Below are 112285 nucleotides of genomic sequence, written 5' to 3'. Positions count from 1 at the left end.
CGCAACCGGAGCACCCGTATCAGCCCACTTCTCTGTATCTCTTGCTGTGTTTCTTGCCGCATCACTTGCTGGCTCCGTGCCGGGGGCGGTGTCGCCGCGGTGTGCCGGCGGGCCGGGGTGCACCGCCCGGGACATGTACACGGCCGTCGGTCCGTAGCCGGCCGGCGGCGGGCCCCCGGTGCGGGCGGTGAAGCCCCGGCCCGCCCAGAAGGTCTCGCTGCCGCCGACCGCGACCAGGGAGATCTGCTCGTACCCGTGCGAACGGGCCGTCGCGGTGAGGCGGTTCAGGAGGTGGCGGCCCAGCCCTCTGTGCCGCAGTTGTTCTGCGACGACGATGTCGTGGAGGTGGAGGTTGCGCGAAGGGGCGGCCGCGGCCTGCTCGGTCCCGTTCAGTTCCGGGTACGCGGACTCCGGGTAGGGCAGAGCGAGCAGGTAGCCCGCCAGCCGGCCTTCCAGGTCCAGCGCGAAGCAGGTCCCGGGTGAGGCGTGCACCCGGGACTCCAGCGCGGCGCGCCCCTCCGACAGGCCGAGCGGCGTGTAGGCGCGGGACTCCAGCGCCACGATGCCGTCCCAGTCCCCGTCGGCGATGCGGCGTACGCGTATCTCCTCGGTCATGCGCCCTCGCCGTCGATCAAGGTGTACGGCAGCGGGCTGAAGCCGTTGAAGCCCTGCGTCATGTAGCTGGTCGCGTAGGCGCCGCTGGAGAGCACCCAGACGGGGTCGCCCGAGGCGAGCTCCTTGGGTACCCGCACCAGGCCGTCCTCGTGGGAGTAGGCGTCGTCGCTGTCGCAGGTGGGGCCCGCCACCACGGCCGGCACGGACTCGGCGCCGGGGTGCGAGGGGAAGACCAGGCGGTACTGCAACTGGTCCATCTCGTAGAGCCCGTTGAACTTGCCGCAGCTCAGGTAGAGCCAGTACTGGCGCTCGCCGTCCGGCGTGCGGCGCGCGGAGAGCCGGGAGACGTGCGCGCGGATGGCGCCGTGGTCGGCGGTGAGGAAGCGGCCCGGTTCGATGACGTAGCCGAGCCGGTGGCCGGGGATACCGTCCAGGCGTGCCATGCCCTCGCGGATGACGGTGAAGATCTTGTCCATCGGCGGGTCGAGCCGCCTGCCGTGCTTGTCGCGGTAACCGCGCGCGGGCAGGCCGCCGCCGAGGTTGACGTGGTCCAGGGCGATCCCGCGCCCGGCGAGCGCGGTCAGCACGTCGGCGATGCGGTCGAAGGCGCCGTGCCAGGCGTCGGCCGTCATCTGCTGGGAGCCCACGTGCACGGAGAGTCCCGCGGGCACCAGGCCCAGCTCGCGCGCCGTCTCCAGGATCGCCACGGCGTCCTCGGGCGAGCAGCCGTACTTGTTGCTGAGCCCCCAGAGCGCACCGTCGCCGGTGGTCGCGAGCCGGCAGAACACGCGGCTGCCCGGGGCGTGCGCCGCGACCGCCCTGACGTCCTCCAGGGAGTCGGTCGCGAAGTCCCGGATGCCCAGCCGGAACGCGTCGGCGATGTTCCGGTCGGACTTGACGGTGTTGCCGTAGTGCATCCGCTCCAGCGGCACTCCGGCCGCGAGGGCCTGCTCCACCTCTTTGGGGCTGGCCGCGTCGACTCCGCTGCCGATGCTCGCCAGGCGGGCGAGGACCTCGTCCACCGGACAGGCCTTCATGGCGAAGCGGACGGCGACCGAGGGCAGTTCGCGGCGCAGGTCCGCGTAGCACTCCTCGATGCCGGGCAGGTCGAAGACGATGCGGTCCTCGGGGGCGGCGGCCAGGGCGGCCAGGAGCGGGGCGCTGTCGATGCCCGCCTCCGGCCGCGCCGCGTCCGCGACGTGCGGCTCGTGCGTCATGGTCGCGTTCACGCGGGGTGTCCCGCCGTCAGGAGCGGTCCCGCGTTCCTGCTCGCGCGCACCAGGGGCTGCCATGCCTCGATCAGCAGGGCGAAGTCCTCGATGTCGCTGCGCGCCTCGTCCAGGAGGCGCTCTCGGAGCGTGGCCAGGTGGTCGGCGCAGTCGGCGTACCGGCCGCCGAGGGTGCGGTAGGCGGCGTCGACGCGGTCGAGGCGCCACACGTTCTCGGCCGGGTCGAGGCGGGTGCTCTCGCGGGCGAACTGGGCGATGACGGATCCGCGGACATGACCCTGCTCGTCCAGGAGTGCTTCGCCTGCCGCCCCCATCCGGTCGTAGATGTGGTTGAAGTAGAGCATCGAAAGGAAGAACTTGACGAAGCGCGTCTGGTACGCGAGGAAGCCGGCGTCCGTCCTGCGTTCCGCGGTGTAGAAGTTGACGATGTTGCGGTTGTGCAGGACGCCGGGCAGTGCGGCGTCGTGCACCAGATGGATGAGGAAGTAGTCGCTGCCGATGGTGTCGGTCGCGGGCGGCAGCGGCACGCGTTCGTGCACGTCGTGGAAGCTGATGTTGCACATGTCGACGCGCATCGGGTCGACCAGGCCCAGCGTCGCCCTGTCGTGCGTGAACGTGTCGGAGCCGGCTCCCCGGAAGGAGTCGTCGACCAGGGCGCGCTTCTCGTCGTCGGACCAGTGGGTGGGCGCCCAGAGGCTCACGACGTCGTGGTAGACGTCCTCGTCCAGGCGGCGGATCTCGCCGATGTCGACGGAGAGTTCACCGACGAAGGAGCTGCCGACCATCGCCACGGGCTTGTGGGCGTGGTCCGGGTCGAGGGTGGTGTCGGTGACGCCCTGCGCGGCCTCGGACGCGGGCCTGCCGAGCGACATCAGCTCGTGGTGGACGGGGAAGACGGGCTCGCCGTCGGCGCTCTGGTAGCGGCTGTCGGAGTCCCTGCGGTGCACGGACTCGCAGCCCAGCGCGGCGCCGATGAGGAAGGCGCGGTTGGTGCAGGCGCCGTAGGACACGCCGTCCGGGAGCATCAGGTCCAGCATCAGCTCGGGCTTGGCGACGTCGGCCCCGCCGATCACCCGGCGCAGGAAGTCGCGCTGGGCGGCCTCGTCCAGGTGGTGCACGACGACGTGCGGCACGTCCGGCAGCGCCCGTACGGCGTGGGCGTGTTCGGCGTACGTGGCGGGGTCGGAGGAGTCGAGGATCAGCAGGTGCGCCTCGACGTCGAAGTGCGCGGCCGCGTAGGCCGCTTCCTCGCCGATCGCCGCGATGGTCTGCGGGCAGGCCCGGTTGGTGGGCAGTGTCAGGCAGATTCTGCGCATGCGGCGTCCCCGATCGGCTCGTCGGCGGACAGGTCCTGGCCGTTCCAGGACTTGAGGCCGAGCAGCTTGGCGCCCAGGTCGTTCAGTGCGGCCGTGCCGTACCGCAGGGACTCGTGCTTGTGGGCGTCGCCGACGAGCGTGCCGTTCCACGTGGGCGTGCTCAGGTCCTGCCAGGAGTCGACGCGGGAGCGGCGCAGCTCCTCGTGGGTCTCCAGGGCGGGCATCATCGAGAGGTACTGGACCGCCCGGACGCCGTTCTCGGAGGTGTTGGGGGCCACACCGTGCGCGAGCAGGCCGTTCCATATCAGCAGGTCGCCGGCTTCCAGCTCCGGGCGGACCACGGGCAGTTCGGCCTGGTCGATCGCGGGGCGGATCGGGTCTCGGTCGTCGGGCTGAAGGGCCTTCCAGCGGTCGAACTGGCGGAACAGTTCGGGGCAGCACTGGAAGCCGCCGTGGTCCTGCCGCGTGTCGTCCAGGGCGATGATGCCCTGCACGCGCTGGGGCAGCACGCCGAGCGTGGTGTCGACGTCCCAGTGCAGGTTGATGTCGAACCCGCGGTCCGTGGGCGCGATCAGCGAGCGGGAGCGGTTCTTGATGTTGGGCGGGTTGAGGTTGAGGCGGTCCAGCGTCACCCAGAGCTCTTCGCAGTCCCACACGTCGACGAACGCGTCGTAGACCCGCTGCGCCTGGCGGCTGTCCCAGATCAGCTGGTGGTGGTAGGCCTCGACGAAGCCGTAGACGTGCAGCTCACGGTCCAGGTCGGAGCGGAACTCGCGCTCCTCGTACCAGGTCTCGGGACGGCCGCGGTCCAGGCCCTGGAAGTCCCAGGCGAAGTCGAGCAGGTCCTTGGCGGCCTCGGTGGGGATCGCCTGCTTCACGACGACGTAGCCGTACGTCTGCCAGAAGGCGAAGTCCTCTTCGGAGAGGACACGCAGGGGGCGGGTCTTCTTGAGGTCGCGCAGCTGTGTCTGCGCCAGGTAGGTCTCGCCGTCCGAGCCGAAGTACGGCACGTCGGAGGGGGCGCGGTGGAGGTAGTCACTCGCTGACATGTGGTGCTCCAAGGTTCGGTTCTTTCACCCGGCGGCAGGCCTCCACGCCGGGTCGGACGAGCCGTTGGCCCGTCGGGGCAGCGCATTCACACCCGCCCCCTGTCGAACTTGCGTCCTACCAAAATGGACTAGACCAACTACCCCTGTCAACAATTGAATTGGGTGCCTTGGCAGCCAAAAATGCGACATTTACCCCTGGTTCATCCGCCCGTCACACGATGATTCGGCAAAGATTGGGCGGCGCAACTCCGGCCTACTGGACGGTAGTTGGTCCGGACCAGGTGCGTGAACGTGCGAAACGCTCACCTGCGCGCAGCGACACGCCCCGACACCCGGTTCCGGGTGTCGGGGCGGCTGCACGGTGACCGCGCCGGACTGCTGCACAGCGCGGCGGAAGTGGTGGCACGTGGCGCTGGTGCATCCGGCTCCAGCACGCCGGACGGCATGGAGCGGACCGGCCCCGGGGCGCCCTTCGGGGTCGGTGCGGTTCAGCCGGCTTCCGTCCGGCGAGGTCCTGTCCGGCGCGATCCCGTCCGGCGAGGTCCTAGGACTTCGCGCGCGGCGCGATGCCGAAGTCGAACGCGACCGTTCCCGGGTCGATGGCCGTCACGCCGCCGTCGACGGTCAGCGTCGCGCCGTTGACGAACGACGCGGCGGGCGACAGCAGCCAGGTGATCGCCTCGGCGACCTCCTCCGGCTGTCCGGGGCGGCCCGTCGGGACGAGCCGGGTCGCCTCGTCGTAGGCCGCGTCGGCACCGCCGTCACCGAGTCCCGCCTCCTGCGCGAACCGGTTCATCCGCCGGTCGGCCATCTCCGTCCGCACCCAGCTGGGGCAGACGGTGTTGGCGCGCAGCCCGGCCCGGCCGTAGTCGACGGCGACGGAGCGGCACAGCTGGAGCAGCGCCGCCTTGGACGTCGCGTAGGCGGCGTTGGCCACGCCGTTGCGGAGCGCGGCGACCGAGGCGACGGCGACGACCGAGCCGCGGGTCTTCAGAAGGTGCGGCAGCGCGGCGCGCAGCAGCAGGAAGGGGCCAGTGAGGTTGGTGCGCAGCACCAGGTCCCAGTCCTCGTCGGAGACGTCGCCGACCGCCCCGCCGCGCCCCACCCCGGCGTTGAGGACGAGACCGTCCACGCGCCCGTACTCCTCGACGGCCGCGGCGACGAGGCCGGCGACCGCGTCGGGGTCCCCCGCGTCGGCGGGGTGGGCCAGCGCCCCGGTCTCCCGCGCGACCTCGCCCAGGGGTTCGGGGCGCCGCCCCGAGATCACCACGTGGTGCCCGGCGGCGCGCAGCTGCCGTGCGGTGGCGGCCCCGATACCGGTACCGCCGCCCGTGACGATGACGACTCGGCTCTCTGTCATGCCTGTTCAGCCTCCGTACGCAGTCGTAAGCACATGCGGCGATGATACGGAGCCGCCCGCTCACGACCGCGTACGGATGTCCCGCCTACTCGTCGATCGCCGCACCGAACGCCGAGGCCGCGGCCGGCGCCCCCAGCGATCCCGCGCCGTACGTCCAGGACCCGGCGCCGGTGACGCCGCCCGATCCGGCGGAGAGCACCCACACCACGCCGTCCCCGGCGTTCTCACCGGGTGCCGCCGCGAGGAGCCCGAAGCGGCCGTCGCGGTTCGGGTCGGTGAGCCGCACCTGCGCGCCCCACTTGTCGCCCTTCTCGGCCTCGCCGGGGATGTCGGCGGAGTTCTGGTCGAAGGACTTCGCGCCGCTCGCCGTCAGCCCGTGCTCCCCGCCGCGCAGCACCCAGACGGCGCCCGCGTCGGCGACCGTCCCGATGTCCTCGCCCGGCGCGCCGATCGCGACGTCCGCGTACCCGTCGCCGTTGGTGTCCGCTACGGACAGGTCCGCGCCCCAGCCGTCGCCGCGCTCGGCGATGCCGGGCACGCCCTCGACGTCCTGGGTCCACCACTTGGCCTCGTCCACGAGGCCGTCCGCGGTGCCGTAGCGCACGCCGACCAGACCGCCGGTCATCGTCTCGCCCCCGTCGTCCGGGGAGGCGGGCTCGCCGGTCACCAGGTCGTCGTAGCCGTCGTGGTTGATGTCGCCGGAGGCCGCGGCCGGGCCGCCGCGCAGGTCGTTCTTGTACGTGAGGCCGTCGGCACCGCCCGCGAACTGCACGGACCAGCCGTGACCGGGCTCGTCCCCCTCCGTCACGCCTGAGGCGACGAGGTCGGCGAAGCCGTCGTTGTCGTAGTCTCCGGTGGTCAGCGACTTGGACACGATCTGGCTCGCGTCGGCCGACCTGCCGAGCCGCTCGGTGGCCAGGCGGCGCGGCGACGCCTCGGCGCGGGCCTGCGGCGCGGGGTCGTACACGAAGAGCTCGACGTTGTCCCGGTCGAGCACGGCGAGGAGGTCGCCGGGCGTGTCCGCGGTGAAGTGCGCCGCGGCGAGGCTGAGGCCGAACTGCTGGCCCGCGGCGGCCTGCTGGCTCTGCAGCCAGCTGCTGGCGGCGCCGGTGAGTCCCGCCTTCGACCCCCACAGCACGGCGACGCCACCGGCATCGGCCCCCGCGTCCAGGTCCTCGCCGGGAATGCCGACGACCGCGTCGTCGTAGCCGTCGCCGTCCAGGTCGCCGGTGGCGACGGCCTTGCCGAACGCGTCGCCCGCCTCGGCGGCGCCGGAGACGCCGGCCGTCGACTGGCTGAACCGGGCGACGTTGCTGGTGGTGATGCCTCTGGTCGAGCCGTACTGGACGGTGACGAGTCCCGCGCCCTTCTGGCCGCTGACCGTCGCCCCCGGGGCGCCGACCAGCACGTCCTCGTATCCGTCGCCGTTGAAGTCGCTGTTGCGGTCGTCGGCGTGGGTACCCCCAGGGGTGCCGGCGACGGCGGAGGGAGCGGCGGCGATGCCGGCCCCGGTCAGCAGGAGGAACGAGGCCGCGGCGAGGGCGGCCGAACGGTTCTTGCGCACGAGCGGCTCCTGTGAAGGAAGGTGGCCGGGCAGGAGCGGGGGGTGTCCGGAAAGGGCCCGTTCCTTGTCCGGCGCCCTGTTCGACACGGGATGGGGCACAAGGGTTGTACGGGGTCCTCGACCTGCCGTCCGGGTGTGAACTCCCAGGTCCTGGCCGTCACTTCCAGCCGTACGCGTACGCCGCCACCCAGGTGATCTCCAGCCGCGCGCTGCTGCCCGGCGCCGCTCCCGGCCCCTCCAAGGCGCTCTCGTTCTGCAGGATCCAGGACAGCGGCCGGTCCGGCACGCCCCTGGTGTCGTGTCCGGTCTCGCGCCCGTCGACGAAGAACCGCACATGGCCGGGGGTCCACTCGGTGGTCACGGTGTGCCACGCGGTCCAGGTGTCGGCGCCCGGGTACGCACCCTGTTCGCCGCCGCCGCAGGGGTGGTGGAAGGCGCTCATCGAGCCGGTCCACTCGCCTTCGGGGTGGTCCATCTCGCAGCCGCCGCCGTGGTGCAGCCAGGCGGACTTGTAGCCCGGGGCCTGTTCGGTCACCTTGATGCGGGCGCTGTACTTGCCGTACTTCATCTGCATGACGGCACGTGGTACGACCGCCGAGGCGTGCACGGGCCCTCCGTCGGCGGGCCGCCACATGCGGATGCGCATGCGGCCGTCGCCGTCCGCGGCGGGGCCCACGCTCACGGTGTCCTCGGGGTGGTAGACGCCGACGACGCCACGGTTCCTTTCGTTCGCCGTGTCGCGCCAGCCGGTGGGGTAGGCCCACCAGTTGTCGCGGTAGGCCCCGTCGAGTCCGGCGCAGTACGCGGCGGAGGTGTCGGCGTGGTGGTCGCAGTCGCTGAACGCGCCGAGCGGCACCCGGTCCCCGTTGAAGTCCTCGGCGAGGACCTGCCAGAACGGCCCGCAGTCACCGCGCGGCAGCGTGCTGCCCGCGGTGCGGCAGGCGTCCGCCGGCACCGGCGCTCCCCCGGCGCTCGGGATGCAGAGCAGAGCGGCGAGCAGCGTCGCGCCGAGCGCGCCGACCACGGCCGGCCGCCCGCGCCGCCGTCCCGCCGCCGCGTGTGTTCCCATCGCGCTGCCTCCGCTCCAGGGGCGCCCCGCAGGAAGGGCATCCTCGTGGAGCGCGCACCGCCCCGCCAGAGCCGGGGCGCACCTACCGCCCGCGTGCGAGCTACAGCCGCGCCGCCAACAGTTCCTTGGTGTACGGCTCTCGCGGGCTCTCGAAGATGTCCTCCCGCGTCCCGGTCTCGACGATCTCGCCCCCGTGCATCACCGCGATGCGGTCGCACAGGTGGCGTACGACGGCCAGGTCGTGCGAGACGAACAGGAGCGAGAGGCCGAGCTCGTCGCGCAGGTCCATCAGGAGGTTGAGGACCTGGGCCTGCACCGAGACGTCCAGTGCGGAGACCGGTTCGTCGGCGATGATCAGGCGGGGCCGGGGCGCGAGGGCCCGGGCGATGCCGATGCGCTGGCGCTGGCCGCCGGAGAACTCGTGCGGGTGGCGTGGCAGGTCGTCGGCGGACAGGCCGACCTGTTCCAGGAGTTCGACGGCCCGCGCCCGGCGCTCGGCGCGGCCCATGCCGGTGTGCACCCGCAGGGGTGTGGTGACGATCTCCTCGACGGTGCGCCGCGGGTTGAGGCAGGCGTACGGGTCCTGGAAGACCAGCTGGACGTCGCGGCTGAGCGTGCGGCGCAGGGCGGTGTCCTCGGCTGCGCGTGCGATGTCCCGGCCTTCGAAGCGAACCGATCCGCCGGTCGGCTTCTGCAGTCCGGCCAGGACGCGGGCGGTGGTGGACTTGCCCGAGCCCGACTCGCCGACCAGGCCGAGGGTCTCGCCCTCGGCGATCCGCAGACTCACCCCGCGCACGGCGTGCATCCCGGGCCTGCGCCGCCCGAGCACGGTCCGCCCGCCACCGAACTCGACGCGGAGGTCGACGACTTCGGCGAGTGCGGCGCCCGGTTCGGCGGCGCGGCCGGCGCCCGCGGATGCGGCCGGGCTTCGGGGTGCGGGGTGCGGGGTGTCGACCGTGGGCAGGCGGGTGCCCGGAACCGTGTCCAGGGAGGGTGCCGCGCCGACGAGCGCCCGCGTGTAGGGGTGCGTGGCGGCGCACAGGAGCCGGTCCGTGGGGCCGGACTCCACCACGCGGCCCTCGCGCATGACGAGCATGCGGTCGGTGGCGGCGGCGACCATGCCGACGTCATGGGTCACCAGGACCACGGCCGTGCCGTACTCGCGCTGCAACTCGCTCATCAGGTCGAGGACTTGACGCTGCACCCGGGCGTCGAGCGCCGTGGTCGGCTCGTCGGCGATCAGTACGTCGGGGTGGTTGACGAGCGCCATGGCGATCATCACGCGCTGGCGCATCCCGCCGGAGAACTGGTGCGGGTGGTCGCGGGCCCGGGCGGCCGGGATGCCGACCCGCTCCAGCATCTCCACGGCCTTGCCGCGCGCCCGCTCCCGGCCGGCGCCCCGGTGGTGCAGCCGGTAGGCCTCGGCGAGCTGGGCGCCCACGCCGTGGAAGGGCGAGAGCGAGGCCAGGGCGTCCTGGAACACCATGGCGATGCGCCCGCCGCGCAGCGCCTTCAGCCGGGCCTCGCTCGCGCCGACGATGTCGGTGCCGCCGACCTCGACGGTGCCCCGGACCTTCGTCCGGGCGGGATCGTGCAGGCCCATCGCGGCCAGCCCCACGCTGGACTTGCCCGACCCCGACTCCCCCACGAGGCCGAGGACCTCGCCGCGCGCCAGGTCGAAGGAGACGTCCTGGGCGGCGGTGACGGTGCCGCGCGGTCCGGTGAAGGACACCGTCAGGTCGCGCACGCTCAGCACCACGTCGTGCTCGGTCATGCGAGCCTCACCCTCGGGTCGAGCCAGGCCACCACCAGGTCGGCGACGGCCACGAACACCACCACGAAGAACGCGGCGATCAGTACGGTGCCGACGACGGTCGGCAGGTCGTTCTGGGTGACGGCGTCGACGGCGAGCTTGCCGACGCCGCTCAGTCCGAAGACCGTCTCGGTGATGAAGGCGCCGCCGAGCAGCGCCCCCACCTCCAGGCCCAGCAGTTGCACGATCGGTGCCGCGGCCCCGCGCGCGGTGTACTTCAGATGGGTGCGCAGCGTGCCGAGGCCCTTGCCGCGCGCGGTGCGTACGTAGCCCTCGTGCATGACTTCGAGGAGCTGGGCTCGGGAGAGCCGGGCGAAGACCGCCGCGTTGACGAAGCCGAGCACCAGGCAGGGCAGGAGCAGTCCGGCCGCCCAGGCGGCCGGGTCCTCCCCCGGCGGGGTGTAGCCGGGCAGCGGCAGCCAGCCCGTGGAGTACACGAGGAGGTACTGCAGCGCGTAGCCGAGGAAGTAGATCTGCACGCTCGCGCCGATCAGCGTGAAGCCGGACAGCAGCCGGTCGCCGACGGAGCCGCGGCGCAGCGCGGAGAAGAAGCCCACGCCGATGCCCGCCAGGAGGATCACGACGAGCGCGCCGCCGGCCAGCGAGAGGGTGACGGGGAAGCGGCCGGTGATCGCGGAGAGCACCGGTTCGTGCAGGGTGTAGGAGTAGCCGAGGCAGGGCGCGGGGCAGGCGATGGCGCTGCCGTCGACGTCGCTGATGGTGCGCCCCGCGAAGAGCCCGCGCAGGTAGTCGGCGTACTGGGTCAGGATCGGCTGGTCCAGGCCCATGCTGTGGCGTACGGCCGTGACCTGCCCGGCGTCGCACTTGGGGCCGCACGCGATGGCGGCCGGGTCGGACGGTGCCGCGTAGAAGAGGGCGAAGGCGGTGGCGGAGATGGCGAGGAGCACCACCGCGGCCTGCGCGCCCCGCCGTGTCAGATAGGTGAGCATGGGTCAGGACTTCTTCAGGTACAGCCAGGCGGGGCCGATGGTGCCGTAGATGGGGTGGATGAAGGCGCCGCCGACGTTCTCGCCGCGGGCCTGCTGGACGCGCTGGTGGAGGAACGGCACGAGCGGCACGTCCTTCATGATCGTGTTCTTCTCGAGCGCGACGAGGGCCTTCGCCTTCTCGGTCGCGTCGCCGAGCTTCGCGATGCGGTCGAGTTCCTCGTCGACGGCCGGGTTCTTGTAGCGCGGGTCGTTGTCGAGGCTGTCGCGGCGGCTGTCGAAGCGATAGGGCACGCCGGTGGCGGGGGTCGGCCAGTCCACGGAGGAGCCGGACATCCACAGGTCGTACTGCGGGTCGGTGCCGCGCAGCACCTCGTTGGTGTAGGCGGCCAGCGGCATCGGCTTGGTGACCAGGGTGATGCCCGCCTTGCCGAAGGCCTCGACGAGGACCTGGGCGACGCGGTCGTTGGCGGCGTTGGACTCGTAGGCGTAACTCAGGCTCTTGACGGGCTGCTTGGCCTTGGCGAGGTGCTCCTTGGCCTTCTTGATGTCGCCGGCCGGGGCGACCGGGTACGCGTCGTACTTCTGGTAGCCGACGATCGCGGGCGAGGAGTACGTGGTGGCGATGTCTCCGACGCGCGGGCCGCCGAGGGCCTGTCGTGCCTGCCGGCGCGGGAAGAGGTAGTGGACGGCCTTGCGGACCTCGGGATCGGATACGCGGTCGTTCCTGACCACCAGGTGGTAGGTGAACGCGCCGCGCCGGCCGTCGACGACGAGCCGCTTCTTCTTCGGGTCGCGGGCCGCCTCGCCGTAGAGCTCGGGCGGCAGTTCGTTCTTGGTGGTGACGGTGTCCGCGCCGTCTCCACGCCCGTTGAGGATCTCCTGGGCGGTGTTGAGCTCCTTCTTCTCGAAGGTGAACTCGAAGCGGTCGGCGTACTGGTGGCGAATCGGGTCGGTCGCCGCCTTCCAGTGCGGGTTCCGCTCCAGGGTCATGCTCCGGTTCTGTTTGTGCTCGACGATGCGGTACGGGCCGGTGGCGAACGGCTTGAGGTCGTAATTCGTCCCCGTGTCCTTGTCCGGGCGCACGGGCGAGGAGGAGGACTGGGCGGCCATGAACGGCACGTCGGACTGCGGCTTCGCGAAGTGGAAGACGATGGTCTTGGCGTCCGGCGTCTCGATGCCCTTGAAGTCGCCGTCCTTCTCGGGACCGCCGTAGACCTTGCGGGCCCTGGCGAGGTCCTGCTGACCGGTGAGCCACTGCGGCCAGTAGGGCGGGCCGAGTTCGAAGCCCGGGGCGAAGGTGCGCTCGATGCCGTACTTGATGTGCCGCGAGGTGACGGGCTTGCCGTCCTCCCAGGCGATGCCGTCCTTCAGCCGGTACGTCCAGGTCCGGCTGCCGTCGGAGGGCTTGCCCGTGTCGGTGGCGAGGTCCCCGACCAGCTTGGCCTTGCCGTCGACCACCTGGTACTGGGTCAGCTGACGGCCCCAGAGCAGCGAGGTGTTGTACGTCTCGCCCGCGTAGATCTTCTGCGGGTCGAGGTGCGAGGAGTCCCGGAGGTTGGCGACGCGCAGGGTGCCGCCGCGCCGGGCACCCGCGACGGCGGGGGCCGGTCCCGCGCTGTCCTTGGCGGTGCCGATGCCCGCGGTGAGGTTCGGCTCGCCGCCGGCGGACGCCGCGCCGCCGTCCGAGGTTCCTGCGCCCGAGGAGCACGAGCAGAGCACGAGCAGGGCGCACACGGCGGCGAGGACCGGCCGGGCCGTGCTGCGCGGGCTGATTCTGGGCATGACGAACTCCCTGGTGGGGCTGAAGGATTGGTCTGACGGCAGAGGAAGCAGAGCGCTCAGCGGCGCGTACGGGGGTCGAGCGCGTCCCGCACCGAGTCGCCGAGCAGGTTGAAGGCGACGACGAAGACGAGGATCGTCACGCCGGGGAAGAACATGTACGTCGGGTCGTCGTAGAAGACCTCGGCGCCGCGGGCGATCATCCGGCCCCAGTCGGGGATGGGTTCGCTGATGCCCACGCCGAGGAAGGAGAGCGCGGCCTCGGCGGTCACGATGCCCGGCAGGGCGATGGTGATGTGCACCAGGACGGGCGCCCACACGTTCGGCAGCAGCTCGCGGAAGACGATGTGGCGGCGGCTCGCGCCCACGGCCCGTGCCGCGTCGATGAACTCGCGCTCGCGCAGGGAGCGCACGGTGGTCCGCAGCATCATCGCGAGGGGCACCCAGCCGAAGGCGGCGAAGACCAGGACCAGCACGGTGAACTGCATCCACGCGGGCTCGTTCTCGCCGGGTGCGACGAAGCGGGTCTGGACGATCGGGCTCAGGGCGAGGAGGAGCAGCAGCGTGGGGAAGGCGAGGAGCACGTTGCAGACGAAGGTGAAGACCCGGTCGGCGAGCCCGCTCAGATAGCCGACTCCCACCCCGAGGACGACGCCGACGACGGCGATGAGCACGATGGACGCGGCGGCGACGAGGAGCGAGGTGCGGATCCCGTACAGCAGCTGGGTGAGGACGTCCCTGCCGAGGCCGGGTTCGACGCCGAACCAGAAGGTGCCGGACATCCCGCCGTTGGGCAGCACCGGCAGGCCCTCCTCACTGAGGAGCCCCGGTTCGTTCTGACCGTAGTGCTCGGTCGGGTTCTTGCCGTAGAGGGCGGCGAGCAGGGGCGCGGCGAGCGCGAGGACGGCGAAGAGCAGGACGACGGCGAGCGAGGCGAGGCCGAGCCGGTCCCTGCGGAACGCCCCGAGCGCCACGGCGAACGGGCCACGGGCTCTGTGCTGCTGTACGTCGGCCATGCGCTGCCGTGCTCCTGGTGCTCATGCCCGCACCGGTTCGCGGAGGCGGGACTTGGACATCGCTCCCGCTCGACGGAAAGGGTGGTCCGTGCCGGGATGCGGAGAATTACAACACCGCGGGAAGCGGACTTTCCACACGCGGGCACGGCGTTCACCGCGTTCATGATCGGTACGTTTCAGCAGCCTTTCCGCAGGCCGTGAATTGTTCATGGAGCGGCAACAGGGGAGGGAATTCTTCACCTCAAAACGGGGCATTCGACCTCATGCGCCCGCACCTCCGCGTTACCTTGTGAACTCCCCCACAACCCTTCACATCTGAGCCAGTATGGGCATTACGCAGACGAATCGAAGACAGTGGGCACCTCTCACCTCCCCCGGCTCGTATGGCCCAACACTCATCCTTTGCAGTGCTCTTCGTATGAAGCGCGGATCGGTTGAATGGTCGCGGGCGACAATCGTGCGAGCCTCCTCCACGTCTCTTTGACCTTGTGAGGAGCTGATGTGCACGTGACTTTTCCTTCCCTCGTCCAGTCCGGAATGAGGTACCTCTGTCTCCTCGGCATCGTCGCGGGAAGCGGTCTCTCAGCCGTGCCCGCCGGCGCGCACTCCGATGCGGGGCCGGCCCCATCGCCGGCCGGGCCCCGCGCGGCCGCCGCCGCGAAGCCCCTGCCCGGCGGCCTCGGCCCGTGCGTGCCGGGCAACTGCCCCGACGACGACTACCCGCCGATCAACAACGGCGGGATCACGTACCGCGACAACGCCGTCAACATCTATGTGGGCAAGGACTTCCTGGTCCGCGAGAAGGCCGCGGAGGCCGAGGGCCGCGTCGTGGTCCTCGGCGACTTCGACCAGGACAAGGCGGCCGGGGTCAGCGGCATCTACAACGTCGGCGAGGCCGGCGTCGGCTCCCGTGTCACACCGCCCGTGGGATCGGACTGGCTCACCACCGGCGGCGACGTCAAGGTGGCCGCCGGGGAGCGGCTGCTCGCCGAGGAGGGCGTGGTGCGGCACGCCGGGAACGCGACCGGCACGATCGAGAGCACCCTGCGCAAGGACCCCGACGCCGCCAAGCCCTACATCCCGCTGCGGGACCAGCTGACCGAGGCCAGCCAGTGCTACGCCCACCCCGAGGGCGGCACCCGCACCCCCACGGGCACGGCCACGCACGCGGGCGGCGAGACCCTCTTCTCCGGCGACAACACCTCCATGCTGCAGGTCTTCAACGTCGACTTCGACCTGATGGGCGCCAGCGGCGGCCAGGAGGGCATCCGCTTCGAGGGCATCCCGGACGGCGCCACGGTCCTGGTGAACATCCTCGGCACCAATCGCTCCATCAACACCTACAGCGGCACCATCGACGACAGCAGTCAGCTCAACAAGCTGCGCAGCCGCCTGCTGTGGAACTTCCCCGACGCCACCTCGGTGGAGGTCAAGGGCACCGGACAGTTCCAGGGCAGCGTCCTGGTCGGCAACCAGAGCTCGATGACCACGGTCAGCGTGCCGGGCATGAACGGCCGCTTCTTCACCACGGGCTCGCTCACCCACACCAGCGCGGCCTCGGGCGGCGGCGGCCAGGAGTTCCACAACTACCCCTTCAACGGCGACCTTCCCGACTGCGCCAACGCGCCGACCTCCGGCCAGGTGAAGGTGGTCAAGACCGACGAGGAGAGCGGGAAGCCGCTCGCGGGCGCCGAGTTCGAGCTGTGGCAGGAGACCAACGGCGTCGACGGCCTGCAGACCGGCGGCGGCGACCCCGACACGAAGGTCGGCGGCCCCTGCCTGACCGAGGCGCCGGGCGAGTGCGTGCGGACCGTGCCGCTCGGCACGTACTACTGGCGCGAGACCAAGGCCCCGGACGGCTACCGGCTGCCCTCCCCGGCCGTCTTCGGACCTGTGGAACTGACCGAGGCGAACGCCGACGCGGGCGTCGAGGTCCCGGCCACGAACGAGAAGAAGCTGCACGTCAACAAGGGTGACGTCACGGTCGTCAAGAAGAACAAGGACACCGGCGCCCCGCTGGCGGGAGCGCGCTTCCAGCTCTGGCGCGAGACCAACGGCACCCCGGGCCTGCAGCAGAAGGGCCCGGACCCGGACACCGCGACGGGCAAGCCCTGCACGACGGACACCGCGGGGACGTGCCGCAGGAACGTGAGCGTCGGCACGTACTACTGGGTCGAGACGAAGGCCCCGGACGGCTTCGACCTGCCGGACCCGGCCGTCTTCGGGCCGCTGGACCTGACCGACGCCAACGCGGCGGACGGGGTCTCCGTCGAGGCGCTGAACAGCAAGCACGACCAGCCGGGTACCGTCGGCGAGATCACGGTCGTCAAGCGGGACAAGAAGACGGGCAAGCCGCTCAGCGGCGCCGTCTTCCAGCTGTGGCACGAGACCAACGGCAAGCCGGGCCTCCAGGCGTCCGGCGCCGGCCGGGACACCCTCGTCGACGAGGGCTGCGCCACGGACGGCCGGGGCCGGTGCGCGTTCAAGGGCCTCGACCTCGGCTCGTACTACCTCAAGGAGACGGCCGTGCCCGACGGCTACGTCCTGCCGAAGAACACGGTCAGCGGCCCGCACAAGGTCACCGCGGGCAACGCCGCCAAGGGCGTCACGGTGACGCTCAGCAACCAGCGCGGCGGCGGCAAGAAGGGGAAGTGACCCTCCCCGCCCCTGCGGGCACGGGTGGCGTCAGCTGCCCGTGCCCGGCTTCGTTCCCCAGATGTAGAGGCGGTCGCCCTTCTGCAGCAGGTCGTACAGCCGGGCGGCGTCGCCCAGGGACAGGTTCACGCAGCCGCCCGACCCGGCGGAGAACAGATCCTGGCGGGTGCCGTGCAGGGCTTGTCCTCCGTTGAAGAACTGCGCGTACGGCATGGGCACGTGATAGATCGTCGAGTAGTGGTTGCGGTTCTTCCAGTAGATCCGCTGCCAGCCGCGGCGGGTCTCCAGGCCGTCCCTGCCGCTGCGGATCGGCACCGGGTCGAAGACCAGCCTGCCGCCGCTCTGCGCCCACAGGATCTGCCGGGTGAGGTCCACGCAGGTGACCCGGTACGGCTTCACCGGGCAGGCGCGCCGGGCCGCCGGATCCCGCCGGATCTTGTCCGCGACGAGCAGGCGGTACGTCCGCAGCGTGGCCCTGCCGTCCGCCGGGCGGATACCGAGCCGCTGCTGGAGCCCGCGGATGGCCGCGCAGTCGGCGGCGGACTGGCGCCCGTCGACCGGCAGCCGCAGCTCGCGCTCCATTTCCCGCTGGTAGGGGGCGGCGGCGCCCGCGCGGCAGGCCGGCCCGGTGGCGCCGGGGGCGGCGACCGCGTGCGAGGCGGGAACGGCCGTCACGGGAACGGCCAGGGACAGGACGGCGATCGACGAGAGGAACCAGCGCATCGCACCAGCTTCACCGGTGTGCGTCCGCACCCTCGGCGACACGACCTGACCATCACATAATTGCTCCGACCGGGGGGCGTGCGGGTCACCCTCGCAACCCTGTTGCAACGTGCGGGCGGGCAGGCTCCTCGCATGGACCGTCATGAGACGCAGGACACCGGGGGCGGCACGCCCCGGGTGGAGCTCACCCCTGCCGCCGCCGGGCTCGTACGGCGACTGCGCGAGAACCACGGGCCGCTGATGTTCCACCAGTCCGGCGGCTGCTGCGACGGCAGCGCGCCCATGTGCTTCCCGGACGGCGAGTTCCGCACCGGCGAATCCGACGTGTGCCTCGCGTCGCTGACCGTCGAAGGGGTCGCGGAGCCCGTAGCGTTCTGGATGTCCAGGAGCCAGTACGAGGTGTGGAGTCATACTCGGCTGATCGTGGACGTCGTACCGGGACGGGGCAGCGGCTTCTCGCTGGAGGCCCCGGAAGGAGTACGTTTCCTCATCCGTTCCCGGCTGGTCGGAACGTAGTCACCGGCGTCTGGTGAACTCCCCTGGCTGCTGGGACAGTTGTTTCGCTGCACGGCCGACACCAGGGGGGACCTGTGACACGTCAGACGCAACGCGGTGGACGGTTCAGACTGGCCTGCGCCTTCCTCACCACGCTCGGCACCCTGGCCGGTACGGCTCTCCTGGGGGCGGCACCGGCCAGTGGCGCCGTCGGGGACGGGGAGCGCGCGGTCAGTCGCATCGCGCCGGGGGTCGAGTACCGGTACTTCGACATCCCCACCTCGCACGGCACCGCCCGCGCCCACGTGCTCGACGTGAACCTGCGTGATCCGCGCACGAGCGTCGGCCTGCTGTACCCGGGCAAGGTGGCCGCCCGTGCGCCCGTCTCCGCCCTCGCGGACGGCGTCGGCGCCGTCGGCGGCATCAACGGAGACTTCTTCAACATCACCGAGACCCAGCACCCCGGCGTCGAGGCGACCGGCGCCCCCGTCGGCCCCGCGATCGCGAACGGCCGCGCGCTCAAGGCCGCCGTGCCGGACGGGCAGCGCTTCGGCCCCGCGATGCCGCCGGGCGTGACCACCGAGGCCGTCCTCGGCGTCGGGTACGACCACAAGGCCCGCCTGGACAACCTCGCCCTGGACGGACAGATCCGGGCCGGCGGCGACCGGCTGCCGCTCGGCGGCCTCAACCAGTACGCCCTGCCGGTCGGCTCCGTCGGCGCCTTCACCAGCGACTGGGGAGACGTCTCGCGGGTGCGCGCGACGTGCGGCACCGACACGAGCCGCGGTGCGCCCTGCAGTACGGACACCCATGAGGTGACGCTCCGCGGCGGGCGCGTCGTGGCCTCGGCCGACACGCCGGGCACCGGCCCGATCGCCGCGGGCGACACGGTCCTGGTCGGGCGTGAGGCGGGCGCGCAGGAGCTGCGGAAACTGTCGACGGGCGACCGGGTGCGGGTCAGCCACCGGCTGGTGGCGGCCGAGTCGCATGTCCCGCTGCGCTTCGCGCTCGGCGGCTATCCCGTGCTGCGGGACGGCGTGCCGCTGCCGGGCCTCGACCCCACCACCTCCGCCGTGCGGACGGCGGCGGGGATCTCGCCCGACGGCCGCCGCCTGCTGCTGCTCTCGCTCGACGGCGCACCGGAGTTCCGCGGCGGCCTGACGATCGCAGAAGTGGCCGACACGCTGCGGGGGCTGGGTGCGCGGGACGGGTTCAGCCTGGACGGCGGCGGCTCCTCCACCCTGGTGTCCGCCACGTCCACCCTGGTCGCGCGGGCCCCGGGCGCCGATGCCGTGACCGTGCGCAACAACCCCAGCGGCGGGGCGGAGCGCCCGGTGCCCAACGGCATCGGCGTGTTCTCCCGGGGCTGATCCCTCACTGCGTGTCGCGGACCGCCACGAGCCCGTTGAAGGCGCCGACGTAGGCCGTCCCGTCGGGTCCCAGCGTCACCGGCGCCCAGTTGTTGTCGTACGCGACGCCCGTTCCTGCGAGCTGCTTCCACTTGGTCTCGCCGGAGCGGAAGTCGACGGCGGTGAGGTACCAGGCGTCGATGCCGAGCTTGTTGGGCTCCTTCGCGTAGAAGTACAGCAGGCCGTTGGCGGTGGAGAGCTTCGGCACGGTGGACGGGGAGCGCACCCCGCTCTCCCAGACCGTGTCGCAGCCGCTGCCGTCCTCGCGCACGTCGATCCTGCTGGCGCCGCCGACGACGCTGCGGCCGAAGGTGAGCGAGGTGATGTTCTCGTAGCCGTAGTTGTTCTCCACGACGAGGCTGTTGCCCCAGGTGATCAGGGAGTTGTCGGTGGTGGACGCGCCGGGGCCGAAGACGGGGACCTTGCAGACGAGCCGTTTTCCGTCCGGCACGTCGGCGTCGCGCCGGTAGACGAGGACGTTCATCCGGTCGTCGGCGTTGTCCGTGATCGCCACGTAGTCGTCGTGCTCGCCGAAGAGGTCGGGAGTGGTGCCCGAACCCTGGTTCACCGAGCCGGGCTTGGTGCCGGTGCCTCGGTCGTACGTCTGGCGCCACACGGCCTTCGGCGTGCCGTCCTCGGTGGCCCGGAAGCTGTAGAGGGCGTGGTCGGAGACGATCGAGACGCCGTCCTTCGCGACGGAGAAGGAGTTCTGGATCTCCTCGGCGTCCAGCCGCACGGCGCGGATGTCACCGGACTTCGGGTCGACGGTGCCGACGCGGCCCTGCCGGGTCACCCACCAGATGCGGCCCTCCCAGTCCGGCATGACCGAGGTGACCGGGTCGCACTCGCCGCTCGGGAAGAGGTTCGTCCAGCTCACGCAGTCGTGCGGGACGTGCGCGGTCAGGTCCCAGTCCTGGTCGACGACGAAGCGCCAGCCGCCGTCCGCCGTCCGCTCGTGGGCGAGCCGCACGATGTGCTGGCGGGAGTCGGCGAGGACGAGCCGGTCCTCGTTGTCGAGGTAGGAGTAGGCGCCGCCCGAGGTGTCCTTGAAGATCCTGGAGAAGTCGAGCCGTGTGATCGCCTCGACGGTCGACGGCCGCTGCGGCAGCTTGTACTCGGCGAGGGTGTCGAGGGTCTTCGGGTCGAGCAGCTTGACCAGGAAGCCGGTGAAGGTGCCGCACACGGTGACGATGCGTCCGTCCCGGTCGAAGGTGACGGTCGCGCACTCACCGCCGAGCGCCGCCATCTTCTCGCTGTCGACGGCGGGCCGTTTCCCGAGCGGACCGTTCCAGGGATACGTTCCGCTGCCCGCGGCGTCCGCGTGCATGCCGCTGCGGCCGTTGGCGGCGAGGTAGGGGTGCTGGGGCGGTGGGGTGCCGGGCAGCGGGCGGGCGTCGGCGGGCGCGCCCTCGTACTGCTCGACGAGCCGGTGCCCGGGGGCCTTGGGGATCTCGTCGGCGTACGCGGGGACCGCGAGGGAAGCGGTCAGGGCCACGACACTGACGGGAACGAGGCGGCGCAGTCTGCTGGACATGCGCCGAAGCTAGAGGGGACCTCTTGAAGTGTCCATGAAACAGCGTCAGTTGTTCACGAACCCGCAAAGAACGATCACGGCTGGATTCCGCTGACGATGTCGGCCGTGGCCGTCAGGCCGTCCCTGATGGTCGGCGCCATGCTCGAACTCGCCAGATAGAAGCCCAGCAGACCGCAGACGACGGCGTGCGAGAGCTTCAGGGCCCCGTTGCGCAGGAAGACCACCGCGAGGATCACGAGCAGCAGCACGACAGAGATCGAAACGGCCATGGGATGTACCTCCTCCGCCACGCGACACCGCGGCATGTGGCCGTCAGTTTGGCGTAGCGGAGGGCGCGTTCGGGCGTCTGACCTGTGCTCCGAACGAGTGTTACTCGCGCGGAACCCGTTCCGCGGGGGTCACCGGCCCTGCGCGTCGAGGAAGGCCTTGAGGCCCGCGAGGTCGTCGGTGTTGAGGTGGTCGACGCCGGCGGCGAGCAGCTCGCCCCAGACCGCGTCCCGCTGCGGGCCCGGCAGGTCGGGCGTGGCCCAGAACCGGACGCGCTGCCCGCGCGCGTGGGCCTGGGAGACGAGGCCGCGCAGCCTGTCGCGTTCGGCAGCGGGTATCGGCCCTGTGCCCTGCCAGGTGAAGTTGAGGGACCAGTTGTCGCTGATCAGCGGGATGAGCGAGGCGGGGGCCGCGGTGCCGAGGTCGGTGAGACGGCCGTCGTAGAAGGCGTGCCGCATGCGCTGCGCCTCCATCGGGGCGCGCGCCGCGCGATCGCCCGAGACGACGGCGGTGATCGCTCCGCGGCGCACCTTCCCGTAGGCGTACGAGGTGAGGAGGCGCCGGTAGGGCCGCAGCCGCCGGTGGAGCTCGGCGTACGTCGAAGCACCTTCGGTCTTGATGTCGATCAGCAGCTGGAAGGGGGTCCGGTAGTAACCCCGGTACACGGAACCGTGGTTGGCGCGCACGCGCGCGGCCAGCGGCTCCAGATAGAGGGACTCGAGCGTACGGGTGGGGTCGAGGTCCACCGGGTCGTGGGCGACGAGGAGCTGCCCGTCGACGAGGTAGATGTCGGCCTCGACGCTGCCGAAGCGGTGGTCGAGCGCGTCGAAGAGGGGCCGGGGGTGCTCGTAGTCGTTGTGGGCGTGGGCACGGACCAGCGGCCGGGGCCGCGCCGTCTGCCCGCGTTCGCCCGCCTGCGCGTAGGCGGGCAGCGCGACGCCGCCCGCGACGGCGGCGCCGAGGGTGGTGAGGGCTCTGCGACGGGTGGTGAGGGCCATGTCTGCCTCCCGGAGGGCTGGTCGGGGCGACGCCGGAGTACGACGAGGAACGGAACCTCAGTGAGTATGCGGCTCCGCACCCCTCCAGGGGAGTGGCCGCGTCCTGAACACCTGGGGAAACTCCCACGGTGGCCGGTTCCGCGCGCCGGCGCCTGCACAGGCACGGTCCCTAGTGCCGCTGGCGTCGAGGCGCAATGGACACCCGACGCCAGCGGCGGCGCTGGGGCGTGTCGGTCGGGGGTCCGTCACACCCTGCGTCAGGTTCTTCGTGGGGGGAGGCGGTTTTGGATGCACGCTTCGGCGCTTCCGCAGATCCGACCGGGTGACAGCGTGGGCAGTTCGGTGGGAGGTGCCGAGGCTCGGGAGATCGGAGCGTCAGACTCCTCGGGCCCCCGTCACCGTCGATCGCGGAGTTCCCTCATGGCACAGCCCTCCACCGGACCGGACGAGGACAAGGTCTTTCCGGCCCTGTGCGGTCACACCCATCTCTTTCCGGGGGCCCGCTGCCGGATCCAAGGGCTGCCCGACCCCCGGGGCTTCGCGGCGGCCCCCTCGGCCGTCGGACTTGAGCTGCGGCTTTCCGACGATGTGGTCACGGAGGCCGAGGTGCGCACGGCGGAACCGGCGGGTCCCGTGCTCTCCGTCCCCGCCTACACCACCGGTGCCGGTACGGCCATCGGCGGCCGTACCTGGCTCATTCGGGAGTTCGTCCGGGCCGGCGACGACGTCGAGCTGACCCTCGGGGGGCATGCCTGACGGAGGTCAGGAGCGCCCGGCGAAGACCTCCGGGTTGGCGCAGTGCGCGAGCGGCTCGCCGCGCAGGAAGCGGGAGACCTCGCCGGCGACGATGCGCGCCGCCTTGTGCGCGACCTCCTGGCTGCCGCCCGCGATGTGCGGCGTCATGACGATGCCCGGGGTCTTCAGGAGGCGTGAGCCGGCCGGTACGGGCTCCTGCGGGTAGACGTCGAAGGCGGCGCCGGAGAGCCGGCCCGCGTCCAGGGCGTCGCAGACCGCGTCGTAGTCCAGGAGGGCGCCGCGCGCGCAGTTGACGAGCACCGAGCCGCGCGGCATCCGCGCGATCTGCCCGGCGCCGATCATGCCCGTGGTCTCCTCGGTCACGCGCGCGTGCAGGGAGACGATGCGGGAGCGGGTGAGCAGGTCGTCGAGGGAGACCTGCTCGGCGACGCCCGCGAGCAGTTCCGGTCGTACGTAGGGGTCGTGGACCAGGACCGTCGCGCCCATCGCGACCAGCACCTTGGCGACGCGGCTGCCGATCGCGCCGTAGCCGACGAGGCCGACGGTGGCTCCCTCGATCTCGATGCCGCAGTTGTCGTAGTCGTAGTAGTCGCCGCGCCAGACGCCCCGGCGCAGGTCGGAGTGGGTGTCGCCGACGCCGCGGGCGGCGGCCAGGAGCAGGGTGAGGGTGTGCTCGGCGGTGGCGACGGCGTTGCGGCCCGGGGCGTAGGAGACGGCGACGCCGTGCCGGGTTGCCGCCTCCAGGTTGGCGTTGACGGGCCCGCCTCGGCTGACGCACATGAGCTTCAGGTCGGGGCAGTGGGCGAGGACGCGTTCGGTGAGGGGCGCCATCTGCGTGACGCAGACCTCCACGCCCTGGAGGGCCTCGATGAGCTCGGCCTCGGTGCCGGACGCCTCCACGACCTCGCCGACGGGTCCGAAGGGGGTGTGCGGCCAGGGCAGCGTGATCTCCCGTACGTCCACGGCCCCGGCGCCCTCGGTGGCCGAGCGGACCTCTTCGGTGAGCAGGCGCGGGAGGACGAAGTGGTCGCCTGCGGCAAGGACGGTGGTGCTCATGAGGGGCTTCTTCCTGGTGAGGTGGGGGGTCAGGTGGCGGGTACGGGGGCGACGGCGGCCGGCGCGTTGAGGCGCAGCAGCGCCATCCGGCCCTCGCGCAGGCGCAGTTCGGTCAGGGCGCCGTTGTGAAGGGCGGGGAAGACCTGCCGGTAGTCGGCGAGCGGAATGCCCAGCTCGCGGCAGAGGACGAGGCGGACGAGGGTGGAGTGGGCGACGACGAGGACGCGTCCCTCGGGGAACGCGGCGGCGAGGTCGGCGAGCGCCGCGCTCGCCCGCTCGGCCGCCGCGCGCGGATCCTCGCCGCCGGGCAGGTGGTGGGCGACGGGGTCGCGCAGGAACGCGGCGAGCTCTTCGGGGAACCGCTCGCGCATCTCGTCGCGGGTCAGCCCCTCGCCGCGCCCGAAGTCGACTTCGAGGAGCCGTTCGTCGACGCGCGGCACGAGGCCGAGCGCCTCGGCGGCGGGCGCGGCGGTGAGCCGGGCGCGGCCGAGCGGGGAGCTGACGACGGCGTCGATCCGCTCCCCCGCGGCCCACGCGCCGAGCGCGGCGGCCTGGAGGAGCCCGCGCGAGGTGAGGTCGACGTCGGTGCGCCCCGCGTAGCGGTTGCCGTCGTGCCAGACGGTCTCCCCATGGCGTACGAGGATGAAGTCGGTCACTGGTGTGCCCTTTCAGGATGCGGAGTGCCGGGGGTACGGCCCGCGCGGGTGTGCGCGTGGTCGGCGACGGCGCCGTCCAGCCAGCCGCGGGCGGCGAGTTCGTCGACGAAGGCGAGGTAGACGGGTGTCCAGCGGGCGGTGCGTGCCGGATCGGGGAGGATCTCCTCGCCGATGCGGACCATGGCGGCCGCGGCGTCCCTGACCCCTGCGCCGCCCGAGGTCGCGGCGAGCACCGCCATGCCGATGGCGCCCTCGGCCTGCTCGGGGATCCGGACGGGACGGCCGAGGACGTCGGCGCGGAGCCCGCTCCAGTACCGGTTGCGCGCCCCGCCGCCGGTGAGGGTGAGCGGGCCGTCGACGGGGGCGCCGATCAGGTCGAGGTAGTCGAAGCAGAGCCGTTCGACGCAGGCGACGCCCAGGAGGTGGGCGTGGAAGCGTTCGGCTTCGTCCGCCGGCCTGCCGAGGACGAAGGGGCGGGCGTCCGGGGCGCGGAAGGGGAAGCGTTCGCCGCCGGTGGAGACCAGCGGGTAGGCCACGGCGTCGGTCGCGGCCGCACTCGCCCGGACGGTCAGCTCTTCCAGGTCGGCGCCGGGGAACTCGCGGGCGAGGGCGCCCGCGCCGCTGCTGGACGCGCCGCCCGGCAGCCAGGTGTCGCCGGGGCCGCGGTGGCAGTAGACGACGCCGCCCGGGTCGCGGACCAGGTGGGGGCTGGTGCCCTTGAAGACGAGGGTGGTGCCAAGGACGGAGTTCCAGGCGCCCGGCGTGAGGGCCCCCGCGCCGATCTGGGCCGCGCAGCCGTCGGTCATGCCCGCGACGATCGCGGTGCCTTCGGGGATGCCGGTCGCGGCGGCGGCCGTCGCGCAGACCGTGCCGAGGACGCTTCCGGGGCGTACGACATCGGGCAACAGAGCCTGAGGCGCGGCGAGTTCGGCGAGTTCACGCTCCGGCCAGCGCTCCTCGGTGAGGTGGTAGCCGGTCTTCAGGGCGTGGCTGGCGTCGCTCGCCACCTGGTGGCCCGCGAGCCGCCAGGTGACCAGGTCGGGCTGGTGCAGCAGCCGGACCCCCGTACCGGCCGCCGCGGGTTCGTGGTCGAGGAGCCAGAGCAGCTTGGGCAGCGCCCAGGACGGCTGCATGGAGCGGTAGCCGAGCTCCTGCCAGACGGCGGCGCCCGCCTCGTTGGCGCGGGCGGCCTGCTGGGCGGCGCGTCCGTCGTCGTACATGAGCCCCGGGGTGAGCGGGACGCCTGCCGCGTCGGCGAGGAGGATCGTGCCGGAGGTGCCGTCGACGGCGAGCCCGCCGACCCGGTCGGGGTCGATGCCGGACAGGGCCTCGCGGCAGGCCCCGGCGAGCGCGCTCCACCACTGCTCGGGGTCCTGTTCGTGACGGACGCCCTCACGGCGCCCGGCGAGTGGCCGGGACGCGGCGGCGAGCACCTGCCCGGTGGAGTCGACGGCGACGCACCGGGCGCTCTGGGTGCCGAGGTCGAGGCCGAGCCAGACGGCGTCCGGGGGCAGCGCGGTGCCCTGGGGTGAGTGGTCAGGCACGGGGTGCTCCTTGCTGGGGTGCCGTACGGGGGCCGGGGAGGGGAGGTCCTGCGAGGGGGTGCGGGGGCAGGGGGGCGGGGGCCGCGCTCCAGCCGGCGTCGCGCGTCAGGGTGCGCCAGGTCAGGAACGACTCGTACAGGGCCGCGTAGGAGGCGGCGCGCTCCGGGTCGGGCTCCCAGCTGCTGCGCATCCGTACGTACTTGGCGGCGGCGGTGTGCATGCTGGACTCGGCTCCGCTGAGCACGAGGCCGGTGAGGAAGGCACCCTTGGCGCCGAGTTCGGTGTCGCCCGAGCGGGCCGTCGGAACGCCGGTCGCGTCGGCGATGAGCGCGCACCACTCGGCGCTGTTGGCGCCGCCGCCGCACAGCCGGAGTTCGGTGACCGCGGTGCGCGAGGCGACGAGGGAGTCGCGCAGGACCAGGGAGAGTCCGTCGAAGACGGCGCGGGCCAGGTCGGCGCGGGTGTGTTCCAGGGAGAGCCCCCAGAACGAGCCGCGGGCGCGCGGGTCGAGGAAGGGGGCCCGTTCGCCCGCCGGGGAGAGGTAGGGCAGGAACATCAGGCCGCGGGCGCCGGGTTCGGACGCGGTGAACGCCAACGAGGCGAGCTCCGGCGGGCCTTCGAGGCGCAGGGTGCGGGCGGCCCAGTTCAGGACCTCGGCGCCGTTGAGGGTGGGGAAGGCGCGCAGGACGCGTTCGCGGCCCCGGTAGGCGATGTTGATGCCGGACGGCTCGCCGCTCGTGTCGACGTCCTTGCGGACGATCTCGGTGCAGAGCGTGGTGCCGAGGATGCTGCACGCCTGGCCCGGGTTGACGACGCCGGCGCCGCGGGCGGTGGAGGCGATGTCGTACGGCGCCATGACGACGGGGAGCCCGGCGGGCAGGCCGAGTTGGGCCGCCGCCTCGGAGGTGATCTCGCTGATGCGCTCCTGCTCGCCGAGGACCTCGGGGAGCAGGCGGGCGTAGGAGGTGAGGCCGAACAGGGCGACGATCTCGGGGTCGTAGTCGCCGGTGGCGTGGTCGAGGAAGGGCGCGGAGGCGTCGGACTCGTCCATGGCGGTGACGCCGGTCAGGCGCAGGAACAGCCAGCCCGCGGCGGTCAGCGAGGCGGCGGAGTGCGTCAGGCGCTGCGGGTCGTGGGAGCCCAGCCAGCTGAAGATCGCGTTGGGCATGCCGCTGCAGGTGAGGGAGCCGTTGCGGCGGAAGGCCTCTTCGAGGACGCCCTCCCGCTCCCAGCGGGTGAGGATGTCGCCGGCGCGGCCGTCGGACCACAGGATGGCGGGCCCGGTGGGGCGTCCGGCGGCGTCGACGAGCCAGGCGCCGTCGCCCTGCGCGGTGAACGTCACGAGCCAGACGGGGTCGGTGACGTCACGGAGGGCGTTGCGGACGGTGTAGACGACGGCGTTCCACACGGTGTCCATGTCCTGCTCGGCCCAGCCGGGGTGGCGGCGATGCACCTCGGTGGCGAGCCGGGAGACGGCGAGCTCGTTGCCCTGGTCGTCGAAGACGACCGACTTGATCATCGTGGTGCCGACGTCGATGGCGAGTACGGACATGGGTCACAGTCCCTTCGTGGCGGATGCGCCGACGTGCTGCCCCGTGGCGTCGGCGGGCAGCGGCTGTGGCAGGCGTACCGCGGAGTCGGGCGCGGGGGTAGGGGCCGGGGCCGTGCGGCCGGCCGGCGCCTGGTCGGGGGCCGTGGTCCGCAGGGCCGGCGCGAGCAGCGCGCTGACCGCGTGGAACCCGGCGAAGATCCACACGACGCCGCCGACCCCGAGCGGCCCGAGGAAGAGGCTGACGACGAGGGGGCCCACGAAGGCGGAGGCGCCGGCGCCGAGGTTCAGGGCGGCCATGGCCCGGCCCTTGTGGGTGGGGGCGATGGCCGTCATCAGCGCGGAGAGCGGGACGTACCCGGAGAGCGTGGCGCCGTACAGGACGGCGACCAGGACGCACAGACCGTACTGCGGGCCGACCGCGGCGGGGACGTAGTACAGGACCAGGGTGGACAGGGTGCAGCCGACGCCGCCGAACCAGGCGACGGTGGTGCGCCAGCCCACCGTGTCGCCGACCATCCCGAAGAGGAGGTTGGTGACGATGTTGGTGGCGAACATGAGGGCGAGCAGCCGCAGCCACTGCGCGTTCGAGAGCCCGATGTCCTTGACGAACCAGGTGGGGAGCATGACCAGGAAGCCGAACTGCGATGCGGTGTTCAGCATCCGCACCGTCGCGACCGCGCCCACCCGGGGGTTGCGGCAGAGGATGGTCAGGCTGCCGACGAGGCCGGTCAGGGGGCTCTCTCCCGTGGGCGCGAGGCGCGCGGCGCCGGTGGGTTCGCGGATCAGGAGCAGGGGGGCGAGTCCGCCGACGACGACCACGCCGAGCGCCGCCCACAGGGTGCCGAGCTCGCCGATGTGCGGGATCAGGAGGCTGGCGGTGAGCGAGCCGAGCGTGGGCAGTCCGGCGGAGAACGCCGACCAGAACCACCCCATGGCGCTGCCCATCTGCCGCTGCGGCGCGACGGCCGCGATCCAGACGAGGAAGGCGTAGGCGAAGAGCGGGAAGGCGAGGCCGCGCAGTCCGTAGCCCAGGAGCAGCAGCGGGTAGGCCCTGCTGGGGATCGCCACCGTCAGGAAGAAGGTGTGGGTGACGACGAAGGTGACCAGGCCGAGCCACATGACGCGGCGCGGGCCCCACAGGTCGGAGAGTGCTCCGGCGAACCAGGCGGCGACGGCGCCCGTGACGCCGTACACGGTGAAGACCATCGCGACGCCGGACGCCGGGATACCGAGGCCCTCCAGGTAGGGCGAGAGGTAGCCGGCCTCGATGCCGACACCGGTCATGAAGATCAGGAGTCCCAGGTATCCCCAGGAGAGGGCGGGCGGTATGCCGATGCGTGTGAAGACGGAACTCGGGGTGTTCGTCATTGAAGCTCCCCTGCTGGCGGTGACGGCGGCGAACGCTGGCAGGAGCGAGCTAACAGTTGGCCGAAATCCGGCGTCAATCACCTGCCGGCTTCTCCCGTGACAAGGGTCTTTCGCCGTGTGAGAAGGACTTGGGTCCCCCACGGTCCGCCCGCTCCAAAGCTGTGCGGTGGCCCGTGGACCGCCCGCACGGGATGTGAAATCGATGAGATCATCACTCGGTCATTTCACATGGCTGTGAGCGCGTACGAGAGATGAGAGCGGGTGGGCGGTGTGGCGGGCGCGGACCGGGAGGACGTGCGCGAGGTGCGGCGCGGCCGCATCCGCGAGTCGGTGGTCACGAACGGCTTCGTGCGCGCCGCCGGCCTCGCCGACGAGTTCGGCGTCAGCCTGATGACGATCCACCGGGATCTGGACTTCCTGCAGTCGCAGGGCTGGCTGCGCAAGGTGCGCGGCGGGGCGACGGGACTGCCCTCCGCGCAGTTCCACGGCAGTGTCGCCGAGCGGATGTCGACGATGGCGCAGACGAAGCAGCAGCTGGCGCGCGCCGCCGCCCGGGAGCTGGTGCCGGGCCAGACGGTGCTGCTCGACGACAGCACGACGTGTCTGCACCTGACGCGGCTGCTCACCGAGCGCACCCCGCTGACGGTCATCACCAACTCGCTGCCCGCGGTCACGGCGCTCGCCAAGGAGCCGGGCGTCTCGCTGATCGCGCTCGGGGGCAGCTACTTCCCGGCGTACGACGCCTTCATGGGCCTGCACACGGCGGACAGTGTGGAGGCGTTTCGCGCGGACGTCCTGTTCATGTCGACGACGGCCGTGACGCGCGGCCGCTGCTATCACACGTCGCCGGAGACCGTGCAGGTCAAGCGCGCGATGATGGCGGCGGCCACGCGCCGGGTACTGCTCGCCGACCACACCAAGTTCACCCGCGACGGCCTGTACGCGCTGGCACCGCTGTCGGACTTCGACCTGCTGGTGGTGGACGACGGACTCGGGCAGGACGAGGTGCGCGAGATCCGCCGGGACGGCACGGACGTACGGGTCGTGCCGCGGGGCTGAGGGCCCAGCGCGGGGTCTGCTGCCGGCCGAGGAACGCTACGGAGCCGTGGGCTGCCCCGGCACGCGCCCGGTCGCCGACCCCGCCAGCTCGCCCCAGTGCAGGGTGCGGTCGCACCACCGTTCCAGAAGGACCCGGTCGTGGCCCACGGCGAGCAGTCCGGCGCCACGCTCGGCCCGGTACTCCTCCACGACGTGGACCAGGGCCGCCGTCGTCGAGGCGTCCAGCATCGCCGTCATCTCGTCGCAGATCAGCCAGCGCGGGCGCAGGACCAACGCGCGGGCCAGGCAGGCCCGTTGCAGCTGGCCGTCGCTGACCTCGTGCGGGCGACGGCCGAGGAGTTCCCTGCCGAGGCCGACGCGGGCCGCCAGGCCGGGCACCAGCTCGGCCGCCTCGGGGCCGCGGCCCACCGCCCGCAGCGGTTCCGCGATGAGGTCGGTGAGGGGCAGGCGCGGGTCGGCGGAGAGCCTCGGCTGCTGGAAGACGACGCCGAAGGCGGTGCGCTGCTCGCGCGGGGCGCGGTGGCGCCAGCCGAGGGCCCGCTCGCCGTCGATGATCACCTGCCCGGCGTCGGGCCGGTGCAGCAGCGCGGCGACCCGCGCCAGGGTGGACTTGCCGCAGCCGCTGGGGCCGAGCAGCCCCACGGACTCGCCGGCGCCGAGGGTGAGGCCGACGTCCCGGACGACGGGGGCGCGACGGTCGTATCCGGCCGTGATGGCACGCAGTTCAAGCACGGGGCGCCTCCAGCACGTCCGCGTGGGGATGGTGGCAGGCCGCACCGCCGGTGAGCGCGGGCAGCGCGCCGCACGCCTCGTCGGCCCGTTCGCAGCGCGCCGCGAACGCGCACCCCTCGGGGAGTGCCGACAGCTCGGGCGGCATGCCGGGGACGGGCGTGAACGCGCGCTCCGGCAGGGCGTTCAGGAGCCCTCGGGCGTAGGGGTGCCGGGGCCCCGGGGCGCCGAAGAAGTCGGCGGCGTCGGCGAGTTCGACGACGCGGCTCGCGTACATCACGGCGACGCGGTCGGCGATCCGCTCGGCGGCGGCCAGGTCGTGGGTGATCAGGAGCAGGGCGCGGTGGTCGCCGACGTGCCGGCGCAGTTCGTCGACCGTGCGGTCCACGAGGTCGCGGTCGAGGCCGGTCGTCGGTTCGTCGGCGAGCAGCAGCGGCGCGTCGCCGATGAGGGCGAGCGCGGTGGCGGCGCGCTGGGCGAGGCCGCCGGACAGCTCGTGGGGGTAGCGGTCCAGGTGCCCGGCGGGGAACGCGGCGCGCTCGGCGGCGGCTTCGGCCGCGGCCCGCAGCTGCCGCCCCCGCACCCCCGCGAGCTCGCGCAGGGTCTCCTCCAGCTGGGAGCGCACGGTGCGGACCGGCGTCAGATGGGCGGCGGGACTCTGCGGTACGAGGCCGACGCGGCGTCCGCGCACGGTGCGGGCCAGGGTGCGCTCGTCGGCGGTCAGCAGGTCGACCCGGTCCGCGCCGCCGGGGTCGCCGATCAGCGCGGCGCCCGCCGTCTCGGCGTTCTCCGGGAGCAGCCCGAGCAGCGCGGAGGCGAGCACGGACTTGCCGCAGCCGCTCTCGCCGACCAGGGCGAGGCACTCCCCCGCCGCGAGGTCGAAGGTGGCGTCGGTGACGGCGGCGACGTGGCTGCCGCCGCGCATCCGGAACCGTACGGAGAGGCCCCGTACGGAGAGGACCGGGGTCGGGGCGAGGTCCGTCACAGCATGAGCTCCGATCGGCGCCGGGGGTTGATCCGCTCCCGCCAGGCGCCCGCGAGGCCCGCGATCGCCAGGGTGGGCACGATGATGAACAGGCCGGGGAAGAGCGTCGGCCACCAGTCGCCCGCCAGGAGCGAACCGCGTGCGCTCTGCACGAGCGTGCCGAGGCTCGCCTGGTGGGTGGGGAGTCCGAGGCCGAGGAAGGACAGCGCGGACTCGTGCCAGATGGCGTGCGGCACCATCAGGACGGCGGCGAGCCCGGCCTGCGGCAGGACACCGGGCAGCAGGTGGCGCACCGCGACCCGCAGCCGGGACGCGCCGCCGGATATCGCCGCGTCGACGTAGGGCCGCGAGCGCAGCGACAGGACCTCGGCGCGCACGATGCGGGCGGTGGAGAGCCAGTGCGTGAGCGCCACGGAGACGACGACGGGCCAGACGCCGGGCCGGAACATCGCGACGATGAAGATCCCGAGCAGCAGGTGCGGCACGGAGGAGAAGACGTCCACGAGCCGCATCACGACGCGGTCGACCCAGCCCCCGGAGGCGGCCGCGAGGGCGCCGACCGCCGTGCCGATGACGGTGGCGACGACGGCCGCGACGACGCCCACCAGGAGCGAGACGCGCAGCCCGTAGACACAGCGCAGCAGCAGGTCGCGGCCGACGTCGTCGGTCCCGAAGGGGTGCGTGAGCGAGGGCGGCCGGAGCTTGGCGGCCAGGTCGACGGCCTGCTCGTCGAGGTGGACCAGGGGTGGTACGACGAGCACGGCGAGGACGACCGCGGCGACAAGCACCGCGGAGGTACGCACCCGCCACGCGCGCGTGGAGCGCCGCACACCACCCCGGGCACGCCAGACGATGTCGGCCTTCTCCGTCGTCCCGGCCGGCTCAGCCATCGAATCCCACCCTCGGATCGGCGAGGCCGTACAGGAGGTCGGCCACGAGGTTGCCCAGCAGGACCGCGACGGTGGCGAGCGCGGTCAGCGCGGCGAGCAGCGGGAAGTCCACCGAGGTCGCGGCCTGCACGGTCGCCGCGGCGATGCCGGGCCAGCTGAAGACGGTCTCCACCAGGAGCGCCCCGGTGATCAGTTCGGGCACCCGGGAGCCGATGAGCGTGAGCACCGGCAGCATCCCGGAGCGCAGGGCGTGCCCGAGGAGGACGGTCCGTTCGGCGAGGCCACGCGCGCGTGCCCCGCGCACGGGGTCGTCGCCCAGCGCGTCGCCCACCCCTTGGCGCACGTACAGCACGAACCAGGGCAGCTGCGAGATCGCGAGGACGCCCGCGGGCAGCACCAGATGGCTCGCGACCTGTCCGGCCGTCACGGTCGAGCTGGCGGTGTCGGTCAGGCCGCCGGAGGGCAGCACACCCAGCTTCAGCGCGAACAGCCAGACGGCGAGCAGGCCGAGCCAGAACGGCGGCGCGGCCTCCAGGGTGTACGCGAGCGAGGTCACCGCGCGGTCGAGCCAGCCTCCGGGCCTGCGGGCGGCGAGCACGCCGAGTGCGGTGCCGAGCAGGATCGCGACGAGGAACGCGGTCGCGGCGAGCAGCACGGACCAGCCGACGCGCTCGCCGATGGCGTCCGCGACGGGCTGGCGCAGGGTGCTGGAGTCGCCGAGGTCACCGGTGAGTGCCGAGGTCAGCCACTCCCACCAGCGGGCGGCCAGCGGGCGGTCGACGCCGAGGTTGGCGCGGAGCTGGTCGAGGTTCTCCTGCGAGGCGGTGAGACCCGCGGTGCCCGCGTACGCCTTGACCGGGTCGAAGGGCGACGCGGCGGCGACGGCGAAGACGCCGAAGGTGACGACGAGCAGCACGGGCACGGCGAACAGCGCCCGGCGTCCCGCGAGCCGGGCCATCGGCCCCCAGGGAAGGCGACGGCGTGCCGTCTTCCCCGGGGCCTCGGTCATCGCCGTGGTCACTTCTTCGGCTGCCAGTCCTCGACGTTCCACCAGGGGCCGGAGGCCAGGCCGTGGTCGTGCGGCTCGACCTGGGTGCTCAGGTCGCCGAACTTCTTGTCGACGACGTAGAGGTGGTCGATGTGCGTGAGGAACGTGTAGCCGGGGTTCTTCACCAGTTCGCGCTGGATCGTGTCGTAGGCGGCCTGGCGCTCGGCGTGGTCGCCGCTCTTGCGGGCGTCCTCCAGGGCCTTGTCGACCTTGGGGTTGTCGTAGTGCGCCATGTTGTTGAAGCCGTCACCCGCGAGGGAGGACTTCAGGAGCGTGTACTGGTCGAAGTCCGGGTCGGCCGGGGAGCCGCCACCGGCGAGGACCGCGTCCTTGGGCATGCGGGGCTGGATGACCTCCCACGTGCCGGACTGCACCTTGACCTTGATGCCGATCTTCTTGGCGTCGGAGGCGTAGGCGAGGGCGTGGTCCTGGCGGAGCTTGTCGCCGGAGAGGTACCAGAGCGGGAACGTCGCCTCGACGCCGTCCTTCTCGCGGATGCCGTCCTTGCCCGGCTTCCACCCGGCGTCGTCGAGGATCTTCTTCGCCTTGGCGACGTCGAACGTGCGCTCGGTGCCCTTGGTGAACCACGGGCTGTCGGTGGGGACGGGCCCGTAGGCCTCCTTGCCCTCGCCGTACAGGATCGAGTCGACCATGGCCTTGCGGTCGACGCCGACGTCCAGGGCGCGGCGCACGTCGGTGTCGCCGGCGACCTTGTTGCCGGTGGGCAGCGTCACCACGCGGTAGTCGAAGGTCTTGGCGGCGTAGCTGTTCTTGCCGCTGTCGTTCTTGTACTTCTTGGCGAGGTTGGGCGGCAGGATCGCGCCGTCGAGCTCACCGGCGTCGAGCCGGGTGGCGCGGATGTCGTCGTCCTTGATGATCGCCATGGTGAAGTTCTTGACCTTCGGCGCGCCGCCCCAGTAGCCGGGGTTGGCCTTGAAGGTCAGCTTCTCGCCCTTGGACCACTTGACCAGCTCGTAGGGTCCCGTACCGATCGGCTTGGTGGTGAAGGCGCCGGTGTTCACGTCCTGCTTCGCCGCGATGTGCTCGGGCGCGATGGGCAGGACGGTGCGCTCGGCGAACGGCGCGTAGGGGTACTTGAGGTGGAAGACGACGGTGTCCGAGCCGGGACCGCCCTTCGCCTCGACGCTCTTGACCGCGTCCAGTTCGGTCTTGGAGGCGTTGTTGGTCTTCTTGTCGAGGATCGTCTCGTAGGTGAAGACGACGTCCTTGGCGGAGAAGGGCTTCCCGTCGCTGAACTTGACGCCCTTGCGCAGCTTGTACGTGTAGGTCTTGCCGCCGTCGGTGACCTTGGGCAGCTCGGCCGCGAGGGCGGGCTTGAGCTTCATGCCGGCGTCGTGGGTGAGGAGGCCGTCGAAGATCTTCGAGTTGCCGTCCTTGCCGTAGCCGAGGAGCGGGCTGAGGGTCTCGGGCTCGTAGGCGATGCCGACGACCGCCGAGTCCTTCGCGCCGTCGCCGCCGTCGCCCGGCGCCGAGCAGGCGGAGGCGGCGACCGCTATCGCGGCCGCCGTCGCCACCGCGCCTGCGCCCCGTGTCGATCGGGCCCTCATGCTCCACACCCCTACTGAAGATCAGATGTTATTGCGAACAGCTCGCAATTATGCACTACGTAATGGGGGCGTAAAACGCGCAGCCCGCACCTGGTAGGTGCGGGCTGCATCAAATCTGGTGGGCTGTTGGGGAGGGGGTGGTGTGCGGGGTTCAGGGTGCCTGGAGGTCCACCAGCCCGGCCAGCGCCGCCCGGTGCCCGCCCGCCGTGCCGTAGGCGATCGAGTCGGCCTTGGCACGCTTGAGGTAGAGGTGGACGGGGTGCTCCCAGGTCATGCCGATGCCGCCGTGCAGTTGCAGGGCCTCTTCGGCGGCGTGCACCGCCACGGGAGCGGCGCAGGCCTGGGCGAGCGCGGCCGCCACGTCGGCGTCGGCGCTGTCCGTGGCGAGCGCGTCGGCGGCGTTGCGGGCGGCGGCGCGGGTGTTGACGATCTCGAGCCACAGCTGGGCGAGCCGGTGCTTGAGCGCCTGGAAGGAACCGACGGGCCGGTTGAACTGGTGCCGTTCCTTGGTGTGGCGGACCGTCTCCGTCAGGCACCACTCGGCCAGGCCGAGCTGCTCCGACGCGAGCAGCGCGGCACCCGCCCGCAGGGCCCGGCGCACCGCCGGTTGCGCGTCGGGCGTCAGTTCACGCGCGCGTGCCGCCGTGAAGGTCACCGTGGCGAGCGGCCGGGTGAGGTCGAGGGAGGTGTGCGGGGTGACGGTGACGCCGTGCTGCGCCGTGTCGACCGCGAAGAGCGCGCCGCCGGCCGGGACGAGCAGCACGTCGGCGCCGACCGCGTCCGCGATGCCGGTCAACTCCCCGTGCAGGGCGCCTTCTTCTCGACGTACGCCCTGGAAGGGGGCGCCGGGAGCGGCCGCGAGGCCCACCGCGAGCGCACCCACCGTGCGCCCGGCGGCGAGCGCCCCGAGCAGCTCGGCGGCCTCGCCCCCGGGGCAGGCCAGCAGCGCCTCCGTGGCGACCACGGCACTGGTGAGGTAGGGCACGGGCGCCACCGCGCGGCCCAACTCCTCCAGGACGACGGCCGCTTCGCGGTGGGTCGCGCCCTGGCCGCCGAGCGCCTCGGGCACGAGGAGCCCCGCGAGGCCCATGCCGTCGCTGAGCGCCTTCCACAGTTCACGGTCGTGCGGGGTGTCGGTCTCGACGCGGGCGAGCACGGTCGCGGCGTCGCACCGGTCGGCGAGCAGGCCGCGCACGGCCGAGCGCAGCGCCTCTTCCTCTTCGGAGTAGAGCAGGTCGGGCTGACTCCGAGTCGTGCTCTGCGCGCTCATCGGGCGAGATCCTTCCACGCGACGTCCTTGTCGGTGCGCGGCTCGGCGGGCAGGCCGAGGACGCGCTCGGCGACGATGTTCAGCAGGACCTCGCTGGTCCCGCCCTCGATGCTGTTGCCCTTGGAGCGCAGATAGCGGTACCCCGCGTCGCGGCCCACGAAGTCGACCAGCTCAGGCCTGCGCATCGTCCAGTCGTCGTACACCAGCCCTTCCTCGCCGAGGAGTTCCACCTCCAGGCCGCTGATCTCCTGGTTGAGGCGGGCGAAGCCGAGCTTCATGCCGGAGCCCTCGGGCCCCGGCTGGCCCGCGACGAGCTGCTGACGCAGCCGCTCCCCGGCGAGGCGGGCGACCTCCGCGTCGACCCAGAGCTTCAGGAGCCGCTGGTGGAGGTCGTGGGTGCGCAGCTCGGGGCGGTCGCGCCAGGCCTTGGCGACCGGCCCGATCATGCCGCCCTCGCGGGGGATGCGCATGCCGCCGATGGAGACGCGCTCGTTCATGAGCGTGGTCTGGGCGACCTTCCAGCCGTCGCCGACCTCGCCGAGGCGGTGCGCGTCCGGGATACGCACGTCGGTGAGGAACACCTCGTTGAACTCGGCCTCGCCGGTGATCTGGCGCAGCGGCCGCACCTCGACGCCCGGGTCGCTCATGTCGCACACGAAGTACGTGATGCCCCGGTGCTTGGGCGCGTCCGGATCGGTGCGGGCGATGAGGATGGCCCAGCGCGCGGTGTGGGCGCTGGACGTCCACACCTTCTGGCCGTTGACCACCCAGTCGCCGGTGGCCTCGTCGCGGACGGCGCGGGTGCCGAGCGCCGCGAGGTCGGAGCCGGCGCCGGGCTCGCTGAAGAGCTGGCACCACACCTCCTCGCCGGTCCACAGCGGGCGCAGGAAGCGGCGCTTCTGCTCCTCGGTGCCGAAGCCCAGCACGGTCGGGGCGGCCATGCCGAGGCCGATGCCGATGCGGCGCGGATCGTTGTCGGGCGCGCCCGCGGCCTCCAGTTCGGCGTCCACGACGGCCTGCAGGGAGCGCGGCGCGCCGAGCCCGCCGAGCTCCTCGGGGTAGTGCACCCAGGCGAGGCCTGCGTCGAAGCGGGCCGTGAGGAAGTCGGCGCGGTCCGTCGTGGCGGGCGGGTGCGCGGCGAGCAGCTCCTGGGTGCGCGTACGCAGTTCGGCGGCGTCGGTCATGCGGCACCCCCGTGCGGGAGGACGACGACCCGGCCGGTGGTGATGCCGTCGGCGACGCGCTGCACGGCGGCCGCCGCGTCGGACATCGGCACGCGCTCGCTCACCAGCGGCTTGATGGCGCCCTTCGCGGCGAGCTCGGACAGCTCCTCGTGGCAGCGCAGGATCAGGCCCGGGTCCTTGGACTTGTACAGGCCCCAGTGCAGGCCCACGATCGAGTAGTTCTTCACGAGGGCGTGGTTGAGCGCGGGCGTGGGAATGGCGCCGCTGGCGAAGCCGATGACGACGATCCGCCCCTCGAAGGCCACGCACTTCGCGGACTTGGCGTACGCGTCACCGCCCACGGGGTCGTAGATCACGTCGGCGCCGCGGCCGCCGGTCGCCTCCTTGACGGCGCCGATCACGTCGTCCGTACGCCGGTCGAGGACGAGGTCGCAGCCGAGCTCGCGCGCGACCCTCGCCTTGTCCTCGCCGCCGACGACTCCGATGACCTTGGCGCCTGCCGCCTTGCCGAGCTGGACGGCGGCACTGCCGACACCGCCCGCGGCCGCGTGCACCAGGAGTGTCTCGCCCTCCCGGAGGTGCGCGCGGCGGTGCAGTGCGAACCAGCCCGTCTGGTAGCCGATGTGCAGTGCGGAGGTCTCGGCGTCGTCCAGCGCGTCCGGGGCGGGCAGCAGTCCGGCGGTGTCCGCGACGGTGTACTCGGCGAAACCGCCGTACGGCAGCACGGAGTTGGCGATCACCCGCCGCCCGTCCTCGGTCTCGCCGCAGATCTCCACGCCCGGCGTGAACGGCATCGGGGGCCTGACCTGGTACTGCCCGCGGCAGAGCAGCGCGTCCGGGAAGTTGATGTTCGCGGCGCGCACCTTCAGCAGCACCTGGCCCTCACCGGGCGTGGGGCGGTTCACCTCGGCAAGGCGCATCACCTCGCCCGGCTCACCGTTCTCGTGCACTTGCCATGCCTGCATGCGGGGCCTCCACGGGGCTGTCGTAGACCGGGCTCCTCCGCATACTAAGCGGTCGCTTGCCCCGAAGGGAACAGTCCAGGAGACCCGTCAGTCAGCATCTCCCTTACGGGTGGGCCGCGCCCGTACGTGCATGCGCTCGCCCTGCGGCCCGAAGAGGCTGATGAACTCCGCGCCCGCCTCTCTCGTGGCCCCGAACCAGTGCGGGACCCGGGTGTCGAACTCGGCGGCCTCACCCGGGCCGAGCATCACGTCGTGGTCGCCGAGGATCAGGCGCAGCTTGCCCGAGAGGACGTACAGCCACTCGTACCCCTCGTGGGTCTGCGGATCCGGGGGCGTGGTGGTGCGGGCGGGCTCGACCACCTTGTACGCCTGGAGGCCGCCGGGCTGCCGGGTCAGCGGCAGCATGGTCCGCCCGTGCCGGACGATCGGCTTGGCCCGCACGCGCGGGTCGCCCACCGGAGGCGCCCCGACCAGCTCGTCCAGGGGCACCTGGTGGGCACGGGCGATCGGCAGGAGCAGTTCGAGGCTGGGCTTGCGGTGGCCGGACTCCAGGCGGGACAGGGTGCTGACCGAGATGCCGGTGGCGGCGGAGAGCCCCGCGAGCGTGGCGCCGCGCTCCTTGCGGATGCGGCGCAGCCGCGGGCCGACCTCGGTGAGGACCTGATCCATCGCTTCCGGACCTGTCGTCTCTTCGCTCATGCCTCCATCATGACCCATATTGCGGAACCAGCAAAGAGGCTTGTCGATACCGCATGACCCGGGCGAACCTGCGAGTGGAGGTGGTCACCGTGACCCGAAACGAGAACGAGAACGAAAACGCGAGCGAGAGCGCGAGCGTCAGCCGCGACTCGCGCGAGATCCGCCCCGAGGCCCCCGCCACCACGGGCGGCGTGGCGAGCCGGGCGTACGACGTCGTGGTGGTCGGCGGCGGCGCGGCGGGACTGAGCGCGGCGCTCGTGCTCGGCCGGTCCCGTCGCCGGGTCCTCGTGGCCGACGCGGGCGAGCCGCGCAACGCGCCCGCCGCACACATGCAGGGCTACCTGTCGCGGGACGGCATGCCGCCGGCCGAGTTCCTCGCCGAGGGCCGGCGGGAGCTGGCGCGGTACGACGGGGTGGAGGTCGTGCGGGACCGGGTGACGGCCGTGACGCCGGACGGCGCAGGGGAGTTCGGGGTCGCACTCGCGCAGGGCGGGACGGTGCACGCGCGCCGCGTCGTCGTGGCGACGGGTCTCGTGGACCGGCTGCCGGACGTACCCGGCCTCGCCGAGCGCTGGGGCCGCGACGTGCTGCACTGCCCGTACTGCCACGGCTGGGAGGTGCGGGACCAGGCGTTCGGCGTGCTCGCCGCGGAGCCCTTCAACAGCCACCAGGCGCTGCTCGTCACGCAGTGGTCCGACGACGTGGTGCTGTTCCTGCACACCGTGCGGGACCTGCCGGACGCGGAGTGGGAGCGCCTCGCGGCCGCCGGGGTGCAGGTCGTGGAGGGCGAGGTCGCGGGTCTGACGGTCGAGGACGACCGACTGACGGGCGTACGTCTCGCCGACGGCCGCGTCCTGCCCCGCTCGGCCCTGTTCGTCGCCGCGCGGCCGGTACCCCGTGACGACCTCCTGACCGCGCTCGGCGCCGACCGCCGCGACACTCCGGTCGGCCCCTGCCCGGCGGTGGACGAGACGGGCCGCACCAGCGTCCCGGGCATCTGGGCGGCCGGCAACGCGGCGGGCCCCATGGAACAGGTCATCAACGCGGCAGCCGCGGGCCATCGCGCCGCCACGACGATCAACGCGGAGCTCGTGCTGACGGACATCGAGGCGAAGGCGGCCCAGCGAAGGGCGGGTGTCTTCACGCCGGAGATGGAGGCCGCGGTGACGCGGGTCGTGGCGGGCGAGGGAGCGCACGGGCTTATGCCTGGAGGTTTCGTCCCCCACGAGGTATCGATGCGCCCATGACCGACCACGACGCGCGGCACGCCCCCGCGAGCACAGGCGGAACGGGCACGGGTGGAACAGGCACGGGTGGAACAGGCACAGGGGGACCAGGTGCCGACGGAGCGGGCACAGGCGGACCCGGCCGGCCGGAGGACACGCTGCCCGGTCTGCCCCCTCCTCCCCCGCCGGGGGCCAGCGCCCTGCCGCCCGGTACGTACGACGGCACGGTCGTCCTGGTCACCGGGGGCGGGACGGGGCTGGGCAAGGCCGTATCCGCGGAGTTCGCGCGGCTCGGCGCCGATCTGGTGATCGCCGGCCGCAACGAGGAGCGGCTCAAGGCCGCCAGGGACGAACTGGCCGTGCTGGGCGGGCGCGTGACCGCCGTTGGCTGTGACATCCGGGACGCGGAGCGCGTCGTGGAGGCCTTCGACGTGGCGCAGGAGGCGTACGGCCTGCCCGACGTGCTGGTGAACAACGCCGCCGCCAACTTCCCCGTACCCGCCGAGGAGATGTCGCCGAACGCCTGGCGCTCGGTCGTGGACATCACCCTCACCGGCACGTTCCTGATGACACGCGAGTTCGGCCGGCGTCATCTGGCGGCGGGCACCCCGGGCTCGGTCATCGACGTCGGGGCGTCGTACGCCTGGACGGGCGGCCCCGGCTTCGCGCACAGCGCGGCGGCCAAGGCCGGGGTGAAGAGCCTGGTGGAGACCCTGGCGGTGGAGTGGGGGCCGTACGGGATCCAGGTCAACGGCCTGGTGCCGGGTCTGATGCCGCACGACGACATGACCGCGGACATCCGCGGCAACCTCGACCGGGCCAGGGACAAGGCCGTCCGCCAGCCCGCCCTCCGCGTCGGGCTGCCCCGCGAACTGGGCTGGGCGGCCACCTTCCTGGCCTCTCCGTACGCCCGCTTCATCACCGGCCACACACTGGTGGTCGACGGCGCGAACTGGCAGCGCCGGGGGCTCGTCAGCCCGCCGGTGGTGACGGTGCGGGAGCAGATGGGGAAGGGAGCGTTCGAAGGGTGAGGCATGCCCCCGTAACACCGGACCGCCGAGCCCTTACTTGCCCTCGAACGAAGCGTCCCGGCCCGCTGCCTTGGCCCCGTAGCCCTCCCGGGAGTCCTCCGACGTGAGGGTGATCGCCGCGTTCATCGCGACGCGGTCGAGCGCCCCCGTCATGCCCGTGTCGGCGTACGCGTCGATGCCTCGTTTGATGCCCTGCACCGCGAGCGGCGCGTTCGCCGCGATCTCGGCGGCGAGGTCCCGGGACGTCTTCGCAAGGTCCCCGCCGGGGACGACCTGTTGCAGGAGACGGAGCCGCTCGGCCGTCGCCGCGTCGATGCGGCGGCCGGTGAGTGCGAGCAGTTTGGCCCAGCCCGCACCGGCGTCGCGCGCGATGCGCAGGTCGCCGCCCGCGTCCACGGCGACACCGAGCCGCGCCTCGGGCAGCGCGAAGACCGCGTCGTCCGCCGCGATCCGCACGTCCGCCATGAGCGCGAGCTCGAAACCGAAGCCCAGGCAGTAGCCCTGCACGGCGGCGACGACCGGCTGCGGAAGCTCCGCGAAGGCGCGGAAGCGCTCATGGACCCAGCGCATGCCCTCGTAGTAGTTGCGGGCGCGTTCGGCGCCGGAGCGGCCCGTGATCGCGCCGCCCGGCGCCGTGATGTCGATGCCCGCGCAGAACGCCCGCCCCTCCGCGCGCAGCAGCACCGCCCGGATGGAGTCGTCGAAGCGGATCCGGTCGGCCATCAGGCCGAGTTGCCGGGTGGACTCCCAGCTCCACGCGTTGAGCTTGCGCGGACGGCAGAGCGTGAGGATGCCGAGGCCGTCCTCGACGTCGAGGCGCAGCCGCTCCTCGCCCGACGGGATGTCCGTGCCGATGGTGTCGATCATCCGCGCTCCCCTGACCCGACGTGCCCACGTACCAACGTTCCTGATGGTTCGTCAGGTTAGGCGCGCCGGCTCACCGACTGAAGACCTCGAACGCGACCGCCGGCTTCCCGCCGAACCTCGGCGCCAGGGACTGCGCGTTCCCCGTCAGGAACGTACGGCAGTACTTCTCGGGGTCCTCGTCGGTCAGCGCCTCGATGTACGTGCGGTGTTCGAGCAACGAGGCCACCGAGCGCTCCAGGCCCGCCGACGCGTCCGCCGCGTGCGTGGGCGTCGCGGAACCGGCGACGGCGACCCACCGCACGCCGTTCCAGGGCTCCAGGCCCTCCTCCTCGATCAGCTCCGGGAAGATCCAGCGGTTGCCCGCGTCCGCCGCCGCGTCCAGCGTGGCGCGGCCGACGGCCACGTGGTCGGGCGTGTTCCAGGCGACGCCGCCCCACGTGTCGCGGTGGTTGAGCGTGATGAGGAGCTCGGGGCGGTGCCTGCGGATGGCCGCGGCGATGTCGCGGCGCAGCGCCGTGCCGTACTCGACGACGCCGTCCCCGTGGTCGAGGAACTCCACCGCTTGCACGCCGACGACGGCCGCGCTCGCCCGCTGCTCCCGCTCGCGCAGCGGCCCGCACGTGGCGGGGTCGATCGTGTCGATGCCGGCCTCGCCGCGGGTCGCGAGGACATACGTGACCTCGCGGCCGCCGTCCGTCCAGCCGGCGATCGCCGCCGCGCAGCCGTACTCCAGGTCGTCCGGGTGGGCGACGACGGCGAGAGCCCGCCGCCAGTCCTCGGGCATGGGCGTGAGCTGGTCGGCGGCGGCTGAATTCTGCGGCTCGGTCATGCTTCGCAGCTTATCCCCGGGGTCTGACATCGACGTGGGCCGATGACCGCCGGCGTCCACCCCGCGGAGGTACACCCCTCGCGCCCCCCGCACGCCGTCGGAGCCGCTCGGAGCCGCCGTCCCCGGCACCGCTCAGACTTCACCCCTCGACAACGCCAGCAGGCGGTCCAGTACGCGCGGGCCGCCCACCCGCAGCCCGTCGTGCTCGAACTCGTCGGTGACCCAGGTGCGCAGGCCCCGGACGGCCCGCGCGGTGCGCAGCGAGTGCTGCGTGTCGACGTACATGTCGTCGTGGTACACCGCCGCGGCGGCCGGGACCTCGTTCGCGGCGAGGCGGCCCGTGTCGTACAGGCTCGGCCAGTCGGTGCGCTCGGCGAGCAGGTCGGCGGTCTCGCGCAGCGGGCGCAGCGCCGGGTCGCTGTCGAACATCCAGCGCTGCACCGCCTCGCCGGTGAAGAGCAGCGGCGCGTCGCCGGACAGCGTCTTCTCCCCGTCGAACTGAGGGAATTCGGCGCGCACCCGCTCGGCGGACCAGGCGGTGGGCCGCTCGTCCTGGCCGTAGATCGCCTCGTGCAGGACGGCGAAGAGGGGGTTGCCCGCGTACGAGAGAGCGGTGCGGACGTTCTCCCGGAAGGCGTCGGAGAGCGCGATCCCGGAAGGGGTGCGGACGAAGGCGTCCTCGATGAGGTAGTGCAGGCGGTGGCTGCCGTCGCCCATGCCGAGCAGGATGCCGAGGGACTGGAAGGCCGGGACGGTCAGTGTGTAGCCGCCGTCCAGGACCGGCTCGTGCTCGGCGAGGTACGCGGCGATGCGGCGGGCCCGCTCGACGTCCTGCGGGTAACGGGCGTAGTGCGCGGCGACCTTGCGCTCCATGCGCGGGTAGGCCGCGCGGTACACGTCGTCGGCGTGGCCGTCCAGGGTGGGCAGGCCGCCGGTGATGAGAGCGCCGGCCAGGCCCTCGGGCGCGGCGGACAGGTAGTGGGTGGCGCAGAAGCCGCCGAAGCTCTGGCCGAGGACGGTCCAGGGGGCGCCGCCGGTCACCTCGGGACGGATGGCCTCGCAGTCGCGGACGATGGAGTCGGCGCGGAAGTGGCCCAGGTAGTCGGCCTGCGCGCGGGGGCCGCCGCGCAGCGGGAGCGTCTGGCGGTTGGCGGGCGTGGAGCTGCCGGTGCCGCGCTGGTCGACGAGGAGGACACGGAAGTCCGCCAGGGCGCGGTCCAGCCAGGACTCGCTGCCGTTGAAGCGGGTCGCGCCGAAGCCGGGGCCGCCCTGGAGGTAGACCAGCCAGGGCCGGTCCGCGCCGCCTCGGGACGCGGAGACCGCCTCGCGGGCGAAGAGCTCGATCCGCTCCCCCGCCGGATCGTCGTGGTCGAGCGGCACGCTGAAGCGGCGGTCGGTGAGGACGACTCCCGGCTGGCGGTACGTGACGGTCAAGGCTGCTCCTGGACGCTGTGTCGGGCGTGTGTACGGATCTTCCCGCCCCAGTCCAGCACACTCGGCCCGCCGCCCGCCGCCGGGGCCGCCGACTCCCGGTCGACAGCCCCCATCGGCCAAGCCCGGCTCAGCGCGGCGCCAGGCTGGAACGCCGCACCACCAGTTCGGGCACGAGCACCACGCGCCGGTGCTCGTGGGCTTCGCCCTCGTGCGCCTCCGTCTCCTCGAGGAGGAGCTCTGCGGCCATCGCGCCCATGGTGATGGCGGGCTGGCGCACCGAGGTGAGCGGCACGGCGGCGGCCGCCGCGAACTCGATGTCGTCGTAGCCGACGATCGCCACCTCCTCGGGGACGCGCACCCCGGCCGCGTACATCGCCTGGAGCACCCCGAGCGCGAGCAGGTCGTTGGCGCAGAAGACGGCGGTGGGGCGCTCCGCGAGCCCCAGGACGCGGGCGCCCGCGTCGCGTCCCGCGGCGACGTCCAGGCGTTCGGTGGGCAGCTCGCGCAGCGCGGACGCCCCGAGGCCCGCCTCGGCGAGCGCATGGAGCGCGCCCTGGCGCCGGTCCGCGACCTGGTTGAGGCCGGGCGGTCCGCTGACGTAGGCGATGCTGCGGTGGCCCGCGTCGAGGAGGTGGCGGACGGCGAGCGCCCCGCCCATCACGTCGTCCACGGAGACAGAGCACTCCGTGGCGCCCTCGGCGACCCGGTCCACGAGGACGAACGGAATGCCGTGCCTGCGGAACGCCTCGATGTTCTCGCCGGTCGCGTCGGCGGGCGTCAGCAGGACGCCGTGCACCCGCTGCTCGGCGAAGAGCGAGAGGTAGTCGGCTTCTTCGGCGGGGCTCTGTCCGCTGTTGCACACCATGACGCGGAGCCCGGCCTGGGGGGGGGGGGGGGGGGGGGGGGGGGGGGGGGGGGGGGAGGAAGGGGGGGGGGGGGTTGGTTTTTTGTGGGTGTTTTTTTCTTTTGTTGACCCCCCGTGCTCGCACTCTGTTCTTTTTTGCTCTTCTCTGACCCCCCCCCCGCGACGTCCACGAAGAAGGGGTTGCCCATGTCCAGGACGAGCAGCGCCATGATGCGGCTGCGCCCCGCGCGCAGCTGGCGCGCCGACTCGCTGCGCACGTAGCCGAGCCGGTCTATGACCGAGCGCACCCGGTGACGGGTCTCTTCGGAGACCGTGTCCGGGCGGTTGATCACGTTCGACACGGTGCCCACCGAGACCCCGGCGTGCTTCGCCACGTCCTTGATGCCGACCACGTTCCAGGTGCTCCATCCTGCTGTGCGGCCGTCCCCGGCCGTGCGGACCAGCGTACTGAGCCTCTGGGGGCACAGGACTCAGAACCGGTACTGGTCGATGTTCTTCTTGTCGAACACCGTGGGCTCTCCCAGGTCGACCACCCCGTCGTCGCCGATGGTGAAGGTGCCGAGGTCGCCCGCCTCGAACGTCTCGCCCTTCTTGCCGGTGATCCGGCCGGAGGACAGCGCGACGGCGGTGTGCGCGGCGAGTGCGCCGAGCTTGGCGGGGTCCCAGAGCTCGAAGCCCTCGACCGTGCCGTTCTTCACGTACTTGCGCATGTCGTTGGGGGTGCCGAGGCCGGTCAGGAGGACCTTGCCCTTGTACTTGGAGCCCGACAGGTACTGGGCGGCCGCCTTGATCCCCACCGTGGTCGGCGAGATGATCCCGGCCAGCTTGGGGTGCTCCTGGAGGAGGCCCTGGGTCTGCTGGAAGGACTGTTGCGCGTCGTCGTTCCCGTAGGCGGTCTTCACGAGCTTCATGTTCTTGTACTTGGGCTTCTTCAGTTCGTCCTTCATGAAGCCGATCCAGGTGTTCTGGTTCGTCGCGGTCTGCGCGGCGGAGAGGATCGCGATCTCGCCCTGGTAGTCGAGCTGTTCGCCCATGAGCTGGACCTGGCTGCGGCCAAGGGCCTCGGCGCTCGCCTGGGAGACGAAGACGTGCCGGCAGGCGGCCTTGGTGTCCGAGTCGTAGGTGACGACCTTGACGCCGTTCTTCATGGCCTGCTTGAGCGCGGTGCACAGGGCACCCGGGTCCTGCGCGGACACGGCCATGGCGTCGACCTGCTGCTGGGTCAGCGTGTTGACGTAGCTCACCTGCCCGCTGGTGTCGGTGGCGCTGTTGGGGCCCGTCTCCTTGTACGTCGAGCCGAGCTCGCGCACGGCCTTCTCGCCGCCTTTGTCGGCGACGGTGAAGTAGGGGTTGTTGACCTGCTTGGGGAGGAAGGCGACGGTGAGGTCCTTCTTGATGGCGGCTTTCGGGTCGGCCTTCTCGTTCGTGGACTGGGCGCTGTCGTCGTCCTGTGCGGAGTTCTTGGTGGTGCCCCCGCAGGCGGCGGCGGTCAGGGCGAGGGAGGCGGCGGCGAGGACGGCGCAGAGACGGCGTGCGACAGGTGTGCGGAGCGCGGGCGTGGACATGGTGGTCCCTTTCGGATGCGGGGCGGTGGTGCGCGGGGTCAGGGGCTGGGCGTCGCGGAGCGGCGTCCCGCGCGCGCGGTGGTCATCTGGCGGGCCACGCGCGGTCCGAGCACGGACACCACGAGAAGCACGCCGGTGACGACGATCTGCGACTGCGCGGAGACGTTGAGCAGGCTCATCGCGTTCTGCAGCGCGCCGAGCAGGAACACGCCGGCGACCGCGCCGCCCAGGGTCCCCCTGCCGCCGTCGAAGTCGATGCCGCCGAGCAGGACGGCGGCCACGACGGAGAGTTCGAGGCCGGTGGCGTTGTCGTAGCGTGCGCTCGCGTAGTGCAGGGCCCAGAAGACGCCGGTGAGCGAGGCCATCAGGCCGGTGGCGACGAACAGCCACAGCTTGTGCCGCCGCACGCGCACCCCGGCGAACCGGGCGGCCTCCTCGTTGGCGCCGATCGCGAAGAGCGAGCGCCCGAAGGGGGTGGCGTGCAGGGCGACGACGGCCAGGGCGAGCAGCCCGAGGAAGGGCACGAACGCGTACGGGACGAAGGTGTCGCCGATGCGTCCCGCCGCGAAGTCGAGGTACTGGGTGGGGAAGTCGGTGACGGCATCCGACCCGAGGACGATCTGAGCGATGCCCCGGTAGGCCGCCATGGTGCCGATGGTGACGGCGAGGGAGGGCAGCCCGAGGCGGGTCACCAGGAGGCCATTGACCAGCCCGCAGAGGACGCCGAGGAGCAGGCAGAGCGGGATGATCGTCTCGATGGCCATGCCCGCGTTCCAGAGGGCTCCCATCACCGCTCCGGAGAGCCCGGCGGTGGAGGCCACGGACAGGTCGATCTCTCCGGAGACCACGAGCAGGGTCATGGGGAGGGCGATCAGCGCGATGGGCAGCGTGTTGCCGATGAGGAAGGAGAGGTTGAGGGCGTTCCCGAAGCCGTCGACGAAGCCGAAGGAGAGCAGCAGCAGGACCATCAGGAGGACGCCGACGACCGTGTCCCAGCGGACGGCACGCGTGAGCGGGGAGTCAGCCATGGCGGGTGTTCCTCTTCTTCAGGGCGCGGGCGACGCGCAGGGCGACGACCCGGTCGACGGCGATGGCGAGGACGAGGAGCATGCCGTTGATGGCGAGCACCCAGACGGAGCTGACGCCGAGGGCGGGCAGCACGCTGTTGATGGAGGTCAGCAGGAGCGCGCCGAGCGCCGCCCCGTAGACGCTGCCGGAGCCGCCGGTGAAGGCCACGCCGCCGACCACGACGGCGCTGACGACGGTGAGTTCGTAGCCGTTGCCCGTCGCGGAGTCGACGTTGCCGAAGCGGGCGAGGTAGAGGGCGCCGGCGAGCCCGGCGAGGGCGCCGCACACGGTGTACGCGCCGAGGATGCGCCTGCGGACGGGGATGCCGGCCAGGCGTGCGGCCTCCGGGTTGGAGCCGAGCGCGTACAGCTCGCGGCCGCCTCCGTAGTGCCGCAGGTAGTACGCGACGGTGACGAGGACGAGCAGGGCGATCAGCGCGAGCCAGGGCACGGCGGAGAGGCCGCCCGAGCCGAAGTCGACGTAGCCGCCGGGCAGGTCGGATGCGGTGATCTGCCGCGAGCCGACCCAGATCGAGTCGATGCCGCGGATGACGTAGAGCGTGCCGAGGGTCACAACGAGCGCGGGCACCTGGCCGAGGCTGACCAGCGCGCCGTTGAGGAGTCCGCAGCCGATGCCGAGGGCGACGGCGAGCAGGATCGCGGTGCCGGAGCTGCCGCCGCCCTGCAGGTGGTTGCCCGCGGCGAAGGCGCTGATGCCGAGCGTGGAGCCGACGGACAGGTCGACGTTGCGGGTGATCACGACCAGGGCCTGGCCGGTGGCGACGAGGACCAGGATGGTCGCGTTCAGGAGCAGGTCCTTGACGCCCTGCTCGGACAGGAACTCGCTGTTGCCCGCCTGCGTGAGGGCGATCATCACCAGGAAGACGAGGAGGATGGCGAGTTCGCGCATCTTGAAGACGCGGTCGACGAGGCGGGTGGCACCGGCCTTTCGCGGGTCGACGGGGGGTGCGGCGCTCTGGGTGGTCATGGTCATGCCGTCCTCCGAAATGTCGCGCTCATGCCGCCCTCCCGGTCGCCGCGGCCATCACGGACTCCTCCGTGGCCGCGGCGCGCGGGATCTCGGCGGCCAGCCGGCCCTCGTGCATGACGAGGACCCGGTCGGCCATGCCGAGGATCTCGGGCAGGTCGGAGGAGATCATCAGCACCGCCACGCCGTCCGCGGCGAGTTGTGAGAGCAGCCGGTGCACCTCGGCCTTGGTGCCGACGTCGATGCCGCGGGTCGGCTCGTCGACGATGAGGACGCGGGGCCCGGTGGCCAGCCACTTGGCCAGGACGACCTTCTGCTGGTTGCCGCCGGAGAGCGTGCCGACGGCGTCGGCGATCCGCGCGTACTTCACCTGGAGCCTGACCGCCCAGTCCAGGGCGCGGCTGCGTTCGGCGCCGCGGTCCATCAGCCCGGCGCGGACGGTGGTGCGCAGCCCGGTCAGACCGATGTTGCGCTCGATCGACATGTTCATCACCAGGCCCTGGGCGCGCCGGTCCTCGGGCACGAGGGCGAGTCCGGCGGCCATGGCGGTGCCGGGGGCGCCGTTGGTCAGGGTCCTGCCCTGGACCTCGACGGTCCCCGCGTCCCACCGGTCGACGCCGAACACGGCCCTGGCCACCTCGCTGCGGCCCGCCCCGACGAGTCCCGCGAGGCCGACGATCTCTCCGCACCTGACGTCGAACGACACGTCGGTGAAGACGCCTTCGCGGGTCAGCCGCCGCACGCTGAGCGCGATGTCACCGGCTTGCGTGGCCTGTTTCGGGTAGAGCTCGTCGAGGTCGCGGCCCACCATGCGGCGCACCAGGTCGTCCTCGGTCAGCCCGTGGAGGGGCTCGCTGGCGATCAGCGCGCCGTCTCGCAGGGTCGTGACGCGCTGGCACAGCGCGAAGATCTCCTCCAGGCGGTGGGAGATGAACAGCACCGCGGCGCCCTGTTCGCGCAGGGTGCGGACGACCTTGAAGAGGCGGGCCACTTCGCTGCCGGTGAGCGCGGCGGTCGGTTCGTCCATGATGAGGACGCGGGCGTCGAAGGAGAGCGCCTTGGCGATCTCGACGATCTGCTGGTCGGCGATGGAGAGGCCGCGTGCGGGCTGTTCGGGGTCCAGGTCCACGGCGAGGCGCGCGAAGAGCGCACGGGCCGCCGAGGTCACGGCCTTGTGGTCGACCCGGCCCAGCGAGCGGCGGGGCCTGCGTCCCATGAAGATGTTCTCGGCGACGGACAGGTCGGGAAAGAGCGTCGGCTCCTGGTAGATGACGGCGACACCCGCGTCGCGGGCCGCGGCGGGGCCGTGGAAGACGACCGGTTCGCCGTCGAGCGAGAGGCCTCCGGCATCCGGCCGGTGCACGCCTGCGAGGGTTTTGATGAGGGTGGACTTCCCGGCGCCGTTCTCGCCCGCCAGGGCGTGCGCCTCTCCGGCGTGGAGCTCCAGGGAGACGTCCTGGAGGGCGCGTACGGCACCGAATGACTTGCTCAGGCCGTGCACGGCAAGGACGGGGGGCTCTCTCATGGGGAACACCGATCGGTGGTGAGGGATCAAGGACGTGAAAGGTTTCAACCAAGTGGCAGGGAAGCTAGACCTGCGTCAACTCCGCCGTCAATGGGGAGGACTTGAGAATCCTGTAATTCCATGGATTTACGGGGGTTACAAGCGCGAGCCCTTGACAGCCGGAACCCCGCTCCCTAACTTCGCCGCTCGTGAAACGATTCATCCCCGAGTCGTGACGGAGCTCCGTTGTGATCAGCAGAAGACGACTGCTCGGCACCACCGGCACCATCGCCCTGGGCGCGGGCGTCGCGGGTACGGCACCCGCGGCCGCCGCCGCACCGGGCCGCGGCACCACCCCCGGATCCCTCCGCGTCACCGGCCCCACCGCCGAGTACGCGCGACACCCCCTGGGCCTCGACACCCCACACCCCCGGCTGAGTTGGCCGCTGGCCTCCGACGCGCCCGACCAGGCCCAGAGCGCCTACCGGATCCGGGTCGCCTCCAGCCCCGACCGCCTCGACGACCCCGACGTGTGGGACAGCGGCAAGGTGGCATCCACCGCCTCGGTCCTCGTCCCGTACGACGGTCCCGAACTGGCCTCGCGCACCCGCTACTTCTGGTCGGTCCGCGTCTGGGACGCCGCGGGGCGCCCCTCCGCCTGGAGCGAGACCTCCTGGTGGGAGACCGGCCTCACCAAGGCGTCCGACTGGTCGGCGCGCTGGATCGGCGCGCCCGACGCGCTCATCGGTACCCCCGCGCTGGACGACGCCTCCTGGATCTGGTTCCCGGAGGGGGATCCGGCGAGCAGCGCACCGGCCGCCACCCGGTGGTTCCGCGGCCGTCTCGACGTCCCTGAAGGGGTGACACGGGCCCGTCTGGTCCTGACCGCCGATGACGGCTTCACCGGGTACGTGAACGGCACGCGCGTGGCGCACACCGAGGCCGACAGCGCCGCCGACAACTGGCGCCGCCCCGTGCTCGTCGACGTCACCGAACACCTGCGCCCCGGCGCCGCGGTCCTCGCCGTTTCCGCGACCAACGCCGTGGCGGGTCCCGCGGGCCTGCTCGGCCTCCTGGAGCTGACCACCGCCGACGGCGTGCGTACGGTCGTCACCGACACCGCGTGGAAGACCACCGACAAGGAACCCTCCGGCGACTGGCAGGCGCCGGGCCACGACGACGGCTCCTGGTCCGCGGCGAAGGCCGTCGCCGCGTGGGGCGCGGGCCCCTGGGGCAAGGTCGTGCCCGCCCACGCCCCCGCCGCGCAGCTGCGCCACGAGTTCCGCCTGGGACGCCGCAACGTCGCGCGGGCCCGGCTGTACGCGAGCGCTCTCGGTCTCTACGAGGCACACCTCAACGGTGAGCGCGTGGGCGAGGACCGCCTCGCGCCGGGCTGGACGGACTACCGCAAGCGCGTCCAGTACCAGGCCTACGACGTGACCGAGCTCGTCGGCTCCGGGACGAACGCGCTCGGCGTGACGCTCGCGGCCGGCTGGTACGCGGGAAACATCGGCTGGTTCGGCCCCCACCAGTACGGCGAACAGCCCGCCGTCCTCGCCCAGCTGGAGGTCACGTACACCGACGGATCGACCGAGCGCGTGCTGTCCGGCACCGAGTGGCGTGCCGCCCTCGGCCCGGTCACCGGCGCGGACCTGATGTCCGGCGAGGAGTACGACGCCCGCCGGGAGACCCCGGGATGGACCCGCGCCGGATTCGACGACTCCCAGTGGGTCGCCGCCGACGCCGTGGACAAGGTGACGGCGAAACTCGTCGCCGAAGTCGACAGCCCCACGCGCGTGGAGCGGCGGATCTCCGCCCGGAGGATGACCGAGCCGAAGCCAGGCGTGTTCGTCTACGACCTCGGCCAGAACATGGTCGGCGTCGTCCGGCTCACCGTCTCCGGCACAGCGGGCACCACCGTCCGGCTGCGGCACGCGGAGGTCCTGAACCCCGACGGCACGATCTACACCACCAACCTCCGCACGGCCCGCGCCACCGACACGTACACCCTCAAGGGCGGCGGCAAGGAGACGTACGAGCCGCGCTTCACCTTCCACGGGTTCCGCTACGTCGAGGTCACCGGGTATCCCGGCAAGCCGCCGCTGGACGCGGTCGTCGGGCAGGTGCTGCACACCTCGGCGCCGTTCACCATGGAGTTCAGGACGAACGTCCCGATGCTCAACCAGCTGCACGGCAACATCACCTGGGGCCAGCGCGGCAACTTCGTCTCCGTCCCCACCGACACCCCCGCGCGCGACGAGCGGCTCGGCTGGACCGGCGACATCAACGTCTTCGCGCCGACCGCCGCCTACACCATGGAGTCGGCCCGCTTCCTCACGAAGTGGCTCGACGACCTGCGCGACGGACAGGCGGACGACGGCGCCTTCACCGATGTCGCCCCGTTCGTCGGCCCGGTCGGCAAGGGCGTCGCCGGCTGGGGCGACGCGGGGGTCACCGTCCCGTGGGCGCTGTACGAGGCCTACGGAGACACCCGCGTACTGGAGCGGGCCTGGGAGTCGATGCTCACGTGGCTCGACTACCTGGAGAAGCACAGCACCGGCTACCTGCGCCCCGCCGAGGGCTACGGGGACTGGCTCAACGTCCAGGACGAGACTCCCAAGGACGTCATCGGGACGGCGTACTTCGCGCACAGCGCGGCCCTCGTCGCGAAGACCGCCGAGGCACTGGGCAAGGACCCCGCGCCCTACACGACGCTCTTCAGGAGCGTGCGGGACGCCTTCCGCGCCGCGTACGTCACGAGCGGCGGCCGCGTGAAGGGCGACACGCAGACCGCCTACGTCCTGGCGCTGTCCATGGACCTGCTCGACACCGCCGACCGCGGCCCTGCCGCCGACCGCCTGGTCGACCTCATCAAGTCCAAGCAGTGGCACCTGTCCACGGGCTTCCTCGGCACACCGCGCCTGCTGCCCGTGCTCACCGCGACCGGCCACACCGATGTCGCCTACCGCCTGCTCGTCCAGCGCTCCTTCCCCAGCTGGGGTTATCAGATCGACCGCGGCGCCACCACGATGTGGGAGCGCTGGGACTCCATCAAGCCGGACGGCTCCTTCCAGGACGCCGGCATGAACTCCTTCAACCACTACGCGTACGGCTCCGTGGGCGAGTGGATGTACGCGAACATCGCGGGCATCGCCCCGGCCGAACCGGGCTTCCGCAAGGTGCTGGTCCGGCCGCGCCCCGGCGGCGGGGTGACCGAGGCGGAGGGCCGCTTCGACTCGGTCCGCGGCACCGTCACGACCCGCTGGAAGGCGGCTTCGGACGGGTTCCGTCTCACGCTCACGCTGCCCGCCCACACCACGGCCGAGGTGTGGATCCCCGCCGGCAAGGCCTCTCAGGTGGCGCACGGCTCGGCGAAGTTCCTGCGGATGGACGACGGCTGTGCCGTCTTCGCCGCCGCATCCGGCACCACCCATTTCTCCAACTGACCCACCTCGAACCATCTTTCGGAAGGGCTGCGCGATGACCGCCGGAACCAGTAAGGACGCCGTGAAAGCGGCACTCACCACCCAGGCCCTGGAGACACCGTCCTGGGCGTACGGCAACTCCGGCACGCGCTTCAAGGTCTTCGCGCAGCCAGGCGTCCCGCGCACGACCCGCGAGAAGCTGGACGACGCGGCCCGCGTGCACGCCCACACGGGCGTCGCGCCGACCGTGGCCCTGCACATCCCGTGGGACCGCGTCGACGACTACGGCGCGCTCAAGGACCACGCGGAGGAACGCGGCCTGCGCCTCGGCGCCATCAACTCCAACGTCTTCCAGGACGACGACTACCGGCTCGGCTCGGTCACCAACCCCGACCCGGCCGTCCGGCGCAAGGCCGTCGGCCACCTCCTGGAATGCGTCGACATCATGGACGCGACCGGCTCGAAGGACCTCAAGCTCTGGTTCTCGGACGGCACGAACTACCCCGGCCAGGACGACCTGCGCGACCGCCAGGACCGCCTGTCCGAAGCCCTGCGCACGGTCTACGACCGGCTCGGCGACGACCAGCGGATGCTCCTGGAGTACAAACTGTTCGAGCCGGCCTTCTACGCCACGGACGTCCCCGACTGGGGCACCGCGTACGCACACTGCCTCAAGCTGGGCCCCAAGGCGCAGGTCGTCGTCGACACCGGCCACCACGCACCGGGCACCAACATCGAGTTCATCGTGGCGGCCCTGCTGCGCGAGGGCAGGCTCGGCGGCTTCGACTTCAACTCGCGGTTCTACGCGGACGACGACCTGATGGTCGGCGCGGCAGACCCCTTCCAGCTCTTCAGGATCATGTACGAAGTGGTGCGCGGCGGCGGCTTCGCGCCCGGGGCCGGGGTCGCCTTCATGCTCGACCAGTGCCACAACATCGAGGCGAAGATCCCGGCGATCATCCGCTCGGTGATGAACGTCCAGGAGGCCACCGCGAAGGCCCTGCTCGTGGACGCCGCCGCACTGTCCGAGGCCCAGCGCGGGGGCGACGTGCTCTCGGCCAACGGTGTGCTGATGGACGCCTACAACACCGACGTACGTCCCCTACTGGCAGAAGTCAGGGAGGACTTGGGGCTCGCCCCTGATCCGCTCGGGGCCTACGACCGGTCAGGATGGCACCAGCGGATCATCGAGGAACGCGTCGGCGGCGAGCAGGCCGGATGGGGGGCATGAGCGGCATGGAGCAGGCACAGCGACAGCACGAGCGTGTCACCGAACTCCTCGACCGGGCCCATGCCTTGGGCGCGGACCCCCGCAACACGAACTACGCGGGGGGCAACGCCTCGGCGAAGGGCTCCGCGCCCGACCCGGTGACCGGAGACTCCGTCGACCTCATGTGGGTCAAGGGCTCCGGCGGCGACCTCGGCACCCTGCGCGAGTCGGGTCTGGCGGTGCTGCGCCTGGACCGGCTGCGCGCGCTGACCCAGGTGTACGAGGGCGTGGCACAGGAGGACGAGATGGTCGCCGCCTTCGACTACTGCCTGCACGGCAAGGGCGGTGCCGCGCCGTCCATCGACACCGCGATGCACGGCCTGGTGGACGCGGCGCACGTCGACCATCTGCACCCCGACTCCGGCATCGCGCTCGCCTGCGCCGCCGACGGCGAGAAGCTGACCGCCGAGTGCTTCGGCGACACGGTGGCGTGGGTGCCGTGGCGCCGCCCCGGCTTCCGGCTCGGCCTGGACATCGCGGCGGTGCGGGCGGCGCGCCCGGACGCGATCGGCTGCATCTTGGGCGGGCACGGCATCACCGCGTGGGGCCGGACGTCCGAGGAGTGCGCGAACAACTCCCTGCACATGATCCGCGCCGCGGAGCGGTTCCTCGCCGAGCGCGGCAGGGCGGAGCCGTTCGGCGCGGAGCTGGCCGGGTTCGGCCCGCTGCCCACCGCCGAGCGCCGTGCGCGGGCGGCCGACCTGGCCCCCGTGATCCGGGGCCTGGCCTCCCAGGACCACCCGCAGGTGGGCCACTTCACTGACACCGCACCGGTCCTGGACTTCCTCGCGCGCGCCGAGCACACCCGCCTGGCCGCGCTCGGCACCTCCTGCCCGGACCACTTCCTGCGCACCAAGGTCAGGCCGCTGGTCCTCGACCTGCCGCCGACGGCACCCGTGTACGAGGCGGTCGCCCGCCTGAGGGAACTCCACACCGAGTACCGGAAGCAGTACGCCGCCTACTACGCGCGCCACGCCGAGCCCGGCTCGCCCGCGATGCGCGGCGCGGATCCGGCGATCGTGCTGGTGCCCGGCGTCGGCATGTTCTCCTTCGGCAGGGACAAGCAGACGGCGCGCGTGGCAGGGGAGTTCTACGTCAACGCGATCAACGTGATGCGGGGCGCCGAGGCCGTCTCGACGTACGCGCCGATCGAGGAGTCCGAGAAGTTCCGCATCGAGTACTGGGAGCTGGAGGAGGCCAAGCTGCGCCGGATGCCGCCGGCCAAGCCCCTCGCGACCCGCGTGGCCCTGGTGACGGGGGCGGGCAGCGGCATCGGCAAGGCCGTCGCGCACCGCCTCGCCGCCGAGGGCGCGTGTGTCGTCGTCGCGGACATCGACGCGGCGAACGCGGCGGCCGTGGCCGACGAACTGGGCGGCCCGGACCGGGCGGTCGCCGTGACCGTCGACGTCACCAGCGAGGAGCAAATCGCCGCGGCGTTCGACGCGGCAACCCTGGCCTTCGGCGGCGTGGACCTGGTCGTCAACAACGCCGGGCTCTCGCTCTCCAAGCCGCTCCTGGAGACGACGGCCGGCGACTGGGACATCCAGCACTCCGTGATGGCACGCGGCTCCTTCCTGGTCTCCCGCGAGGCGGCGCGGGTGATGAAGGCGCACGGCCTCGGCGGCGACATCGTCTACATCGCCTCCAAGAACGCGGTGTTCGCCGGCCCGAACAACGTGGCCTACGCCGCGGCCAAGGCCGACCAGGCGCACCAAGTGCGGCTGCTCGCCGCGGAGCTGGGCGAGGACGGCATCCGCGTCAACGGGGTGAACCCGGACGGCGTCGTGCGCGGCTCGGGCATCTTCGCGGGCGGCTGGGGCGCGCGGCGCGCGGCGGTCTACGGAGTGCCCGAGGAGAAGCTCGGCGAGTTCTACGCCCAGCGCACCCTCCTCAAGCGCGAGGTCCTCCCGGAGCACGTGGCGAACGCGGTGTTCGTCCTGACGGGCGGGGACCTCTCGCACACGACGGGGCTGCACATACCGGTCGACGCGGGGGTGGCGGCGGCGTTCCTGCGCTGAAGTGCGGGCGTCGCGGAGGCTCCCCGGCACGACGTACCGGGGAGCCTCCCGCAACGCCCCACGCCCGCGTACGCTGCATCCATCCGATGACCGACTAGGAGGAATGCGCGATGCGTGTCGCCCTGTTCCTGACCTGTGTCAACGACACGCTGTATCCGGAAACGGGCCGATCGGTGGTGAAACTGCTGACCAGACTGGGAGTTGACGTCGACTTCCCGATGGCACAGACGTGCTGCGGGCAGGCGCACTACAACACCGGCTACCGTCATCAGGCCGAGCCGCTCGCCCGGCATTTCTCCGATGTCTTCGGGTCGGATGCGTACGACGCGATCGTGACGCCCTCCGGGTCGTGCGGGGCGATGGTGCGCGAGCTGTATCCACGCATGGGCGAGCGGGCCCAGGCCGAGGGCCGCGGCGACGCCCTCGCGCGCACGCTCGCGCCGGTGGTGCCGAAGACCTACGAGCTCACGGAGTTCCTGGTGGACGTCCTCGGCGTCACGGACGTCGGCGCCCACTACCCGCACAAGGTCACCTATCACCCGACCTGCCACGGCCTGCGCAGCCTCGGTCTGGGCGAGCGGCCCGAGCGGCTGCTGCGGGCGGTCAAGGGACTGGAGCTGGTGGAGCTGCCCGGTGCCGAGGAGTGCTGCGGCTTCGGCGGTACCTTCGCCGTGAAGAACTCCGATGTCTCGGCGGCCATGGGGGCCGACAAGGTGCGGCACGCCGAGTCGACCGGAGCCGACGTGCTGTGCGCCGCGGACAACTCCTGTCTGATGCACATCGGCGGCACGATGACCCGCCTGCGCACGGCCGTGCGTCCCGTCCACATCGCCGAGATCCTGGCGAGCACGGAAGAGGAGCCCCTGTCATGAGCGGCGGCACATTCGTCGGCATGCCCGCCTTTCCCGCCGCGGCACGCGAGGCGGTCGGCGACAGGACCCTGCGCGCCAACCTCCGGCACGCGACGCACACCATCCGCGACAAGCGGGCCCGAGCGGTGGCCGAGCTGTCCGACTGGGACCGGCTGCGCGAGGCGGGCAAGCAGATCAAGGACCGCACGCTGCGCCGTCTCGACGACTATCTGGTGCAGTTGGAGGAGTCGGTCGTCCGGGCCGGCGGGACCGTGCACTGGGCGGCCGACGCCGACGAGGCGAACCGGATCGTCACGGAGCTGGTGCGGGCCACGGGTGAGCGGGAGGTCGTCAAGGCCAAGTCGATGGCCACCCAGGAGATCGGCCTCAACGAAGCGCTGGAGGCCGAAGGCATCCACGCCTACGAGACCGATCTCGCCGAGCTCATCGTGCAGCTCGGCAGGGACCGTCCCTCGCACATCCTCGTCCCGGCGATCCACCGCAACCGCGGCGAGATCCGTGACATCTTCCGCAAGGAGATGGCCGGATGGGGCCGCCCGGCCCCCGAAGGCCTGACCGACACCCCCGCCGAGCTCGCCGAGGCGGCACGGCTGCACCTGCGGGAGAAGTTCCTGCGCGCCAAGGTCGGCATCTCCGGGGCGAACTTCATGGTCGCCGAGACGGGCACCCTCGTCGTCGTCGAGTCGGAGGGCAACGGCCGGATGTGCCTGACCCTCCCCGAGACGCTCATCTCCGTCGTCGGCATCGAGAAGACCGTGCCGACCTGGCGCGACCTCGAAGTCTTCCTGCAGACGCTCCCGCGCTCCTCGACGGCCGAGCGCATGAACCCGTACACGTCGATGTGGACCGGCACCTCCGAGCAGGACGGCCCGGGCACCTTCCACCTGGTCCTCCTGGACAACGGCCGGACCGACACCCTCGCCGACGAGGTGGGCCGCCAGGCCCTGCGCTGCATCCGCTGCTCGGCGTGCCTCAACGTGTGCCCGGTGTACGAGCGGGCCGGCGGACATGCGTACGGCTCGGTCTATCCGGGGCCGATCGGTGCCATCCTCAGCCCGCAGCTGCGGGGTACGGCGAGCGAGATCGACGCCTCGCTCCCCTACGCCTCCTCCCTCTGCGGCGCCTGCTACGAGGTGTGTCCGGTCGCCATCGACATCCCCGAGGTCCTGGTGCACCTGCGGGAGCGGATCGTGCAGGGCGGCGAGGTGACACGGCGCGGCGTGAAGGTGACGCTGAAGCCCGCCAGGGGGCACGCGGCGGAGCGGGCCGCGATGCGGGCGGCGGGGCTCGCGTTCGCCCGCCCCGGGGCGTTGCGCGCGGGCCAGCGCCTCGCCTCGCGCACCCGGCGGCTCCATCCGCGCACGCTCCCGGGGCCGGGGCGGGCCTGGAGCGCCACCCGGGATCTGCCGAAGGTCCCCGCGGAGCCGTTCCGCGACTGGTGGCAGCGCACGCACGGCGGCACGACCGAGGGGAACGACACGTGAGCAGCAGGGAACGGATCCTGGGCCGGGTACGGCGGGCACTCGCCGACGTGCCGCGGGAAGAACGCGACCGCGAAGACCCGGTGGACCGTGGATACGCGCGCGAGCACGGCGACCGCACGGCCGCGCAGACCGTCGACCTGCTCGCGGAGAACCTCGCGGACTACCGCGCTCTCGTCCACCGCTGCGCGTACGAGGCGCTCCCCGGGCTCCTGGCGCGGCTGCTGGCCGAGCGCGGCGCGCGGACCGTACTCGTGCCACCGGGGCTGCCGCCCCACTGGCTCGAGGCCGCCGACGCGACCCGCGTCCAGGACCGGGCCGCGAGCACTCCGCACGAACTGGACGAGGTCGACAGCGTCGTCACCGGCTGCGCGGTCGCCGTCGCCGAGACGGGCACGCTCGTCCTGGACGGCTCTTCCGACCAGGGCCGCCGCCGCATCACCCTCGTCCCCGACCACCACATCTGTGTCGTACGGGTCCCCGGCCAGATCGTCGCCTCCGTCCCCCTGGCCCTCGAACGGCTCGATCCGGCCCGACCGCTCACCTGGATCTCGGGACCGTCCGCGACCAGCGACATCGAACTGGACCGGGTCGAGGGAGTGCACGGTCCGCGCACTCTGGAGGTGGTGCTGGTGAGCGGTGAGTGACGGGCGCGGCTAGCGTGAGGGCATGATCCGGTTCGAGCAGGTGACCAAGCGCTACCCGGACGGCACGACGGCCGTGGACGACCTCTCCTTCGAGGTCGGCGAGGGCGAACTGGTCACGCTCGTCGGCCCCTCCGGCTGCGGCAAGACCACGACGATGATGATGGTCAACCGGCTCATCGAGCCGACGTCCGGCCGCATCTTCGTGAACGACGAGAACATCGCCGACGTCGATCCGGTGCGCCTGCGCCGCCGCATCGGCTACGTCATCCAGCAGGTCGGCCTCTTCCCGCACCGCACGATCCTCGACAACACGGCGACGGTCCCCGCGCTCATCGGCTGGAAGAAGGCGAAGGCACGGGCCCGGGCGGCGGAGCTGCTCGACCTGGTCGGCCTGGACCCGAAGACGTACGGCTCCCGCTATCCCGAACAGCTGTCGGGCGGTCAGCGTCAGCGCGTGGGGGTCGCCAGGGCGCTGGCGGCCGACCCGCCGGTGCTCCTGATGGACGAACCGTTCGGCGCCGTCGACCCGGTGGTGCGCGAACAGCTGCAGGACGAGTTCCTGCGGATGCAGGCGGCCGTCCGCAAGACCGTCCTGCTCGTCACCCACGACATCGAGGAGGCGGTCCGCCTCGGCGACCGCATCGCGGTGTACGGGCAGGGGCGCATCGAGCAGTTCGACACGCCGGGCGCGGTGCTCGGGGCGCCCGAGACCCCGTACGTCGCCGAGTTCGTGGGCGCCGACCGCGGCCTCAAGCGTCTGTCGGTCACCGAGATCCAGTCGGACGACCTGGAGGCGCCGCCGATCGCCCGTCTGGACGAGCCCGCAGCGCAGGCCGCGGCCCGGATGCGCGAGGAGGGGGCGCGGTGGGCCGTCGTCCTGGACACGGGTGGCGATCTGCACGGCTGGGTCGGCCTCGACGAGGTCGCGCTCGCCGGGGCGGGCGGTACGGTCGGCGATCTGGCGCACCGTATGAACTCCTGGGTGCCGATCGGCGCGCCGCTCAAGCAGGCCTTCGGCGTCATGCTGCAGCACGACGCGGGCTGGGTCGCGGTCCTGGACGGGGCGCGCTTCCTCGGCGTCCTGACACCGGCGAAGCTGCACGAGGCGCTGCGGCGGTCGGTGGACGCGGATGCGCAGGGGGTGGGGCGGGATGAGGTGGAGTTCGACTCGGTCGCCGATGCGTGAGCGCTCCGCTGGGTTGGGCGGATTCTTCTGCGGGTGCGCTGTAGCTATTCGCGCCGTTCCCCGCGCCCCTCGGGGCAGGCTCGGGCGGGCATGAGGCTACGGGTGCGGCTGCGGGTGCGGGTGCGTTGTGGGTATTGCGCCGTTCCCCGCGCCCCTCGGGGTGGGCCGGCGGCTCTGCGGCGTTGCTACAGCAAGCCCTTGTTCTCCAGGTAGGTGCGGGCCACGTCTTGGGGGAGGCGGCGCCAGCTGTCCACCTGCTCGTTCATGGAGGCCAGGTCTTCCGTCGTCAGGACCGGGTTGAGGCGGGCCAGCGCCGTGGCCACGCCCTTGCTGCCCGCTCGGGAGCGATTGACCACGGGGACGAGGTAGTCGGCGTTCTGCAGGTGTTTGTCGTCCTTGAGGAGCACCAGGCCGAAGTCGTCGAGGGTCGCGTCCGTCGACGTGGTGAGGACCATCTGGTCCTGCCCGCCCTGGACGGCCTTCTTGGCCTGGGTGGTGCCCACGCCCTTGGGGTCGACGCCGGTCAGGTCGATGCCGTAGACCTTCTTCAGGCCAGGCGCGCAGTAGGGGCGCTGCACGCATTCGTCGCCCGCGGCGAGCCGCACCTTCAGGCCGGACTTGCCGAGGTCGCTGAGGGTTTTCAGCCGGTGCTGACGGGCGTACGACGCGGCGACGGCGAAGGCGTTCTGGTCGACGGCCTTGCCGGGGTCCAGGACGCTGAGGCCGCGCGGGGCGGCCAGGCGGCGCAGGGCCTTCATGGTCTTGTCCAGGTCGGGAGAGCCGACGGGAGGCGCGTCGGCACCGTTCTTCTTGGCGTTGAGCCAGTCCGCGAAGGTCGCCGCGTACTCGGGGACCACGTCGATCTGGCCGGACTCCAGGGCGGGTTCGTAGAGCTCTCGGTTGGCCACGGAGAGGATGCGCGTGCTGTAGCCGGCCTTTTCCAGGAGCAGCGCGTACATCTGGGCGAGCAGGTCGGACTCGGTGAAGCCCGCGGAGCCGACGACGAGGTGCTTGCTGTCGCCAGGGGGCGCGGTGACCTCGCCCTGGTTCTCCAGCGAGGGCCCGGTCGCGCAGCCGCTGACGAGTGCGAGGAGGAGGGTCACGGCGGACCCGGTACGGCGCTTCATCCGGCACTCCCCCGTCCCCGTGTCCACCCCGGCGCGAGCCGCTCGGCGACCTCGAACAGGCCCTCGACGAGCAGTGCGAACGCGGCCACGAGCACGGCGCCCGCCACGACCTGCGGGGTGCTCGCCAGGTTGAAGCCGGCCGTGATGATCCGGCCGAGCCCGCCGCCGCCCGCGAGTGCCGCGATGGTGGCGGTGGCGACGAGCTGCACGGCGGCGATGCGGATACCGCTGAGCACCAGCGGCAGCGCGAGCGGCAGTTCGACCCGCCAGAGCATCTGCCGCCCGGTCATCCCCATGCCGCGCGCCGCCTGGACGACGCTGCGGTCGACGCCGCGCATCCCGACGTACGCGTTGGTCAGCAGCGGTGGCACGGCGAACAGCACCAGGGCGACCACGGTCGGGCCCTCGCCCCACGAGCCGAGCGGGGTGAGGAGCAGCAGGACGAGGACGGCGAAGGTCGGTACCGCGCGGCCGACGTTGGAGATGTTCACGGCGAGCGCGCCGCCCTTGCCGAGGTGGCCTAGGACGAGGGCGATTGGCAGGGCGATGAGGCAGCTGAGCAGCAGGCAGACCACGGTGAGGACGAGGTGCTGGGTGAGCCGGTGCCAGATGCCGTCGTCGCCGGCCCAGTGCGCGGAGTCGGTGAGCCACGCCCAGGCGTCGCCGAGTGTCTTCATGAGCGCACCGCTCTCGTCCAGGGCGTCAGGACGCGCTGCACGCCGAGCAGCAGCAGGTCGGCGGCGATGGCGATGACGACGCACAGCACGGACGCGGTGAGCACCTGCGCCTTGAAGTACGTGTTCATGCCCGTGTAGATGAGGTTGCCGAGTCCGCCGAAGCCGACGATCGCGCCGATGGTGACGAGCGAGACCGCGGAGACCGTGGCGATGCGGAGTCCGGCCATCGCGGCGGGCAGTGCGAGCGGGAGTTCGACGGTGAGCAGGAGCCGGATGGGTCCGTACCCCATGCCGCGGGCCGCCTGGCGGGTGTCCTCGGGGACGGCGCGCAGCCCCGCGAGGATGTTCCGCACGAGCAGCGTGAGCGAGTAGAGGACGAGGCCCGCGACGACGAGCGAGGCGGAGAGCCCGTACACCGGGAGCAGCAGCGAGAACATCGCCAGCGAGGGGATCGTGTACAGCACGGTGGTGAGCGCGAGGACGGGGCCCGCGGCCCACCCCCAGCGGCGGGCGACGACGGCCAGCGGCACCGCGAGGACGAGCGCGATCAGCACGGAGACGACGGTCAGCTGCAGATGCTGGACGACCGCGTCGAGCAGGATCTGGCGGCGGGTGCTCAGATACTCACCGCAGATCCACTCGTTGCGCGCGAGGCAGTCGTCGGGAGGCGCGGTCACCCGTTCATTCAAGGCGCAGATGCCGGGCGACGGCGCGTTCTGGTGACCCGTACGGGTCCGGTGGGGCCCGACCCTGAGGTGTCCCCCATCTGACCCTGAGATGTGTCAGAAATCTTTGACACGTCTCAGAAGGACATGTCAGCGTTTCTTGACAGGCACCAAGGAGAGAGGCCGCGATGGCCGAGGAACCGGTCCCGGAGCCCACGGGCGACGAGCTGCTCAAGGCGCTCGGCGCCCTGGGCAACCCGCACCGTCTGCGGATCGTCGCGGCGCTGACCGAGCGCCGCAACTACGTCAGCGCCCTGGCCCGGGAGATCGGCATGGGCCGTCCGCTGCTGCACATGCATCTGAAGCTGCTGGAAGGGGCGGGCCTCGTCATCGGCTCGCTCGAGGCGGGAGAGGACGGCAAGACGATGAAGTACTTCGAAGTGGCGCCGTTTCTCTACGAGTTGACGCCCCAGCTCATCCACCGAGCCGTCCGGACCCTCACCGACACCCGGGAGAAGCCCGCGGAGCCGGGCTCATCAGGGAAGGCCGGGAGGGCCGGAGAATCCGGAAAAGAGGAAGCCACGTGCACGGACAACCAGTGACGCTCGCCGACGGCGGAAACGTCGGTGACTGGGTCGGGGGGATCGGCGCCGCCGGCTTCTTCCTGCTGCTGATCGTCATCGTCTGGCAGGTCGCCGTCACCTGGCGCGCCAGGATGCTGGCCGCCCGCGAGGAGCAGTACAAGACGCTCGCCGCGCGCTACGCCGAGCTGCTCGAGGACAACGTCGAGCTGCACCGCCGTTCGCTGGAGGAGCTGCGGCAGACCCGCGATGAGCTGTCGAAGACCCGGCACTCGGTCGGCTCGATGGAACAGATGATGCGCGAGATCGAATAGCCCCGCCGCACACCCGCCTTCCGCTCCCCACAGGAGGACCGGTGCGGCCGGGAGCTGCAACTCCCCGCCGCACCCGGGGCGAACGCCCCGGGCCTCGAACGGGCCCCGGACACACATGGCGCGCCGCCGGTCTCACCGACGGGCGTGAGGCGCACGGGACCCGCACCACGGCGCCGAGGTTGTCAGGACCTGCCGTGGCGCAGGGGAGCCGGTCGTGGCTGATGTCCGTCGCCGTGACGTTCGCGGTCTTCGCGGGGCCGCCGCTGGTGACGATGGCTCAGGTGGGCGTGCTCGTGGGCATCGGCGTCCTCCTGGACACCTTCCTGGTGCGGACGGTGATGGTGCCCGCGCCGGCCCTGGACCTGGGGCGCTGGTTCTGGTGGCCGGGCGGGCTCTTCGACGTGCCGGGCCGGGGGCGGCGCGACACGGCGGGCCGGGTGCCCTCCCCCGCCCCGGACACGACACGCGAACCGGCGCGACCCTGGGTGAGAGAGCACGGTGCGAGGGAGGTCTCGCGCGAGGGCGGGCGGGTGCGAGCGCGCAGGGCGTCGGCGCATCAGCCGGTCCCCTCGCGCACAGCCCCCTACGGCCGCGCGGCCTGGGCCCGCAGCGCGTCGATGGCGATGCGGGCGGCGGTGCCGATCACGGCGTCGGCCGCGGGGAGCATGGCCGCGGTGCTGGCGGCCCGGGTGAAGACGGCGACGGCGTAGCGGCCGCCGTCGGGGTACTCGATGACGCCGACCTCGTTGCGCAGCGTGGGCAGGCTGCCGGTCTTGCCCGCCACGTGGACGTCGTCGAAGGGGAAGCCCGAGGCCATCCGGTGCGGCCAGACCTGGAGGCCGAGGACGCGGCGGATCGCGGTGCCGTGCTCGGGGGTGCACGCCTCGTCGCGCCAGACGGCCCGGAGCAGGCGGGTCATGTCGCGCGGGGTGCTGCGGTTGGTGCGGGCCGGGTCGAGAGCGCGCAGCCGGGCGATGACGTGCGGATCGGTCAGGGCCTGCGCACCGCCGGGGCCCGCGTCCTCCTTCACGGTGGCGAGGAGTTCGCCGAAGGTGTGCCGCGCGTGGGTGCCGTCGAGGCCGAGCCGGGCCGTCGCGGCGTTCACGGCGTCCAGGCCGACGCGCTGCAGGAGGAGGTCGGCGGCGGTGTTGTCGCTGACGGCCATCATCAGGAAGGCGAGGTCGCGCAGGGACATGCGGACGGGGTCGAGCATGGCGGCCAGACCGGTGGGCCCCGCCGTGCGCCCGTCGGCGGGGCACTCGATCTGTTCGGTGAGGTCCACCGTCCCGTCCGCCGCCTGCCGGTGGAGCGCGACGAGCAGGCAGAGCTTGTGCACGCTCGCGGTGACGACGGGCTGGTCGGCGCCGTCGTCGAGCTCCGCCCCGGAGTCGATGTCGAGGGCGTGCAGCCGGCCCGTGACACCGGCTTCGGCGAAGGCCCCGCGCAGGAGGCCCAGGGTGTTGCTCACAGGAAGTACTCCGCTGCCGGGCGCAGGTGCACGGGGCGCGAGGACAGGTCGGTGGTCACCGCGGCAGTTTTCCACATGGCGTGGGTGGTCGCTTCGGCGAAGGCGGTGACGGCGGCGTCGCTGCGCCCGCGCGGCCAGGCGACGGAGTGGCGCAGCGCCAGGGGCGCGCCGGCCAGCGGGCGCCAGACGATCTCCGGGTCGTCGGCCGCGTCCGTGGTTCGGGCGTCGCGGGGCCGGAAGGTCACGGAGTTCGCGGAGCGGATCAGGCCGCGGATGAAGCTGGGGCCCTGGCCGTGCCGGATGGCGGCGGGCGTGTAGCCGTTGCGGGCACAGGTGGTCAGCAGGTCGTCGTGCAGGGCCGGGGCGTCGGCGCGCGGGAAGAGGACCAGGTCGTGGTCGGCGAGGGCGCTGAGCGGCACCTCGGCGAGCGCGGCCGCGGGCGCCTCGCGCGGCAGGAGTACGCCGAGCTCGCGCCGCAGGATCGGGCCGAGACCGAGTCCCGTGACGTCGCAGGGGTGGTGGATGAGTCCCACGTCCAGGTCGTGCGAGGCGAACCTGGCCAGTTGCTCGGCGGTGGACAGTTCGTGCAGTTCCAGCTCCACGCCCGCGTGGACGCGCCCGAACTCCGCGAGGATCTCGGCGACGGTCTCCCCCGCGATGTCGGACGGCAGTGCGGCGCGCAGCAGGCCCGCGTCGCCGTCCCGGATGCGGCGGCTGGTGGCCATCAGTGCCTCGGCGCGGGCCAGCAGTTCGCGGGCCTCGTCGAGCAGGAGCGTGCCGCCCTTGGTGATCGTGACCTGGCGGCTGTTGCGCTCGAAGAGGCGGACCCCCAGCTCGCGCTCCAGCCGCTGGATGCGCTGCGACAGGGGTGGCTGGGCCGTACCGAGGCGGGCCGCGGCACGGCCGAAGTGTGACTCTTCTGCAACAGCCACAAAGCACCGCAGGTGCAGTATCAGGTCCACGATCAGCGACGATATCGCAGATTAATCATTGCGGTCCCGATATCCATCTTGGACATGCGGGGTGCCGACCTGCTCTGCTCGGGCCATGAACAGGACATTGCGGCACATAGCCGTCTTCTGTGGGGTCCTCGTGCTGGCCCTGCTGGTGCGGGCCACCTGGGTGCAGTTCGCCCGGGGGGACGGCCTGGCCGAGCACGCGAAGAACCGGCGGGTGCAGATCGACACGTTCGCCCAGCCGCGGGGCGACATCATCGTCGGCGGCAGCCCGGTCACCGGATCCGTGGCGAGTCCGGGTTCGGACCTCAAGTACAAGCGCGTCTTCAAGGACGGCCCGATGTACGCGCCGGTCACCGGCTACTTCTCGCAGGCCCAGGGCGCCACGTTCCTCGAAGGCGTGGAGAACGACGTGCTCAGCGGCAAGGACCGGCGGCTGCTCGGCGGCCCGCTGGACGTCCTGACCCACGAGAAGCCGCGGCCCGGCGACGTCATCACCACCATCGACCCCAAGGCACAGAAGGCCGCCTACAAGGGGTTGACGGATCTCGACGCCAAGGGCGCGGTCGTCGCCCTCGATCCGCGCACCGGCAAGATCCTGGCGATGGCGAGCACCCCCTCGTACGACCCCTCCGTCTTCGCGGGCATCTCGGGGAAGGACGGCAGGGCGTTCCAGGAGCTCGACCGGCGCAAGGACAAGCCGCTGAACAACCGGGCGACGCGCGAGGCCTATCCGCCCGGCTCGACGTTCAAGATCCTCACCGCGGCCGCCGCCCTGGAGCACGGCACGGTCACCGACATCGACGCGCCCTCCGGCGCCCCGGCGCCCTACCGGCTGCCGCTCAGCAGCACCGAGATCGGCAACGTCGTGCCGAACTCCCAGTGCGACAAGGTGTCGATGAAGACCGCCATGCAGTGGTCGTGCAACAACGTCTTCCTCGACGCGGCGCTGCGGACCGGCAAGGACAAGATGCGCGAGACGGCGGAGAAGTTCGGCTTCAACAAGGAGCAGTTCACGCCCGTGCGGTCGGCCGCGAGCGGCTATCCCGAGCGTCTGGACAAGCCGCAGACCGCGTTGACCGGCATGGGCCAGGGCAGCGTGACCAGCACTCCGCTGCAGATGGCCATGACCGTCGCGGGGCTCGCCAACGACGGCAAGGTGATGAAGCCCTACATGGTCGACGAGCTGCGCGGCCCCGACCTGGGCGTGATCGAGAAGGCCGAGCCCGAGGTGCTCGACCGGGCCGTCTCCGTGGACACCGCGAAGAAGGTGCAGGCGATGATGGAGCACACGGTGACCGAGGGCACGGCGGACAAGGTGCGGATGCCGGGCGTCACGGTCGGCGGCAAGCCCGGTACGGCCCAGCACGGCGCCGACGTCCGCGACGAGCGCCCGTACGCCTGGTTCGTCTCGTACGCCAAGCAGGCGGACGGCACCTCACCGGTGGCGGTCGCCGTCCTGGTCGACCCCGAGGACATGGACATCTCCCGCTCCGAGATCGCGGGCGGGCGGCTCGGGGCGCCGATCGCGAAGGCGGTCATGCAGGCGGTGCTCAAGCGCTGAGGCCTGCGGGAGGCATGCCCGCAGAGGTGCCGGTCCGCCCGCGGGCACAGGGTACGCACGGAGCTGGTGGAGAACGGCTTCACACCGGCAACTCCCGTTCCGGCGGGACGTGTTCTCGACCGTGCCGGACCGCGCCGGGTGACAGCCGCGGGCTGACGCACCATGATGGGTGCGTCATGAAGACTTCGGGACCGGTGCCTCGCTCCCGGCCGCACGGCGGCCGGACGCCGGCCGCGCGGCCGGGAGCGGCGGCACGGTCGGCCGACGCGGTGTGTCCGGTGATCCGCCCGGTGGGGGCGGCACATCCGCGGCTCCGGTCGACGGACGCGGCGCGGTCCGTCGCCCTCTCCGTGGCGAGCACCCTGTTCGCCGTCGCCTCGTACCACCTCGTGTTCGGCTCGCTGCCTTCGTGGGACGTACGGACGGTCGCCGCCGCGGTCCTGTTCCGTGCCGCCCTGTCCCTGCGCGGCACACGGCCCGCGGCTCGCGAGCACACCGGCCGGGCCGCCCCCGTGCGGTGGTTCGAACGGGCGCGTGGCGACCGGGCGTCAGCCGCGCACGAGGGCCGGCTCCCCGTGCGGCTCCGCACGGCACCGCCGCCGTTCGCCGAGCGGCTCACGCTCGGCTTCGTCGTCGACCGCATGGCGCACGGCGTGGACGCCGGGTGCCGCGGAGTCCGGCACGGCGCACGGCGCAGGCCGCGCGCGGCCAGTGGCTCCCTGGCCCGGACCCTGCGCCTCCTCTGGGCCTTCCTGGCACGGCTGTTGCGCCCGTTCCGCGCGCCGCTCCCGCTCGCGCCGTCCCGGCAGGCCCCGGCCCGCCGCACCGGACGCCCGGCCCGTGCGCCCTCCCGCGCCCTCCTGCTCGCGGACGCGGTCGTACGGCGGGGTCCGCCGGCCCGCCGGCCGCTCGCCGTCTGACCCGAGCCGCAGCGCGCACCGCGCCGGCCGACGTGGACGGGAGCGGCTCCGGCAGGCCCGATCCCGCACCTTCCACCGCTGATTTTGGTGCCGCCCCGAGCCGTGTCCGCAGCCGGACACCGAGCGCGCGCGTGCGGTGCCAGGAGGGACCCCCATGTCCAAGACCGTCGTCGTCATCGGCGCGGGCCCCTACGGGCTCTCCGCCGCCGCGCACCTGCGGGCGCGCGGCCTGCCCGTCCGCATATTCGGCGCCCCCGTGGCCAGCTGGTCGCGGCGCATGCCCGCCGGGATGCTCCTGCGGACGTCGCCCGACGCCTCCGCGCTCGCGACCCCGCGCGAGGGCTTCACGCTCGACGACTTCTGCCGCGAGAGCGGGGAGCGCAGGCTCGACGCCCGCGACCAGGTGCCCGTCGGGCTCTTCCTGCGGTACGGCAGGTGGTTCCGTGACCGCCTTGTGCCGCGTGTGGAGGACGAGCGGGTGGCCGCGGTCGACCGCAGTCCGGACGGCTTCCGCGTCAAGCTGTCGTCGGGCGAGGTGGTCCGGGCGTGCGCGGTGGTCGTGGCGACCGGGCTCACCGGTTTCGCCCATCTGCCGGCGCCGCTCGCGGCGGCGGCCTCCGGGGGCCCCGCGGCCCTTGGCCTGATCTCGCACAGTTCGCAGCAGACCGATCCGAGAAGCTTCGCCGGGCGCCGCGTGACCGTCGTGGGAGCCGGGCAGTCCGCCCTGGAGAGCGCGGCCCTGCTGCACGAGGCGGGCGCCGACGTCCAGGTCCTCGCCCGCGGTTCACGGGTCCGGTTCGACGCGCCGCCGTCGTCGAGGCCGCGCTGGCAGCCGGACACCCCGGTGGGCAGGTCGTGGTCCCTGTACGGCCTCACCCGCCATCCGGCCGCGTTCCGGCGGCTGCCGGCGCCCGCCCGGCTCCGGCTCGCCGAGCAGGCGTTGAGGTCGCGCGGGGCGTGGTGGCTCAAGGAGCGGTTCGAGGGCAGCGTGCCCGTTCTGACGGAGCGGCACATCACGGGGGCCGAGGCGCACGGCGGCGGTGTCTCTCTGCGGACGACGACGCCGGACGGGCGTACCCAGACCGTCGAGTCCGAGCACGTCCTGGCCGCCACCGGCTACCGCGTCCAGCTGGAGGCCCTGGACTTCCTCTCCCCCGAGCTCCGCGCGGACCTGATACGCGTCGGCGGATTCCCCGTCCTGGACAAGGGGTTCTCCTCCAACGTGCCGGGCCTGCACTTCACCGGCCCCTCGGCCGTCGCCACGTTCGGCCCCGCGCTGCGCTTCGTCAGCGGCACCCGGTTCGCGGGTCCCCGTCTGACGAAGTCCGTGGCCGCGTGCTGCGAGGAGTGAGCGCGTCCGGTCGTGGGACACGGCGCGCCGGGACACGGCGCGCCGGGGCACGGCTCACCGGGGCACGAGCAGGGCGACCAGGCGTTCGGTCCGCGCGCGGGGGTCGGGCGCGCCGGACCAGCCGCCGGTCATCAGGAGGTGGTGGACGGTGCCGACGAGAGTGAGTGCCGTGGTGGCGGTGTCGGTGCCCTCGGGGAGGCGTCCGAGCCGCAGTTCGGCGTCGAGGTAGGCGGTGAGTGCCTCCTCGATCGCCGTGAAGCCCGGTGCGCCGCCCGCGAGCGCCTCACGGATCTGCTGCGCGGTGGCGTTGCTGGTCTTGGCCAGGCCGACGATCCGGGGGTCGAGGGAGCCCAGGAGCCCGAGTGCGACCCCGGTCAGGTTGGCCGTCACGGTGTCCCGGCCCGCCCGCCCGGGCAGCCCTTGCGCCTGTGCGGCGGTGCGCGCGAGCCGGTCGAGGACGAGCTCGGCGACGAACGCGTCCACCCCGCCGAAGTGCGTGTGCAGCACCCCCTTGGCGCAGCCCGCCTCACCGGTGATCGCCCGGCTCGTCAGCGCCGCCGCGCCCTCGCGGGCGACGATCCGCTCGGCGGCGTCGAAGAGCCGCTCACGAAGGTCGGGGATCGCGACTCCGCGCGGTGACATGGCTCTCTCCTCGTACGCGACAAGGCGCCCCGGTCACAAGGCCGTTGCAAGTATGGGCGCTCGCCCATACTGTTTGGGCGAGCGCCCATACTAACGGTGAAGGGCGCCTCATCCGCCATGCACCGAAGGGGCAGCGCATGCCGAACATCGTCAACATCGAACAGGCACAGGCGTGGAACGGTTACGAGGGGGATCACTGGGCCCGCAACCAGGACCGCTGGGACGCGGTGAACGACGGCCTCAACGCCCCTCTCCTGGCCGCCGCTTCGATCGGCGAGGACGACCGTGTCCTGGACATCGGCTGCGGAGCAGGACGGACGACCCGGCTGGCCGCACGCCGGGCGAGCGGGGGCCGTGCCCTGGGCCTGGACCTGTCGGCCCCGACGCTGGCCCGCGCACGCGACACCGCGCGGCGGGAGGGCCTCGGCAACGTCTCCTTCGAGCAGGGGGACGCCCAGGTCCATCCGCTGGCCCCGGCCGCGTACGACGTCGTGATCAGCCGCTACGGCGTGATGTTCTTCGCGGACCCGGTGGCCGGCTTCGGCAACATCGGCCGGGCGCTGCGTCCCGGCGGACGCGCGGCGTTCGTCTGCGGCGCGTACCCCGAGGACAACGAGTGGCTCCAGGCCTTCGCCGAGCTGCGCGACATCCTGCCCATCGGGGGTTTCGGCGTGCCGGGCGGCCCTGGCGTGTTCTCCCTGGCGGACGTCGACAGGACGCGCGAGGTGCTGTCCGCCGCAGGGTACGAGGACATCGGGACGCAGCGCGCGGAGGCGTACGGAGTGTGGGGGCGCGACGCCGCCGACGCCGCGGACTTCCTCCTCGGCTCGGGCCCCGGACGCCACCTGGCCGGCCAGGTCTCCCCGGAGGACCGGGCCCGCGCCCGCGCCCGGCTGACGGATGTCCTGCGGCCCCACGAGGCGCGATCCCCCGAGGCCGACGGCGGGCTGCGGCTGCGCGGCGCGGCTCTGCTCGTGACGGCATCCCGTCCCCGCTAGGGCCTGTCCTCACACCCCTGCCCGCCCAGCGATCAGGGCGACGGCGACGACAGGCGTCTGTCGACAGGCCCTGGGGCGCGCGGCGGTACGCCTCGGTGTTACGCCGCCTCCGGCGTGGGCGGCCGTCTCGTCCACAGACTCAGATCGCTGCTGGTGGCCACCGCCAGGGTCTGCCCCGACGGTGCGAAGCCGGCGGTCCGCAGCTCCGAGGAGGACGCGTGGAAGACGTGCCACCACTTCTCGCCGTGGGGCCCGGCATGGGGCATGCCGCCGTCGGTGGAGAGCAGGACCCGCTCGTGCGGCCAGGCCGGGGTGGCGACTTCGAGGGTCCAGCCGTCGGCGGTGGTCGTGTGCAGTCCGCCGCCGAAGAGCCCCGCGATGCGGACGCGCCGCCCGGCGAGGGGACCCAGTCCGGGGCAGGAGAGGTCGGGCACCCCGTCCGGGGTGCTCTCCTCGGGGTCGGGGTCGCGATCCCGGGCGAGCTTCTCGCCGGTGACGGCGTCGAACAGTCCGTGGCCGTCGCCGGAGACGACCATGACCAGGTCGTGGCCGGTGTCGGGATCGACGGCGAAGCCGATGCCCAACAGGCCTCCGACGACGGCGTACGGCTCGAACACGGTTCGCCAGGGCACGGGCGCCGTGACCACCGGCGCCGCGAGGAGCCGCTCACGCAGGGCGGTCTGGTACGGGGTGAGCTCTCGGGCGCCGCCCGGCTGTTCGGTCCGCTTCGTCGTCACCACGCCATGATCCGCCACGGAGGGAGTGCGCCTTGCACCCGGGCCGCACTCCCTCCGCCGGGCACCGGTCGGGCACCAGCCGGGCATCTGGGGCGGCCGACGGACGCCCGGCCCGCGATCGCTACGATGCGCTGCGATGAGACAGACGCAGCGGGCCGCGGCCGCCCGGCACTCCTCGTGCCGCGGCGCCCTGGCCGCTGCGCTCGGCTCGCTGCTCGTCACGCTGTTCATGTGTCTGGGCCCCGTCGCGCCCGACGGCGGCCACCAGGGCACGGGGCACGCCACGGCCGTCGCCGGGGCGCCGTCCCTCGACGACCGCGCCGCACCCGTGGCCGATGCCGACTGCCCGCCTCCCGAACGCTGTTGCGCGCCCTCGGCCCACGGCGTGCGGGCGGTGCCCACTCCGGGGGCCCCGTCACTGTCCGCGGTCCTGCACCGCGCGCCCCCACCGGCACCGGCGGCCCCCGGTCTCACGGCGGGCGACCCGACGACCCGCGGCTCGCCCGACCTCCACATGCTCCAGGTGCAGCGGACCTAGGCGGACCCCGGCAGGGCGGCCCGCCCCATCGGCCTGCCCTCCTCCGGCATCCACCACCGCGCCACCACCACCGCCGCGCCCCCGTGCGGCCGGACAAGGAGCACCCATGGCCAAGGCCAAGGCCCACAAGCCGAACAAGAAGGCGGAAGCCGCCGAGCGCAAGGCCCGCGTCGAAGCGCTGCGCCGCGCGGAGCAGGCCCGCGAGCGCCGCAACCGCATCATCACCGTCACGCTCAGCACGGTGATCGTGGCCGGGCTCATCGGATTCGGCGCGTACGCCGTCAAGAGCACCGACGACAAGGACGAGCGGAACGCCGCCGCCGCCAAGAAGCCGGTGCGGGGCGAGAAGACGTGGGACGCGAAGGAACTGGGCCGCGACCACGTCGACAAGGCCGTCGACTACCCGATGACGCCTCCCGTCGGCGGCGACCACCACCAGGCGTGGATGACCTGTGACGCCACGGTCTACGACAAGGCGATACCGGAGGAGAACGCCGTGCACTCCCTCGAACACGGCGCGGTCTGGGTCACCTACAACGGGAAGGCCGCCGACGCCGACGTCAAGAAGCTGGGCGACAAGGTCTCCAAGACCCCGTACAGCCTGATGAGTCCGGTCGACGGGCAGCGCAGTGCGCTCATGCTGTCGGCCTGGGGCCACCAGCTCACCGTCGACAGTGCCGCCGATCCGCGGGTGGCCGAGTTCTTCAGCAAGTACGTGCAGGGGCCGCAGACCCCCGAGCCGGGCGCCGCGTGCTCGGGAGGCGTCGGCTCCGCGTGAACCGCGTCCGGCCGGCGCGCGCTTCGTCCCCGCGCGCCGGCCGGACCTGCTCCGTTCGGGCCGCCTCCGTCAGGCCGCGGCGGGCTGCGCCTCGGGGGCGGTGCGGGTCAGCCGTCCGGCGCGCTGCAGTCCGTGGAGGGCCCCGGAACATCCCAGGCCGAGCGCGAACAGCACGAGCCAGGGAAGCGCCGACATGCCGGCCTCCCTGGCGGCGTCGAGGGCGACTCCGGTCAGCAGGTTGCCGATCGTGATGCCCACCCCGCAGATGGTGTTGTAGAGCCCGTAGTGGGTGGCGACGAGCCGGTCCCCGGACAGCTGCACGATGGTGTCCATCTCGAAGGGGTACGCGATCATCGTGCCCAGCGCGAGCAGCAGGGCGGCCAGCGTCGGCGGCACGGCCGCGAGCAGCCACCGCCCGGCTCCCCGCTCCGCAACCGGCAGCGCCGTGGCGGCGAGCAGCGGGACGAAGGCGAGCCCCATGCACAACAGCCCCAAGGACAGGGCCCGTCCCGGCTCCGTCCGCTCCTTGCACCAGGCCGTCACGCGGGTCTGCCCGAGGATGGTCGTGAGCCCCGATGCCGCGAAGAGCAGTGCGACGGCCACCGTGCCGAACTCCCCGTCGCCGCCGAGGCGTCGGACCTCCAGGGGCAGCGCCAGATAGACCTGGAAGGTCAGGACGTACGAGCCGATCATGGCGGTCGAGAAGAGCAGGAAGGCCCGGTTGCGCACGACGCTCCGCCACTGCGCGAGGATCCCGTTCCCGGCGCCCGCTCCCCGATCGGCCGCGTCGTCGCCCCTGCGGGCGGGCAGCGCGCGGATCTGTACGACGCTCAGCAGCGCGAAGACCGCGGCGGAGACGAGGCAGGTGATCCGGAAGTCGACCCCGGTGAGCAGCATGCCGACGAGCGGGCCGAGCAGGATGCCCGCCTGGTAGAAGACGTTGAACAGGGCGAACGCCTCGACGCGGCGCTCCCCCGCGTCGGCGGCGAGGTAGGCGCGCACCGCGGGGTTGAACAGCGCCCCGGCGAAACCGGTGGCCGCCGACGCGACGAGCAGCGCCGCCACCGAGTCGACGAGGCCGAGCGTGGCGAAGCCGGCGGTGCGCAGGACGCAGCCGGCGACGATGAGCGGCTTGTAGCCGAACCGGTCGGCGAGGGTGCCGCCGACGAGGAACATGCCCTGCTGGCTGAAGTTGCGGACGCCGAGGACGAGTCCGACGACCCACCCGGCGAGCCCGAGCGTGCCGGACAGGTGCTGGGCGAGGTACGGCATCAGCATGTAGAAGCCGAGGTTGATGGTGAACTGGTTGGCCAGGAGCAGTTGGACGCTCCGGTCGTAGGAGCGGAACTGGGTGAGGGTCGTCTTCATGGCGTCTCGCTCTTCGCGTCGGCGTCGTCGTGGGTGTCGTCGGCCGCGTCCGCCGGCCGGGGGTGTGCGGCGAGCGGGTCGTGGACGGCGGCGCAGCGGGTCCAGCGGGTGACCTCCTTCTCGTCGGGGCGGCCCACCACGTCGGGTTCGGGTGCCGGAACCCCGTCCAACAGCCCGTGCTCCGCGCAGTACGTGTCGTCGTAGACGGTTTCCAGGTAGCGCTGCGGGCCGTCGGGGAAGACGGCGACGATGCGGGTGTCGTGCGGGAGCGTCCGGGCGAGCCACCCGGCCACCAGCGCGACCGCTCCGACGCTCCAGCCGCCGGTGGCGTAGTGGGAGGTCGCCAACTGCCTGCAGGACCAGACCGCTTCGGCAGGCGAGACCCAGTGCACCTCGCTGAAGTTTCCGTAGGCGACGTTGCGCGGGTAGATGCTCGATCCCAGGCCGCGCATGAGCCGGGGGCGGGCGGGCTGGCCGAAGATGGTCGAGCCGACGGTGTCCACGCCGACCAGGCGCACCCCGGGACAGAGCTGCCGCAGCACGCGGGAGATGCCCGCGGAGTGTCCTCCGGTGCCGACGCTGCAGACGAGTACGTCGATGTGGCCGACCTGCGCGGCGAGTTCGAGGGCCAGCGGGGTGTACGCGGAGACGTTGTCGGGGTTGCCGTACTGGTCGGGGCACCATGAGCCGGGGTGCTCCGCGAGGAGTTCGGCGACCCGGTCGCGGCGGGCCTGCTGCCAGCCGCCGGCCGGGTGCGGCTCGGGGACCATGTCGACGCTCGCGCCGTAGGCGGCGAGCAGCCGGGTCATGGACGGTTCGAGGCCCGGGTCGGTGACCAGGGTGACCGGATGCCCGTGGACGGTCCCGGCCAGGGCGAGCCCGAGGCCGAGGGTGCCGCTCGTCGACTCGACGATGCGCCGGCCGTGTGCCAACTCACCGCGGGCACGGGCCCGTTCGACCATGTGCAGACCGGGTCGGTCCTTGATGCCGCCGGGGTTGAAGCCCTCCAGTTTGGCCCAGAATCCGCGCCCTTGCGGGGTGAACGGCTGGGAGACGCGCAGGACCGGGGTGTTGCCGACGAGGCCGGGCAGGGTGGCCCCGGCGGGGGCGGCGACAGGCGGGGTGATGAGGGGAGGGACGGGTCCGAGGGGGTGGGAGTGGTGTGCGATCGGAGAGTGCATCTCTTCGGTTCTTCGCTCTCGTCGAGGGGGCGGTCGCATGGGCGCGGGGTCGCGTCGGGCCTGCTCGGGGCGGCCCTATATGCGCCACCTGCACAGCGAGCTGAGCGTGGACCGGCCACCGCCCGGCACCACGACCGGCGCGGTGGCTCTGCCACGGACCACCCGGGCACCCACCGCGCCCGCGTCCGTCGCCGCGGCGAGCGGGTGCGGGAGCTTGAGCGGCCGGGCCGACGACTGCACGGCGGAACCCGAGCCGGCCTCGTGGCAGTGGTCGGGCGAGGGGGGCTCGTCGAGGACCGCGGGCTCGGCGCCGGTTCCCACGGGCGCGTGGACCTGCACCACCGGCGAGTGAAACCCCCCGTGGGCATGAAGGTGCCCGCCGAAGCACGCGAACAGCGTGCACAGCAGCAGGACGTACGGGGTGGTGCGGACAGTCAGCCGGGGCAGCACAGATCCTCCGCGCGGCAGCGGCCCCGGCCGGGGCATACCGGCGGCCGGGAGCAGAGTCGGACTCCATGGAGGGCCACCGGGAGGATGCCGAGCCCGCCTTGCCGACGGATTCGGGCAACTCTCCGGGAACGGTGACCGGTTGAGGCGGTTCGGAGCCGGTCTAGACGCGCAGGATCGTGGAGTCGGCAGCGTGCGCTATCGGGACCACGAAGTCCCGTCCGGCGACGTGACGGGCGCGCACCAGCGCGGGCACGCCGTCCCACCCCTGCGGAGCGAGCGGCGAGAGACAGGGGAGCTCCACGTCGGGCCCCTGCGGGGGCTGCCCCAGCGCGCATTCCTCGACGGTGTGCTGCTGACGGTGCTCGCCGCCGTGGCCGCCGGGTGCGCCCGTCGGGGCGGAGGTGTCGGCAGCCGTGTCCGCCACGACGGAGGCGCCGCTGCCGGCGACGAGATGGCGACTGGTGGCATCAGGGCTGGCCACGTGCGCGATCAGCAGCCCGAAGAGGAAGAGACCGAGCCCCACGAACCGCCACAGAGCCGCTGTAGAGCGGCTCCACCGTGTACCGGAAGGAGACCAGGCCGTCATCACGCCGTGATCGTAGCCCGCCCCCGCGCCCCTGGACATCACGACCCACGCGAACACCGCACGATCAAGCCACTCACCCGCACACGTGTCACGGACTGCCACCGTTTCCACCGGGTATGCCGCGTTCACCGCCGTAGACGCCGGTTGCTTGTCGGAGCATGCTTCAGGAAGCGGGACGGAGCAGGACGTGCCGACCGGCTCACCCGCCCGCCACGGGGGCGATCACCATGCACGGCTGCGCCGCAACCGACGCTTCGGCCACCGCGTACGCGGGCGTCGTCCTGGCACGGGACCGGACCGCGGCATCGTCTTCCAACGCCCGTACTGCCGCACGGCAGTCGCCGGCCACCTGGAACTTCCGGCGGCGGTTGGACCGCTGCCGACCGGCTCGGAGCGGGGCGGACGCGCCGCCCTGAGCCGGCGAACGGAACGGGGGAAAACATGAACACCAAGGGCCGCCACGGTCGGTTGCGCAGAGCCCTCGCCCGCCGGGCGGAGCCACGGCCTGCCGCTCCCGGTGCCGCACGGGCCTCCGCTGCCGCGGGTCCGCCCGCGCCGAGGGCCATCACCTGGCTGCACCGTGCGCAGACCCGCCTCTGCGTCCTGCGCCACCAGCTCGACGCCGCGTGCGGGCCGCCGGATCGCCTGTCCCGCCACGGGGTACGGGAGCCGGAGCTGCGCTCGGGAGCGGCGCAGCTCCTCGACGCGGCCGAGCGGCACATGCGGCAGGCGGTCGTCGGCAGACTGCCCCAGCGGCTCGGCAGCTGGTGGAACGGACAGACCTACGAGGGCACCCTGGCATGCCTGCACGCCGCCGAGGTCGCCATCATCTCGCTGTCGAGGCCCGCCCTGGCCTGGCACCGGATCGACGCGGTGCTCGCCCTGGCGGGCCCGCTCTGCCAGAAGGATCCCCGGCTCGCCCTCGTCCAGGAGCTGAGGAGCCGGGACGAGCCGCGGGACGACCGCGTGCCCTGGGCGGTCGCGACCCTGCTGGAGGCGGCCTACGCGGTGCAGGAGGAACGATCCGTACGCAGCCGCAACTTCCGTAACCGGCTGATCCGCGCGGGCAGTGTGCTGACGGTACTGCTCGTGGTGACGCTCGTGGTGGCCTGGCGCGATCCGGCGGCGATCCCCGTCGCCGGGGAGGGCCACGGCGCGACGCGGTCCGGCCTGCGGGACGTCGGTCTGGTCATGCTGCTGGGCATGCTCGGTGCGGCGACGCACGTGGTGGGGCGGCTGCAGAAGATGGGCGGCAGCTGGAACCCGTACAACCTGCCCTTCTACCAGGAGCTCATCAAGCTTCCCATCGGGGCGCTCACGGCCGTGATCGGACTGCTTCTGGTCGGCACCGAGTGGCTGCCGGTCATCAAGGCTCCCGAGACCTGGCGCGACGTGATCGCCTACGCCGTGGTCTTCGGCCTCGCGCAGCTCGCCCTCACCCGCAACATCGACCAGCGCGCGGACAAGATTCTCGCGTCGGAGCCGGACCCCGAAGAGGCCGAGCAGTTGGAGAAGGTGCCCGACACCAGGGCGGGCAGGGCGGCGGATTTCACGGCGTGAGGGGACGCCCGCGCTACGTCCTCGCGCCCTTCCCCATACGCTTCCCCCCGCTCTCCCCACTGCGCCGGTCCAACTCCGGTCGCCCGGCGCGCTCCTGGTGGCCGTCCACCGTCCCGGTGCGCCGGGGGTGGGACGCGGTGGCGGGTGAGAGCGCGGCGGCGACGAGCATGAGCAGCAGGACCGGGACCATCGCGGCGCGCAGCCCGTGGTGCTCGCCGAGGAAGCCGAGCGCTGGCGGCCCCGCCAGCAGGGCGACGTAGCCGATGCGGGAGGTCAGGGCCACGCGGCCGGTGGTGTCGGGGCCGGACTCGCCGGCCGCGGAGAGGGCCAGCGGGAAGCCGAGGGAGGTGCCGAGGCCCCAGAGCAGCACGGCGCAGCCGGCCGCGGCCGGCGAATCCACGAAGGACACCAGGGCGATGCCGACGGCCGTCAGGAGCGCGCCACCGCCGAGCATCGCGGGCCTGCCGACCCGGGCCACCAAGGGGCCACCGGCGAAGCGGCCCGCCGCCATGGCGGCGGCGAAGCCGGCGTACACCAGCGACCCGAGTCCTGCGGGCATGTCGTGGCCGTCGACCATCAGCAGCGGCAGCCAGTCGGTGGCGGCGCCCTCGGCCAGCGTCATGCCGAGCACCACCCCGCCGATCATCAGCAGTCGCGGGTCGAGGTGGAGCCGGCGTTCCCGGCCCTGTGCGGGGGCGGCGGGCGACTCTCCCGCGGGTCCGGTGCCGGAAGTACCGGGGCGCCCCAGGCCGGGGCGCAGTCCCGGCACCGCGCAGGCGAACAGCCCGATCACCAGAAGCAGTACGGCCGCCAGATGCCAGGGCACCGGGAACCCGGCCGCGGCGCCGGCCACCCCGAGACCCGCGCCGACGACGGTCCCCAGGCTGTAACAGCCGTGCAGGGCCGGGAGTACAGGGCGGCCGAACTCCCGCTCCACGACCGAGCCGTCGACGTTGCCGGCGACCTCCGAAAGGCCCACACCTGCGCCGATGAGCAACAAGCCGAAGGCCACCGTCAACGCCGAGGACACCGCCGCGCCCAGGGCCGTCGTCGCGACACTGGCCAGCACGAGACACATGCCGGCGACGATGACGGGACGGGTCGCAAACCGTGCCACCAAGGCACCGGCGACCAGGATGCCGAGCATCGAGCCGATCGACATGCCGAAGAGCACCAGGCCCATCTCGGCGGTGGAGGCGCCGAGGCCGTCCCGGACGTCGGGGGTGCGGGTCACCCAGGTGGCGAGCGCGAGCCCGGGTATCGCGAAGCACAGGCGCAGGGCCGCGCGGTGACGGAGGACCAGCGGGTCCACAGGGGCGGGCTCCATGAGGGCGGGGCCTCCGAGACGGGACGGCGTGGGTATCCACGTACCCTAACCACGCCCCGGCCCGCCTCCCCCGCCCGGCCTTCCCTGTTCCTGGCTCACCCGCCCGGCCTTCCCTGTGCCTGCCTCACCCGCCCGTCGCCCCTACTTGGCGTCCACTGCTACTCGGCGTCCAGTGCCCGGCGCCTACTTCTCGGTGACGGTGAGCACGACCTTGCCCTGGATGTGCCCTCGCGCGGCGCGTTCGTGCGCCGCCCGGGCCTCAGCCAGCGGGAACGTGCTGTCGATCGCAACGCGGAGCGCGCCCGTGCCGAGCAGGCGCCCCAGTTCGGCGAGCTGCGCGCCGTTCGAGCGGACTTGGGCGGTGGAGACCGTCACGCCGAGCTCGGCGGTCTCCGCGTCGTCGAAGTCCCCGGGGAATACGGGGAAGTGGGCGCCGCCTCGCTTGAGGGTGCGCAGGAAGCGCCTGCTGTCGGGGCCGCCGACGGTGTCGAGAACGAGGTCGATGCCCTCGACCAGGTCCTCGGGGCGGTGCTTGGTGTAGTCGATGAACTCATCGGCGCCGAGTGCGCGCAGGAACGCTTCGTGCGCGCCCGACGCCACCGCGACGACCCGCGCGCCCTTCCACTTGGCGAGCTGCAGCGCGAAGTGCCCCACGCCGCCCGCGGCACCGTTGACGAGCACGGTCGTGCCGGTGCCGAGGTCCGTCGGGCGGTGAACAGTTTTCTGGAAGGGTGAGGGGAGCTGGTGCCCGAGCTCGATCAGGAACTGCCACGCGGTCAGTCCGGCCATGGGCGCCCCCGCGGCGTGCACGTGGTCGATCCCGGCGGGCTTCGGCGCGAGGTCCGACGCCGGCGCGACCACGTACTGGGCGTACGCCCTGCCGTCGAAGCTGGGGAACCGCAGGAGGCCGAAGACCTCGTCACCGACGGCGAGGCCCGCCACGTCCGCGGCGACGGCCTCGACGACGCCCGACACGTCCGTCCCCGGGATCACCGGCAGGCTCACCGTCGACTCCGTCTCGCCGGGCATCCTGGTCAGCCCGCCGCGCAGGTACCAGTCGGGCGGATTGACGCCGACCGCGTGCACGCGGACGAGTACGTCGCCCGGCCCGGGCTCGGGAATCGGCACCTCGTCGTAGCGGAGCACCTCGGGGCCGCCGTACTCGTGGAGGCGGACCGCTCTCATCGTGCGTGATGCCATCGTTCTCTCCTGCCGACGCAGCGCGTTAGGCTTATCCGGACCAGCGATCCACATAAGTGGACCACTGATCCGAATATATGGACCAGCGATCCGGATAGTCAAGACCGAGCAGATCGAGCAGACCGAACAGACCGGTCGGCCGGACAACCGGACAGCCGGACAGCCGGACAGCCGGACAGTCAAGAGGGGCAGATGCGGGCCGACGCCAGGAAGAACCGTGACCACCTGCTAGCGGTGGCGGGCGCCGCCCTCACCGAACAGGGCGTCGACGTATCACTGCGCGACATCGCGCGCCGGGCCGATGTCGGGCTCGCCACACTGCTGCGCCACTACCCGACGCGCGAGGCGCTGCTCGACGCCCTGCTCCGCACGAGCTTCGACGAACTGACGGCGAAGGCAGGCGAACTCGAGGCGTCGAACTCGCCCGAGGACGCCCTCGTTTCGTGGCTGCGGGACTGCGTCGCGTGGACCACCGAGTACCGGGGTGTGACCGTGCTGATGGCCGCCGCCATCGAGGACACCGACTCCGCACTGCACGCCTCGTGCGTCACCCTGCGCGCGGCCGGCGCACGGCTTCTCGCCCGCGCCCAGGCGACGGGCGGCGCACGCGCCGACATGGACGGCACCGATCTGTTCGCCCTGATCGCGGCTCTCGCGTGGCTCGGCGACCAGCCCTCGCTCGCACCACGCGCCGACCACCTCTTCGATGTCGTCGCGAGCGCGATCCTGACGCGTCCGGCGGGCTGAGAGCGGCCCGACCGGTGCCGGGCCTCACGCAGGATGCGGGCCGGGATCCTTGGCGGCGTCGGGAGTCGACCGCGCCGGCAGGCGGGCGGCCCGCGCGGTGGCGAGGCCCGCGAGCAGGCCCAGCGGGAGGGCCGAGAGCCAGATCAGGACCGGCGCGCCGATGCGGCCGAGGGCGAGTCCGGAGGTGGGTCCGATAGCGGTGCCGATGTCCTGCGAGGTGGACAGGGCGGCTTGATAGGTGGCGCCGCGTCCCGGCGGCACGTGGCGGCTGATGAAGGCCGACGTCGTGGGGCCGTAGATCATCATCCCGAAGGAGGTGACGAGAACGGCGACGACGAGGGCGGGGTAGCCGAGGCCTGCGGCGGCGAATCCCGCGAGGCCGGCCCCTTGGAGTGCGGCGCCGAGGAAGAGCAGGCGTCCGGTGTCCCGCTTGCGGGCCCACCGGCTGACCGGGAGCTGGAACAGGACGATGGCGAGGGCGTCGACGGCGAACAGGGCCGCGTAGGCGGTGGTGTCCAGGGAGTGGATGCGGTTCAGCAGGACCAGGCCGTCCGCTTCCCACCAGGTGAAGGTGATGGTGAGCAGGCTGCCGCCCAGGACGAGCAGCGCCAGTCTGCGGTCGCGCAAGATCTGTGTGAGCGCGCCGCGCACCTCGGTGGCGTCCTCCGAGGCGGCCGCCTCGACCGTCTCAGGACCGATGGCCCGGTCGCAGGGCACCGCGGTGAAGATCGCAAGGACGGCGGCGGCGAGCAGGACTCCGGCCGCGGCGAACACGCTGGAGAGCGAGAGGGCGACGGCGGCGGCTCCCAGGACCGGACCGACCACACCACCGATGCTGGCCGCCACACGGGTCAGGCCGTAGGCGTGGTGGAGGTCCTCGTCGGCGTGCAGGTCGCCGACGAGCGCCGCGATGGTGGGGTGGAACGCCGACTCGAAGAGTCCCGCGACGAGGAACAGGCCGAGGGCGAGGGCCGCGTGGTGCACCAGGAAGAGGCTGCCGTAGCCCAGCGCCATTCCGGTGGTGGAGAGCAGCAGCATGCGACGGTGCCCGATGCGGTCGGCCAGGGCGCCGCCGACGAGGCCGCCGGTGAACTCGCCCGCCGCCTGGACGAGGAACAGCGCGCCGGCCGCGGCGCCGCTCAGGCCGCCGACCCGGTGCGCCCACAGGATGACGAAGGGCAGCATCACCCCGTCGGCCAGCGCGCCGAGCAGCCGGACGGTCAGCAACCCTCGGAAAGCCACCCTCACCTGTCGGGGTGTCAGTTCACCTCGCTTGAAAGGCACTTGGGTCGTCACACCGAATCCCCGGCGCGGAAGGCGGGACGGGATCCGGCGCGACGGGGTTCGGCGACGCGGGGCCCCGCGGTCCAATACCCCTTGGCGAAGACGTGGTCCGGTCGTACGCCCGCGTCGTGCACGAGTTCGCGGACCGCGCCGGTGGCGCGGGCCTCGGCGAGAACGTAGACCTGCCCGAAGATCCTCGCCCGTATCTCCTGGTTGACGGCGGCGAGAAGCCCCTCCGGGGAGCCGGGCGGCCGGTCTCCGCGGTCGAGCCAGCGCAGTCGGCCCGCCGCGACGGGAACCCGGTCGGCGGCGGAGGCGGTCTCGATGACCGCAACGACCTCTTGACCGGCAGGCAGCGCCTCGGTCAGGGCCGCGATCGCCGGCAGGGAGGCTTCGTCCCCGACGAACAGGTGGCCGTCCGCCGGCCTCAGTCGCAGCTTCCCCCGGGGGCCGACGAACTCCACGGCAGAGCCGACCCTGGCACTCTCCGCCCAGTCGCTGCCCGGCCCGCCCCCTTCGTGCAGGACCGCGTCGACGTCCCACTCCCCGGCCTGCGGGCGGGCGTGACGGATCGTGTAGCGCCGCTTGAGCCGACCGCCGCGGGCATCGGTGAGCAGCACCTCGATGTCCTGGGCCGGGTGGGGCGTAAGACCGGTGAGACTCGGGCCGCCCAGGGTGAGTCTGACCGTGCGGGGGGTGAGGTGCCGTCGGGCGAGCACCGTACAGCGATGGGTCGGTTTCATGGGGGCTTCTTCCTCTGACGTCCTGGGCGGCCGGGCCAACCGGATCCGGGCACACCCGTGGCCGCCCTCACCAATTTCGAGGCATCGTGACTCGTTACGAGGCTAGCACCATTACGAGGCACCTTGCCTTGATAAGCTGATCCCATGCCACGTACCGCCCACGGGCAGGCCACAGCCGGACGTCCCCGCAGCGAAGCGGCGCGGGTCGCCGTCCTCCACGCCGTCGACGACATGCTCGTCGAGCAGGGGTACGCGGCGATGACCATGAAGGGCATCGCGGAGCGCGCCGGCGTCGGACGTCAGACCGTCTACCGGTGGTGGTCGACCAAGGCGGAGATCCTGCTGGAGGCGAGCACGTCCGACGCGGCCCACGAGCTGGCCACCACGCCGCAGGTCCGCCCCGTCGACGACCTCACCGTCTTCCTCGAAGCGCTCACCACGTTTCTCTCCACCTCGCCGGCCGGTCTCGCCTTCCGGGCGCTGCTCGGCGAGGCGCAGCACGACACCGTGGTGCGCGATCTCGTGCGCGCGGCCGATCTCGTCGGCACGGCCGCCACGGACGTGCTCGATCGCGTACGCCCGCACACCACCGGCATGCCTCCCCCGCCGTTGGCCGCCGCCCAGCTCACCGGCCCGGTCATCGCCATCATCCTGGAGAGCGGGGACCCCCTGTCACCCGACCTGCTCGCCGACCACGCGCGGATCCTGCTGGGCGCCTGGACGGGCGGTGGCTCTTCCGGCGCCGCGGGGAACGGCTGAGGAAAGCCGGCGCGGAGTTCGGTCGGACGGTCAGACGCCGCCCTCGTGGCCGGCCTCGGCCATATGGGTCTTCATCCCGTCGCACGCGCGGCCGAAGCCCTGCGAGACCCCCTTCAACTCCCCGTCGGGGGTGGTGCGGAGCGGGTGCCAGATCAGCCGCACGTGCGGGTTCAGCTCCTGGACGAGGCGCAGTTGGGGATCTCCTGCTCGATCAGGACGCCGTCCGGGGCGCAGGAGCGCAGGATGACCTTGCACGGGCCCCTTCGCGCGGGACACGAACGCCTTGGACAGGATGTTCCAGATCGGCGCCCACTCGGGATGTTCGGTGGGCCGGGCCGCGTAGTGCTCGCTCAGATCACCCGCCTGCCGCTGCAGCCCCACGCGCCGTCCCCGCGGTGCCCGCCTTCGCCCGCAGCCGACGCGCCGCCGCGCTTCCCGGCATCCGTGCCATCGCGTTCGGGCCCTCAGCCGGTTCCGCGAGGTCGGTGCCGACGGGGGTCCGCGGCGTCGCCTGCGGCCACTCGGCGGTTCTCCGTGTCTCGCGCATGCCGCCGGCGCACCCTCCCGGTAGCTTTCGGCGAGCCTGGGAGTGCGGGAGGGACGACGAAAGCCCGGAAGCGCAGAGGCGGGGGAAGTCCTGCGTTCGCCCACGTCCCCCGGTCGCGGGCCTGTCGTCGGCTCCGCGGTCCCCTCGGTCCATTCCCCTCGGTCCCGTCCACCTCGGTCCCCGCGTTCGGCGAGTGGTAGGCGCCCAGACTAGGAACCGGCAGCGTCCGTCCGCGTCAAACCAGCGCGGTACATGAGGGGTAAACCCTGGCGGTACACGAGCGCCGAAAGGCCCGGGGCCCCGAAAGCTCGGGAGCCGGATGGTTCAGAGCCATCCCCGCTGTGCCGCGCGCAGGCCCGCCTCGAAACGGCTGCGTGCGCCGAGGCGTTCCATCAGCGCGGCCATCGTGCGGCGGGCGGTGCGCGGTGACACGTGCAGCTGGGTGGCGGCGGCCTCGTCGGTGAGGCCTTCCCCGATGAGCTGGAGAAGCGCGCGTTCGGTGGCGGTGAGGCCGTCCGGAGAGACCGGGAAGTCCACGCCGAGCGGTGTGGAGCGGTTCCAGACCTGGTCGAAGAGTTCCAACAGCGATGCGACGACGCCGGGTTGTGTGAGGTAGAGCGCGCCCCGGCGCGTGTGCGCCGGGGCGAGGGGGACGAGGGCGGCGCAGCGGTCGACGAGGATCATGCGGGGCGGCAGCGAGGGGACCGTACGGAACTCGGCCCCGTGGCCGGTGAGCCAGCGCGCGTGTTCGAGAGTGGGTCCGTCGGCGCGGATGCCGTCGAGCCCGACCGTCCGGGTCTTGACGCCCCGCGCCAGCAGCCGGGTGTCGTTGCGCCGGGCGGCCCGCAGCGCGGGAGCGGACTGCGCGCCGCCGGGCATGAAGGTCAGCACCTCGTGCGCGGCCTCGTCCGCGAGACGTTCCAGGCGTCGGTGCACCGCGTCGATTCCGACGATGGGTTCCGCGTCCGGGCGTACCCCGTCCGACTGTTCGTCGGCCAGCCGCCGCACCAGTTGGCCGAGCCACGCCTGCCGTTCGACCATCTGCTCCTGCTGCCGCAGCAGTTCCTCGTGCTGGCGGTCCAGCAGCGCCTGGAGCCCGGCCTGGGGGCCGATGGCGCACAGTCTGCCGGGGTGCTCTAAGGACTCCCTGATGAGGTGCAGCTCGAAGAGCGAGTCGAGTGCGTGACCGACCTCGTCGACGCTCAGGCCCAGGTGGGCGGCCAGTTCGTCCTTGCCCCAGGTCTCGTGGTCGCGCATGGCCCGGTACACGGCCTCGTTGGTTCCGGTGAGCCCCAGTACGGCGAGCATCTCGTGTCCCTGCATCCGCCTGTCCCCCTCAGTGATCGCTGCGCGCACGCGCCCCGCATCCACGGTGTGAGGGTGTGGTGAAGGTCAACGTCCTGGCAAGGGGACCCGATCAAGTGGCAATCCGCCTTCCGTCGGCGCCGGGGCGGGCCTTCCGTCTCCCTCCCGGGCCGCGGGTGGCCGAAAGCGTCCTGGACACTTCCGCCACCCCGAACCCCCTTCCGCGGGCGTCTTCCCGGGCTGCACCGTTGGGGATCAGCGGGGCAGGCCCGAGCGGCGCCCCGCGCAGACCACCACATCACCATCAGGGGGAATCACCGTGTCCGTATCCATCGCCGCGCCCAGACGGTTCGCCCGTCTCACCGTTCCCGTTCTGCTCGCTCTGGGCGGCATCACGCTGGTCGGCGGCACCGCGGGGGCCGCGGCCTCCGGGGCCGGCCGCGCCGCGCCGGCCGCCCACGCCGGGCCCGCCGTCGCCGCCCACCCCGCCTCCCAGCCCGCCGGCCACGCCGTCCACGGCGTCCCCCATGGACAGTGGTGACAGCTTGATCTGGGACTGATCCACGACGGAGCACCACGAGGATGCGCCTGACTTTCATCGCCTTCGCCTCGCAGGGCCGCACCGTGCCCCGGTGGCTCGAACCGGTCTACGTCACCGAGCTGTTGCGCCGCGCCGCGCGCCCTGAAGAACGGGTCGAGCACGTCAGCGTCAGCTGCGGGCCCGGCCACGTGATCGTCGGCTTCTACACCCGGCACGCGTCGGTCGATCCGGACGTGCCGCCCCTCCTCGTCGGCCTGGTCGAGCGCGCGTTGTGCTCCCGGCCCGAACTGGCGGGCTGGGCCGTGACCACCGGTACCCGCTGACCGTCGCCGGCCCTGACCCACCCGCTCCCCGAACTTCGTACGGACCGCTCCGTGCGAGCCCCACCGGTACACGGGCGTGCCCGCACACAGGTGCGTCCTCCCTCCCTCCCACCCTCCCTCAGGAGACGCCATGCAGAGGAATGTCATGCACACACGAAGAACGTTCCGTCGCGGTCTTGTCGCCGCCCTCGCCGTCACCGCCGCTTCGGGGCTGGCCCTGACCGCCGCCGCGCCCTCCTACTCCGCGCCGCTGACCAGCAAGGTGGCCGACGAGACACCCGACCCGGTCGGCGAGGACGTCGAGTTCACCCCGACGGTGCCTGACCCGACCAACGCCACCGCCGACGAGGTGGCGGCCGGCGCCGCGGCGGCGGGCCTGCCCGCACCGGAGACACCCGACCCCGACGCCCCGGACACCGACCCGGGCGGCCCGGACGACGCGGGGACGACGTTCGGCCCCGCCGCGCCGGCCAGGACACAGGCGGCGGTCACCGCCGTCGCGGACGACTCCGACGCGGGCGGCGAGATCACGCGCGCGGAGATCCTGGCCCCCGCGCAGAGCTGGGTCGACCAGCAGGTCCCGTACAGCCAGACGCGCTATCACAAGGACCGCAACGGCAAGTACCGGCAGGACTGTTCGGGATTCGTGTCGATGGCCTGGCACCTGAAGTCGAGCGCCAGCAACAACTACGGTGCCACGACGTGGACCCTGCCCGGGTACGCCACCCGGCTCGGCAGCCTGGACGATCTCCGGCCCGGCGACATGATCGACCGGGCCGCCTCCCACGTGGTGCTGTTCAAGGGCTGGACGGACAGCTCGCACACCACCGCCGTGGTGCTGGAGGAGGCCCACAGCGGCACCAACGCCCGCCAGTCCACCCGCACCCGCTCGTACCTGCAGTCCAACGGCTTCCTCCCCTACCGCTACAAGAAGGTGATCGACGAGCGGGTCACCACCCCCTCACTCAACGGCGACAGGACGGCCGACCTGGCCGTGCTCGACACCTCGGGGAACCTGGCGGTGCGCAACAACCACGACGACGGCGCCTACTTCGACGGCGGCAAGGTGCTGAGCAAGAACTGGTCCAACTTCCTCGGACAGCCCGGCAAGGGACAGTTGTACTTCGCCGACGCGAACGGTGACGGCCGCAGCGACATGATCGTGCAGGCGTCGAACGGCGAGGTGTCCGTACGCCGCAACCTGGGCGCCGGCAAGGGCTTCGACGGCGGCAGGGTCATCTCCAAGGGCTGGGGCAACTTCACCGGCCAGCCCGGCAAGGGACGGCTCTACTTCGCCGACGTCAACGGTGACGGAGACGCCGACCTGATCGTCCACGAGACCACCGGCGAGGTGTCGGTGCGCATCAACCACGGCCACGGCGCCTACTTCGACGGCGGCAAGGAGATCTCCAAGGGCTGGGGCAACTTCCTCGGCCAGCCCGGCAAGGGACGGCTCTACTTCGCGGACGTGAACGGTGACGAGAGCACCGATCTGATCGTGCACGAGACGACCGGCGAGGTGTCGGCGCGCCTCAATCACGGCAAGGGCGACTACTTCGACGGCGGCAAGATCCTCTCCGAGCACTGGGGCAACTTCCTCGGCGGACCCGGCAAGGGACGCCTCTACTTCGCCGACGTCAACGGCGACGGAGACGCCGACCTGATCGTCCACGGCACCAACGGAGACGTCTCCGTACGCGTCAACCGCAACCACGGCGGCTACTTCTACGACAGCGGAAAACCCACCTCCCAAGGCTGGGGCAACTTCCTCGGCAACGAAGGCCAGGGCCGCCTCTACTTCGGCTGAGCCGACGCTCCCGACCTCACGTCACCTCACACATGTCACCTCACACACGTCACCTCACACACGTCACCTCATGTCACCCAGGAGCGTCATGCCCAGACCCGCGCGCCTGTCCGGGGCGCTCGCCGCCCTGACCGCCGCCGCCATCGCGCTGCCCCTCGCGCCGCACGCCCTCGCCGCCCCCGCCGGGGCCGCCCCTGCCGTACGCACCGTCAGCTACGGCGGGTACACGTTCCAGGTGCCGGAGACCTGGGAGGTCGTCGACCTGGCCGAACACCCCACCGCCTGTGTGCGCTTCGACCGGCACACGGTCTACCTCGGCGCCCCCGGCGCCGAGCAGGACTGCCCCGCCAGTCTCATCGGCAAGACCGAAGCGCTCCTGGTGCAGCCCGCGAGCACCCCGCCCGAGGAACAGGGCACCGAGGAGGACCCCGCCTCCCACGAGACGCGCGTCAGCGCCGGCACCGTCACGGTCACCGCGACGTACGACACCGACCAGGCCCTGGTCGCCGGCATCCTCGACGGTGCGGGACTCCCCCGTCAGCCACGGCCCGCGCGAGCCGCCGAGCCCCTGGCGGCGGCCGCCGCCCTGCCGCTGTCCACGATGAACCACCTGGGCAAGGGGTTCGACGCCTGCACCGCGCCGAGCGCCACCGCCATGAAGAACTGGAAGGCCAACTCCCCCTACGACGCGGTCGGCATCTACATCGGCGGGTCCAAGCGCGCCTGCAGCCAGCCCAACCTCACCTCGTCGTGGGTCAAGCAACAGGCCGACGCGGGCTGGAAGTTCATGCCGCTCTACGTCGGCGTGCAGGCGTCCCAGATCACCTCGCCCGCGGCCCAGGGCACCGCGGCGGCCGACGACGCGATGCAGGACGCCGCCGCCCTCGGCTTCGGCCGCGGCAGCCTCCTCTACTACGACATGGAGGCGTACTCCGCAGGCAACCGCGCCGACGTGCTGAACTTCCTGGCCGCCTGGACCAAGCGCCTGCACGCCCAGGGCTACAAGTCGGCCGTCTACAGCAGCAGTTCCTCCGGCGTCGACGACCTCGCCCACGCCGGGAGCGGCTACGCCCTGCCCGACGTCATCTTCGACGCCAAGTGGGACGGCAAGGCCGACACGGAAGACCCCGTGATCCCGGACAGCCTCTGGGCCGACCACAAGCGGGTCAAGCAGTACGCGGGCAACGTCACCGAGACCTGGGGCGGCTCCACGATCAACATCGACCGGGACTACCTGGACGTCAACATCGGCTCCGGCACCCCCTCCGACGGCGCCTCCCTCAACGGCGACAGGACGGCCGACCTGGCCGTGCTCGACACCTCGGGGAACCTGGCGGTGCGCAACAACCACGACCAGGGGGCGTACTTCGACGGCGGCGAGGTCCTCAGCAAGGGCTGGTCCAACTTCCTCGGACAGCCCGGCAAGGGCCGCCTCTACTTCGCCGACGCCGACGGGGACGGCCGCACCGACCTGATCGTGCACACGACCGGCGGCGAGCTGTCCGTGCGCCGCAACCTGGGCGCGGGCAAGGGCTTCGACGGCGGGACCGTGATCAGCGAGGGCTGGGGCAACTTCCTCGGCGGACCGGGCAAGGGCCGCCTCTACTTCGCCGACGTCAACGGCGACGGAGACGCCGACCTGATCGTCCACGGCACCGACGGAGACGTCTCCGTACGCCTCAACCACGGGCACGGGGACTACTTCGACGGCGGCAAGGAGATCTCCAAGGGCTGGGGCAACTTCCTCGGCCAGCCCGGCAAGGGCCGCCTCTACTTCGCGGACGTCAACGGCGACGAGAGCGCCGACCTGATCGTCCACGAGACGACCGGCGAGGTGTCGGCGCGCCTCAACCACGGCAAGGGCGACTACTTCGACGGCGGCAAGACCGTCTCCGAACACTGGGGCAACTTCCTCGGCGGACCCGGCAAGGGCCGCCTCTACTTCGCCGACGTCAACGGCGACGGAGACGCCGACCTGATCGTCCACGGCACCAACGGAGACATCTCCGTACGCGTCAACCGCAACCACGGCGGCTACTTCTACGACAGCGGAAAACCCACCTCCCAAGGCTGGAGCAACTTCCTCGGCACCGAAGGCCAAGGCGTCCTCTACTTCGCCTGACCTCGACACCTGAGGGAACTGACACGGCGCGTCCCACCCGCATCCGTCGCGGAGGGGACGCGCCGCCTTCGCGTACGGCACATCTGGACAGGCGACCTTCTCTGGCGCAAGGTCACTACTGCCTGCAAGGGATGTGCCCCGCCGCCGACCTCACCAGGAGGCACCCATGAAGATGCTGATCAACGTCGCCGAGACCGTGGTCGCCGACGCGCTGCGCGGGATGGCCGCCGCGCACCCCGAACTGACCGTCGACGTCGAGAACCGGGTGATCGTACGCAGGGACGCCCCCGTCGCGGGGAAGGTCGCCCTCGTCTCCGGCGGCGGATCGGGGCACGAGCCGTTGCACGGCGGGTTCGTGGGGCCGGGGATGCTGTCGGCCGCCTGCCCGGGAGAGGTGTTCACCTCGCCCGTGCCGGATCAGATGGTGCGGGCCGCGGCCGCCGTGGACAGTGGCGCGGGCGTGCTGTTCATCGTGAAGAACTACACGGGTGACGTCCTCAACTTCGACATGGCCGCGGAACTCGCCGAGGACGAGGGCATCCAGGTGGCCAAGGTGCTCGTCAACGACGACGTGGCCGTCACCGACAGCCTCTACACCGCGGGACGGCGCGGCACCGGCGCCACCCTCTTCGTGGAGAAGCTGGCCGGGGCCGCCGCCGACGCGGGGATGCCGTTGGAGCGGGTCGAGTCCCTCGCCCGGCGGGTCAACGCGAACACGCGGAGCTTCGGTGTGGCGCTCGCCGCGTGCAGCACGCCCGCCAAGGGCAGCCCCACCTTCGACCTGCCCGCCGGGGAGCTGGAGTTGGGCGTGGGGATCCACGGTGAGCCGGGGCGCGAGCGGCGCCCCATGATGACCTCCCACGAGATCGCCGACTTCGCCGTGAACGCCGTACTGGAGGATCTGGAGCCGCGCGACCCGGTCCTGGTCCTGGTCAACGGCATGGGTGCCACTCCACTCCTCGAGCTGTACGGATTCAATGCCGAGGTCCAGCGTGTGCTCGTCGAGCGCGGTGTCCCCGTGGCGCGCACCCTCGTCGGCAACTACGTGACCTCGCTGGACATGGCCGGCGCCTCGGTGACGTTGTGTCAGGTCGACGAGGAGATGCTGCGGCTGTGGGACGCGCCGGTCCGTACGCCCGGGCTGCGCTGGGGCGTCTGACCCGTCCCGTCGCACCGCGCCCCTGGGCCTACAGCCCCCGCGAGCCCCGCCCGCGCCCGCCCGAACATCCGCGCCAACGCAAGGAGACCCTGTGCTCGACGCCGACTTCTTCCGCCGCTGGCTGACGGCCACCGCGAGCGCCGTCGACCGTGCGGCGGACCGGCTCACGGAGCTGGACTCGGCCATCGGTGACGCCGATCACGGCAGCAATCTGCGACGCGGATTCACTGCCGTCGCGGCCACCCTGGAGAAGGAGGCGCCGGACACGCCGGGTGCCGTCCTCACGCTGGCGGGGCGGCAGTTGATCTCGACGGTCGGCGGCGCGTCCGGGCCGCTCTACGGAACGCTGTTGCGCCGCACGGGCAAGGCGCTCGGCGACGCGGCCGAGGTCGACCGGGCGGGATTCGCCGAGGCGCTGCGCACCGGCGTCGACGCGGTGGCCGCCCTCGGTGGTGCCGCGCCCGGCGACAAGACGATGCTGGACGCGCTCGTCCCCGCCCTCGACGCGCTCGACGAGTCGTTCGACGCGGCCCGGCAGGCGGCACACCAAGGCGCCCTGGCCACGGCGCCGCTCCAGGCGCGCAAGGGCCGCGCGAGCTACCTGGGCGAGCGCAGCATCGGGCACCAGGACCCGGGAGCCACCTCCTCGGCCCTGCTCTTCGAGGCGCTGGCCGAGACGGCGGACAGCGGCGGCACGCAGGGAGCCGGCCGTGGCTGACGGACCGGCCGACGACACGGTTGCCGCCCCGCTGGTCGGCATCGTCCTCGTCTCGCACAGTACGGCCGTGGCCGAGGCGGTCGCCGCACTGGCCACGGGTCTCGCGGGCGGCGGCGACACCGCGCCCGTGGCCGCCGCCGGCGGGACGGCGGACGGCGGGCTCGGCACCAGCGCGGAGTTGATCTCGGCGGCCGCCGCCCGGGTGGACCGCGGCGCGGGCGTCGCGGTCCTCACCGACCTCGGCAGCGCGGTCCTCACCGTGAAGGCGCTGATCGCCGAGGGCGACGAACTCCCGGACGGCACGCGCCTGGTGGACGCTCCGTTCGTGGAGGGCGCGGTGGCGGCGGTGGTGACCGCGTCGGCAGGTGCCGCCCTCGCCGCGGTCGGGGCGGCGGCGACGGAGGCGTACACCTACCGGAAGGTCTGACGGCGTCGCCCGGTCCGACCCCGCCCCGCTAGTTGCGCCGCACGAACGCGCGCGCCAGCGCCTCGCCCCGCGCGACCGCCGCCGCGTGACTCTCGATCGGGGTGGCCTTGGAGCCCTTGAAGAAGATGTACGTGACGTCGGAGTCCGCGCCGCCCGTCCGCGGGTCGGGCCGGATGCCGAGCGCCTTCGCCGTGGCGTAGGACGCCTCGCCGATGAGGTCGGTGGGGCCGGTGTCGCCGACGACGGCGTACTGGACCTTGCCGCGGTGGATGACCGCGGCGACGGTGCCGCCCGTGATGCCGTGCTTGGCGTGGTTCCAGCGGCGGCCGGCCCCGGGCACGACGACGTAGGGCAGGCGTTCGGCGTTGAGCTGGCGGCCGTCGGACTGCTGGAAGGCCGTGGCGTGGAAGAACAGCGGGTCGGTGCGGCGGTTGCAGGCCTTGGTCGGCTGCCCGTCGCAGTCGATGTCCATGTCGGCCTTCCAGAAGACGGCGTCACGCGTCCCGCAGACGGCGACGTCCGCGCGGGCGCCGTCGTCGGTGCGGTACTTGCCGTGCGAGATCTGCTTGCAGGTCCCGGTCCTGGCCAGCAGGTCGGCCGCGCGGACCGACCCCTCTCCGATCGATCCCCTTCCGGCCGGTCCTTCTCCGGCCGGTCCTTCGTCGGCCGGTCCTTCGCCGGCCGGCTGCTCCCGGGCCGATACTTCCGGGACCGGATCCGCCTCCGAACCTCCGGCCCCCCATGCGGACTTGGCGACCGGCGCGGGCGCGGGCTGTTGCGCGGCGGCGGGGTACGAGGCGGGGGCCAGCAGGGCGACTCCGGCCGCGGCGACCAGGACCGTCGTTCTGTGACGCACGGGAAAGGGCCTTTCGTAGCGGGAAACTGACGGCATGTAGGCCACATATGCCAATTTGTGCCCCGTCGTATGCACCCTTCGCCGATCAAGGTCCGGACGGCGCACGCCCGTACCCCTTGATGTGCCCTCGTCACCTGTGTCAAATAGGTCCGGACCAATGCCGTCGAGTGGAAGGCAGCCCCCGTGCGACGGAGCCCCCACCTGTGCACCCCTCTGGCCCTGCTGACCGTCATGGCCGCCACCGCGACCGTACTGGGCGGCTGCGCCTGGGGCGGCGACGACGCCAAGGACAACAACCCGCCTGCGGCACCCCGCGGCCTCACCGTGCAGGCGGGCAGCGCCACCACCGCCCACGTCATGTGGAACCAGGCCACCGACGACACGGGGGTCACCGGGTACGAGGTGTACCGCGGCACCGGGAAGGCCAAGGCCGAGAAGGTGAAGGAGGTGCCGGGCAAGGAGAGCATGGTGGACGTCGTCGGACTCCGGCCGTCCACCACGTACACCTTCACCGTCCGCGCCCGCGACGCCGAAGGGAACGTGAGCGAGGACAGCAAGAAGCTCTCGGTCACGACGCCCGCCGCGACCGCCGCCGACCGCAAGCCGCCGTCGCGCCCCGGACACCTGACGGGTGAGGCCGAGGGAGGCCGGGCGGCGATGCTCTCCTGGGGGAAGTCGACGGACGACAAGCGCGTCGCCTCGTACGAGATCTACCAGGGCGGCTCGAAGATCCACAGCGTGGGCGGGAGCCAGACCGCGACGCTGGTCACCGGATTGCGGCCCGGCACCGACTACACGTTCACGGTCAAGGCGCGCGACGCGGCCGACAACTTCTCCCCCGCGAGCCGCGCCGTCCGCCTCACCACCGCGGCGGGCAAGGACTCGGGGCGCGGCACCGCGCCCACCGGCTTCCGCGCGGACACGCACCGCGCCGACGGGGCGTACTACATCGACCTGTCCTGGACACCCCCGCGCACCGGCGGCGCCGTGGCGGAGTACCAGATCCAGCTGGACGGCCGCACCGCCACCTCGCTCGTCTTCGGCGGCACGGCGCCGCGCGACAAGGCCGAGCACAGCTTCTTCATCGGCAAGAAGGCCGGCGAGCGGCACACGGTGCGCGTCCGCCCCAAGCTGGGCGACGGCACGTGGGGCGGTTACTCCCCCGAGCGGACGGTGACCACCGGCTGAGCCACGACCCGGCGGACCCGGGCCCGGGTATCAGCCCCGGCCGCGGGGGGGGGGGGGGGGGGGGGGGTGGAGGGGGGGGGGGGGGGGGGGGAAGGGGGGGGGTGGGGTGGGGGGGGGGGGTGGGNNNNTACGCCCCCCCCCCCCCCCCCCCCCCCCCCCCCCCCCCCCCCCCCCCCCCCCCCCCCCCCCCCCCCCCCCCCCCCCCCCCCCCCCCCCCCCCGCGCCGGCACCAGTCGCGGGTCTCCCGCTCGAAGGAGAGCCCGCGCAGACAGGTCAGATAGGGGCCGACGCGCTCGCCGGTGCGCAGGAACTCCGCCTCGTCCGCCTCGCCCCGCAGCCGCACGAGCAGCTTCTCCAGGACCCCGATCTTCGCGTCGGCGACCGCGGCCCGCTCCGCGAGCTGCTCGATCACCGGCACGGCGGCGACACCGTCCACGGCCTGCACCTTGACCAGCAGGTCGTCCCGGATGAAGGACGGCTTCGCGGCACGGGCTGCGAACCGCTCCATCTCGGCGAGCCCGTCGTCGGTGACCTTGAACAGCCGCTTGTTGGGACGCCCTTCCTGGACCACTTCCCGCCCGGCGACCAGGCCTTCCGTCTCCAGCTTCGCCAGCTCGGCGTAGAGCTGCTGGGGCAGCGCGTGCCAGAAGTTGGCCACGCCGATGTCGAACCCCTTGGCCAGCTGATAGCCGCTGTACTCGCCGTCCAGCAGTGCCGCGAGCACCGCGTGCCGCAGAGCCATCGCCCGGTTCCCCTTCCCTTACGTCGTCCCGCACCCCATCATAGTCATCGATCTGACTACTCAGATTCTTGACTATGCAGGCTTGGCCGCGCTTGACCACGCTTGCCCAGGCTTGCCCAGGCTTGCCCAGACTTGACCACGGTGGCGTGCGCGCGCCGCCGTCGCACCTCCGGGAGGAACCATGACGCACCCCACCGCCGCGCGCTTCCGCGCCGTCGTCGAGCGGGGCGACCTCGACGCGCTGGAGGACCTGTTCACGCCGGACGTCCGCCTCTACAGTCCGGTGAAGTTCACGCCCTTCGAGGGGCGCCCCATGGTGCTCGGACTCTTCGGCGTCCTGTTGCGGACCTTCGAGGACTTCCGGTACGTCGGCACGTACACGGGCGAGGCACGGACCAGCGCCGATGGCAGCCAGGCCGAGTCCGACGTGCTGCTCTTCCGCACCACCGTGAACGGCAAGGAGATCCACGGCATCGACCTGCTGCACTTCGACGAGGAGGGCCGGATCAAGGAGTTCACGGTGATGGTCCGCCCGCAGTCCGCGGTCCAGACGCTCGGGCAGGCGGTGTACGAGGGGCTTGTCGCGGACGGCCTCGTCCCCGCCCCGCGGTGACGCTCGCCGCTCCGTGACGACCCTCCGCGGCCGAACAGGTGACGCCCGGTCAGCACCGCGTCTGCGCCGGACGATGGATTCCGTCACCTGCCCGGCGGCCGTCCGCATGCGCTCCCCGCTCCCGGCACGTTGGCTCGTGACCAGGTAGCACGGGCGTTCCCCGATTCGCGGCGGCGCATGGGTTGTCCGCCTCCCGTGTCACCGGAGGGCAGACTCATGCGTACCGCTCAGACATGTCTCCGTACCGGCCTGACCGTCGTCGCCGCCGCGCTGCCGCTGGTCATGGGCGCCCCGTCGGCGTTCGCGGGCGGCGGTGACCTCACCGTCACCGCCACGGGATCCACCGTCCAGGCCACGACCACCGCATGCGGCACGGGCGGCGGCACCGCCTCCCTGATGGGTGCCGCCAACGCCAGCTTCGCCGGCGGAAAACAGGTGGAGCTGACCAACGGCAGCGCTTCCTGGCAGAGCGTCAGCACCGGCGCCTACACGGTGCTCGTCTCCTGCAAGGACGGCGCGTCGGCCGGACCTCAGACCGTCGACGTCGGCACCGCGCCGACGACGTCCTCCACGACGGCGCCCTCGCGCGGCGTCCGCGGCGGACTCGGGGGCGGCAGCGAGGACCGGGGCACCATCACCCTGGTCGCCGGTGGGGCCCTGGTGGCCACCGCGGCGGCCGGCGGTGTCTGGTACCTGCGCCGCCGGGGAGCCGTCGGCCGTACCTGAGCCGGGGTCACGGCCACCACGGATCGGCCTGCTGCCGCCCACCCGCGAGGACCGCGGGTGGGCGGCAGTCGTCCGCCGAGGCACCCTTGCCCGCCCCACCGAACCGACTTACCGTCCTCCCAGCCGACAGGGAGGGCGCGTTCATGCCACGACCGCTCAGCGTTCAGCTCTACACCGTGCGCGACCAGCTCGTCGACGACCGGGAGGGGACGCTGCGCCGCCTCGCCGGACTCGGGTACGGCGCGGTCGAACCGTACGACGTGCTCGGCGACCCCGAGGGCCTCAGGCGGATCGCCGACGATCTCGGGCTCACCGTGTCCGGCGCGCACGCCGTGCAGCTGCTCGGCCCGGAGCCGGCGGCCGTCCTCGACGCGGTGGCCACGCTCGGCACCGACCTCGCGATCGTCCCCGCGGGCATCCCGCCCGAGGAGTTCACCTCGCGCGACGGGCTCGCGCGGACCGCGGACCGCCTCAACTCCCTGGCCGCGGTGGCCGATCGCCACGGCATCCGCATCGGCTACCACAACCACTGGTGGGAGATCGAGCCCCGCTTCGGTGACGAGAGCGACGTCCACGACGCGAGTCACGCGAACGACGCCGGCGGCACGAGCCGGGGGGACGGCGGGAGCGCGCGGGACGCGGCAGGAGCGGGCGGCGGCCTGCACGCCGTGGACATCCTCGCCGACCTCCTCGACCCCGCGGTGTTCCTGGAGGTCGACACCTACTGGGCCGCCGTCGGCGGCGCGGAGGTCCCCGCGCTCCTGCGCCGGCTCGGCGACCGGGTGCGGGCCCTGCACCTGAAGGACGGTCCCGGTACCAAGGAGGACCCGAACGTGGCGGTGGGCGGCGGCACCATGCCGGTGCCGGAGATCCTCGCCGCCGCGCCGGACGCCTGGCGGATCGTCGAGTTCGACTCCTGCGCGGGCGGCCCGGACGCCCTCTTCGACGAGCTCGCGGCCAGCCGCGCCTACCTCACCTCCCTGGAGGCCGCGTGACACCGCCCGCGGGATCGGGACCCGTCGGCGTCGCCGTCGTCGGCGCGGGCGTCATCAGCTCCCAGTACCTGCGGACGTTGGGCCTGTTCCCGGACGTCCGGGTGGTCGCCGTCGCCGACCTCGACGAGGAGCGGGCGGCAGCCGCGGCCCGCACCCACTCCATACCGGTGTCGGGCGGCCCCGCGGCGGTGTTCGCCCTGCCCGAGGTCGAGCTCGTCGTCAACCTCACCGTCCCCGCCGCGCACGCCCAGGTGGCGACGGCCGCCCTGCGCGCCGGCAAGCACGTCTACGGCGAGAAGCCCATCGCGCTCGCACCGGCCGAGGCGGAGAAGGTACTGGCCGAGGCGTCGGAGCGGGGGCTGCTCGTGGGCAACGCGCCGGACACCTTCCTCGGCGCGGGCCTGCAGTCGGCGCTGCGGGCCGTCGCGGCCGGGGACATCGGGGTGCCCGTGGCGGCGACGACCGTGACGCAGGGGCCGGGGCCCGAGGGCTGGCACCCCGATCCGGCGTTCTTCTACCAGCCGGGCGCCGGACCGCTCTTCGACCTCGGCCCCTACTACCTGACCTCGCTCGTCGCCCTGTTCGGCGGCGTGTCGCGGGTGGCCGCGACAGCGGCACGCGCGCGCGTGGAGCGCGTCGTCGGCTCGGGGCCGAAGGCGGGGCAGACGTTCCCCGTCGACGTCCCCACCCACGTGTCGTCGCTCATCGAGTTCGCCTCCGGGGTGCGGGCCGACGCGACGTTCAGCTTCGACTCCGCGCTGCGCCGCGTCCGCTTCGAGGTCACCGGGACCGAGGGCACTCTCGCGGTGCCCGACCCGAACACGTTCGACGGTCCGCTCAGGCTGCTGCCGCACGGCGGCGACGCGTGGCGCGAACTGCCCGTGCGGGGGCGGACCGACGGACGCGGCCTCGGCGTGGTGGACATGGCACGCGCCCTGCGCGGCGGCGCCGCCCACCGGGCGTCCGGCGCGCTCGCCCTGCACGTGCTGCAGACGATGACGGCGATCGCGCACTCGGCGGAGCGCGCGGAGTTCCTCCCGCTGGCCACGCAGGTGGTGCCGCCGCGGCCGCTGCCCGAGGAGTGGGATCCCCGGGAGGCGACCCTGGAGAACGGAAGCGGCGCCACCTGATGACGGGTCGCCCGGTCGGTGAGACGTTGCGCATCCGGGTCCGGCACCCGGACCGGCACAGCGCCGCGACCGTGCCCCCGGGGAGGGAGAGTCGCCATGACGAAGGAGTACAAGGGCGTCGTCTACGCGGAGAGCGAGAAGGAGGCAGAGGTCCTGCTCCTCGCCTTCTGTGACCGCATCGACTTCGCGCGGGAGTGGATCTCCGACGCCACCTGGCAGAACACGCTCGAGATCGCCTGCAAGAAGGACACCGGCCTCGACACGGCGGAGAAGGCCATCCTCGGAGACCAGCAGGAGCGCCAGAACGCGACGCAGAAAGCGGCACGGAAGGCGAAGATCGCCGAGGACAAGGAGGAGATCCTGGGCCAGATCGAGGACGTCGACTCCTTCGACGACCACGCCGTCACCCTCTTCAAGCAGGTCTGCGCCCAGTACGAGGGAGGCGGCGGCCTCAACATGACGTACGGCGCGAAACTCACCCAGACCCGCTACGACGACCTGTGCGGCCACTGGCGGCGGGTGGGCGCCATCGCGGGCGAGACCGACAAGCGGCTGTTCCGCGGCTTCGACTACCTGCCCGTGGAGAACAAGGAGGAGAAGGGCAAGGGCTCCACGGGCGACACCCTGGAGCGCCGCACCAAGCAGGGCAACTTCTTCGTCACCGTGGTCAACATCCGCTTCAACCTGCACATCAACATCAGCTAGGGCCCGTCCGGGTGCGGGGGCGCCGTGGCGGCTACGGCGCCTCCAGTTCCTCGATCGTCCGTGCGAGCCACTGCGTCCAGAACGTCTCCAGGTCGATGCCCGCGCGCAGCACCACATGGCGCAGGCGGTCCTCCACCGCGTCCCTGCCGGGCGGGAAGTCCCGCCGCTCGATCTCCTCGTACTCGGCCAACTGCCGCCGGTGCAGGTCGAGATGGCGGTGCAGATCCTCCTGGACGCCCGCCGTGCCGACGACCGCGGCAGCCCGCAGCCGCAGCAGGAGGGTGTCGCGCAGTGGCTTGGGGTCCTGACTCGCGGCCGTCCAGCGGGCCAGTTCGGCGCGGCCGGCCGGCAGGACCTCGTACTCCTTCTTCTGTCCGCGCGCCGCCTCCTGGCGCGGCAGCGCGCGGATGGCCCCGTCGCGCTCCAGCCTGCCCAGCTCCCGGTAGATCTGCTGGTGCGTCGCCGACCAGAAGTAGCCGATCGACTTGTCGAACCTGCGGGTCAGTTCCAGGCCCGACGACGGCTTCTCGAGGAGGGCGGTGAGGATCGCGTGCGGGAGTGACATGGGCCAATCCTAGGGACGGGCGCGCCGGGGCTGGTCCGCGTCACAGCGCGGCGGCCAGCTCCGTGCCCTGCTTGATGGCGCGCTTGGCGTCCAGTTCGGCGGCCACGTCCGCGCCCCCGATCAGGTGCGCCGCGACACCGGCCGCGACGAGCTCCTCGTGCAGGTCGCGGCGGGGTTCCTGGCCCGAGCAGAGCACGACCGTGTCGACGGGGAGCACGGAGGAGACGCCGTCGACGGTGATGTGCAGGCCCGCGTCGTCGATCAGGTCGTAGCTCGCGCCCGCCACCATCGTGACACCGCGGTGGCGCAGTTCGGTGCGGTGGATCCAGCCCGTGGTCTTGCCGAGGCCCTGGCCGACCTTGGACGTCTTGCGCTGCAGCAGGTGGACGGTGCGCGGCGGCGTCGGCCGCACGGGCTCCGTCAGGCCGCCGCGCCCGCGGTAGTCCATGTCGACGCCCCACTGCCGGAAGTACGTCGCCGGGTCCAGGCTCGCCTTCTCGCCGCCGTCGGTGAGGAACTCGGCGACGTCGAAGCCGATGCCGCCCGCGCCGATGACCGCCACCCGCTCCCCCACCGGCGCCTCGTCGCGCAGCACGTCGAGGTAGCCGACGACGCTGGGATGGTCGATGCCGGGTATCTCGGGGATGCGGGGCGTGACGCCGGCGGCGACGACGACCTCGTCGTACGCGGCGGCGGTGAGCTCGTCCGCGGTGACGACGGTGTTCAGCCTGACGTCCACACCGCGCAGGTCGAGCTGGGTGCGGAAGTAGCGCAACGTCTCGTCGAACTCCTCCTTGCCCGGGACCTTGCGGGCGACGTTGAGCTGGCCGCCGATCTCGGCGGCGGCGTCGAAGAGGGTGACGTCGTGGCCGCGCTCGGCGGCCGAGACCGCGAAGGCGAGCCCCGCGGGTCCCGCGCCGACGACGGCGATGCGCTTGGCGGTGCGGGTGGGCGAGAGCACGAGCTCGGTCTCGTGGCAGGCGCGCGGGTTCACCAGGCAGGAGGTGATCTGCAGGTTGAAGGTGTGGTCGAGGCAGGCCTGGTTGCAGCCGATGCAGGTGTTGATGGCGTCGGACTGCTCGGCCCGCGCCTTGGCGACGAAGTCCGGGTCGGCGAGGAGCGGCCGGGCCAGGGACACCATGTCGGCGGCGCCGTCGGCGAGCAACTGCTCGGCGATCTCGGGGGTGTTGATGCGGTTGGTGGTGACGAGGGGGACGGAGACCTCGCCCATGACCTTCTTGGTGACGAAGGTGTAGGCCCCGCGCGGTACCGACGTGGCGATGGTCGGGATGCGTGCCTCGTGCCAGCCGATACCGGTGTTGATGATGGTGGCGCCCGCGGCCTCGATCTCCTTGGCGAGGTGGACGACCTCGTCGAGGGTGGAGCCGCCGGGGACGAGGTCCAGCATGGAGAGGCGGTAGATGATGATGAAGTCGGTGCCGACGCGCTCGCGGATGCGGCGGACGATCTCGACGGGGAAGCGGACGCGGTTCTCGTAGGCACCGCCCCAGCGGTCGGTGCGCCGGTTGGTGGGGGCCGCGATGAACTCGTTGATCAGGTAGCCCTCGGAGCCCATGACCTCGACGCCGTCGTAGCCGGCGAGTCTGGCGAGCTCGGCGGCGCGCACGAAGTCCTCGATGGTCCGCTCGACCTCGTCGTCGCCGAGCTCGCGCGGCACGAAGGGGCTGATGGGCGCCTGGAGCGCGCTCGGCGCGACCAGCTTGTCGTGGTAGGCGTACCGCCCGAAGTGCAGGATCTGCATCGCGATCCTGCCGCCCTCGGCGTGCACGGCCGCGGTGATGCGGGCGTGCTCCTTCGCCTCGGCCTCGGTGGTCAGCTTGGCGCCGCCGTCCCAGGGGCGCCCCTCCTCGTTCGGGGCGATGCCGCCGGTGACGATGAGGCCGACGCCGCCGCGCGCACGGGTCGCGTAGAACTCCGCCATCCGCTCGAAGCCGTTCGGGGCCTCTTCGAGGCCGACGTGCATGGAGCCCATCAGGACCCGGTTGGGCAAGGTGGTGAAGCCCAGGTCGAGCGGGTTCAGCAGGTTCGGGTAACGGCTCATGCGGCCCCTCCGTACGCGGTGTCTACAGGACAGTTGTAGACCAGCGGGACCCCTTGTGCAACTAGTTGCATAACTAGGGAATGTCACCGACGTGAGCCGGGAGCGACCCAGCGCGATGTCCGAATCCCGCCAGCCCCGCTCGCGCGCGCGTCGCAGACTGGGTGCTGCCGGCAGGAAGAACCACCGGCCGCGGCACGGTCCGCGAGGCACACCGCACGACCGAGGAGAGTCCGATGACCGTCTACACGACGATCGACAGCCCGCTGGGCGAGCTGCTGCTGGTGGGCGAGGAGTCGGCCACCGCCAAGGGCGGCACCGCGCTGGCCTCGCTGTCCGTGCCGGACCAGAAGGGCGGCGCCGTCGTCCGGGACGGCTGGGTGCGCGACGACGGGGCGTTCGACGTCATCACCGCCCAGCTGCGCTCCTACTTCTCCGGGAGCCTGACCCACTTCGACATCGAGTACGCGCCCGGGGCGGGCACCGCGTTCCAGCGCAAGGTCTGGGACGCGCTGGACACGGTCCCCTACGGCACCACGACCACCTACGGGCGGCTCGCCGAGCAGCTCGGCATCTCCCGGGCCGCCGTCCGCGCCCTGGGCACCGCCATCGGGCGCAACCCGCTGCTCGTCGTACGCCCCTGCCACCGGGTGATCGGCGCCGACGGCTCCCTGACCGGGTACGCGGGTGGCCTGGAGCGCAAGCGGCGCCTCCTCGACCTGGAGACGGCGTGACCACCACCGCGGACACACCCGGCGCGGCGGTCGACGCGGCGGACTGGCCGGCGCTCGCCGCCGAGCTCGACGCGCACGGCTGCGCGCTCACGCCGCGCCTGCTCGACCCGGCCGCGTGCCGCCGCGTGGCCGGGCTCTACGACGACCGCGCGCTGTTCCGCTCCACGGTCGACATGGCCAGGCACCGCTTCGGGTCCGGTCAGTACCGCTACTTCACCCACGACCTGCCCGGCCCCGTCGCGGAACTGCGGTCGGCTCTCTACCCGCACCTGCTCGCCGTCGCCCGCGACTGGGCGGACCGGCTCGGGCGTCCCGCCCCCTGGCCGGACTCCCTGGAGGAGTGGCTCGACCGCTGCCACGCGGCGGGCCAGGCCAAGTCCGCGCAGATCCTGCTCCGCTACGAGGAGGGCGACTGGAACGCCCTGCACCGTGACCTGTTCGGGGACATGGTCTTCCCGCTGCAGGTCGTCATCGGCCTCGACGAGCCGGGCGTCGACTACACGGGCGGCGACTTCCTCCTCGTCGAGCAGCGGCCTCGGGCGCAGTCGCGGGGCACCTCGACCGTCCTGCGCCAGGGGCACGGCCTGGTCTTCACCACCCGCGACCGCCCGGTCCGCTCCGCGCGCGGCTGGTCGGCGGGTCCGGTGCGGCACGGGGTGAGCACGGTGCGCTCGGGACTGCGCAGGTCGCTGGGTCTGGTCTTCCACGACGCGGCGTGAACCGGCACGCGCACGCCGGAGCACTCGGGCGGGACCGCCTCACGCGAGACCGCTCACGCGCAGCGTGATGTTCAGCCGCCCGCTCAGAGCGAGTTCCGGCGGCGCGGTGCCCGGTATCACCCGCGGCACCCCGTGGTACGCGAGACGCGAGGCGCCGCCGAAGACCACCAGGTCACCGCTGCGCAGCTCGACGTCGGTGTAGGGCTTCGTACGGGACTGCGGGGTGCCGAAGCGGAAGACACCCGTGTCACCGAGGCTCAGCGACACCACGGGCGCACCGGACTTCTCGTCGCTGTCGCGGTGCATGCCCATGCGCGCGTCGGCGTCGTAGAAGTTCACCAGGGCGATGTCGTACGCCTCCGACCCGTCGTGACCTGCCTCTTCGGCAGCCCGGCGGCCGAGCTCCGCGAGCCACGGCGGCATCGGCTTCACCGGAGCGCCGTCGCCGTCGACCGCGGTGCGCGCGTACCCGTACGGATACCAGTGCCAGCCCAGGCCGAACTGCCGCGCCGTCATCGTGCCGCCGCCGGGCGTCCTGACCAGGCGCAGCCCCGCGGGCGGCCTGGCCCACGTCCGGCAGGCCGCCACGAGCTCCAGCTGCTCCCGTGCAGTCAGCCAGTCCGGCAGGTGCGCCGCCCCCGGACCGAGGACCGTAGGCGTCCTCGGGAACAACTCGTCGGCGAGTGCCATGCGCGCCCTTCGTTCGTCACCTCTCCCCACACGGTCGCACACGGGTCTGACAACGCAGGCGTCAGGAGGGCCACGTCCAGTCGGCGACCTCGGGCAGGTCCGTGCCGTGCTCGCGGATCCAGGCGTGGTGGCGGGTGCGGGCGTCGGCCATCGTCTGGCGCACGGCCGTCGCGCGCACGGCCAGGCCCGGGACGCGGTCGATGACGTCCATCACCAGGCGGTACCGGTCGAGGTCGTTGCGGACGACCATGTCGAACGGCGTGGTCGTCGTGCCCGCCTCCTTGTAGCCGCGCACGTGCAGGTTGCCGTGCCCGGTGCGACGGTAGGCGAGGCGGTGGATCAGCCACGGGTAGCCGTGGTACGCGAAGATCACCGGCCGGTCGCGCGTGAAGAGCGCGTCGTACGCGAACTCGGCCATGCCGTGCGGGTGTTCCTCGCGCGGCAGCAGCCGGGCGATGTCGACCACGTTGACGACGCGCACGCCGAGCTCGGGCAGGTGCTCGCGCAACAGCGCCGCCGCGGCGAGGACTTCCTGCGTGGGCACGTCGCCCGCGCAGGCGAGGACCACGTCGGGCTCGTGCGACCCGTCCTCCGTTCCGGCCCACTCCCAGACACCGGCCCCGCGCGCGCAGTGGGCACGGGCCTGGTCGAGGCTGAGCCAGTCGAAGCAGGGCTGCTTCCCGGCGACGACGACGTTGACGTAGTCGCGGCTCTCCAGGACGTGCTCGGTCACGGACAGCAGGGTGTTGGCGTCCGGCGGGAGGTAGACGCGTACGACGTGGGGGCTCTTGTTGAGGACGTGGTCCACGAAGCCCGGGTCCTGGTGCGAGAAGCCGTTGTGGTCCTGGCGCCACACGTGCGAGGTGAGCAGGTAGTTCAGGGACGGCACGGGCGCGCGCCAGGGCAGTTCGCGGGAGGTCTTCAGCCACTTGATGTGCTGGTTGACCATGGAGTCGACGATGTGGACGAAGGCTTCGTAGCAGGAGAACAGGCCGTGCCTGCCGGTGAGGGTGTAGCCCTCCAGCCAGCCCTGGCAGAGGTGTTCGGAGAGGACCTCCATGACACGGCCGTCGAGGGCAAGGTGCTCGTCGGTGTCGAGGACGCGGGCCTGCCAGGCCTTGCCGGTCGCTTCGTAGAGGGCGCCCAGGCGGTTGGACTCGGTCTCGTCCGGGCCCACGACACGGAAGTCGCGGCGCTCGGCGGTGTCGGCCATGACTTGCGCGAGCAGCTGCCCGGCGACCCGGGTCGGCTCGTGCAGGGTCGTGCCCGGCTTGTCGACAGGGACGGCGAACCTCTCCAGCGGCGCCAGGGGCAGCGGGCGGGTGAGCCGGCCGCCGTTGGCGTGCGGGGTGGCGCCGAGCCTGCGCTCGCCCTCGGGGACGCAGGACAGGACCTGCTCGGTGGGGCGGCCGTCCGCGTCGAAGAGTTCGCGGGGGCGGTAGGAGCGCAGCCACTGCTCCAGCTGCCGCAGGTGCCGGGGGTTCTCGCGGACTTCGGACAGGGGGACCTGGTGCGCACGCCAGGTGTTCTCTACCGGCTTGCCGTCCACGCTCTCCGGGCCGGTCCAGCCCTTGGGGGTGCGCAGCACGATCACCGGCCAGCGCGCCCGGCCCTGTGCGCCCTCGTTCCGTGCGGCCCGCTGGATCGCCGCGATGCGGTCGAGTGCCTGGTCCATCGCCTTGGCCATCGCCTGGTGGACCTTGCGCGGCTCGTCACCGGCGACGTGGAGGGGCTCGTGGCCGTAGCCCTTGAGCAGTGCGTCGAGTTCGGCCTCGGGCAGCCGGGCGAGCACGGTCGGGTTGGCGATCTTGTAGCCGTTGAGGTGGAGGACCGGCAGGACCGCGCCGTCGTGCGCCGGGTCCTGGAACTTGTTGGCGTGCCAGGATCCTGCCAGCGGCCCGGTCTCGGCCTCGCCGTCGCCGATCACGCAGGCGACCAGCAGGTCCGGGTTGTCGAGGGCCGCTCCGTAGGCGTGCGCGAGCGAGTAGCCGAGCTCGCCGCCCTCGTGGATCGAGCCGGGCGTCTCGGGCGCCACATGGCTCGGCACACCGCCGGGGAACGAGAACTGACGAAACAGCTTCGCCATCCCTTCCGCGTCCCGCGTCACGTCCGGGTACGTCTGCGTGTAGCTGCCCTCCAGCCAGGAGTTGGCGAGCACGGCGGGGCCGCCGTGACCGGGCCCCCACACGCACAGCGCGTCCAGGCCGCGTTCCCGGATGACGCGGTTGAGGTGGGTGTGGACGAAGTTGAGGCCGGGCGATGTGCCCCAGTGGCCGAGCAGGCGCGGCTTGATGTGCTCGGGCCGCAGCGGCTCGGTCAGCAGCGGGTTGCTCATCAGGTAGATCTGGCCGGCGGCCAGATAGTTGGCGGCACGCCAGTGGGCGTCGAGCGCCGCCAGGTGGTCCTTGGCCAGGGACGCCACGGAATTCTCCTCGCAGGTTCGGACGTACGACGGGATCGGGGGCACGGCGGAGTGCCGCACGGGTTCCACGGGAGCGGCGCGTCAGTCGTGCGGAACGACAGCCGTGCGGAACGACGGACGCGCGGCACGACGGCCCTGTGGAACGGCCTGCTCCGCATCCAGCGAATCAGCCGTGCGGGACGACCGCCACCGGGCACACCGCATGGTGGAGCACCGCGTGGTTGACCGGGCCGAGCTGCATGCCGAGCTGCCCCTTGCGGCGCCGGGCCCCGACCACCAGGAGGTCCGAGGTGCGGGCGGCGTCGAGCAGCGCGGCGCGCGCGGGCCCTTCCGGGAGCTCGCGGCGCACCGTCAGGGTGCGGTGGGCGCGCAGCGGTGCGCGCAGGGCGAGGTCGAGCTCGTTCTGGGCCCTCAGCCGGTGCGTGTCGTCGGACAGTTCGGTGGCGCGGGGCCGGGCAGGAGCCTCGTGGGCGGGGCAGCGCCAGGCGTGCACGGCCCGCAGGGTGGCGCCGCGCCGCTCCGCCGTGTCGCACGCGAAGGCCACGGCGGCCGCCGCGTCGTCGGGCTCCCCCACCCCGACCGTGACCTGCCCCGACGTGACCTGCTCGGCCGCGACCTGCCCTGGCGTCACCTGTCCGCCCTCCGGGGAGGGCCCCGCCGCGTCGTCGCGTACGACGACGACCGGCGATTCGGCGCGGGCGGCGACCGCCAGGCTCACCGATCCGAGCAGCAGCCCGGCGAACCGGCCCCTGCCCCGGCTGCCGACGACGACCGCGCACGCCTCGCCACTGGCGCGGATCAGCGCGGCGGCGGGGTCCTCGGGCAGGACCGCGCCGCTGATCCCGACGGCGGCCGTGCGGCGGCGGGCGTGCGCCACGGCCCGGCCCACGATCTCGTCCGCCAGGTCCCGCACGGCGTCCCCGCCGATGCCGAACGACGGCTCGTGGCCCTCGTACCACTCCCAGCTCGACGCGTACACGACCCGCAGCGGCGCCCCGCGCCGCACGGAATCGTCCACGGCCCAGTCCAGCGCCCGCAGACTCGCCGCCGAGCCGTCGACCCCCACGATCAGGGACAGTGCCACGGTTGACCGCCTCCTCCCGCCGGCCCGGGTCGCGGCGCGGCCCGGCAGCCGTCCTTCGACGCTGCCACCGCGCGGACGTCCGCGGGAGTGCCGAACAGGCCCCGGCGAGGGCGCCGGGCCCGTGGGGCGGGTGGGGTCAGCGCCCGCCCTTCACCGTCCGCAGGAGCACGAACTTCGGGTCGCTCGCGACGACTTCCGCGTTGCCGAAGAGCTTGCGGAGCGTCACGTGGTAGCCGAGGTGGCGGTTGCCGACGACCCACAGCTCGCCGCCGGGGCGCAGCGCGGCGCGGGCGCCGGTGAACATGCGGCGGGAGGTCGCGGCGGTCGTGGCCTGGTGGCTGTGGAAGGGCGGGTTGTTCAGGACGAGGTCCACCGTGTCCGGCGCCACGGCGGCCAGGGCGTCCCCGGCCACGAAGTGCGCCTCGGCGCCCTCGGCCGCGTTGGCACGGAAGGTGGCCTCGGCGGAGGCGACGGCCTGGAACGACTCGTCGATGAAGGTGACCGTGGCGTCGGGGTCCGCGACGGAGGCGGCGGTGCCGAGCACGCCGTTGCCGCAGCCCAGGTCCACGACGTGGGCGCCGCCCCGGGCGCGCGGCAGGTGCTTGAGGAAGAAGCGGGTGCCGATGTCGAGCCGGTCGGCGCAGAAGATGCCCGCGTGGTTGACGGCGGTCAGGCCCGCGCCCGCCCCGGAGTCCGCGGGCAGCTCGTACCTGCCGGGCCAGGGGCTGGGGCCCGGCGTGCGCTCCGGGTCGGGGGTGCAGAAGATGAGCCGCGCCTTCTGGCGGGCCAGCGAGGTCCTGGTCGGCCCGACGATCCGCTCGAAGAGCTCCAGGGTCGACGTGTGGATCTCGGTGACCATGCCGGTGCCGACGACGACGGTGCCCTCGTGCACGGCGGGGGCGAGCCGGTGCAGCTGGTCCTCCAGGAGCGCGAGGCTCTTCGGTACGCGGACCAGGAGCACGTCGACGCGCGCGGGCGGGGCTTCCCTGGTCGTCAGGAGCCGTGCCGCGGCCGGCGCGTGGCCCGCCCGGGCGAGGTTGGCCCGGGTCGCCTGCAGGGCGAGGAAGGAGTCGGTGATCTGGACCGGCACGCGCGCGTGGCCCGCGAGCGCGGTGGTCAGGGCGCCCCACCGGTCGCCGACGACGGCCACGGTCCCGGAGAGGTCGACGGCCGCCGCGTCCTCCTCGCCCGCCAGGTGCCGCAGCAGATAGGCGTCGGCCGCCGACCAGGCGCGCAGTTGGTCGCGGGGGTCCTCCGGGAAACGGGTGAGGTCGTACGCGCCCCATGACGTGCTCAAACGGTTCATCGTGCCCTCAGGCTAACGGAGAGCCCGCCGACCCCGGGGCTCAGCCCGTGCGCCGCACGACGGCCGCAGGAAGCACCCCGGTACCTCCGGGAACCCGAGCGCCCCGGCTACGGTCAGCGCTCGACGCTCGGCTCGAACCAGGTGGGCCCGTCCGCCAGCGCCTGCTTGATCCGGAACCGCGAGAACTCGTGCAGCTCGGGCAGCGCGTCCACGTCGAACCACGCCACTTCCAGCGACTCGTCGTCGTTGACCCGCGCCTCGCCGCCGACGGCACGGCAGCGCAGGGTGATGTCCATGTACTGGCAGGTGTCGCCGTTCCCGTAGGTGACCGGTTCGAGGGCCTGCACCAGGACCACGCGCTCGGGCACGCAGTGCACCGCCGTCTCCTCGTACACCTCGCGCACCGCGCACTCGGCGGGCTGCTCACCCGGCTCGGGGATGCCGCCGATCACCGACCACCTGCCGTTGTCCGAGCGGCGCCCGAGCAGCACCTTTCCCTCGTCGTCGAAGACGATGGCGGTGACGCCGGGGAGCCAGAGCAGCTGCGTCCCCGCGTCGGCCCGGATCGTGCGAATGAAATCAGGAGTAGCCATGCTCCGACCCTAACGGCGTCGCGCCACCGCCCTTGGCCGGACCGGGGGTTACCGTCCCCGGCCCGTGACCGGCCCTACGGCCGGGCGGTGCGCCGGGCCCGCGCCGCCGAGGTCACGGCCCAGCCGAGACCGCCCGCGGCGAGCAGCACCAGGATGCCTTCGGGCAGCACGCCGAACCGGGTCGCGGGGGTCTCCGAGGAGCGCAGCGGCACCTCTTCGACGAGCGAGTCGGCGGTGTACCAG

At 72.5% G+C, this 112285-nt stretch carries 103 protein-coding genes and 4 pseudogenes (3 of these 107 cut by a window edge); 41 read left to right on the top strand and 66 right to left on the bottom strand.

Annotated elements, in window-relative coordinates; genetic code table 11:
- On the bottom strand, window positions 1-14 hold the 5' end (the start) of the coding sequence (locus tag ACZ592_RS02040) for an MFS transporter (RefSeq protein ID WP_471579538.1). 1171 nt of this gene lie to the left of the window's left edge; the window shows 14 of its 1185 coding nt (coding positions 1-14); the start codon lies at window positions 12-14; its stop codon lies off the left edge, out of view.
- On the bottom strand, window positions 1-615 hold the 5' portion of the coding sequence (locus tag ACZ592_RS02035; RefSeq protein WP_471579537.1) for a GNAT family N-acetyltransferase. 3 nt of this gene lie to the left of the window's left edge; 615 of the gene's 618 nt are visible here — the first part of the coding sequence; the start codon lies at window positions 613-615; its stop codon lies off the left edge, out of view. Before ACZ592_RS02035 ends, ACZ592_RS02040 begins: the two co-directional genes overlap by 17 nt.
- Window positions 612-1832 carry a type III PLP-dependent enzyme gene (locus ACZ592_RS02030; RefSeq protein ID WP_471579993.1) on the bottom strand — a complete coding sequence of 407 codons (1221 nt, stop codon included), beginning with the start codon at window positions 1830-1832 and terminating at the stop codon, window positions 612-614. The genes ACZ592_RS02035 and ACZ592_RS02030 overlap by 4 nt, the downstream gene beginning before the upstream one ends.
- An 8-nt stretch (window positions 1833-1840) precedes the next feature.
- Window positions 1841-3160 (bottom strand): DUF6271 family protein, encoded by a 1320-nt coding sequence (locus ACZ592_RS02025; RefSeq protein ID WP_471579536.1) that lies wholly within the window; start codon window positions 3158-3160, stop codon window positions 1841-1843.
- Window positions 3142-4209: a phytanoyl-CoA dioxygenase family protein gene (locus ACZ592_RS02020; RefSeq protein WP_471579535.1), complete on the bottom strand. Its 1068-nt coding sequence runs from the start codon at window positions 4207-4209 to the stop codon at window positions 3142-3144. The genes ACZ592_RS02025 and ACZ592_RS02020 overlap by 19 nt, the downstream gene beginning before the upstream one ends.
- 544 nt (window positions 4210-4753) lie before the next feature.
- Window positions 4754-5569 carry an SDR family NAD(P)-dependent oxidoreductase gene (locus ACZ592_RS02015; RefSeq protein WP_471579534.1) on the bottom strand — a complete coding sequence of 272 codons (816 nt, stop codon included), beginning with the start codon at window positions 5567-5569 and terminating at the stop codon, window positions 4754-4756.
- An 85-nt stretch (window positions 5570-5654) separates the two neighbouring features.
- Entirely contained in the window at window positions 5655-7133 is a 1479-nt protein-coding gene (locus ACZ592_RS02010; RefSeq protein WP_471579533.1) for an esterase, read from the bottom strand.
- A 157-nt stretch (window positions 7134-7290) separates the two neighbouring features.
- A complete protein-coding gene (locus tag ACZ592_RS02005; RefSeq protein ID WP_471579532.1) occupies window positions 7291-8202 on the bottom strand; it encodes a glycoside hydrolase family 16 protein in 912 nt (303 codons plus the stop codon).
- Window positions 8203-8302: 100 nt separating this feature from the next.
- Window positions 8303-9976, bottom strand: a complete 1674-nt coding sequence (locus tag ACZ592_RS02000; protein WP_471579531.1) for a dipeptide ABC transporter ATP-binding protein — start codon at window positions 9974-9976, stop codon at window positions 8303-8305.
- Window positions 9973-10965 carry an ABC transporter permease gene (locus ACZ592_RS01995; RefSeq protein WP_471579530.1) on the bottom strand — a complete coding sequence of 331 codons (993 nt, stop codon included), beginning with the start codon at window positions 10963-10965 and terminating at the stop codon, window positions 9973-9975. Before ACZ592_RS01995 ends, ACZ592_RS02000 begins: the two co-directional genes overlap by 4 nt.
- Before the next feature lie 3 nt (window positions 10966-10968).
- A complete protein-coding gene (locus ACZ592_RS01990; RefSeq protein ID WP_471579529.1) occupies window positions 10969-12747 on the bottom strand; it encodes an ABC transporter substrate-binding protein in 1779 nt (592 codons plus the stop codon).
- A 56-nt stretch (window positions 12748-12803) separates the two neighbouring features.
- Window positions 12804-13760, bottom strand: coding sequence for an ABC transporter permease (locus tag ACZ592_RS01985; protein ID WP_471579528.1), 957 nt, complete (start codon window positions 13758-13760; stop codon window positions 12804-12806).
- 507 nt (window positions 13761-14267) lie between these two features.
- Here ACZ592_RS01985 and ACZ592_RS01980 point away from each other — a divergent pair.
- Entirely contained in the window at window positions 14268-16415 is a 2148-nt protein-coding gene (locus ACZ592_RS01980) for a choice-of-anchor A family protein (protein ID WP_471579527.1), read from the top strand.
- A 30-nt stretch (window positions 16416-16445) separates the two neighbouring features.
- Here ACZ592_RS01980 and ACZ592_RS01975 read toward each other — a convergent pair whose 3' ends face one another.
- Complete coding sequence (locus ACZ592_RS01975; protein WP_471579526.1) at window positions 16446-17138, bottom strand: L,D-transpeptidase; 693 nt, start codon at window positions 17136-17138, stop codon at window positions 16446-16448.
- A 132-nt stretch (window positions 17139-17270) separates the two neighbouring features.
- On the opposite strand from ACZ592_RS01975, the gene ACZ592_RS01970 reads away from it, so the two are divergent.
- Entirely contained in the window at window positions 17271-17654 is a 384-nt protein-coding gene (locus tag ACZ592_RS01970) for a DUF779 domain-containing protein (protein ID WP_471579525.1), read from the top strand.
- Window positions 17655-17728: 74 nt separating this feature from the next.
- Complete coding sequence (locus ACZ592_RS01965) at window positions 17729-19003, top strand: phosphodiester glycosidase family protein (protein WP_471579524.1); 1275 nt, start codon at window positions 17729-17731, stop codon at window positions 19001-19003.
- 4 nt (window positions 19004-19007) lie between these two features.
- Here the strand turns inward: ACZ592_RS01965 and ACZ592_RS01960 are convergent, their stop codons facing one another.
- The 3 genes from ACZ592_RS01960 to ACZ592_RS01950 form a co-directional block, all read right to left on the bottom strand.
- The gene (locus ACZ592_RS01960; RefSeq protein ID WP_471579523.1) at window positions 19008-20576 is read right to left on the bottom strand and encodes a hypothetical protein; all 1569 of its coding nucleotides are present in this window, start codon (window positions 20574-20576) and stop codon (window positions 19008-19010) included.
- A gap of 74 nt (window positions 20577-20650) precedes the next feature.
- On the bottom strand, window positions 20651-20845 hold the full coding sequence (locus ACZ592_RS01955; RefSeq protein ID WP_471579522.1) for a hypothetical protein: 195 nt from the start codon (window positions 20843-20845) through the stop codon (window positions 20651-20653).
- Window positions 20846-20974: 129 nt separating this feature from the next.
- The gene (locus ACZ592_RS01950) at window positions 20975-21841 is read right to left on the bottom strand and encodes a phosphatidylinositol-specific phospholipase C/glycerophosphodiester phosphodiesterase family protein (protein ID WP_471579521.1); all 867 of its coding nucleotides are present in this window, start codon (window positions 21839-21841) and stop codon (window positions 20975-20977) included.
- Between the two features lie 420 nt (window positions 21842-22261).
- On the opposite strand from ACZ592_RS01950, the gene ACZ592_RS01945 reads away from it, so the two are divergent.
- Window positions 22262-22597, top strand: a complete 336-nt coding sequence (locus ACZ592_RS01945; RefSeq protein WP_471579520.1) for a hypothetical protein — start codon at window positions 22262-22264, stop codon at window positions 22595-22597.
- Window positions 22598-22603: 6 nt separating this feature from the next.
- Here ACZ592_RS01945 and ACZ592_RS01940 read toward each other — a convergent pair whose 3' ends face one another.
- From ACZ592_RS01940 to ACZ592_RS01920, 5 genes are read right to left on the bottom strand one after another with little or no spacing between them, the layout of a single operon-like run.
- Window positions 22604-23653: a 2-hydroxyacid dehydrogenase gene (locus ACZ592_RS01940; protein WP_471579519.1), complete on the bottom strand. Its 1050-nt coding sequence runs from the start codon at window positions 23651-23653 to the stop codon at window positions 22604-22606.
- Window positions 23654-23682: 29 nt separating this feature from the next.
- Complete coding sequence (locus tag ACZ592_RS01935) at window positions 23683-24309, bottom strand: histidine phosphatase family protein (RefSeq protein ID WP_471579518.1); 627 nt, start codon at window positions 24307-24309, stop codon at window positions 23683-23685.
- A complete protein-coding gene (locus ACZ592_RS01930; protein ID WP_471579517.1) occupies window positions 24306-25853 on the bottom strand; it encodes an FGGY-family carbohydrate kinase in 1548 nt (515 codons plus the stop codon). The genes ACZ592_RS01935 and ACZ592_RS01930 overlap by 4 nt, the downstream gene beginning before the upstream one ends.
- Window positions 25846-27405, bottom strand: coding sequence for an FGGY family carbohydrate kinase (locus ACZ592_RS01925; protein WP_471579516.1), 1560 nt, complete (start codon window positions 27403-27405; stop codon window positions 25846-25848). Before ACZ592_RS01925 ends, ACZ592_RS01930 begins: the two co-directional genes overlap by 8 nt.
- A 3-nt stretch (window positions 27406-27408) precedes the next feature.
- Window positions 27409-28773 carry an MFS transporter gene (locus ACZ592_RS01920; RefSeq protein WP_471579515.1) on the bottom strand — a complete coding sequence of 455 codons (1365 nt, stop codon included), beginning with the start codon at window positions 28771-28773 and terminating at the stop codon, window positions 27409-27411.
- Window positions 28774-29034: 261 nt separating this feature from the next.
- Between ACZ592_RS01920 and ACZ592_RS01915 the strand changes: the two genes are divergently transcribed.
- A complete protein-coding gene (locus tag ACZ592_RS01915) occupies window positions 29035-29832 on the top strand; it encodes a DeoR/GlpR family DNA-binding transcription regulator (RefSeq protein ID WP_471579514.1) in 798 nt (265 codons plus the stop codon).
- Between the two features lie 36 nt (window positions 29833-29868).
- On the opposite strand, the gene ACZ592_RS01910 is transcribed toward ACZ592_RS01915, so the two are convergent.
- The 9 genes from ACZ592_RS01910 to ACZ592_RS01870 form a co-directional block, all read right to left on the bottom strand.
- On the bottom strand, window positions 29869-30564 hold the full coding sequence (locus tag ACZ592_RS01910) for an ABC transporter ATP-binding protein (protein ID WP_471579513.1): 696 nt from the start codon (window positions 30562-30564) through the stop codon (window positions 29869-29871).
- Window positions 30557-31486: an ABC transporter ATP-binding protein gene (locus tag ACZ592_RS01905; RefSeq protein WP_471579992.1), complete on the bottom strand. Its 930-nt coding sequence runs from the start codon at window positions 31484-31486 to the stop codon at window positions 30557-30559. The genes ACZ592_RS01910 and ACZ592_RS01905 overlap by 8 nt, the downstream gene beginning before the upstream one ends.
- 56 nt (window positions 31487-31542) lie before the next feature.
- A complete protein-coding gene (locus ACZ592_RS01900) occupies window positions 31543-32436 on the bottom strand; it encodes an ABC transporter permease (RefSeq protein WP_471579512.1) in 894 nt (297 codons plus the stop codon).
- Window positions 32429-33445 carry an ABC transporter permease gene (locus tag ACZ592_RS01895; protein ID WP_471579511.1) on the bottom strand — a complete coding sequence of 339 codons (1017 nt, stop codon included), beginning with the start codon at window positions 33443-33445 and terminating at the stop codon, window positions 32429-32431. The genes ACZ592_RS01900 and ACZ592_RS01895 overlap by 8 nt, the downstream gene beginning before the upstream one ends.
- 8 nt (window positions 33446-33453) lie before the next feature.
- Window positions 33454-35052 (bottom strand): ABC transporter substrate-binding protein, encoded by a 1599-nt coding sequence (locus ACZ592_RS01890; RefSeq protein ID WP_471579510.1) that lies wholly within the window; start codon window positions 35050-35052, stop codon window positions 33454-33456.
- A gap of 151 nt (window positions 35053-35203) precedes the next feature.
- Window positions 35204-36322 carry an acyl-CoA dehydrogenase family protein gene (locus tag ACZ592_RS01885; protein ID WP_471579509.1) on the bottom strand — a complete coding sequence of 373 codons (1119 nt, stop codon included), beginning with the start codon at window positions 36320-36322 and terminating at the stop codon, window positions 35204-35206.
- Entirely contained in the window at window positions 36319-37506 is a 1188-nt protein-coding gene (locus tag ACZ592_RS01880) for an acyl-CoA dehydrogenase family protein (RefSeq protein ID WP_471579508.1), read from the bottom strand. The genes ACZ592_RS01885 and ACZ592_RS01880 overlap by 4 nt, the downstream gene beginning before the upstream one ends.
- On the bottom strand, window positions 37503-38471 hold the full coding sequence (locus ACZ592_RS01875) for an NADPH:quinone oxidoreductase family protein (protein WP_471579507.1): 969 nt from the start codon (window positions 38469-38471) through the stop codon (window positions 37503-37505). The genes ACZ592_RS01880 and ACZ592_RS01875 overlap by 4 nt, the downstream gene beginning before the upstream one ends.
- Window positions 38472-38558: 87 nt before the next feature.
- Complete coding sequence (locus tag ACZ592_RS01870) at window positions 38559-39170, bottom strand: helix-turn-helix domain-containing protein (RefSeq protein WP_471579506.1); 612 nt, start codon at window positions 39168-39170, stop codon at window positions 38559-38561.
- A 74-nt stretch (window positions 39171-39244) separates the two neighbouring features.
- Between ACZ592_RS01870 and ACZ592_RS01865 the strand changes: the two genes are divergently transcribed.
- Both ACZ592_RS01865 and ACZ592_RS01860 read left to right on the top strand, forming a co-directional pair.
- Complete coding sequence (locus ACZ592_RS01865; RefSeq protein WP_471579991.1) at window positions 39245-40417, top strand: NAD(P)/FAD-dependent oxidoreductase; 1173 nt, start codon at window positions 39245-39247, stop codon at window positions 40415-40417.
- Complete coding sequence (locus ACZ592_RS01860; protein ID WP_471579505.1) at window positions 40414-41427, top strand: SDR family oxidoreductase; 1014 nt, start codon at window positions 40414-40416, stop codon at window positions 41425-41427. The genes ACZ592_RS01865 and ACZ592_RS01860 overlap by 4 nt, the downstream gene beginning before the upstream one ends.
- Window positions 41428-41460: 33 nt before the next feature.
- Here the strand turns inward: ACZ592_RS01860 and ACZ592_RS01855 are convergent, their stop codons facing one another.
- The 9 genes and pseudogenes from ACZ592_RS01855 to ACZ592_RS01815 all read right to left on the bottom strand — a co-directional run bounded on the left by ACZ592_RS01855 (window position 41461) and on the right by ACZ592_RS01815 (window position 50567).
- Window positions 41461-42294, bottom strand: coding sequence for an enoyl-CoA hydratase/isomerase family protein (locus ACZ592_RS01855; RefSeq protein WP_471579504.1), 834 nt, complete (start codon window positions 42292-42294; stop codon window positions 41461-41463).
- Between the two features lie 70 nt (window positions 42295-42364).
- Entirely contained in the window at window positions 42365-43123 is a 759-nt protein-coding gene (locus tag ACZ592_RS01850; RefSeq protein ID WP_471579503.1) for a PIG-L deacetylase family protein, read from the bottom strand.
- Between the two features lie 132 nt (window positions 43124-43255).
- Window positions 43256-44557 (bottom strand): alpha/beta fold hydrolase, encoded by a 1302-nt coding sequence (locus ACZ592_RS01845; RefSeq protein ID WP_471579502.1) that lies wholly within the window; start codon window positions 44555-44557, stop codon window positions 43256-43258.
- Window positions 44558-44684: 127 nt separating this feature from the next.
- Window positions 44685-45440: pseudogene (locus ACZ592_RS01840) on the bottom strand (substrate-binding domain-containing protein); the annotation flags it as partial.
- Window positions 45441-45557: 117 nt separating this feature from the next.
- Window positions 45558-45814, bottom strand: a pseudogene (locus ACZ592_RS01835) (LacI family DNA-binding transcriptional regulator); the annotation flags it as partial.
- A gap of 78 nt (window positions 45815-45892) precedes the next feature.
- Window positions 45893-46987, bottom strand: a complete 1095-nt coding sequence (gene rhaS / locus ACZ592_RS01830) for a rhamnose ABC transporter substrate-binding protein (protein WP_471579501.1) — start codon at window positions 46985-46987, stop codon at window positions 45893-45895.
- Window positions 46988-47025: 38 nt separating this feature from the next.
- On the bottom strand, window positions 47026-48015 hold the full coding sequence (locus ACZ592_RS01825; RefSeq protein WP_471579500.1) for an ABC transporter permease: 990 nt from the start codon (window positions 48013-48015) through the stop codon (window positions 47026-47028).
- A complete protein-coding gene (locus ACZ592_RS01820; RefSeq protein WP_471579499.1) occupies window positions 48008-49048 on the bottom strand; it encodes an ABC transporter permease in 1041 nt (346 codons plus the stop codon). Before ACZ592_RS01820 ends, ACZ592_RS01825 begins: the two co-directional genes overlap by 8 nt.
- Window positions 49049-49070: 22 nt before the next feature.
- Window positions 49071-50567 carry a sugar ABC transporter ATP-binding protein gene (locus ACZ592_RS01815; protein ID WP_471579498.1) on the bottom strand — a complete coding sequence of 499 codons (1497 nt, stop codon included), beginning with the start codon at window positions 50565-50567 and terminating at the stop codon, window positions 49071-49073.
- A gap of 227 nt (window positions 50568-50794) precedes the next feature.
- On the opposite strand from ACZ592_RS01815, the gene ACZ592_RS01810 reads away from it, so the two are divergent.
- The 7 genes from ACZ592_RS01810 (at window position 50795) to ACZ592_RS01780 (ending at window position 61445) form a co-directional block, all read left to right on the top strand.
- Window positions 50795-53992 carry an alpha-L-rhamnosidase gene (locus ACZ592_RS01810; RefSeq protein ID WP_471579497.1) on the top strand — a complete coding sequence of 1066 codons (3198 nt, stop codon included), beginning with the start codon at window positions 50795-50797 and terminating at the stop codon, window positions 53990-53992.
- Between the two features lie 34 nt (window positions 53993-54026).
- Window positions 54027-55202: an L-rhamnose isomerase gene (gene rhaI / locus ACZ592_RS01805; RefSeq protein WP_471579496.1), complete on the top strand. Its 1176-nt coding sequence runs from the start codon at window positions 54027-54029 to the stop codon at window positions 55200-55202.
- Window positions 55190-57259 (top strand): bifunctional aldolase/short-chain dehydrogenase, encoded by a 2070-nt coding sequence (locus ACZ592_RS01800; protein WP_471579495.1) that lies wholly within the window; start codon window positions 55190-55192, stop codon window positions 57257-57259. Before rhaI ends, ACZ592_RS01800 begins: the two co-directional genes overlap by 13 nt.
- A gap of 110 nt (window positions 57260-57369) precedes the next feature.
- Window positions 57370-58131, top strand: a complete 762-nt coding sequence (locus tag ACZ592_RS01795; protein WP_471579494.1) for a (Fe-S)-binding protein — start codon at window positions 57370-57372, stop codon at window positions 58129-58131.
- Window positions 58128-59615 carry a LutB/LldF family L-lactate oxidation iron-sulfur protein gene (locus tag ACZ592_RS01790; RefSeq protein ID WP_471579493.1) on the top strand — a complete coding sequence of 496 codons (1488 nt, stop codon included), beginning with the start codon at window positions 58128-58130 and terminating at the stop codon, window positions 59613-59615. The genes ACZ592_RS01795 and ACZ592_RS01790 overlap by 4 nt, the downstream gene beginning before the upstream one ends.
- Window positions 59612-60259, top strand: a complete 648-nt coding sequence (locus tag ACZ592_RS01785; protein ID WP_471579492.1) for a LutC/YkgG family protein — start codon at window positions 59612-59614, stop codon at window positions 60257-60259. Before ACZ592_RS01790 ends, ACZ592_RS01785 begins: the two co-directional genes overlap by 4 nt.
- Before the next feature lie 22 nt (window positions 60260-60281).
- Window positions 60282-61445 (top strand): ABC transporter ATP-binding protein, encoded by a 1164-nt coding sequence (locus ACZ592_RS01780; RefSeq protein WP_471579491.1) that lies wholly within the window; start codon window positions 60282-60284, stop codon window positions 61443-61445.
- 185 nt (window positions 61446-61630) lie between these two features.
- Here ACZ592_RS01780 and ACZ592_RS01775 read toward each other — a convergent pair whose 3' ends face one another.
- From ACZ592_RS01775 to ACZ592_RS01765, 3 genes are read right to left on the bottom strand one after another with little or no spacing between them, the layout of a single operon-like run.
- On the bottom strand, window positions 61631-62572 hold the full coding sequence (locus ACZ592_RS01775; RefSeq protein ID WP_471579490.1) for an ABC transporter substrate-binding protein: 942 nt from the start codon (window positions 62570-62572) through the stop codon (window positions 61631-61633).
- On the bottom strand, window positions 62569-63249 hold the full coding sequence (locus ACZ592_RS01770) for an ABC transporter permease (protein ID WP_471579489.1): 681 nt from the start codon (window positions 63247-63249) through the stop codon (window positions 62569-62571). Before ACZ592_RS01770 ends, ACZ592_RS01775 begins: the two co-directional genes overlap by 4 nt.
- The gene (locus ACZ592_RS01765; RefSeq protein ID WP_471579488.1) at window positions 63246-63926 is read right to left on the bottom strand and encodes an ABC transporter permease; all 681 of its coding nucleotides are present in this window, start codon (window positions 63924-63926) and stop codon (window positions 63246-63248) included. Before ACZ592_RS01765 ends, ACZ592_RS01770 begins: the two co-directional genes overlap by 4 nt.
- 176 nt (window positions 63927-64102) lie before the next feature.
- Between ACZ592_RS01765 and ACZ592_RS01760 the strand changes: the two genes are divergently transcribed.
- The 3 genes and pseudogenes from ACZ592_RS01760 to ACZ592_RS01750 form a co-directional block, all read left to right on the top strand.
- Window positions 64103-64516 (top strand): ArsR/SmtB family transcription factor, encoded by a 414-nt coding sequence (locus ACZ592_RS01760; RefSeq protein ID WP_471579487.1) that lies wholly within the window; start codon window positions 64103-64105, stop codon window positions 64514-64516.
- Window positions 64498-64809, top strand: coding sequence for a hypothetical protein (locus ACZ592_RS01755; protein WP_471579486.1), 312 nt, complete (start codon window positions 64498-64500; stop codon window positions 64807-64809). The genes ACZ592_RS01760 and ACZ592_RS01755 overlap by 19 nt, the downstream gene beginning before the upstream one ends.
- A 227-nt stretch (window positions 64810-65036) precedes the next feature.
- Window positions 65037-65208: pseudogene (locus tag ACZ592_RS01750) on the top strand (MMPL family transporter); the annotation flags it as partial.
- 184 nt (window positions 65209-65392) lie between these two features.
- Here ACZ592_RS01750 and ACZ592_RS01745 read toward each other — a convergent pair.
- Window positions 65393-66277 carry a serine hydrolase gene (locus tag ACZ592_RS01745; protein WP_471579485.1) on the bottom strand — a complete coding sequence of 295 codons (885 nt, stop codon included), beginning with the start codon at window positions 66275-66277 and terminating at the stop codon, window positions 65393-65395.
- A complete protein-coding gene (locus ACZ592_RS01740; protein ID WP_471579484.1) occupies window positions 66274-67239 on the bottom strand; it encodes a LysR family transcriptional regulator in 966 nt (321 codons plus the stop codon). Before ACZ592_RS01740 ends, ACZ592_RS01745 begins: the two co-directional genes overlap by 4 nt.
- A gap of 85 nt (window positions 67240-67324) precedes the next feature.
- On the opposite strand from ACZ592_RS01740, the gene ACZ592_RS01735 reads away from it, so the two are divergent.
- From ACZ592_RS01735 to ACZ592_RS01725, 3 genes are all read left to right on the top strand, one after another.
- Window positions 67325-68797, top strand: coding sequence for a peptidoglycan D,D-transpeptidase FtsI family protein (locus ACZ592_RS01735; protein ID WP_471579483.1), 1473 nt, complete (start codon window positions 67325-67327; stop codon window positions 68795-68797).
- A gap of 176 nt (window positions 68798-68973) precedes the next feature.
- A complete protein-coding gene (locus ACZ592_RS01730; RefSeq protein ID WP_471579482.1) occupies window positions 68974-69717 on the top strand; it encodes a hypothetical protein in 744 nt (247 codons plus the stop codon).
- Window positions 69718-69871: 154 nt separating this feature from the next.
- Window positions 69872-71068 (top strand): NAD(P)-binding domain-containing protein, encoded by a 1197-nt coding sequence (locus tag ACZ592_RS01725; RefSeq protein ID WP_471579481.1) that lies wholly within the window; start codon window positions 69872-69874, stop codon window positions 71066-71068.
- A gap of 54 nt (window positions 71069-71122) precedes the next feature.
- Here ACZ592_RS01725 and ACZ592_RS01720 read toward each other — a convergent pair whose 3' ends face one another.
- Window positions 71123-71710, bottom strand: coding sequence for a TetR/AcrR family transcriptional regulator (locus ACZ592_RS01720; RefSeq protein ID WP_471579480.1), 588 nt, complete (start codon window positions 71708-71710; stop codon window positions 71123-71125).
- Between the two features lie 137 nt (window positions 71711-71847).
- Between ACZ592_RS01720 and ACZ592_RS01715 the strand changes: the two genes are divergently transcribed.
- Window positions 71848-72708 (top strand): class I SAM-dependent methyltransferase, encoded by an 861-nt coding sequence (locus ACZ592_RS01715; protein WP_471579479.1) that lies wholly within the window; start codon window positions 71848-71850, stop codon window positions 72706-72708.
- Between the two features lie 98 nt (window positions 72709-72806).
- On the opposite strand, the gene ACZ592_RS01710 is transcribed toward ACZ592_RS01715, so the two are convergent.
- Complete coding sequence (locus ACZ592_RS01710) at window positions 72807-73445, bottom strand: hypothetical protein (protein ID WP_471579478.1); 639 nt, start codon at window positions 73443-73445, stop codon at window positions 72807-72809.
- A 136-nt stretch (window positions 73446-73581) separates the two neighbouring features.
- On the opposite strand from ACZ592_RS01710, the gene ACZ592_RS01705 reads away from it, so the two are divergent.
- A complete protein-coding gene (locus ACZ592_RS01705; protein WP_471579477.1) occupies window positions 73582-73983 on the top strand; it encodes a hypothetical protein in 402 nt (133 codons plus the stop codon).
- Between the two features lie 106 nt (window positions 73984-74089).
- Window positions 74090-74761 (top strand): DUF3105 domain-containing protein, encoded by a 672-nt coding sequence (locus ACZ592_RS01700; RefSeq protein WP_471579476.1) that lies wholly within the window; start codon window positions 74090-74092, stop codon window positions 74759-74761.
- A gap of 69 nt (window positions 74762-74830) precedes the next feature.
- On the opposite strand, the gene ACZ592_RS01695 is transcribed toward ACZ592_RS01700, so the two are convergent.
- The 4 genes from ACZ592_RS01695 to ACZ592_RS01680 all read right to left on the bottom strand — a co-directional run bounded on the left by ACZ592_RS01695 (window position 74831) and on the right by ACZ592_RS01680 (window position 78283).
- Window positions 74831-76129, bottom strand: coding sequence for an MDR family MFS transporter (locus ACZ592_RS01695; protein WP_471579475.1), 1299 nt, complete (start codon window positions 76127-76129; stop codon window positions 74831-74833).
- Window positions 76126-77310 carry a PLP-dependent cysteine synthase family protein gene (locus tag ACZ592_RS01690; RefSeq protein WP_471579474.1) on the bottom strand — a complete coding sequence of 395 codons (1185 nt, stop codon included), beginning with the start codon at window positions 77308-77310 and terminating at the stop codon, window positions 76126-76128. The genes ACZ592_RS01695 and ACZ592_RS01690 overlap by 4 nt, the downstream gene beginning before the upstream one ends.
- A 75-nt stretch (window positions 77311-77385) precedes the next feature.
- The gene (locus ACZ592_RS01685; protein WP_471579473.1) at window positions 77386-77760 is read right to left on the bottom strand and encodes a hypothetical protein; all 375 of its coding nucleotides are present in this window, start codon (window positions 77758-77760) and stop codon (window positions 77386-77388) included.
- Window positions 77761-77920: 160 nt separating this feature from the next.
- On the bottom strand, window positions 77921-78283 hold the full coding sequence (locus ACZ592_RS01680; RefSeq protein ID WP_471579472.1) for a hypothetical protein: 363 nt from the start codon (window positions 78281-78283) through the stop codon (window positions 77921-77923).
- A 504-nt stretch (window positions 78284-78787) separates the two neighbouring features.
- Here ACZ592_RS01680 and ACZ592_RS01675 point away from each other — a divergent pair.
- The gene (locus ACZ592_RS01675; RefSeq protein ID WP_471579471.1) at window positions 78788-79906 is read left to right on the top strand and encodes a hypothetical protein; all 1119 of its coding nucleotides are present in this window, start codon (window positions 78788-78790) and stop codon (window positions 79904-79906) included.
- A gap of 13 nt (window positions 79907-79919) precedes the next feature.
- Here ACZ592_RS01675 and ACZ592_RS01670 read toward each other — a convergent pair whose 3' ends face one another.
- Both ACZ592_RS01670 and ACZ592_RS01665 read right to left on the bottom strand, forming a co-directional pair.
- Window positions 79920-81233, bottom strand: coding sequence for an MFS transporter (locus tag ACZ592_RS01670; protein ID WP_471579470.1), 1314 nt, complete (start codon window positions 81231-81233; stop codon window positions 79920-79922).
- A gap of 183 nt (window positions 81234-81416) precedes the next feature.
- Window positions 81417-82433, bottom strand: coding sequence for an NADP-dependent oxidoreductase (locus ACZ592_RS01665; protein ID WP_471579469.1), 1017 nt, complete (start codon window positions 82431-82433; stop codon window positions 81417-81419).
- Between the two features lie 192 nt (window positions 82434-82625).
- Between ACZ592_RS01665 and ACZ592_RS01660 the strand changes: the two genes are divergently transcribed.
- Window positions 82626-83180, top strand: coding sequence for a TetR/AcrR family transcriptional regulator (locus ACZ592_RS01660; RefSeq protein WP_471579468.1), 555 nt, complete (start codon window positions 82626-82628; stop codon window positions 83178-83180).
- A gap of 24 nt (window positions 83181-83204) precedes the next feature.
- Here the strand turns inward: ACZ592_RS01660 and ACZ592_RS01655 are convergent, their stop codons facing one another.
- Window positions 83205-84422 (bottom strand): MFS transporter, encoded by a 1218-nt coding sequence (locus tag ACZ592_RS01655; RefSeq protein ID WP_471579467.1) that lies wholly within the window; start codon window positions 84420-84422, stop codon window positions 83205-83207.
- Between the two features lie 50 nt (window positions 84423-84472).
- Entirely contained in the window at window positions 84473-85207 is a 735-nt protein-coding gene (locus tag ACZ592_RS01650) for a siderophore-interacting protein (RefSeq protein ID WP_471579466.1), read from the bottom strand.
- A gap of 144 nt (window positions 85208-85351) precedes the next feature.
- Here ACZ592_RS01650 and ACZ592_RS01645 point away from each other — a divergent pair, with 144 nt between their 5' ends.
- Window positions 85352-85966, top strand: a complete 615-nt coding sequence (locus ACZ592_RS01645) for a TetR/AcrR family transcriptional regulator (RefSeq protein ID WP_471579465.1) — start codon at window positions 85352-85354, stop codon at window positions 85964-85966.
- 30 nt (window positions 85967-85996) lie between these two features.
- Here the strand turns inward: ACZ592_RS01645 and ACZ592_RS01640 are convergent, their stop codons facing one another.
- Both ACZ592_RS01640 and ACZ592_RS01635 read right to left on the bottom strand, forming a co-directional pair.
- Complete coding sequence (locus tag ACZ592_RS01640; RefSeq protein WP_471579464.1) at window positions 85997-86347, bottom strand: hypothetical protein; 351 nt, start codon at window positions 86345-86347, stop codon at window positions 85997-85999.
- 490 nt (window positions 86348-86837) lie between these two features.
- Complete coding sequence (locus tag ACZ592_RS01635; RefSeq protein WP_471579463.1) at window positions 86838-87836, bottom strand: LuxR C-terminal-related transcriptional regulator; 999 nt, start codon at window positions 87834-87836, stop codon at window positions 86838-86840.
- Between the two features lie 301 nt (window positions 87837-88137).
- On the opposite strand from ACZ592_RS01635, the gene ACZ592_RS01630 reads away from it, so the two are divergent.
- The 7 genes from ACZ592_RS01630 (at window position 88138) to ACZ592_RS01600 (ending at window position 94915) form a co-directional block, all read left to right on the top strand.
- Entirely contained in the window at window positions 88138-88359 is a 222-nt protein-coding gene (locus ACZ592_RS01630) for a hypothetical protein (protein ID WP_471579462.1), read from the top strand.
- Between the two features lie 41 nt (window positions 88360-88400).
- Complete coding sequence (locus ACZ592_RS01625; protein ID WP_471579461.1) at window positions 88401-88682, top strand: hypothetical protein; 282 nt, start codon at window positions 88401-88403, stop codon at window positions 88680-88682.
- Window positions 88683-88827: 145 nt separating this feature from the next.
- Window positions 88828-90489 (top strand): C40 family peptidase, encoded by a 1662-nt coding sequence (locus tag ACZ592_RS01620; RefSeq protein ID WP_471579460.1) that lies wholly within the window; start codon window positions 88828-88830, stop codon window positions 90487-90489.
- Between the two features lie 88 nt (window positions 90490-90577).
- Complete coding sequence (locus ACZ592_RS01615) at window positions 90578-92611, top strand: glycoside hydrolase domain-containing protein (protein ID WP_471579459.1); 2034 nt, start codon at window positions 90578-90580, stop codon at window positions 92609-92611.
- Between the two features lie 166 nt (window positions 92612-92777).
- Window positions 92778-93770 carry a dihydroxyacetone kinase subunit DhaK gene (gene dhaK, locus ACZ592_RS01610; protein WP_471579458.1) on the top strand — a complete coding sequence of 331 codons (993 nt, stop codon included), beginning with the start codon at window positions 92778-92780 and terminating at the stop codon, window positions 93768-93770.
- Window positions 93771-93861: 91 nt separating this feature from the next.
- Window positions 93862-94488 (top strand): dihydroxyacetone kinase subunit DhaL, encoded by a 627-nt coding sequence (gene dhaL, locus ACZ592_RS01605; protein ID WP_471579457.1) that lies wholly within the window; start codon window positions 93862-93864, stop codon window positions 94486-94488.
- Window positions 94481-94915: a PTS sugar transporter subunit IIA domain-containing protein gene (locus ACZ592_RS01600; RefSeq protein ID WP_471579456.1), complete on the top strand. Its 435-nt coding sequence runs from the start codon at window positions 94481-94483 to the stop codon at window positions 94913-94915. The genes dhaL and ACZ592_RS01600 overlap by 8 nt, the downstream gene beginning before the upstream one ends.
- A 28-nt stretch (window positions 94916-94943) precedes the next feature.
- Here the strand turns inward: ACZ592_RS01600 and ACZ592_RS01595 are convergent, their stop codons facing one another.
- Window positions 94944-95771 (bottom strand): glycoside hydrolase family 75 protein, encoded by an 828-nt coding sequence (locus ACZ592_RS01595; protein WP_471579455.1) that lies wholly within the window; start codon window positions 95769-95771, stop codon window positions 94944-94946.
- A gap of 231 nt (window positions 95772-96002) precedes the next feature.
- On the opposite strand from ACZ592_RS01595, the gene ACZ592_RS01590 reads away from it, so the two are divergent.
- The gene (locus ACZ592_RS01590) at window positions 96003-96959 is read left to right on the top strand and encodes a fibronectin type III domain-containing protein (RefSeq protein ID WP_471579990.1); all 957 of its coding nucleotides are present in this window, start codon (window positions 96003-96005) and stop codon (window positions 96957-96959) included.
- Window positions 96960-97179: 220 nt separating this feature from the next.
- Here the strand turns inward: ACZ592_RS01590 and ACZ592_RS01585 are convergent.
- Window positions 97180-97701 (bottom strand): annotated as a pseudogene (locus ACZ592_RS01585) (PadR family transcriptional regulator); the annotation flags it as partial.
- A gap of 181 nt (window positions 97702-97882) precedes the next feature.
- On the opposite strand from ACZ592_RS01585, the gene ACZ592_RS01580 reads away from it, so the two are divergent.
- The 5 genes from ACZ592_RS01580 (at window position 97883) to ACZ592_RS01560 (ending at window position 101870) form a co-directional block, all read left to right on the top strand.
- Complete coding sequence (locus ACZ592_RS01580) at window positions 97883-98314, top strand: nuclear transport factor 2 family protein (RefSeq protein ID WP_471579454.1); 432 nt, start codon at window positions 97883-97885, stop codon at window positions 98312-98314.
- Between the two features lie 216 nt (window positions 98315-98530).
- Window positions 98531-99040: a hypothetical protein gene (locus tag ACZ592_RS01575; RefSeq protein WP_471579453.1), complete on the top strand. Its 510-nt coding sequence runs from the start codon at window positions 98531-98533 to the stop codon at window positions 99038-99040.
- 143 nt (window positions 99041-99183) lie between these two features.
- On the top strand, window positions 99184-100035 hold the full coding sequence (locus tag ACZ592_RS01570) for a sugar phosphate isomerase/epimerase family protein (protein WP_471579452.1): 852 nt from the start codon (window positions 99184-99186) through the stop codon (window positions 100033-100035).
- Entirely contained in the window at window positions 100032-101165 is a 1134-nt protein-coding gene (locus ACZ592_RS01565; RefSeq protein WP_471579451.1) for a Gfo/Idh/MocA family protein, read from the top strand. The genes ACZ592_RS01570 and ACZ592_RS01565 overlap by 4 nt, the downstream gene beginning before the upstream one ends.
- A gap of 96 nt (window positions 101166-101261) precedes the next feature.
- A complete protein-coding gene (locus tag ACZ592_RS01560; RefSeq protein WP_471579450.1) occupies window positions 101262-101870 on the top strand; it encodes a hypothetical protein in 609 nt (202 codons plus the stop codon).
- A 31-nt stretch (window positions 101871-101901) separates the two neighbouring features.
- On the opposite strand, the gene ACZ592_RS01555 is transcribed toward ACZ592_RS01560, so the two are convergent.
- Window positions 101902-102435 (bottom strand): PadR family transcriptional regulator, encoded by a 534-nt coding sequence (locus tag ACZ592_RS01555; protein ID WP_471579449.1) that lies wholly within the window; start codon window positions 102433-102435, stop codon window positions 101902-101904.
- A 40-nt stretch (window positions 102436-102475) separates the two neighbouring features.
- On the bottom strand, window positions 102476-104497 hold the full coding sequence (locus ACZ592_RS01550; RefSeq protein WP_471579448.1) for an oxidoreductase: 2022 nt from the start codon (window positions 104495-104497) through the stop codon (window positions 102476-102478).
- A gap of 233 nt (window positions 104498-104730) precedes the next feature.
- On the opposite strand from ACZ592_RS01550, the gene ACZ592_RS01545 reads away from it, so the two are divergent.
- A complete protein-coding gene (locus ACZ592_RS01545; protein WP_471579447.1) occupies window positions 104731-105228 on the top strand; it encodes a methylated-DNA--[protein]-cysteine S-methyltransferase in 498 nt (165 codons plus the stop codon).
- Window positions 105225-105947 carry a 2OG-Fe(II) oxygenase gene (locus ACZ592_RS01540; protein ID WP_471579446.1) on the top strand — a complete coding sequence of 241 codons (723 nt, stop codon included), beginning with the start codon at window positions 105225-105227 and terminating at the stop codon, window positions 105945-105947. The genes ACZ592_RS01545 and ACZ592_RS01540 overlap by 4 nt, the downstream gene beginning before the upstream one ends.
- Before the next feature lie 39 nt (window positions 105948-105986).
- Here the strand turns inward: ACZ592_RS01540 and ACZ592_RS01535 are convergent, their stop codons facing one another.
- From ACZ592_RS01535 to lnt, 6 genes are all read right to left on the bottom strand, one after another.
- Window positions 105987-106637: an alpha-ketoglutarate-dependent dioxygenase AlkB family protein gene (locus tag ACZ592_RS01535; protein ID WP_471579445.1), complete on the bottom strand. Its 651-nt coding sequence runs from the start codon at window positions 106635-106637 to the stop codon at window positions 105987-105989.
- 61 nt (window positions 106638-106698) lie between these two features.
- Window positions 106699-109059, bottom strand: coding sequence for a phosphoketolase family protein (locus tag ACZ592_RS01530; protein WP_471579444.1), 2361 nt, complete (start codon window positions 109057-109059; stop codon window positions 106699-106701).
- A 166-nt stretch (window positions 109060-109225) separates the two neighbouring features.
- Window positions 109226-110143 carry a universal stress protein gene (locus ACZ592_RS01525; RefSeq protein WP_471579443.1) on the bottom strand — a complete coding sequence of 306 codons (918 nt, stop codon included), beginning with the start codon at window positions 110141-110143 and terminating at the stop codon, window positions 109226-109228.
- Between the two features lie 136 nt (window positions 110144-110279).
- Window positions 110280-111449, bottom strand: a complete 1170-nt coding sequence (locus tag ACZ592_RS01520) for a methyltransferase (protein WP_471579442.1) — start codon at window positions 111447-111449, stop codon at window positions 110280-110282.
- A 113-nt stretch (window positions 111450-111562) separates the two neighbouring features.
- Window positions 111563-112042, bottom strand: coding sequence for an NUDIX hydrolase (locus tag ACZ592_RS01515; RefSeq protein WP_471579441.1), 480 nt, complete (start codon window positions 112040-112042; stop codon window positions 111563-111565).
- Window positions 112043-112116: 74 nt separating this feature from the next.
- Window positions 112117-112285, bottom strand: the 3' portion of a protein-coding gene (gene lnt, locus ACZ592_RS01510) for an apolipoprotein N-acyltransferase (RefSeq protein ID WP_471579440.1). Its footprint extends 1445 nt past the window's final position; the window shows 169 of its 1614 coding nt (coding positions 1446-1614); its start codon lies beyond the right edge, outside the window; its stop codon occupies window positions 112117-112119.

Source organism: Streptomyces sp. NPDC040622, assembly GCF_055593965.1.
Note: the sequence above shows the minus strand (reverse complement) of the source record. Positions and strands in the feature narration are given on the sequence as shown.

Coding starts and splice junctions, on each gene's coding strand:
- ACZ592_RS01855 (WP_471579504.1), bottom strand. CDS start 42,294: ATGATCGACACCATCGGCACGGACATCCCGTCGGGCGAGGAGCGGCTG.
- ACZ592_RS01860 (WP_471579505.1), top strand. CDS start 40,414: ATGACCGACCACGACGCGCGGCACGCCCCCGCGAGCACAGGCGGAACG.
- ACZ592_RS01675 (WP_471579471.1), top strand. CDS start 78,788: ATGAACACCAAGGGCCGCCACGGTCGGTTGCGCAGAGCCCTCGCCCGC.
- ACZ592_RS01955 (WP_471579522.1), bottom strand. CDS start 20,845: ATGGCCGTTTCGATCTCTGTCGTGCTGCTGCTCGTGATCCTCGCGGTG.
- ACZ592_RS01825 (WP_471579500.1), bottom strand. CDS start 48,015: ATGGCTGACTCCCCGCTCACGCGTGCCGTCCGCTGGGACACGGTCGTC.
- ACZ592_RS01920 (WP_471579515.1), bottom strand. CDS start 28,773: ATGACGAACACCCCGAGTTCCGTCTTCACACGCATCGGCATACCGCCC.
- ACZ592_RS01625 (WP_471579461.1), top strand. CDS start 88,401: ATGCGCCTGACTTTCATCGCCTTCGCCTCGCAGGGCCGCACCGTGCCC.
- ACZ592_RS01660 (WP_471579468.1), top strand. CDS start 82,626: ATGCGGGCCGACGCCAGGAAGAACCGTGACCACCTGCTAGCGGTGGCG.
- ACZ592_RS01870 (WP_471579506.1), bottom strand. CDS start 39,170: ATGAGCGAAGAGACGACAGGTCCGGAAGCGATGGATCAGGTCCTCACC.
- ACZ592_RS02005 (WP_471579532.1), bottom strand. CDS start 8,202: ATGGGAACACACGCGGCGGCGGGACGGCGGCGCGGGCGGCCGGCCGTG.
- ACZ592_RS01700 (WP_471579476.1), top strand. CDS start 74,090: ATGGCCAAGGCCAAGGCCCACAAGCCGAACAAGAAGGCGGAAGCCGCC.
- ACZ592_RS01650 (WP_471579466.1), bottom strand. CDS start 85,207: ATGAAACCGACCCATCGCTGTACGGTGCTCGCCCGACGGCACCTCACC.
- ACZ592_RS01850 (WP_471579503.1), bottom strand. CDS start 43,123: ATGACCGAGCCGCAGAATTCAGCCGCCGCCGACCAGCTCACGCCCATG.
- ACZ592_RS01635 (WP_471579463.1), bottom strand. CDS start 87,836: ATGCAGGGACACGAGATGCTCGCCGTACTGGGGCTCACCGGAACCAAC.
- ACZ592_RS01885 (WP_471579509.1), bottom strand. CDS start 36,322: ATGAGCGCGCAGAGCACGACTCGGAGTCAGCCCGACCTGCTCTACTCC.
- ACZ592_RS01590 (WP_471579990.1), top strand. CDS start 96,003: ATGGCCGCCACCGCGACCGTACTGGGCGGCTGCGCCTGGGGCGGCGAC.
- ACZ592_RS02025 (WP_471579536.1), bottom strand. CDS start 3,160: ATGCGCAGAATCTGCCTGACACTGCCCACCAACCGGGCCTGCCCGCAG.
- ACZ592_RS01815 (WP_471579498.1), bottom strand. CDS start 50,567: ATGAGAGAGCCCCCCGTCCTTGCCGTGCACGGCCTGAGCAAGTCATTC.
- ACZ592_RS01770 (WP_471579489.1), bottom strand. CDS start 63,249: ATGAAGACACTCGGCGACGCCTGGGCGTGGCTCACCGACTCCGCGCAC.
- ACZ592_RS01670 (WP_471579470.1), bottom strand. CDS start 81,233: ATGGAGCCCGCCCCTGTGGACCCGCTGGTCCTCCGTCACCGCGCGGCC.
- ACZ592_RS01575 (WP_471579453.1), top strand. CDS start 98,531: ATGCGTACCGCTCAGACATGTCTCCGTACCGGCCTGACCGTCGTCGCC.
- ACZ592_RS01925 (WP_471579516.1), bottom strand. CDS start 27,405: ATGTCCGTACTCGCCATCGACGTCGGCACCACGATGATCAAGTCGGTC.
- ACZ592_RS01690 (WP_471579474.1), bottom strand. CDS start 77,310: ATGCACTCTCCGATCGCACACCACTCCCACCCCCTCGGACCCGTCCCT.
- ACZ592_RS01780 (WP_471579491.1), top strand. CDS start 60,282: ATGATCCGGTTCGAGCAGGTGACCAAGCGCTACCCGGACGGCACGACG.
- ACZ592_RS01800 (WP_471579495.1), top strand. CDS start 55,190: ATGGGGGGCATGAGCGGCATGGAGCAGGCACAGCGACAGCACGAGCGT.
- ACZ592_RS01695 (WP_471579475.1), bottom strand. CDS start 76,129: ATGAAGACGACCCTCACCCAGTTCCGCTCCTACGACCGGAGCGTCCAA.
- ACZ592_RS01555 (WP_471579449.1), bottom strand. CDS start 102,435: ATGTCACTCCCGCACGCGATCCTCACCGCCCTCCTCGAGAAGCCGTCG.
- ACZ592_RS01535 (WP_471579445.1), bottom strand. CDS start 106,637: ATGGCACTCGCCGACGAGTTGTTCCCGAGGACGCCTACGGTCCTCGGT.
- ACZ592_RS01945 (WP_471579520.1), top strand. CDS start 22,262: ATGGCACAGCCCTCCACCGGACCGGACGAGGACAAGGTCTTTCCGGCC.
- ACZ592_RS02015 (WP_471579534.1), bottom strand. CDS start 5,569: ATGACAGAGAGCCGAGTCGTCATCGTCACGGGCGGCGGTACCGGTATC.
- ACZ592_RS01715 (WP_471579479.1), top strand. CDS start 71,848: ATGCCGAACATCGTCAACATCGAACAGGCACAGGCGTGGAACGGTTAC.
- ACZ592_RS01775 (WP_471579490.1), bottom strand. CDS start 62,572: ATGAAGCGCCGTACCGGGTCCGCCGTGACCCTCCTCCTCGCACTCGTC.
- ACZ592_RS01875 (WP_471579507.1), bottom strand. CDS start 38,471: ATGCAGGCATGGCAAGTGCACGAGAACGGTGAGCCGGGCGAGGTGATG.
- ACZ592_RS01975 (WP_471579526.1), bottom strand. CDS start 17,138: ATGCGCTGGTTCCTCTCGTCGATCGCCGTCCTGTCCCTGGCCGTTCCC.
- rhaI (WP_471579496.1), top strand. CDS start 54,027: ATGACCGCCGGAACCAGTAAGGACGCCGTGAAAGCGGCACTCACCACC.
- ACZ592_RS01790 (WP_471579493.1), top strand. CDS start 58,128: ATGAGCGGCGGCACATTCGTCGGCATGCCCGCCTTTCCCGCCGCGGCA.
- ACZ592_RS01905 (WP_471579992.1), bottom strand. CDS start 31,486: ATGCGCGGCGGCAGCCACGTCGCCGCCGTCACCGACGCCACCTTCGAC.
- ACZ592_RS01730 (WP_471579482.1), top strand. CDS start 68,974: ATGAAGACTTCGGGACCGGTGCCTCGCTCCCGGCCGCACGGCGGCCGG.
- ACZ592_RS01580 (WP_471579454.1), top strand. CDS start 97,883: ATGACGCACCCCACCGCCGCGCGCTTCCGCGCCGTCGTCGAGCGGGGC.
- ACZ592_RS01985 (WP_471579528.1), bottom strand. CDS start 13,760: ATGGCCGACGTACAGCAGCACAGAGCCCGTGGCCCGTTCGCCGTGGCG.
- ACZ592_RS01970 (WP_471579525.1), top strand. CDS start 17,271: ATGGACCGTCATGAGACGCAGGACACCGGGGGCGGCACGCCCCGGGTG.
- ACZ592_RS01620 (WP_471579460.1), top strand. CDS start 88,828: ATGCACACACGAAGAACGTTCCGTCGCGGTCTTGTCGCCGCCCTCGCC.
- dhaK (WP_471579458.1), top strand. CDS start 92,778: ATGAAGATGCTGATCAACGTCGCCGAGACCGTGGTCGCCGACGCGCTG.
- ACZ592_RS02030 (WP_471579993.1), bottom strand. CDS start 1,832: ATGACGCACGAGCCGCACGTCGCGGACGCGGCGCGGCCGGAGGCGGGC.
- ACZ592_RS01940 (WP_471579519.1), bottom strand. CDS start 23,653: ATGAGCACCACCGTCCTTGCCGCAGGCGACCACTTCGTCCTCCCGCGC.
- ACZ592_RS01550 (WP_471579448.1), bottom strand. CDS start 104,497: ATGAGCCGTTACCCGAACCTGCTGAACCCGCTCGACCTGGGCTTCACC.
- ACZ592_RS01725 (WP_471579481.1), top strand. CDS start 69,872: ATGTCCAAGACCGTCGTCGTCATCGGCGCGGGCCCCTACGGGCTCTCC.
- ACZ592_RS01960 (WP_471579523.1), bottom strand. CDS start 20,576: ATGTCCAGCAGACTGCGCCGCCTCGTTCCCGTCAGTGTCGTGGCCCTG.
- ACZ592_RS01705 (WP_471579477.1), top strand. CDS start 73,582: ATGAGACAGACGCAGCGGGCCGCGGCCGCCCGGCACTCCTCGTGCCGC.
- ACZ592_RS01880 (WP_471579508.1), bottom strand. CDS start 37,506: ATGACCGACGCCGCCGAACTGCGTACGCGCACCCAGGAGCTGCTCGCC.
- ACZ592_RS02000 (WP_471579531.1), bottom strand. CDS start 9,976: ATGACCGAGCACGACGTGGTGCTGAGCGTGCGCGACCTGACGGTGTCC.
- ACZ592_RS01735 (WP_471579483.1), top strand. CDS start 67,325: ATGAACAGGACATTGCGGCACATAGCCGTCTTCTGTGGGGTCCTCGTG.
- ACZ592_RS01570 (WP_471579452.1), top strand. CDS start 99,184: ATGCCACGACCGCTCAGCGTTCAGCTCTACACCGTGCGCGACCAGCTC.
- ACZ592_RS01820 (WP_471579499.1), bottom strand. CDS start 49,048: ATGACCATGACCACCCAGAGCGCCGCACCCCCCGTCGACCCGCGAAAG.
- ACZ592_RS01545 (WP_471579447.1), top strand. CDS start 104,731: ATGACCGTCTACACGACGATCGACAGCCCGCTGGGCGAGCTGCTGCTG.
- ACZ592_RS01760 (WP_471579487.1), top strand. CDS start 64,103: ATGGCCGAGGAACCGGTCCCGGAGCCCACGGGCGACGAGCTGCTCAAG.
- ACZ592_RS01900 (WP_471579512.1), bottom strand. CDS start 32,436: ATGGCTGAGCCGGCCGGGACGACGGAGAAGGCCGACATCGTCTGGCGT.
- ACZ592_RS01720 (WP_471579480.1), bottom strand. CDS start 71,710: ATGTCACCGCGCGGAGTCGCGATCCCCGACCTTCGTGAGCGGCTCTTC.
- rhaS (WP_471579501.1), bottom strand. CDS start 46,987: ATGTCCACGCCCGCGCTCCGCACACCTGTCGCACGCCGTCTCTGCGCC.
- ACZ592_RS01615 (WP_471579459.1), top strand. CDS start 90,578: ATGCCCAGACCCGCGCGCCTGTCCGGGGCGCTCGCCGCCCTGACCGCC.
- ACZ592_RS01890 (WP_471579510.1), bottom strand. CDS start 35,052: ATGAGGGCCCGATCGACACGGGGCGCAGGCGCGGTGGCGACGGCGGCC.
- ACZ592_RS01990 (WP_471579529.1), bottom strand. CDS start 12,747: ATGCCCAGAATCAGCCCGCGCAGCACGGCCCGGCCGGTCCTCGCCGCC.
- ACZ592_RS01995 (WP_471579530.1), bottom strand. CDS start 10,965: ATGCTCACCTATCTGACACGGCGGGGCGCGCAGGCCGCGGTGGTGCTC.
- ACZ592_RS01895 (WP_471579511.1), bottom strand. CDS start 33,445: ATGACCGAGGCCCCGGGGAAGACGGCACGCCGTCGCCTTCCCTGGGGG.
- ACZ592_RS01560 (WP_471579450.1), top strand. CDS start 101,262: ATGACGAAGGAGTACAAGGGCGTCGTCTACGCGGAGAGCGAGAAGGAG.
- ACZ592_RS01795 (WP_471579494.1), top strand. CDS start 57,370: ATGCGTGTCGCCCTGTTCCTGACCTGTGTCAACGACACGCTGTATCCG.
- ACZ592_RS02020 (WP_471579535.1), bottom strand. CDS start 4,209: ATGTCAGCGAGTGACTACCTCCACCGCGCCCCCTCCGACGTGCCGTAC.
- ACZ592_RS01645 (WP_471579465.1), top strand. CDS start 85,352: ATGCCACGTACCGCCCACGGGCAGGCCACAGCCGGACGTCCCCGCAGC.
- ACZ592_RS01665 (WP_471579469.1), bottom strand. CDS start 82,433: ATGGCATCACGCACGATGAGAGCGGTCCGCCTCCACGAGTACGGCGGC.
- ACZ592_RS01515 (WP_471579441.1), bottom strand. CDS start 112,042: ATGGCTACTCCTGATTTCATTCGCACGATCCGGGCCGACGCGGGGACG.
- ACZ592_RS01950 (WP_471579521.1), bottom strand. CDS start 21,841: ATGGCCCTCACCACCCGTCGCAGAGCCCTCACCACCCTCGGCGCCGCC.
- ACZ592_RS01520 (WP_471579442.1), bottom strand. CDS start 111,449: ATGAACCGTTTGAGCACGTCATGGGGCGCGTACGACCTCACCCGTTTC.